The sequence below is a fragment of the Paenibacillus sp. MMS20-IR301 genome (genome assembly GCF_032302195.1).
Taxonomy (GTDB): Bacteria; Bacillota; Bacilli; order Paenibacillales; family Paenibacillaceae; genus Paenibacillus_AQ.
The window spans coordinates 519,042-634,384 of the sequence record NZ_CP135275.1; the positions used below are offsets into that span (position 1 = coordinate 519,042).

General features: G+C 52.9%; 85 protein-coding genes and 1 riboswitch (1 of these 86 only partly in view). Of the genes, 67 read left to right on the plus strand and 18 right to left on the minus strand.

Features of this window, described 5'->3' with window-relative positions; genetic code table 11:
* Nucleotides 1–813: the 3' portion of a response regulator transcription factor gene (locus tag LOS79_RS02135; RefSeq protein ID WP_315415933.1), read on the plus strand. Its footprint begins 705 nt before the window's first position; only the last 813 of its 1,518 coding nucleotides appear in the window; its start codon lies off the left edge, out of view; the stop codon is at nucleotides 811–813.
* Here LOS79_RS02135 and LOS79_RS02140 read toward each other — a convergent pair.
* The gene (locus LOS79_RS02140) at nucleotides 810–1,088 is read right to left on the minus strand and encodes a hypothetical protein (RefSeq protein WP_315415934.1); all 279 of its coding nucleotides are present in this window, start codon (nucleotides 1,086–1,088) and stop codon (nucleotides 810–812) included. The two genes, LOS79_RS02135 and LOS79_RS02140, sit on opposite strands and share 4 nt — an antisense overlap.
* A gap of 195 nt (nucleotides 1,089–1,283) precedes the next feature.
* Here LOS79_RS02140 and LOS79_RS02145 point away from each other — a divergent pair, with 195 nt between their 5' ends.
* From LOS79_RS02145 to LOS79_RS02200, 12 genes are all read left to right on the plus strand, one after another.
* Entirely contained in the window at nucleotides 1,284–2,219 is a 936-nt protein-coding gene (locus LOS79_RS02145; protein WP_315415936.1) for an ABC transporter permease, read from the plus strand.
* 25 nt (nucleotides 2,220–2,244) lie between these two features.
* Nucleotides 2,245–3,174 carry a carbohydrate ABC transporter permease gene (locus LOS79_RS02150; protein WP_315415938.1) on the plus strand — a complete coding sequence of 310 codons (930 nt, stop codon included), beginning with the start codon at nucleotides 2,245–2,247 and terminating at the stop codon, nucleotides 3,172–3,174.
* Between the two features lie 79 nt (nucleotides 3,175–3,253).
* Entirely contained in the window at nucleotides 3,254–4,771 is a 1,518-nt protein-coding gene (locus LOS79_RS02155; protein ID WP_315415939.1) for an ABC transporter substrate-binding protein, read from the plus strand.
* A 131-nt stretch (nucleotides 4,772–4,902) separates the two neighbouring features.
* Nucleotides 4,903–6,375: an ABC transporter substrate-binding protein gene (locus tag LOS79_RS02160; RefSeq protein ID WP_315415940.1), complete on the plus strand. Its 1,473-nt coding sequence runs from the start codon at nucleotides 4,903–4,905 to the stop codon at nucleotides 6,373–6,375.
* A gap of 146 nt (nucleotides 6,376–6,521) precedes the next feature.
* Nucleotides 6,522–7,391: an ABC transporter permease gene (locus tag LOS79_RS02165; protein WP_315421939.1), complete on the plus strand. Its 870-nt coding sequence runs from the start codon at nucleotides 6,522–6,524 to the stop codon at nucleotides 7,389–7,391.
* A gap of 28 nt (nucleotides 7,392–7,419) precedes the next feature.
* Entirely contained in the window at nucleotides 7,420–8,337 is a 918-nt protein-coding gene (locus LOS79_RS02170) for a carbohydrate ABC transporter permease (RefSeq protein WP_315415942.1), read from the plus strand.
* Between the two features lie 29 nt (nucleotides 8,338–8,366).
* Nucleotides 8,367–10,682: a glycoside hydrolase family 3 N-terminal domain-containing protein gene (locus LOS79_RS02175; protein ID WP_315415944.1), complete on the plus strand. Its 2,316-nt coding sequence runs from the start codon at nucleotides 8,367–8,369 to the stop codon at nucleotides 10,680–10,682.
* 17 nt (nucleotides 10,683–10,699) lie between these two features.
* Entirely contained in the window at nucleotides 10,700–13,864 is a 3,165-nt protein-coding gene (locus LOS79_RS02180) for an alpha-mannosidase (RefSeq protein WP_315421941.1), read from the plus strand.
* Between the two features lie 586 nt (nucleotides 13,865–14,450).
* Nucleotides 14,451–15,770, plus strand: a complete 1,320-nt coding sequence (locus LOS79_RS02185; RefSeq protein WP_315415946.1) for a glycoside hydrolase family 125 protein — start codon at nucleotides 14,451–14,453, stop codon at nucleotides 15,768–15,770.
* A gap of 57 nt (nucleotides 15,771–15,827) precedes the next feature.
* Nucleotides 15,828–16,826: a glycoside hydrolase family 130 protein gene (locus LOS79_RS02190; protein WP_315415947.1), complete on the plus strand. Its 999-nt coding sequence runs from the start codon at nucleotides 15,828–15,830 to the stop codon at nucleotides 16,824–16,826.
* A gap of 5 nt (nucleotides 16,827–16,831) precedes the next feature.
* The gene (locus tag LOS79_RS02195) at nucleotides 16,832–19,570 is read left to right on the plus strand and encodes an alpha-mannosidase (protein ID WP_315415949.1); all 2,739 of its coding nucleotides are present in this window, start codon (nucleotides 16,832–16,834) and stop codon (nucleotides 19,568–19,570) included.
* 31 nt (nucleotides 19,571–19,601) lie between these two features.
* Entirely contained in the window at nucleotides 19,602–21,077 is a 1,476-nt protein-coding gene (locus LOS79_RS02200; protein WP_315415951.1) for a beta-N-acetylhexosaminidase, read from the plus strand.
* Nucleotides 21,078–21,160: 83 nt separating this feature from the next.
* Here the strand turns inward: LOS79_RS02200 and LOS79_RS02205 are convergent, their stop codons facing one another.
* Nucleotides 21,161–21,835, minus strand: coding sequence for an SDR family NAD(P)-dependent oxidoreductase (locus LOS79_RS02205; protein WP_315415952.1), 675 nt, complete (start codon nucleotides 21,833–21,835; stop codon nucleotides 21,161–21,163).
* 151 nt (nucleotides 21,836–21,986) lie between these two features.
* On the opposite strand from LOS79_RS02205, the gene LOS79_RS02210 reads away from it, so the two are divergent.
* The 3 genes from LOS79_RS02210 to LOS79_RS02220 are packed head-to-tail and all read left to right on the plus strand — an operon-like array spanning nucleotide 21,987 to nucleotide 24,533.
* Nucleotides 21,987–22,574, plus strand: a complete 588-nt coding sequence (locus LOS79_RS02210; RefSeq protein WP_315415953.1) for a TetR family transcriptional regulator — start codon at nucleotides 21,987–21,989, stop codon at nucleotides 22,572–22,574.
* A 1-nt stretch (nucleotide 22,575) separates the two neighbouring features.
* Nucleotides 22,576–24,030 (plus strand): cardiolipin synthase, encoded by a 1,455-nt coding sequence (gene cls, locus LOS79_RS02215; RefSeq protein WP_315415954.1) that lies wholly within the window; start codon nucleotides 22,576–22,578, stop codon nucleotides 24,028–24,030.
* Between the two features lie 53 nt (nucleotides 24,031–24,083).
* Complete coding sequence (locus LOS79_RS02220; RefSeq protein ID WP_315415955.1) at nucleotides 24,084–24,533, plus strand: DUF1877 family protein; 450 nt, start codon at nucleotides 24,084–24,086, stop codon at nucleotides 24,531–24,533.
* A 67-nt stretch (nucleotides 24,534–24,600) separates the two neighbouring features.
* Here the strand turns inward: LOS79_RS02220 and LOS79_RS02225 are convergent, their stop codons facing one another.
* Nucleotides 24,601–25,017 (minus strand): GNAT family N-acetyltransferase, encoded by a 417-nt coding sequence (locus LOS79_RS02225; RefSeq protein ID WP_315415957.1) that lies wholly within the window; start codon nucleotides 25,015–25,017, stop codon nucleotides 24,601–24,603.
* Between the two features lie 62 nt (nucleotides 25,018–25,079).
* Between LOS79_RS02225 and LOS79_RS02230 the strand changes: the two genes are divergently transcribed.
* The 7 genes from LOS79_RS02230 (at nucleotide 25,080) to LOS79_RS02260 (ending at nucleotide 32,934) form a co-directional block, all read left to right on the plus strand.
* Nucleotides 25,080–26,087 carry a sigma-70 family RNA polymerase sigma factor gene (locus LOS79_RS02230; protein ID WP_315415958.1) on the plus strand — a complete coding sequence of 336 codons (1,008 nt, stop codon included), beginning with the start codon at nucleotides 25,080–25,082 and terminating at the stop codon, nucleotides 26,085–26,087.
* A 75-nt stretch (nucleotides 26,088–26,162) separates the two neighbouring features.
* Nucleotides 26,163–26,585 (plus strand): VOC family protein, encoded by a 423-nt coding sequence (locus tag LOS79_RS02235; RefSeq protein WP_315415959.1) that lies wholly within the window; start codon nucleotides 26,163–26,165, stop codon nucleotides 26,583–26,585.
* 581 nt (nucleotides 26,586–27,166) lie between these two features.
* Nucleotides 27,167–28,165 carry a phosphotransferase enzyme family protein gene (locus LOS79_RS02240; RefSeq protein WP_315415961.1) on the plus strand — a complete coding sequence of 333 codons (999 nt, stop codon included), beginning with the start codon at nucleotides 27,167–27,169 and terminating at the stop codon, nucleotides 28,163–28,165.
* A 349-nt stretch (nucleotides 28,166–28,514) separates the two neighbouring features.
* Nucleotides 28,515–29,102, plus strand: a complete 588-nt coding sequence (locus tag LOS79_RS02245) for a chloramphenicol phosphotransferase CPT family protein (RefSeq protein ID WP_315415962.1) — start codon at nucleotides 28,515–28,517, stop codon at nucleotides 29,100–29,102.
* A 174-nt stretch (nucleotides 29,103–29,276) separates the two neighbouring features.
* Nucleotides 29,277–29,399 carry a hypothetical protein gene (locus LOS79_RS02250; RefSeq protein ID WP_315415963.1) on the plus strand — a complete coding sequence of 41 codons (123 nt, stop codon included), beginning with the start codon at nucleotides 29,277–29,279 and terminating at the stop codon, nucleotides 29,397–29,399.
* Nucleotides 29,396–31,198, plus strand: a complete 1,803-nt coding sequence (locus LOS79_RS02255) for an ABC transporter ATP-binding protein (protein WP_315415964.1) — start codon at nucleotides 29,396–29,398, stop codon at nucleotides 31,196–31,198. Before LOS79_RS02250 ends, LOS79_RS02255 begins: the two co-directional genes overlap by 4 nt.
* Entirely contained in the window at nucleotides 31,195–32,934 is a 1,740-nt protein-coding gene (locus LOS79_RS02260; protein ID WP_315415965.1) for an ABC transporter ATP-binding protein, read from the plus strand. Before LOS79_RS02255 ends, LOS79_RS02260 begins: the two co-directional genes overlap by 4 nt.
* A gap of 203 nt (nucleotides 32,935–33,137) precedes the next feature.
* Here the strand turns inward: LOS79_RS02260 and LOS79_RS02265 are convergent, their stop codons facing one another.
* The 4 genes from LOS79_RS02265 to LOS79_RS02280 all read right to left on the minus strand — a co-directional run bounded on the left by LOS79_RS02265 (nucleotide 33,138) and on the right by LOS79_RS02280 (nucleotide 39,668).
* Nucleotides 33,138–35,528 (minus strand): MMPL family transporter, encoded by a 2,391-nt coding sequence (locus LOS79_RS02265; protein WP_315415966.1) that lies wholly within the window; start codon nucleotides 35,526–35,528, stop codon nucleotides 33,138–33,140.
* A gap of 28 nt (nucleotides 35,529–35,556) precedes the next feature.
* Nucleotides 35,557–36,171 carry a TetR/AcrR family transcriptional regulator gene (locus LOS79_RS02270; RefSeq protein ID WP_315415967.1) on the minus strand — a complete coding sequence of 205 codons (615 nt, stop codon included), beginning with the start codon at nucleotides 36,169–36,171 and terminating at the stop codon, nucleotides 35,557–35,559.
* A 147-nt stretch (nucleotides 36,172–36,318) separates the two neighbouring features.
* Entirely contained in the window at nucleotides 36,319–37,956 is a 1,638-nt protein-coding gene (locus LOS79_RS02275) for a response regulator transcription factor (RefSeq protein WP_315415969.1), read from the minus strand.
* Nucleotides 37,953–39,668, minus strand: a complete 1,716-nt coding sequence (locus tag LOS79_RS02280; RefSeq protein ID WP_315415970.1) for a sensor histidine kinase — start codon at nucleotides 39,666–39,668, stop codon at nucleotides 37,953–37,955. Before LOS79_RS02280 ends, LOS79_RS02275 begins: the two co-directional genes overlap by 4 nt.
* 245 nt (nucleotides 39,669–39,913) lie before the next feature.
* Between LOS79_RS02280 and LOS79_RS02285 the strand changes: the two genes are divergently transcribed.
* The 8 genes from LOS79_RS02285 to LOS79_RS02320 all read left to right on the plus strand — a co-directional run bounded on the left by LOS79_RS02285 (nucleotide 39,914) and on the right by LOS79_RS02320 (nucleotide 49,681).
* Nucleotides 39,914–41,407, plus strand: coding sequence for an ABC transporter substrate-binding protein (locus tag LOS79_RS02285; protein ID WP_315415971.1), 1,494 nt, complete (start codon nucleotides 39,914–39,916; stop codon nucleotides 41,405–41,407).
* A 71-nt stretch (nucleotides 41,408–41,478) separates the two neighbouring features.
* Nucleotides 41,479–42,414 carry an ABC transporter permease gene (locus LOS79_RS02290; RefSeq protein WP_315415972.1) on the plus strand — a complete coding sequence of 312 codons (936 nt, stop codon included), beginning with the start codon at nucleotides 41,479–41,481 and terminating at the stop codon, nucleotides 42,412–42,414.
* A gap of 12 nt (nucleotides 42,415–42,426) precedes the next feature.
* Nucleotides 42,427–43,320 carry a carbohydrate ABC transporter permease gene (locus LOS79_RS02295; protein ID WP_315415974.1) on the plus strand — a complete coding sequence of 298 codons (894 nt, stop codon included), beginning with the start codon at nucleotides 42,427–42,429 and terminating at the stop codon, nucleotides 43,318–43,320.
* Nucleotides 43,321–43,374: 54 nt separating this feature from the next.
* A complete protein-coding gene (locus LOS79_RS02300) occupies nucleotides 43,375–44,229 on the plus strand; it encodes an alpha/beta hydrolase (RefSeq protein ID WP_315415976.1) in 855 nt (284 codons plus the stop codon).
* A gap of 35 nt (nucleotides 44,230–44,264) precedes the next feature.
* Nucleotides 44,265–44,972, plus strand: a complete 708-nt coding sequence (gene pgmB, locus LOS79_RS02305) for a beta-phosphoglucomutase (RefSeq protein WP_315415977.1) — start codon at nucleotides 44,265–44,267, stop codon at nucleotides 44,970–44,972.
* Entirely contained in the window at nucleotides 44,972–46,729 is a 1,758-nt protein-coding gene (locus LOS79_RS02310; RefSeq protein ID WP_315415978.1) for a DUF5605 domain-containing protein, read from the plus strand. The genes pgmB and LOS79_RS02310 overlap by 1 nt, the downstream gene beginning before the upstream one ends.
* A gap of 6 nt (nucleotides 46,730–46,735) precedes the next feature.
* Complete coding sequence (locus LOS79_RS02315; RefSeq protein ID WP_315415980.1) at nucleotides 46,736–47,971, plus strand: MFS transporter; 1,236 nt, start codon at nucleotides 46,736–46,738, stop codon at nucleotides 47,969–47,971.
* Between the two features lie 3 nt (nucleotides 47,972–47,974).
* The gene (locus tag LOS79_RS02320; RefSeq protein ID WP_315415982.1) at nucleotides 47,975–49,681 is read left to right on the plus strand and encodes a glycoside hydrolase family 3 protein; all 1,707 of its coding nucleotides are present in this window, start codon (nucleotides 47,975–47,977) and stop codon (nucleotides 49,679–49,681) included.
* Nucleotides 49,682–50,042: 361 nt separating this feature from the next.
* Here LOS79_RS02320 and LOS79_RS02325 read toward each other — a convergent pair whose 3' ends face one another.
* On the minus strand, nucleotides 50,043–52,328 hold the full coding sequence (locus LOS79_RS02325) for an alpha-galactosidase (RefSeq protein WP_315415984.1): 2,286 nt from the start codon (nucleotides 52,326–52,328) through the stop codon (nucleotides 50,043–50,045).
* Nucleotides 52,329–52,452: 124 nt separating this feature from the next.
* A complete protein-coding gene (locus LOS79_RS02330; RefSeq protein WP_315415985.1) occupies nucleotides 52,453–53,445 on the minus strand; it encodes a LacI family DNA-binding transcriptional regulator in 993 nt (330 codons plus the stop codon).
* 190 nt (nucleotides 53,446–53,635) lie between these two features.
* Between LOS79_RS02330 and LOS79_RS02335 the strand changes: the two genes are divergently transcribed.
* The 5 genes from LOS79_RS02335 to LOS79_RS02355 all read left to right on the plus strand — a co-directional run bounded on the left by LOS79_RS02335 (nucleotide 53,636) and on the right by LOS79_RS02355 (nucleotide 60,315).
* The gene (locus LOS79_RS02335; RefSeq protein WP_315415986.1) at nucleotides 53,636–55,453 is read left to right on the plus strand and encodes a cache domain-containing sensor histidine kinase; all 1,818 of its coding nucleotides are present in this window, start codon (nucleotides 53,636–53,638) and stop codon (nucleotides 55,451–55,453) included.
* A complete protein-coding gene (locus LOS79_RS02340) occupies nucleotides 55,446–56,579 on the plus strand; it encodes a response regulator transcription factor (protein ID WP_315415988.1) in 1,134 nt (377 codons plus the stop codon). The genes LOS79_RS02335 and LOS79_RS02340 overlap by 8 nt, the downstream gene beginning before the upstream one ends.
* Nucleotides 56,580–57,182: 603 nt before the next feature.
* Entirely contained in the window at nucleotides 57,183–58,502 is a 1,320-nt protein-coding gene (locus tag LOS79_RS02345; RefSeq protein ID WP_315415989.1) for an ABC transporter substrate-binding protein, read from the plus strand.
* A gap of 72 nt (nucleotides 58,503–58,574) precedes the next feature.
* Nucleotides 58,575–59,453: a carbohydrate ABC transporter permease gene (locus tag LOS79_RS02350; RefSeq protein WP_315415990.1), complete on the plus strand. Its 879-nt coding sequence runs from the start codon at nucleotides 58,575–58,577 to the stop codon at nucleotides 59,451–59,453.
* A 16-nt stretch (nucleotides 59,454–59,469) separates the two neighbouring features.
* A complete protein-coding gene (locus tag LOS79_RS02355) occupies nucleotides 59,470–60,315 on the plus strand; it encodes a carbohydrate ABC transporter permease (RefSeq protein WP_315415991.1) in 846 nt (281 codons plus the stop codon).
* A gap of 252 nt (nucleotides 60,316–60,567) precedes the next feature.
* On the opposite strand, the gene LOS79_RS02360 is transcribed toward LOS79_RS02355, so the two are convergent.
* Nucleotides 60,568–62,199: a response regulator gene (locus LOS79_RS02360; RefSeq protein ID WP_315415992.1), complete on the minus strand. Its 1,632-nt coding sequence runs from the start codon at nucleotides 62,197–62,199 to the stop codon at nucleotides 60,568–60,570.
* A 102-nt stretch (nucleotides 62,200–62,301) separates the two neighbouring features.
* Nucleotides 62,302–64,080 (minus strand): sensor histidine kinase, encoded by a 1,779-nt coding sequence (locus LOS79_RS02365; RefSeq protein ID WP_315415994.1) that lies wholly within the window; start codon nucleotides 64,078–64,080, stop codon nucleotides 62,302–62,304.
* A 273-nt stretch (nucleotides 64,081–64,353) separates the two neighbouring features.
* Between LOS79_RS02365 and LOS79_RS02370 the strand changes: the two genes are divergently transcribed.
* The 4 genes from LOS79_RS02370 to LOS79_RS02385 all read left to right on the plus strand — a co-directional run bounded on the left by LOS79_RS02370 (nucleotide 64,354) and on the right by LOS79_RS02385 (nucleotide 74,402).
* Nucleotides 64,354–65,697: an ABC transporter substrate-binding protein gene (locus LOS79_RS02370; protein ID WP_315415996.1), complete on the plus strand. Its 1,344-nt coding sequence runs from the start codon at nucleotides 64,354–64,356 to the stop codon at nucleotides 65,695–65,697.
* 180 nt (nucleotides 65,698–65,877) lie between these two features.
* Nucleotides 65,878–66,768: a carbohydrate ABC transporter permease gene (locus tag LOS79_RS02375; protein WP_315415998.1), complete on the plus strand. Its 891-nt coding sequence runs from the start codon at nucleotides 65,878–65,880 to the stop codon at nucleotides 66,766–66,768.
* Nucleotides 66,769–66,783: 15 nt separating this feature from the next.
* Nucleotides 66,784–67,623, plus strand: coding sequence for a carbohydrate ABC transporter permease (locus LOS79_RS02380; RefSeq protein ID WP_315416000.1), 840 nt, complete (start codon nucleotides 66,784–66,786; stop codon nucleotides 67,621–67,623).
* A 155-nt stretch (nucleotides 67,624–67,778) separates the two neighbouring features.
* On the plus strand, nucleotides 67,779–74,402 hold the full coding sequence (locus LOS79_RS02385) for an S-layer homology domain-containing protein (RefSeq protein WP_315416002.1): 6,624 nt from the start codon (nucleotides 67,779–67,781) through the stop codon (nucleotides 74,400–74,402).
* Between the two features lie 275 nt (nucleotides 74,403–74,677).
* On the opposite strand, the gene LOS79_RS02390 is transcribed toward LOS79_RS02385, so the two are convergent.
* Nucleotides 74,678–75,514, minus strand: a complete 837-nt coding sequence (locus LOS79_RS02390; protein WP_315416004.1) for a helix-turn-helix domain-containing protein — start codon at nucleotides 75,512–75,514, stop codon at nucleotides 74,678–74,680.
* Nucleotides 75,515–75,709: 195 nt separating this feature from the next.
* Between LOS79_RS02390 and LOS79_RS02395 the strand changes: the two genes are divergently transcribed.
* The 5 genes from LOS79_RS02395 to LOS79_RS02415 all read left to right on the plus strand — a co-directional run bounded on the left by LOS79_RS02395 (nucleotide 75,710) and on the right by LOS79_RS02415 (nucleotide 83,578).
* A complete protein-coding gene (locus tag LOS79_RS02395) occupies nucleotides 75,710–76,852 on the plus strand; it encodes a DUF2264 domain-containing protein (RefSeq protein WP_315416005.1) in 1,143 nt (380 codons plus the stop codon).
* Between the two features lie 90 nt (nucleotides 76,853–76,942).
* On the plus strand, nucleotides 76,943–78,757 hold the full coding sequence (locus LOS79_RS02400; protein ID WP_315416006.1) for a heparinase II/III family protein: 1,815 nt from the start codon (nucleotides 76,943–76,945) through the stop codon (nucleotides 78,755–78,757).
* Between the two features lie 48 nt (nucleotides 78,758–78,805).
* The gene (locus LOS79_RS02405) at nucleotides 78,806–79,942 is read left to right on the plus strand and encodes a glycoside hydrolase family 88 protein (protein ID WP_315416009.1); all 1,137 of its coding nucleotides are present in this window, start codon (nucleotides 78,806–78,808) and stop codon (nucleotides 79,940–79,942) included.
* A 10-nt stretch (nucleotides 79,943–79,952) separates the two neighbouring features.
* Nucleotides 79,953–81,854, plus strand: coding sequence for a DUF2264 domain-containing protein (locus LOS79_RS02410; protein WP_315416010.1), 1,902 nt, complete (start codon nucleotides 79,953–79,955; stop codon nucleotides 81,852–81,854).
* A gap of 158 nt (nucleotides 81,855–82,012) precedes the next feature.
* Nucleotides 82,013–83,578, plus strand: coding sequence for a ClC family H(+)/Cl(-) exchange transporter (locus LOS79_RS02415; protein WP_315416012.1), 1,566 nt, complete (start codon nucleotides 82,013–82,015; stop codon nucleotides 83,576–83,578).
* A 42-nt stretch (nucleotides 83,579–83,620) separates the two neighbouring features.
* Here LOS79_RS02415 and LOS79_RS02420 read toward each other — a convergent pair whose 3' ends face one another.
* Nucleotides 83,621–84,481 carry an alpha/beta fold hydrolase gene (locus LOS79_RS02420; protein ID WP_315416014.1) on the minus strand — a complete coding sequence of 287 codons (861 nt, stop codon included), beginning with the start codon at nucleotides 84,479–84,481 and terminating at the stop codon, nucleotides 83,621–83,623.
* Between the two features lie 243 nt (nucleotides 84,482–84,724).
* On the opposite strand from LOS79_RS02420, the gene LOS79_RS02425 reads away from it, so the two are divergent.
* From LOS79_RS02425 to LOS79_RS02460, 8 genes are all read left to right on the plus strand, one after another.
* Nucleotides 84,725–85,357 carry a universal stress protein gene (locus LOS79_RS02425; protein WP_315416016.1) on the plus strand — a complete coding sequence of 211 codons (633 nt, stop codon included), beginning with the start codon at nucleotides 84,725–84,727 and terminating at the stop codon, nucleotides 85,355–85,357.
* Between the two features lie 37 nt (nucleotides 85,358–85,394).
* On the plus strand, nucleotides 85,395–88,253 hold the full coding sequence (locus tag LOS79_RS02430; protein ID WP_315416018.1) for a Na+/H+ antiporter subunit A: 2,859 nt from the start codon (nucleotides 85,395–85,397) through the stop codon (nucleotides 88,251–88,253).
* A complete protein-coding gene (locus tag LOS79_RS02435; RefSeq protein WP_315416020.1) occupies nucleotides 88,241–88,576 on the plus strand; it encodes a Na(+)/H(+) antiporter subunit C in 336 nt (111 codons plus the stop codon). The genes LOS79_RS02430 and LOS79_RS02435 overlap by 13 nt, the downstream gene beginning before the upstream one ends.
* Nucleotides 88,573–90,048 (plus strand): Na+/H+ antiporter subunit D, encoded by a 1,476-nt coding sequence (locus LOS79_RS02440; RefSeq protein WP_315416022.1) that lies wholly within the window; start codon nucleotides 88,573–88,575, stop codon nucleotides 90,046–90,048. The genes LOS79_RS02435 and LOS79_RS02440 overlap by 4 nt, the downstream gene beginning before the upstream one ends.
* Before the next feature lie 6 nt (nucleotides 90,049–90,054).
* Nucleotides 90,055–90,534 (plus strand): Na+/H+ antiporter subunit E, encoded by a 480-nt coding sequence (locus LOS79_RS02445; protein ID WP_315416023.1) that lies wholly within the window; start codon nucleotides 90,055–90,057, stop codon nucleotides 90,532–90,534.
* Complete coding sequence (locus tag LOS79_RS02450; protein WP_315416025.1) at nucleotides 90,531–90,827, plus strand: Na(+)/H(+) antiporter subunit F1; 297 nt, start codon at nucleotides 90,531–90,533, stop codon at nucleotides 90,825–90,827. Before LOS79_RS02445 ends, LOS79_RS02450 begins: the two co-directional genes overlap by 4 nt.
* A complete protein-coding gene (mnhG, locus tag LOS79_RS02455; protein WP_315416026.1) occupies nucleotides 90,817–91,161 on the plus strand; it encodes a monovalent cation/H(+) antiporter subunit G in 345 nt (114 codons plus the stop codon). The genes LOS79_RS02450 and mnhG overlap by 11 nt, the downstream gene beginning before the upstream one ends.
* Before the next feature lie 13 nt (nucleotides 91,162–91,174).
* Nucleotides 91,175–91,311: riboswitch (cyclic di-AMP (ydaO/yuaA leader) on the plus strand.
* Nucleotides 91,312–91,318: 7 nt separating this feature from the next.
* Entirely contained in the window at nucleotides 91,319–92,134 is an 816-nt protein-coding gene (locus tag LOS79_RS02460) for an alpha/beta fold hydrolase (RefSeq protein WP_315416027.1), read from the plus strand.
* Between the two features lie 141 nt (nucleotides 92,135–92,275).
* Here LOS79_RS02460 and LOS79_RS02465 read toward each other — a convergent pair whose 3' ends face one another.
* Nucleotides 92,276–93,874, minus strand: a complete 1,599-nt coding sequence (locus tag LOS79_RS02465; protein ID WP_315416029.1) for a response regulator — start codon at nucleotides 93,872–93,874, stop codon at nucleotides 92,276–92,278.
* A 399-nt stretch (nucleotides 93,875–94,273) separates the two neighbouring features.
* The gene (locus LOS79_RS02470; RefSeq protein ID WP_315416031.1) at nucleotides 94,274–96,070 is read right to left on the minus strand and encodes a sensor histidine kinase; all 1,797 of its coding nucleotides are present in this window, start codon (nucleotides 96,068–96,070) and stop codon (nucleotides 94,274–94,276) included.
* A 239-nt stretch (nucleotides 96,071–96,309) separates the two neighbouring features.
* Between LOS79_RS02470 and LOS79_RS02475 the strand changes: the two genes are divergently transcribed.
* From LOS79_RS02475 to LOS79_RS02490, 4 genes are all read left to right on the plus strand, one after another.
* Nucleotides 96,310–97,662 (plus strand): ABC transporter substrate-binding protein, encoded by a 1,353-nt coding sequence (locus LOS79_RS02475; protein ID WP_315416033.1) that lies wholly within the window; start codon nucleotides 96,310–96,312, stop codon nucleotides 97,660–97,662.
* 78 nt (nucleotides 97,663–97,740) lie between these two features.
* Nucleotides 97,741–98,631, plus strand: a complete 891-nt coding sequence (locus LOS79_RS02480) for a carbohydrate ABC transporter permease (protein WP_315416034.1) — start codon at nucleotides 97,741–97,743, stop codon at nucleotides 98,629–98,631.
* Between the two features lie 15 nt (nucleotides 98,632–98,646).
* Nucleotides 98,647–99,471 (plus strand): carbohydrate ABC transporter permease, encoded by an 825-nt coding sequence (locus tag LOS79_RS02485; protein ID WP_315416035.1) that lies wholly within the window; start codon nucleotides 98,647–98,649, stop codon nucleotides 99,469–99,471.
* A gap of 39 nt (nucleotides 99,472–99,510) precedes the next feature.
* Nucleotides 99,511–101,523, plus strand: a complete 2,013-nt coding sequence (locus LOS79_RS02490; protein WP_315416036.1) for a beta-galactosidase — start codon at nucleotides 99,511–99,513, stop codon at nucleotides 101,521–101,523.
* A 97-nt stretch (nucleotides 101,524–101,620) separates the two neighbouring features.
* Here the strand turns inward: LOS79_RS02490 and LOS79_RS02495 are convergent, their stop codons facing one another.
* Nucleotides 101,621–102,043 (minus strand): pyridoxamine 5'-phosphate oxidase family protein, encoded by a 423-nt coding sequence (locus tag LOS79_RS02495; RefSeq protein WP_315416037.1) that lies wholly within the window; start codon nucleotides 102,041–102,043, stop codon nucleotides 101,621–101,623.
* A gap of 120 nt (nucleotides 102,044–102,163) precedes the next feature.
* Here LOS79_RS02495 and LOS79_RS02500 point away from each other — a divergent pair, with 120 nt between their 5' ends.
* The 4 genes from LOS79_RS02500 to LOS79_RS02515 all read left to right on the plus strand — a co-directional run bounded on the left by LOS79_RS02500 (nucleotide 102,164) and on the right by LOS79_RS02515 (nucleotide 105,722).
* Nucleotides 102,164–103,102 (plus strand): helix-turn-helix transcriptional regulator, encoded by a 939-nt coding sequence (locus tag LOS79_RS02500; RefSeq protein WP_315416038.1) that lies wholly within the window; start codon nucleotides 102,164–102,166, stop codon nucleotides 103,100–103,102.
* A 238-nt stretch (nucleotides 103,103–103,340) separates the two neighbouring features.
* Nucleotides 103,341–103,988, plus strand: coding sequence for a FusB/FusC family EF-G-binding protein (locus LOS79_RS02505; protein ID WP_315416039.1), 648 nt, complete (start codon nucleotides 103,341–103,343; stop codon nucleotides 103,986–103,988).
* Nucleotides 103,989–104,985: 997 nt separating this feature from the next.
* Complete coding sequence (locus tag LOS79_RS02510; protein ID WP_315416040.1) at nucleotides 104,986–105,546, plus strand: hypothetical protein; 561 nt, start codon at nucleotides 104,986–104,988, stop codon at nucleotides 105,544–105,546.
* Nucleotides 105,547–105,566: 20 nt separating this feature from the next.
* Nucleotides 105,567–105,722, plus strand: a complete 156-nt coding sequence (locus tag LOS79_RS02515) for a hypothetical protein (RefSeq protein ID WP_315416041.1) — start codon at nucleotides 105,567–105,569, stop codon at nucleotides 105,720–105,722.
* A gap of 136 nt (nucleotides 105,723–105,858) precedes the next feature.
* On the opposite strand, the gene LOS79_RS02520 is transcribed toward LOS79_RS02515, so the two are convergent.
* Nucleotides 105,859–107,202, minus strand: a complete 1,344-nt coding sequence (locus LOS79_RS02520; protein ID WP_315416042.1) for an MFS transporter — start codon at nucleotides 107,200–107,202, stop codon at nucleotides 105,859–105,861.
* 174 nt (nucleotides 107,203–107,376) lie between these two features.
* On the opposite strand from LOS79_RS02520, the gene LOS79_RS02525 reads away from it, so the two are divergent.
* The 6 genes from LOS79_RS02525 to LOS79_RS02550 all read left to right on the plus strand — a co-directional run bounded on the left by LOS79_RS02525 (nucleotide 107,377) and on the right by LOS79_RS02550 (nucleotide 113,212).
* On the plus strand, nucleotides 107,377–108,579 hold the full coding sequence (locus tag LOS79_RS02525; protein WP_315416043.1) for a helix-turn-helix domain-containing protein: 1,203 nt from the start codon (nucleotides 107,377–107,379) through the stop codon (nucleotides 108,577–108,579).
* Between the two features lie 71 nt (nucleotides 108,580–108,650).
* The gene (locus tag LOS79_RS02530) at nucleotides 108,651–109,976 is read left to right on the plus strand and encodes a sensor histidine kinase (RefSeq protein WP_315416044.1); all 1,326 of its coding nucleotides are present in this window, start codon (nucleotides 108,651–108,653) and stop codon (nucleotides 109,974–109,976) included.
* Nucleotides 109,973–110,722: a response regulator transcription factor gene (locus LOS79_RS02535; protein ID WP_315416045.1), complete on the plus strand. Its 750-nt coding sequence runs from the start codon at nucleotides 109,973–109,975 to the stop codon at nucleotides 110,720–110,722. The genes LOS79_RS02530 and LOS79_RS02535 overlap by 4 nt, the downstream gene beginning before the upstream one ends.
* A 192-nt stretch (nucleotides 110,723–110,914) precedes the next feature.
* Nucleotides 110,915–111,655 (plus strand): ABC transporter ATP-binding protein, encoded by a 741-nt coding sequence (locus tag LOS79_RS02540; RefSeq protein ID WP_315416046.1) that lies wholly within the window; start codon nucleotides 110,915–110,917, stop codon nucleotides 111,653–111,655.
* Nucleotides 111,633–112,337 carry an ABC transporter permease gene (locus tag LOS79_RS02545; protein ID WP_315416048.1) on the plus strand — a complete coding sequence of 235 codons (705 nt, stop codon included), beginning with the start codon at nucleotides 111,633–111,635 and terminating at the stop codon, nucleotides 112,335–112,337. Before LOS79_RS02540 ends, LOS79_RS02545 begins: the two co-directional genes overlap by 23 nt.
* Before the next feature lie 2 nt (nucleotides 112,338–112,339).
* The gene (locus tag LOS79_RS02550) at nucleotides 112,340–113,212 is read left to right on the plus strand and encodes a DUF4097 family beta strand repeat-containing protein (RefSeq protein ID WP_315416050.1); all 873 of its coding nucleotides are present in this window, start codon (nucleotides 112,340–112,342) and stop codon (nucleotides 113,210–113,212) included.
* Between the two features lie 297 nt (nucleotides 113,213–113,509).
* On the opposite strand, the gene LOS79_RS02555 is transcribed toward LOS79_RS02550, so the two are convergent.
* Complete coding sequence (locus LOS79_RS02555; protein WP_315416052.1) at nucleotides 113,510–115,270, minus strand: ABC transporter substrate-binding protein; 1,761 nt, start codon at nucleotides 115,268–115,270, stop codon at nucleotides 113,510–113,512.
* Nucleotides 115,271–115,343 lie beyond the last annotated feature (73 nt).

Sequence of the window (115,343 nt, forward strand, 5' to 3'; positions counted from 1 at the left end):
ACCAGCCTTAGCATATCCGGCCAGCGTCTGCGCATTGCAGTCGGTGCGGTTGCCGAGGCGGAGCAGGATGCTCCTTCCAGCTATGAGCAGGCGAAGCAGGCGCAGGAATTCCTGGAGATCCATCCGGAGCGCAGCATGATTTATTATGAGCAGCTGAAGGACCGCAAAGGAAATCTGGAAGCGGCCTTGCCGGAGGACTGGAGTGAATATTCCAAATTAATGATGTCCAAGAATTATGAGGCGCTGGCAGAGAAGCTGGATGCCTATACTGCTGATGCAAGCATGGAGGGCTTGACCCCCGAGCTGCTCCGGGAGATCTCCCTGGAGTGGATTCTGTACTTCCGGATGCTGATCAAGGATATCCGCAGCGAAATGGAGCGGGAGCTGATTGCCGAGGGGCTGACCGCTATCCGCAGGGTGCATTCCCTGCCCGGCCTGTCGGCTGCGCTGAAGCAGACAGCCGGCAGCATCATCGGGCTGCTGGACCGGGAGATGAAGAGTCCGGTGGTGAATCAGGTGCTGAATTATATTGAGAAATCCTACAGCGAGGACCTGTCGCTGAAGAAGCTGGGCTTCATGTTCAATATTCATCCAGTGTATCTCGGGCAGCTCTTCCACAAAGCAACCGGCGAATCCTTCGCGGAGTATATGAACCGTTACCGGATCGAGCGGGCCAAGGAGCTGCTGCGCTCGACCAACCAGAAGGTGCATGAGATCGCCAGGAATGTGGGCTACTGGGAGATGGGGTATTTCTACAAGCAGTTCAAGAAATATGTAGGCGTCTCACCGACTGAATTCAAGGGGCTGCTCTAGGGCAGCTCTTTTTGTAGTGTCTCCCCAAGTACCTGGGGGACAAGTCTGACCCTTACGGACACCACAGCCCTCAAAAGTTCATTATCGGCCCAATTGCCGGGCTTGCGGACATCAGCGCTCTTATTCGTCACTTTTCTTGTGATAACTCCACTTTCAAAGTCTTCACCAGGACAATTAAGCAGGCAGTTAAGTTCGTCCGGGAGATAAGCTGTTAGCTTCCCGGGCTTGTTATGTTCATGTGAGAGCGCTTTATATTTAACTTTAATCTGTACCATTGTTTATTTACTTTGTTAACTATTTGCTCAAAAACCCCTTTGATATAATTTAACTATGTTAAACGGAGGTAATAAAGGGCCCGGCATTCTGTTCTTTTGGTAGCGCTATCTTTGCGCTCTAATGCTTAGAAAATCATTATGAATACATTTACAGCAGAAAGGAACGTCAACATGAACACTAAGAAGACAAAGGGAATGAAGAGAAAAAAATCCCGCTGGACAAAGGATGATACAGAGCTTGCGTTACTTGCCTTGCCGACCACGGTATGGTACATCCTCTTCAGTTTCTTGCCTATGTTCGGCATCATTATTGCATTTAAGGACTTTAGGATCAAAGGCGGCTTTCTATCGAGTATTGTGAACAGCTCCTGGGCTGGAGGCAATGGCCTTAAAAACTTTGAATCCTTGTTCAATTTTGGAGATATCGGGATTATCATCCGCAACACGCTTCTGTATAATATCGTTTTTATCATTCTCGGTATTGTTATTCCGGTTATATTAGCGCTTATGATTTACCAGCTGCACAGCCGGAAGGCGACCAAGGTCTATCAGACGGCACTGTTTATGCCTTATTTCCTTTCCTATGTAGTAGTGGCCGCAGTGGTCTTTGGTTTCCTTAGTTATGACAAAGGACTGTTGAACAGTTTCGTAGAGCAGGCAGGCGGCGAGCGGATCCAGTGGTATATGCAGCCGAGTTACTGGCCGTATCTGCTGACCTTTATGAACCTGTGGAAATCCCTGGGTTACGGAATGGTGGTATATCTGGCCTCCATCGTAGGCATGGATGGCACTTACTATGAAGCCGCTGTGATCGACGGGGCAAGCAAATGGAATCAAATGAGATATATAACCTTGCCGCTTATGAAGCCCGTCATTATCATCATGTTCATTCTCAACGTAGGGCGAATCTTCTATTCGGACTTCGGACTGTTCTATCAGGTTCCGCAGGCGTCCAATTCATTATTTGATGTGACTTATACCATTGATGTCTATGTATATTCCATGATGAAATCCGGAACCACCGGTATGGCTTCAGCTGCTGCGTTCGTTCAGTCTGCAGTGGGGTGCCTCACGATTCTTGCGGCCAATGCTATTGTGAAGAAAATCGATAAAGACAGCGCAATGATTTGAGGCTCGAAATTAGGAGAGGTGAACTATGAAAGACGTTGCAAATGTACAAAGCGGCTTGGATAGACACAACCGTATCAAGCCATTCACGAATATTCTGTTCAACCTGGTGTTTATCATTCTCGGAATCATAGCTGTATTCCCGGTGTTATTCGTTGTCATGATTTCTTTGACCGCTGAATCCTCTATTCAGGAGCATGGCTATCAGATCATTCCTGCAGCTTTCTCGCTGGATGGTTACAGATTTCTGTATCAGCAAAGCGATATGATTCTCAGGGCTTTAGGAATTTCACTTTTTGTAACAGGTGTAGGGACCGTGCTGGGCGTAATGCTCACGACAAGCATGGGGTATGTAATGTCCCGGCCGCAGTTCCGCCTGAAAAAGTTTGTAACCTGGCTGGTATTCATTCCAATGATCTTTAACGGGGGACTGGTCTCGTCTTACTTTGTCACGGCGAACCTGCTGCATCTGAAGGATTCGATCTGGGCGCTCATCCTGCCGCTGGCAGTGAGTTCATTCAATGTAATTATCTGTAAAACATTCTTCCGCTCAACCATTCCGGATGCCTTAGTGGAATCGGCCAAAATCGACGGAGCCTCACAGCTGCGTATCTTCTTACGCATTGTGCTGCCGATATCGCTTCCGGTTCTGGCTACGATCGGATTGTTCCTGAGCTTCTCCTATTGGAACGACTGGTTCCAATCCATGCTCTATATTGATAACCAGAATATGTATTCCCTTCAAGCCCTGCTCAACAAAATCATGGGCCAAGCCGATTATTTAGCCAAAAATGCTTCTTCACTGGGCGTCAGTATCGCAGAGGCGGCAGCCAAAATGCCAAAAGAGTCCGCCCGTATGGCGATTACAGTGTTGATCGTTCTACCTATAGCCTGTGCCTATCCGTTCTTCCAGAAGTATTACACCTCAGGCTTAACTATTGGAGCTGTAAAGGAATAAGCGGCTGGCGTACAGGAATCCCAAGGGTTTCACTTGATTTATCATCATATAAAATTCCAATTGTAGGGGGAAAGTGTGTATGAACAAGAAATTCAAGATTTCTACATTAGCATGTTGTCTTGCAGTGACCACGACACTGATTGCCGGCTGTAACTCGGGAGGGAATAATGCCTCGCCTTCACCGACTGCTGCAGGAACAGAATCCACACAGCCAGCCGCAACTGCAGGTGATTCGGGAACTAAGCAAGCATCGCCTGAAGATGCGCCTACCATCGTATGGTGGCAGATTGGTACACAGCCTACGAATCTTGCAGAAGGCGTAGCCAAGATCAATGAATACACGGCAGAGAAGATTGGCGTGAAGGTTGATATTAAAGTGGCCGGCTGGGGTGATTATGACACGAAAATGAACACGATCATCAATACAGGCGAAGATTTTGATATTATGTTTGTAAACAATACTAACTATAACCGCTTCATCAACCTGGGCGCACTCGCTGACATCACCGATTCCGTCCAGAAGGATACTCCTTCCCTGTATAGTTTCATTCCTGAAACGGTATGGAACGGTACGAAGATGAACGGCAAAATTTATTCAGTTCCTACCTATAAGGATTCTTCAATGACGCAATATTTCGTCTGGGATGACAGTATTGTGCAGAAATACAATATTGATTATGCTAATATCAAAACACTGCAGGACCTCGACAAACCGTTCCGCGACATTAAAGCCGGTGAAGGAAAATCTTATTATCCGCTGCAGCTGTCCAAAGGCGACGGCTTCGCCGGTCTGCTGAATGATTATGATGACATGACACTCGGTTTGAAAGCGCTTGGTGTTAAGGTTGATGATACCTCCCGCAAAGTAGTTTCCGTATTCGAGCAGCCGGAAATTATGGAGAAGCTGAAGCTTGTCCACAGCTGGTATAAAGATGGTATTATCAATCCGGATGCCCCTACCTTGAGCGAGCCGCCTAAAAATCTTCCGTTCTTCAGCGCACAGGGCTTCCCGGGTGCCGAAGCAGGCTGGCAGGTTAACAACGGTGTTGATAAGTATGTGATGACCCAAATCTTTGGTCCGCTGTATACAACCAGCACGATTCAGGGATCACTTAACGCCATTTCCCAAAACTCGAAATACAAAGTGGAAGCTCTGAAATTCCTGGAGCTTGTGAACACGGATGCGCAGCTCAGAAATATGCTTGCATACGGAATTGAAGGACAAGACTGGAAAACGGTTGGAGACAACGTAATCGAGCGGCTGAATGATACCTGGAGCTTGCCGGGATATTCACAGGGAACCTTCTTCAATATGGCAGCGGTTTCACCTAACAGCGGCGACCAGTGGGATGCGGTGAAGAAGTTGAACGAAGAAGCGGATGCTTCTGCCCTCCTCGGATTTGCTCTGGATATTAACGATCTGGCTACAGAAGTAGCAAACAGCAAAGCAGTAATGGATAAATATCAATATGAGCTGTTAACAGGTGCTTCTGATCCTGAAGTGGTCGTTCCTAAGCTAGTCAAGGAATTGAAGGCTGCCGGGATGGATAAGATCATGGAAGAAGCCCAGAAACAGATTACAGAATATTTCAAATAAAGTTGTGAATCCGAACGATGGCGTATAAGCCATCGTTCGGATGTTTTTCAAATATAGCTTAAGGAGAAGCTGAAGCTGGTTTTAACAGGGAGTCAGAACTCCCGGGTACTTATATAAGGGGGAACGGCAATATGAGCATGAAAAAGAAACGCGTCTCCTTGTTATTAACCGCGCTTGTGACCTTGTCAATGGCACTCAGCGCATGCACGGGGAATGACAATACTGCTAATACCAACTCTTCAGATGATCCGGTAGAGCTGATCTGGTACACCATCGGTACACCCCAAAAGGATCTGAACAGGGTGCTCGAGGAAATTAATAAATATACGCTGGATAAAATCGGTGCCACCCTTGATGTGAAATTGATTGATTTCGGCGATTATACGCAAAAAATGCAGGTCATGGTCGCTTCCGGTGAGCCGATGGACATTCTGTTTACCAGTTCCTGGGCATTCGATTATGTACAGAACTCCCGCAAAGGCGCGTTCCTGCAGCTGGATGATCTGCTGAAGAACCAGGGCAAGGGGATCGTCGATGCCATTAATCCGGCTTTCATGGAAGGCTCCAAGGTTGACGGCCACAACTACGCCATTCCGGCGAATAAAGAGCTTCCGGCCCAGGAGGTCTTCCGTTTCAATAAGGAGCTGCTGGACAAGTACAATCTGGATCTTAGCTCTGTGAAAACGATGGCTGACCTTGAGCCGCTGCTCAAAACCATTAAGGAAAATGAGCCTGAAGTGACACCATACGCCATGGTGAAAGACTTCATGCCGGTTATGCCGTTTGACTATGTAATTGAGAAGATGCCAATGGCGGTTTATATGGACACTTCAGACTATAAAGTTGTGAATATCTTTGAAACGCCGGAAATGAAGGAAGCCCTTCAGACCGTCCGTAAGTTCTATCTGGCAGGCTACATCTCCCCTGAAGTAGCTACTTCCACATCAGTGGATGATCTGTACAAAGCCGGTAAATGGTTCACTGACCGTGCGGCAACCCAGCCGCTGGCCGACAATCTGTGGAGCGTAAGCTATGGTTATCCGGTTATCTCCACACCAGCCAGTCAGCCTTATATATATAACTGGTCTGTGATGGGCTCCATGCAGGCGATCTCTGCCAACTCCGAGCATCCGGAGCAGGCGATGGAGTTCCTGAATCTGCTGAATACAGATCCCGTGCTGCGCAACATGATGGATTCGGGTATCGAAGGTGTGCATTACGAGAAGATCAGCAGCAACATGATCCGGAACCTCCCGGAGGCCAAGAACTATGACATGGCTACCTTTTCCCTGGGTAATATCATGATTAACTATCTGAATGAAGGCGACCCGGAGAACAAATGGGAACAGTTCAAGCAATTCAATGATTCCGGTATCCCTGCGCCGCTGCTTGGCTTCAACTTCGATACATCCAAAATTACGAATGAAATTGCTGCCGTTCAGAACGTCAAGGAAGAATTCTGGGCACCGCTGATGACAGGATCTGTAGATCCGGATCAATATCTGGACAAAGCTAATGAGAAATTCAAAGCAGCCGGTCTGGATACTATCATTGCCGAAGCACAAACACAGCTTGACGCCTGGAAAGCAGCTAACGATAAGTAATAACTTATTGAAGACCGGGCAGGTGAACAGACCGGCCTGGTCTTTGTGTATCCGGGCATGAATTGTCCGGCATAGGAGGAGCTGGGGGCGTGGGGAAGATAGGAAAGTCCGCCAAAGAGATTGTCAGAAATAAAGCACTGCTGCTCATGGTTCTCCCGGGCACCCTTTGGTTTTTATTTTTCTCTTATCTGCCTATGGTGGGGACAGTGATTGCCTTCAAGGAATACCGGTTCAGCCGGGACGGCTTCTGGGCCAGTATGATGAATAGCCGCTGGGCCGGCTGGGATAACTTCAAATTTCTGTTCAGCACGAATGATGCCCTCCTGATCACACGCAATACGCTTCTATATAATATGGCCTTCATTATTCTCGGCCTGCTGTTCTCCGTGCTGCTGGCGGTTGTGCTGTCAGAGCTTGCGGGCAAGAAGCTGGCCAAGCTGTACCAGACGGGAATGTTCCTGCCCTATTTCCTGTCATGGGTCGTTGTCGGATATTTCACCTTCAGCTTGCTCAGCTCGGAGCGGGGGCTGCTGAATGGACTGCTGGGTACAGAGATTTCCTGGTATTCGGAAGCGCAGTACTGGCCGTTCATTATTGTGCTTGTCTATTTGTGGAAGGCTGCCGGGTATAGCAGCGTAGTCTATCTGGCGGCCATCATGGGCATCGACAAGTCCCTGTACGAAGCGGCGATGATCGACGGGGCCGGCAAGCTCCAGCAGATCCGCAATATTACGCTGCCGATGCTGAAGCCGGTCATTGTTATTATGACCTTACTTGCGGTCGGGAGGATTTTTTATGCAGACTTCGGGCTGTTCTATCAGGTGCCGAGGAATTCGGGGACGCTCTACAGCGTGACGAGCGTCATTGATACGTATGTGTACCGCGGGCTTAAGGCGACCGGTGAGATTGGAATGAGCACGGCAGCCGGCTTGTATCAGTCCGTGGTGGGCTTCGTACTGGTCATCACCGCGAACTATATGGTGCGTAAATTCGATAAGGATAGTGCATTATTCTAGGGGAAATGAAGGAAAGAGAGGTCACGCGATGTCTGGTAGGCCCGTGAAACCGCGCGACTTCCATCAGCTGCCGCTCTGGTGGAATATCATCTTCAACTGTATTGCCGGAGGCTTTGCCCTGCTGTGCATTCTCCCGTTTCTGTTTGTGGTGCTCATCTCCTTCACGGACGAAGGGGTGCTGGCACGGGACGGCTATCAATTCATTCCGGCCAAGTGGAGTACGCTGGCGTATCAATATATTTTTGACTCGGGAGACACGCTGCTCCGCGCTTACGGGGTGAGCCTTACCGTAACCCTGACCGGTACGCTGGTCAGCCTGCTGCTTATTTCACTCTATGCTTATGCCATTTCACGTAAAAGCTTTAAGTACCGTCATTTTTTCACGTTCTTTGCCTTCTTCACCATGCTGTTCAACGGCGGGCTGGTTCCCACCTATATGATCGTGACTCAGCTGCTTGGCCTGAAGGACAGCATCTGGGCACTGGTGCTGCCGCTGGCGGTTAACGCCTTTTACATTATGATTCTGCGTACCTTCTATATAACCAGCGTACCGGATGCCCTGATGGAGTCGGCCAAAATCGACGGAGCCGGGGAATTCCGCATCTTCCTGAGCATCGTTCTGCCGCTGTCGCTGCCCGGTCTGGCTACCATTGGGCTGTTCAGCACGCTCGGATACTGGAACGACTGGTTTAATGCCCTGCTCTATATAGATAATCCGGATCTGGTGCCGCTGCAGTCGCTGCTGATGCGGATTGAGACCAGTATGCAGTTCATTCTGCAGAATTCACAGAACAGCTCACTTAGTCTGGAAGCGCTGCGCTCCATGCCTCAGGATACCTCGCGGATGGCAATGGTTGTGCTGGCTACAGGGCCGGCGATCTTCGCCTACCCGTTCTTCCAGCGTTACTTCATCCAGGGGCTTACCGTGGGAGCCGTCAAAGAATAGCAATATAAACAAAGAAAGGTGTGGAGTACATGTTATACAGAGACCGTACAAAGCCTGCTGAGGAGCGGACCGCGCATCTGCTGGGGCTGATGACGACAGAAGAGAAGGTTGGCCAGCTGATCCAGCTGTTCGGGTGGCAGACCTATGAATATATACAAGACAGCGAGGAAGCGGCCGGAGGCCATGTGCAGCTGACCGAAGAATTCAAACGCAGAATCCGTGAAGGCGGTATCGGCTCCCTGTATGGAACCCTGCGGGCAGATCCGTGGACGGGAGTTACGCTGGACAACGGCCTTGGACCGCGCGCCGGGGCGGAAGCGGTGAATGCCATTCAGCGCTATGCCCTGGAGCATTCCAGGCTGGGCATCCCCCTGCTGATCGGGGAAGAATGCTCGCACGGGCATATGGCGATCGGGGCGACGGTATTCCCCGTGCCGCTGCTGATCGGCAGCACCTGGAATGTGGACCTGTACCGCGAGATGTGCCGGGCCGTGGCTCTGGAGACCCGGAGCCAGGGCGGGGCCGTAACCTATTCGCCGGTGCTGGATGTGGTGCGCGATCCCCGCTGGGGCCGCACCGAGGAGTGCTTCGGCGAAGACCCGTATCTCATCGGTGAATTCGCCGCCGCTTCGGTGGAAGGGCTACAGGGGGAGGATCTCAGCAGCGCGTCCAGTGTAGGCGCGACGCTGAAGCATTTCGTCGCTTACGGCAGCTCCGAGGGCGGCCGGAATGCCGGCCCTGCGCATATCGGCAAGCGGGAGCTGCTGGAGGTTGATCTGTATCCTTTCCGCAAAGCGGTGGAGGCCGGCGCTGCATCGGTTATGCCTGCCTACAACGAAATTGACGGCGTACCCTGCACAACCAATAAGGAGCTGCTGCAGGATGTACTGCGGGATGAATGGGGCTTCCGCGGCATGATTATTACCGATTGCGGAGCCATTGATATGCTGGCCTCGGGCCATGATACGGCAGAGAGCGGTGAAGATGCGGCTGTGCAGGCGCTTCAGGCGGGAATTGACATGGAGATGTCCGGGGAGATGTTCGGCCGGCATCTGCTTGCGGCGCTCCGCTCCGGCCGGCTTGCGGAGTCGTTCGTTGATGAAGCCGCCTCCCGGGTGCTTGACCTGAAGTTCAGGCTGGGGCTGTTTGAACAGCCGTTTGCTGACCCGGACCTGGCGGAGGCGGTTATCGGCAGCGAAGACCATGCGGAGCTGGCCCGGAGCATCGCCGCTGAAGGCATTGTGCTGCTGAAGAATGACGGGGTGCTGCCGCTGTCTAAGCACAGCGGCAGGATCGCTGTCATCGGGCCGAATGCCGATGCCGGCTATAACCAGCTCGGGGATTATACCTCCCCGCAGCCGCCCGGCAAGGTGGCGACGGTGCTCGGCGGAATCCGCAGCAAGCTAGCCGCAGAGCCGGAGCGGGTCATCTATGCGCCGGGCTGCCGGATTAAGGACCAGTCCGCTGAGGGCCTGGAGCCGGCCATGCAGGCAGCAGCCGGGGCGGACACGGTCGTTCTGGTACTGGGCGGGTCCAGCGCGCGGGACTTCGGTGAAGGCAGCATTGACCTGCGGACCGGAGCCTCGAAGGTTACGGAGAATGAGCTGAGCGACATGGACTGCGGGGAAGGGATCGACCGGATGTCACTGCACCTGTCCGGCATCCAGCTGGAGCTGATGCAGCAGCTGAAAGCACTGGGCAAGCCGGTGGTCGTTGTCTATATCAACGGTCGTCCTGTTGCCGAGCCTTGGATTGATGAGCATGCGGATGCCATTCTGGAAGCCTGGTATCCCGGCCAGGAAGGCGGACATGCCGTTGCCGACATCCTGTTCGGCGATGTCAATCCGTCCGGCCGGCTGACGGTTTCCCTGCCCGTGGATGCTGGGCAGCTGCCCGTGTATTACCTCGGCAAACGCTCGCGCGGTGCCCGTTATCTGGAAGGGGCGGCTCATCCCCGTTATCCCTTCGGATTCGGTTTAAGCTATACCGAATTCTGCTACAGCGGACTCAGGATTGAACCGGCGGAGATTCCGGCTGACGGGACTGCAGAAGTTACGGTTACCGTTGAGAATACCGGCTCCTGCCAAGGTGCAGAGGTTGTTCAGCTGTATATTTCCGACTCTGTCAGCAAGGTGACTAGACCGGCGAAAGAGCTCAAGGGGTTCCGTAAAATCGTTCTGGAGCCTGGAGCGAAGCAGAACGTCTCCTTCACAATCGGCGCAGAACAGCTGAGCTACATCGGACCGGAATATAAGCCGGTGGTCGAGCCGGGAGATTTCCGGGTCAGGGTCGGCCGGAATGTCAATGATACGCTTGATATTGCACTAGTTGTTATGGAGGAATAGACATGGAACTTATGGATATGGAACGAATTAACCGGTTTATCCGTGAATTAGCGCAGCAGCAATGGCTGGAGTACCGGGCGATTGAGGACTGGAAGGTCTTCTCCACCGAATACAGGCTGCCGGGCGATTACGCTGAGCTGCAGCCGTATCACGGCAGTGAGGCCTTCAGCCTGTTTCCGAGTGTTCAGGGAACCACCTATTTCTTCCGCACGAGACTGGACATTCCTGCCGGCTGGACCGGGGCGGACACCGGCATCCTCTTCCGCTCCGGCGGAGAAGGGCTGCTGCGGGTTAACGGGGCCTCACGCCAGGGGCTGGACCGCAATCATACCTTTGCCGCCCTCGACCCGGAAGCCGACAGCCGGGTACCGGAGCTGGAGATCGAGCTCTATGATCCCATCCCGGAACCGGATGACCCGCTGAATAAGCAGGCGGTCATCCAGCCGCCGGTCCGCTCGGTTACCGCTGCCCTGGTACGGGCGAACCTGCCGGTGCAATCGCTGATGTATACAGCGACTGTTATCCGTGATTCGGCGCTGCTGCTGCCGGAGCAGGATTTCCGCCGGGAACGTATCCTTGAGGCGCTGATCCGGGCGATGGATGCCTTTGTGTTCATGGGGCCGGAGGCTGCAATGAACGGCGGCAGCATCGCCGGTATTGAACAGGAGCTGGCATCAGCAGTACGGAGTATAGGCGGCAACAGCGAAGGCTTCATTCATATGATCGGCCAGTCGCATATCGATCTCGCCTGGCTGTGGCCGGCACGGGAAACGGTGCGTAAGACGAGCCGGACATTCTCCACGGTGAATGCACTCATGGAGCAGTACCCGGATTACCGTTATGCCCAGAGTCAGCCGCAGCTGTTCGCTTACCTGAAGGAGAATGATCCGGAGCTGTACGGGAAGGTCAAGGAACGGATCCGCGAAGGCCGCTGGGAGCTGGTCGGCGGCATGTGGGTGGAGCCGGATCTTAATATTCCAAGCGGTGAATCGCTGATGCGGCAGATGCTCTACGGACAGGGCTTCTACCAGGAGGAGTTCGGGCTGCGCTCAGAGATTGAGTGGCTGCCGGATACCTTCGGGTATTGTGCATCCCTGCCGCAGATCCTGAAGCACGGCAAGATCCGCTACTTCATGACTACCAAGCTAGGCTGGAATGATACAAATCTGTTCCCTTATGATCTGTTCCGCTGGGTGGGCATCGACGGCACCGCACTCTTGTCCTTCATGAATCACGGGGTGAACGAGAATACGCTGCCGAAGGATGTCCATGACCACTGGCAGTCCTACCGTGAGAAAGCTGTCCACAGCGAGCAGATGCTGCTGTACGGACATGGTGACGGCGGCGGCGGAGTTACGCGGGAGATGCTGGAATACATCAACCGTTCGGAGCTGATGGTGGGCCAGCCATCCTCAGGCTACAGCACGGCGGCTGACTTCTTCGCAGGCATTGAACAGGCGAAGCCGCAGCTGCCACTCTGGCAGGGTGACCTGTATCTGGAGCTGCACCGGGGAACATATACAACGCATGCGCGCAATAAGCGCAATAACCGCAAGGCCGAAATCCTGTACCGCGAGGCCGAGCTGTGGCAGACGCTGGCCGGAGGCCGGCTGCAGCCGGAGGGGCGGGAAGCGGTGAACCAGGCGCTGCATGACGGCTGGAAGCTGCTTCTGTTCAACCAGTTCCATGACATCATCCCCGGCTCTTCGATTCCCGAGGTCTATCAGACCTCAGAGAAGGAGTACAAGGATGTCTTCTCCCTGGGGGAGCAGAGCCTGAAGACGGTCACGGAGGCCGTTGTTTCCGGCATCCATGCGGAAGGTGAAGGCCGGCCGTATGTTGTACTGAACAGCCTGGGCTGGGCCCGGGATATGGTTGTTGAGCTTCAGGTTGACAACGAAGCTGAGGATGCTGCGTTGATGGTATATGACCAGAACGAAGGACGCCTGGCGGCAGAGTCTGTTGCTGCCGGAGAGCAGAGTCTTCTGCGTGTCCGGGTGCCGGAGGTTCCGGCCTTCGGGTATAAGACTGTATGGGTGAGAGCGGAGAAACAGACGGCGGTTGAAGGCGGTCAGCGTGCGGCTTCGGGTTCAGCGCCGGTGTTTGAAGACCGCTGGGAGACAGATTATTACCGGCTCAGCTTCAATGAACGGGGTGAAATCATCAGCCTGTACGACAAGGAAGCCCGGCGGGAGATTGTGAAGCCCGGGGAACGCGCGAACCGGCTGTATTTCTTCCATGACCGTCCGGTACTCTGGGATGCCTGGGATATCGACAGCCGCTACGAAGCGCAGCCTGCCGGAGATGCGGTGCTTCTGGAGCGCAGGCTGCTGTCGTCCGGTCCGGTCTGTGATGTGCTGTTCTTCCGCTGGAGCATCGGCCAGTCTGAGATCCGGCAGGAGCTGATCCTGTATCATGCCGACCGGAGAATCGATTTCAAGACAACGGCCGACTGGCATGAAGCCCACAAGCTGCTGAAGGTCGGCTTCCCAGTAGATGTAATAACCAGCAAGGCGACCTATGAAATTCCGTTCGGTGCGCTGGAGCGGGTTACCCACCGCAATACCAGCTGGGAGCAGGCGCAGTATGAGGTATGCGGGCATCGGTTCGCCGATGTGTCCGAGCATGACTATGGCGTCAGCCTGCTGAATGACTGCAAGTACGGCTATGACATTCAGGGCAGCACGATCCGGCTGTCGCTGCTGCGCGCACCGCGCTGGCCGGATCATTCGGCCGATCAGGGCACACATGAATTTACGTATTCCCTTTATCCGCACCGCGGAGACTGGCGCACGGCGCATACGCTGCGCAAAGCAGCGGAGCTGAATCATCCGGCCTATGCCGTTGCTGCTGCCATTGCTTCAAGTGCAGGTGCAAGGGCAGGCACAGCTTCAGCTGCCGGCATGCTGCCGGCGGCAGGCTCCTTTATTCCCTTTGACGGGAAGCAGGTTATCCTCGACACGGTCAAACCGGCCGAAGACGGCAGCGGCAGCATTCTGCGGCTGTACGAATCGGCAGGCGGGCGTGAAACGGTGAAGCTCAGCTGGCCACAGCCGTATTCCAGGCTGTACTTATCGAATGCGCTGGAGGAAGAGGAAGAGCTGCTGCAGGCTGAAGACGGAGTGCTGACTCTGGAATTCCGCCCGTTCGAGATCAAGACGGTCAAAATCATTCACGATTAAGTTTGAACCTGTGATCTCGGACTTCGATAGAGGGAGTAAGTGGGTAAATAAGTGAGCTCCAGCATGCCGCACAGATAAATGGGCTGAAAGGGCCCTCTGTTAAGAAAGTAGCCAGTCATTTACGCTTATGCAAGTGACTGGCTAAGCGTTGCGGACATGAGAGACGTTAAGCCCGCGGAAAGGCACCCGAGTGCCGGGCCTTAAGGACACCAGCGCCGTTATTTCACCGGAAAAGTGAAGTTAGCCCATGAAAAGCGGCGGATAAGGGCCGTGGAGTCCGTAAGACCGCCCCAAAGGCCTATTTTGAGCGAATAAGGGCAGTCATGTCCGTAAGGGTCAGCATTGGGTTGGATTTGACCGGAGAGATGGCATTCGTCCTCTATAACCTGATCTAACGCCGTATTTGATTTGGCTTAGCGGTGAATGTCCGTATAATAAGCTGCCGCGCGGGTAAGCGGTGAATTCAATAGAATCATAGAGCCTGAAATTACGATGACAGGATTAAGGATATTGTTATAAACACTTAAGGGCCGCGATAGAGCGGCATGTATATCATCAACAGAATAAAGCTAAGGAGACTACCACATTGGAACAATTCAGACTACCCCAGATTGAGATGCCTGAGCTGGCGCTGCCGTCAGCCATTCAGAACGTGCTTGCCGAAGCCGATATGAAGCTGGCCCGCCGCCCCAAGCTGCAGCGGCTGTTCAAGAACTGTTTCCCGAACACGCTGGAGACCACAACCAAGCTGCTTGAGGACGGGACGACGTTTGTGATTACGGGCGATATTCCCGCCTGCTGGCTGCGTGATTCGGTAGAGCAGGTCATTCATTATGTGCCTTTTGCCAAGAATGACCCGGATTTGCAGCGTATTATCGGCGGGCTGATCAAACGGCATACAGAGTATGTGCTGATAGATCCTTATGCCAACGCGTTCAACGAAACGGCCAACGACTGGCACTGGAATGCCGGGGATGTAACGGAGATGTCGCCCTGGGTCTGGGAGCGTAAGTTCGAGATTGACTCGCTCTGCTTCGTGATCCGGCTGGCTCATGCCTACTGGGAGGAGACGAAGCAGACAGATTTCTTCACGGCTGATTTCAAAAAAATGCTCCGGATCATTACGGATCTGTTCAAGCGGGAGCAGCATCACGGCGAACAATCCCCGTACCGCTTCACCCGGAATAACGGGATTATGGAGGATTCCATCCGTAACAGCGGCTTGGGCATGCCGGTCAACTATACAGGGATGATCTGGTCGGGCTTCCGTTCCAGTGACGATGCCTGCGATTTCCATTACAACATCCCGGGGAATATGTTCGCTGTGGTGGCGCTGCGGCAGATGCAGGATTTCGCCGAATGGGTCTTCCGCGATCTCAACTTCCTGGCTGAGCTGAAGGAGCTGGAGCAGGAGGTGGAGCACGGCATCAAGTTGTACGGCATCTACCGTCATCCGCAGTTCGGACCCATTTACGCTTATGAGACGGACGGCTTCGGCAATTACTGCCTGATGGACGACGCAGGAACGCCGGGCCTGATCTCCATTCCTTACCTGGGTTACCTGAAGAATGATGATCCTATCTATCAGAATACGAGACGGTTTGCACTAAGCAAGGAGAATCCGTTCTATTATGAGGGCAAGGCCGCGAAAGGCATCGGCAGTCCGCATACCCCGCCGGGCTACATCTGGCATATGGCGCTGTCCATGCAGGGGATTACAGCGGACAGCCGGGAAGAGAAGCTGGCGGTGATCGCCATGCTTGAAGCGACTGACGCCGATACCGGTTATATGCATGAAGGCTTCCTGGCGGATGATCCGTCTGTGTTCACCCGCAAATGGTTCGCCTGGTCGAACAGCCTGTTCTCCCAGCTGATCTGGCGGGCGCTGCAGGAAGGCATTCTGTAACTCTTTTATATACACAAATTCAATACACAAAGCTATATACACAAAGGAGACTTGAATATGAGCAAAATTATCGGAGAAAACTTACCCAACATTCCTTGGCAAGAGAAGCCTGAAGCAGCCGGCGGCCCGGTCTGGAGATATTCCGCCAACCCGATCATCAACCGCAATGCGATTCCGAACTCCAACAGTGTCTTTAATTCGGCGGTTGTTCCATTCGGGGACGGCTTCGCCGGGGTGTTCCGCTGTGACTCGAAATCAGTCAGTATGGATATCTTTGCCGGATTCAGCGAGGATGGCGTGAACTGGAAGATCAATCATGATCCGATTGTCTTTGAGGGCGATGAAGAGATCATCAAGCGGGAATACCGTTACGACCCCCGGGTATGCAAAATCGGTGACCGCTACTATATTTCCTGGTGCAACGGGTATCACGGGCCGACGATCGGGCTGGCGTATACGTTTGATTTTCAGACCTTCCATCAATTAGAGAACGCCTTCCTGCCGTATAACCGCAACGGTGTGCTGTTCCCGCGCAAAATCGGTGAATATTATGCTATGCTCAGCCGTCCAAGCGATACCGGACATACGCCGTTTGGCGATATCTTTTACAGCGTAAGCCCTGATCTGACCTTCTGGGGCAAACACCGTTATGTGATGGGGACAGTCAATGGCGATGCCTCCGCCTGGCAGTCGAAGAAAATTGGCCCTGGACCTATCCCTATTGAAACCGACAAGGGCTGGCTGCTGATCTACCATGGCGTAATCAACACCTGCAACGGGTTTGTCTACCGGATTGGCTGTGCGCTCCTGGATCTGGATCAGCCGTGGAAGGTGATCGGCCGCTCGCGCAATTATATCCTCGGGCCGGAAACGCTGTATGAATGTGTCGGCGATGTGCCGAATGTAACGTTCCCGTGCGCTGCGCTGACCGATGCGGCTACCGGACGGATTGCTATCTATTACGGCTGTGCCGATACGGTTACAGGTCTTGCCTTCACAACCGTGGATGAGCTGCTGCAATATATGGAGGAGTTCCCGCTGGAGACTGAGGTATAACGGCTATGAACCAATCACTGACTGCGCATATTATCTCGCATACACACTGGGACCGGGAATGGTATCTGCCCTATGAGCGCCATCATCTCCGTCTCATCCGGCTGGTGGACAGCCTGCTGGAAAAGCTTGAGCAGGAGCCGGACTTCCGCAGCTTCTTCTTCGACGGGCAGACGATTATTATTGAGGATTACCTGCAGGTGCGCCCGGAGAACCGGTCACGCCTGGAGCGCCATATCCGTGAGGGACGGATTCATATCGGTCCGTGGTACATTCTGCAGGATGCGTTCCTGACCAGCCCGGAAGCCAATGTGCGGAATCTGCAGCTCGGGCACCAGGACGCAGGAGCTTACGGGACCGTCTCCAAAATCGGTTATTTCCCGGACACCTTCGGCCTGACCGGGCAGATTCCGCAGCTGATGGTGCAGGCGGGCATTACTAATGCCTTCTTCGGGCGCGGGGTGAAGCCGACCGGCTTCAATAATACCGTCTCCGGTGACGGCTATGAATCCTCCTTCTCCGAGCTGGTCTGGGAAGGGCCGGACGGCTCTAAGGTGCTGGGCATCCTGTTCGCCAACTGGTATTCGAACGGCAATGAGATTCCGGCGGGGGCGGAGGAGGCGAAGAGCTTCTGGGAGGGCAAGCTGGCCGATGCCCGGCAGTATGCAGCCACGGACCAGCTGCTGTTCATGAACGGCTGCGACCATCAGCCGCTGCAGCTTGATCTGCCGGAGGCGATCCGTACAGCGGAGCAGCTGTACCCGGACATCGCCTTCGTCCACTCGAACTTCCCGGACTATATTCAGGCGGTGCAGGCCTCGCTCGCCGGCCGCAGCCTGTCGTCCGTGAAGGGCGAGCTGCGCAGCCAGCGCACTGACGGCTGGGGAACGCTGGTCAATACCGCTTCTGCCCGGGTCTACCTGAAGCAGCTGAACCAGCGGGGCCAGGCTCTGCTGGAGAAGGTAGCTGAGCCGCTGGCCGCAATTGCCAGGCTGCATGGCGGGGAGTATCCGCAGCATTTGCTGACCTATGCGTGGAAGACGCTGCTGCAGAACCATCCGCATGATTCCATCTGCGGCTGCAGCGTGGACGAGGTGCACCGTGAGATGGTGACGCGGTTCGATAAGAGCCGCCATATGGCAGAAGGCATCGTGGCGGACAGCATGCAGGCGATCACCGGGGCGGTGGATACGTCAGTATTTGCCGGTTATGGCGATGAGGCGATTCCGCTCGTTGTGGCGAATACCAGCGGCTGGAGCCGCACGGGCACTGTCAGCGTGGAGCTGGACGCCGCCCGCCTGTACCTGCGCGACGGCCTGCCGCTGGACGAGAACGCCCGGCGGATGCAGGCAGTGGAGCTGGACGGGCGGGTGCTCGTGGATGAACAAGGGCGGGAAATTCCTTGTTCAGTGGAGGATCTGGGGCTGAGCTTCGGCTATGATCTGCCGGAGGACAGATTCCGGCAGGCGTACAGCTGCCGCAAGGTCAAGCTGACCTTCGAAGCAGCGGATGTGCCTGCGCTGGGGCTGCGTGCCTATGCCTGGGTACACCCGGCGGCAGGAGCGGTGTCCGTGACCGCAGGATCACTTGTCCGGGATGGGCGTATCCTGGAGAACGATACGCTGCGTGCGGAGATTAAGGCAGACGGCTCCTTCTCGCTGGAGCATAAGCCGAGCGGCAGAGTATACCGTGATCTTGGCGTGTACGAGAATACCGGAGATATCGGCAACGAGTATATGTACAGACAGCCAGCAGGCGAAACTGCGCTGACAACCAAAGGGTTACCGGCAGCGGTCCGGATCATTGAAGATACTTCATACCGGGCCTCTGTGGAGATCATCCATGAATGGGAGATCCCGGCCTCGGCTGATGCTCTGCTGGAGGAAGAACAGCGGGCGCTGGTCTATTATCCGGAGCGGCAGGCGCAGCGCTCCGCAGCTACAGTGCTGCTCAAGCTGCGCACTGTGCTTAAGCTTGAGCGCAGCGGCAAGGGGCTGGAAGTGAAGAGCTACATCAGCAATACCGCCAAAGACCACCGTCTGCGGATGCTGTTCCCTACGGATCTTACCGCAGCCTCCCACCGTGTGGACTCCATGTTCGAACTGGCGGAGCGCCCGAATGAGCCGGCGCCTGAATGGCTGAATCCGAGCAATGCGCAGCATCAGCAGGCTTTTGTGGATGTGGCCGACGGGCATGCCGGTCTGACCGTTGCCAATCTTGGACTGCATGAATATGAAATTCTGCGGGACGGCCGCAGCACGGTTGCCGTTACCCTGCTGCGCTCTGTCGGCGAGATGGGCGACTGGGGCTGGTTCCCGACACCGGAAGCCCAGTGCCTTGGCGATTATTCAGCGGAGATGCTGCTTATCCCGCATAGCGGGGATACAGTGGCCTCCGGTGCCGCCGCTGCGGCGTACCAGTTCCAGATTCCGTGGACCTGCTCCCAGGCGGAGCTGCACGGCGGAAGTATTCCTGCCGTATATTCAGCGGTCCGCTGGACCGCCGATACGGCAGCCTTCTCCTCGCTCAAGATGAATGCGGACAGCGGGGACCTGCTGCTGCGCTGGTTCAATCTGAGCGCTAAGCCTTGTGAGCTGAAGCTGGAGACGGATATTGCGGCGGCTGGCTTCTATAAATCCGATGTGCTGGAGACAGGGCGGGAAGTGCTGCAGCCTGAAGGCACAGGAGCACTGAAGCTTCAGCTTGGCGGACATGAAATTGCAACGGCCGGCATCCGGCTGAGCTGATCTCAAGATGAAGATAGGGGGGGCCATGAGGATGGATATGCTAAGAAATCAGGAACAGCCTGTTCCCGGAGTACAAGAGTACAAGTCAACCTCCGGGGAGCAATGGAGACTGTCAAGACAGTCCCGGATTGTGATTGCAGCGAATGCCCGGTCCGCCGGCAATGCAGTGCTGAGGGATACCGTTGGCATTGTTCAGGAGGAGTTCGCCGGGTGTAAGCTTCCGTCCGCGAATCTTCTGCCGGTGCTGCATGCTGAGGCAGATGCGGCATTACCCGGAGATCTGGTCATCGAACTGAACGGCACAGGAGACACCGGTGAAGATGACAGCAGCGAAGGTTATGTCATTCAAACCGGAAGTTATGTGCAGATCATTTCTTCCGGTGAAAGCGGCATTATGTATGGCCTGCGGACGGTTCTGCAGCTGCTGTTGGCCCAAGGCTCCATCCAATATGGAACCATAACGGATTATCCCGTGATGCCCGAGCGGGCGCTGCATATCGATATCGGGCGGAAATTCTATTCCGCAGAGTGGATTACAGACAGAATCCGTGAGATGTCCCGGCTCAGGCTGAACACGCTGCAACTGCATTTCTCCGAGAATGAAGGCTTCCGGCTGATGAGCACGAGTCATCCGGAGGTCACCTCCGGAGAACATTTAACGAAGGAGCAGGTGAAGGAGATCCTTCATACGGCGGCAAGGTATCATATTGCCGTCATTCCTTCCCTGGATTCACCGGGCCACCTCGGATATGCACTCCGGTCTCATCCGGAATGGCTGCTGCGGGATGCCGAAGGAAACGCCGCCCTTGGTGCACTGGATATTACGAATGCAGCCGCCCGCAAGTTTGTCCTGGAGCTGATTGACGAATACGCGGAGCTATTCGCCGGCAGCACGCACTTCCATATCGGCGGCGATGAATTCATTGATTTCGGGCAGTTCGGCAAGTATCCCCAGCTGGCGGAATATGCGGAGAACGTGCTGAATATCAGCGGCGGCACCGGGGTGGACACTTATATTGATTACCTTAACGGCATCGCTGAACATCTGGAAGCCAAGGGCTGGACCGTCCGGGCCTGGAATGACGGGCTGTACCGGGGCGATCTGATTCAGCGGGTCCAGCCTAAATCTTCCATTCAAATCACGTACTGGACGAAGTGGCATGAGCAGATGGCTCCGGTGGAGACATTTATCGCGAAGGGGCATCAGGTGCTTAATTTCAATGATGCGTATTTCTATTACGTGCTGGGTGAGAACGCGGGCTACAAATACCCGACAGCTGAGAAAATCAGCAGCGCCTGGCATCCCGGCCTCTTCCCGCAGCGGAGCGGGGAAGTCAAGCAGGAGTATGCCGGGGGATATCCGCCTGAGCTGATCGGCTGCTCCTTCTCCATCTGGAGCGATAAGCCTGACGCGCAGAGTCAAGCCGAGGTGGCAGACGGAATCCGCGGGCCGCTGTGGGCGATGGCTGAGAAGGCATGGCTGGGGAACTCCAGTCACACCGGTTAAGGATAGCAGCAATTTGCAGTGGTAAATATACAGAAAAAGCTGTTCCAGCAGCCCGGACGGGCTGCTTGGAGCAGCTTTTTTTGCTAGGGCCACTGCAGCATAGCCTCTCCAGGAAAAACATCCTCGAACTGCTCCCCGTTCTCATATTGTTTATACCAGGCAGCGGCAATGATATCCGGATCACCTGCTGTCCCGGCCTCGATTGCCGCTCCGATCGACAGATGCCCGACGTAGATTCCCTTGTCCTTCAGCACATTATAGAGATTGGTGGCGTAATTGCGGATGCCTGACATGATGATGCCGGCATTGCCGACAAACGGCAGCGGATGCATGGCAGAGATGCCGGTGGTGAAGAGAATAGCACCCGCTTGGCTGTTCAGCATATCGGGTAATACCTCATTGACCGATTGTACAGCCGGCAGCAGATAACTGTTGATCTGTTCGGATACGCTTTGCGGTGTCGTCTCCAGCACGGAGGTGAATGAACTCCAGCCGGCATAAGGGCTGAACTCCAGAACATCGATGGAACCGAATGCCTGCTTCGCAGCCTGCAGAGCCCGGCGCAATGCATCCAGGTCCGTGATATCTGCCACGAAAGCCTGGGCTTCAATTTGAAGCTCAGCCAGCTCATTTACGATTACTTCCAGCTTCTGCGGATTCCGGGCGATCGCAGCTACCCTGAAGCCGTTCTGCCCGAATATTTTAGCGATAGAAAGACCGAGTCCGGGACCTGCACCGACGATTGCAATAGTTTTCATGGGTTATTAACTCCTTTGATGTGATATATTAAGTTAACGCGTGTTGCTTTAATGTGAATATACACCTGAAGCTGCAGCGTAACAATCAACAAACGGCAGGCAGATGTTGCTATAGCAACAGGCATGCGGAATTGTCGTGCAGGAGGAAGCTATGGCGAATAAAGTGATGAATGTACGGGTCACCCAGACGAAGCAGTCGCTGGTGAATGCGTTTCTCGGACTGGTGCCGGTGAAGGATTTTGCCAAAATAACCATCGCAGACATTACGGACAAGGCGAAAGTGAACCGGGCCACCTTCTACGCCCACTTCAATGACAAATATGAATTGCTCGACTACATGATGGGTGATTCTGCTTCGGCGGCCATCGGCCAGCGTATAGCGGAGATTGAGCAGCTTGACTGTACCGCTATCAGGCAGCTTGTGCTGGCCGTGTGCGATTATTACTCCCAGCCGGAGGTACAGTGCCGCAGCAGCTATATCGCCCTGGTTGTCCCGCAGCTGAAGGTGAAGATGCTGGCAGAGCTGAAGAACTATCTGCTGGAATGTCTGGGCCGCCCCGGGCCCGGTTCCAAGGAGGAAGAGGAGTTGAAGCTCCAGGTAGCTTTTGCTGCCCACGCGATTCATGAAGGAGCAGTTCAATGGGTCAGCGGTGAGCTGCAGATGGATAAAGAGCAGGCTGCGGACAAGGTGGCCTTACTCGTTGCAGGCGGACTCCGGGCTGCCGGAAGGGAGATTTGAGATGGAAGTTGCAAGTCTGACCACCCTGATTATCTCACTCATTACCTTCATCAACATCCTGCTGGCTCTCGGGTTTCTGTTTATTGAGCGGCGGGAGGCGGGGTATACATGGGCTTGGCTGATGGTTTTATTTTTCATTCCCATTCTGGGGTTTATCCTGTATATCTTCTTCGGGCGCAATCTGAAAAAGAAAAATTTCTACAAGCTGTTCGTCGAGGAACAGGAATACGTCCAGGCTGAAACCGACCGGCAGCTGGCATCGCTAACAGAGGAGGCAGCGAACCTGCCTTCCTGGATGCAGAAATATACGGAGCTGATCGCCATGAATATCAGATCGTCGCATGGCCTGCTGTCCAGCGATAATGAGCTGCAGATTTTCAGTGACGGCCATGATAAATTCGCCGCCCTGTTTGCGGACATCCGCGCTGCCCGGACAGAGATCAATATCCAGTACTACATCATTCAGCGGGACCAGCTCGGCAGGAGGCTCAGGGACGAATTGACGGCCAAAGCGCGCGAAGGCGTAAAGGTCAGGCTGCTCTACGACGAGGTCGGCTCCAAACGGATTTCACCCGCGTTCTTCAGGGAGCTGCGCCAGGCCGGGGGCGAGGTGGAGGTGTTCTTCCCGTCGCTGCTCCGGCCGCTGAATTTCCGTATCAACAACAGGAATCACCGCAAGCTCTGTATTATTGACGGGAGAATTGCCTATATCGGCGGCTTCAATGTAGGGGATGAGTACCTGGGGCTGAACGCGAAATTCGGCTATTGGCGGGACACCCACCTTAGAATCAGCGGCAATGCGGTCAATCAGATTCAAGGACGGTTCATTCTGGACTGGCATCAGGCCGGGAAGCATGAGCGCGGGGATTACGGGGAGTTTTCCTTTTACACAGAGCAGCATACGGGGACCAGCCCGGTTCAGATTATTACCAGCGGTCCCAATTCTGCAACGGAGCATCTGAAGAATATGTATATCAAGCTCATACTGTCGGCCAAAGAGCGTGTGTACATCCAGACCCCATACTTCATTCCGGATACGAGCTTTATGGATGCCTGCAAAATCGCCCTGCTCTCCGGAGTGGATCTGCGGATCATGATCCCTGACAAGCCTGACCACCCGTTCGTGTACTGGGCCACCTGGGCTTATGCCGGAGATCTGCTCGATTACGGGGCGAAAATTCTGCTCTACGAAAACGGCTTCCTGCATGCCAAGACGATTGTTGTGGACGGTGAAGCAGCGTCTGTCGGGACGATGAATATCGATTCGCGGAGCTTCAGGCTGAACTTCGAGGTCAATGCAATTGTGTATGACCTGAAGATTACCGCGCAGCTGGAGGACTTGTTCCTGAAGGACAGCCTGCTCAGCTCGGAGCTGACCCTTGAGCGCTACAGGGAGCGTTCCCTGCTTATTAAGCTGAAGGAGGGGATATCCCGGCTTCTGTCGCCGATCCTGTAATGAACAGAGGGAGCGAGCAAAGGGTTATTTAGTACTACGAGGAGGGGAAGCACATGGGGATGAGAGGTCAATATGTAATGGTAAATGAGGATACGCTGGAGCGGATGATGGAGATGGACGGGGCGGAGCTGCTGGATACGCTGGAGAGACTCGTTGAGGGCGGGAATGCATACTATGATATTGATAAAATATGGGATGCCCTCCATCTGGCGCTAACCGGAGTCTCAGCCAGTGAACCGGTTGAAGGGGACCCGCTAAGCGAAGCGGTTGTTGGGGTTCACGTGTTTGAGGTGGAGGAGGACGACGGATTTTTTGCCTGTACGGAGCATGATGAACTGGACGGGATTATCCGGGCGATGAAGCAGCTGGACTTCGGCAGGCTGGAGCACCGCCCTGAAACAGAAGAGCTCCGGCTTGAGCTGAAGCGTGAATTCGGCTCACTGCTGGCCTTTTACGAGCAAGCCTTAGCCGCCGGGCAGCATGTCATATTCAGTGTGGTTTGAGCGTGACCAGGCGCTTTAAGCGTATACTGGCGGACAAGCTGCGGATTCCCGGCGGCGGGATGCCTGTTTAGAGGCTTTTCTGCAAATAATATTTACTCTGGCCTTCGTTCGGACAATCCTTAATCTCGCCAAAGATCTCGTAGCCCAGCTTCTGATAAAAGTGCGGAGCCTGCCAGCTCATCGTGGTCAACTCGCTCACCTTGCAGCCATGCTGCCGGGCTCTGGCTTCCAGCTCCGCAAGCAGGGTCCGGCCCAGTCCGCCGCCTCTGTACGCGGGATCAACGGCGAGCAGATGAACACTCAGAATATTCCAGACCATATCACCGGTAATGCCGCCGATGTAGGTACCTTCCTCGTAAGCTGCCAGCGAGATCACTTCACGGTTATAAGGCGGAATGCTGCTGTCCATGCGGCGGCTGTGTTCCTCCAGTAATCTTGAGATCTGCTGCGCGTTCTGTCCATGCTCCAGCTCGATGATGTTCATGGTATTCACTCCTTTTAGCTTAATAGTAACATAAGGGGGAGTATCGTTTAGGGTTTAGCACGGTGAACCGTATCGTAAGTAGGGGGAAGCTGCAAGAGTCACAAAGGAGAGATTGCCAAATGAACCGAGTAGAGGAGTCACCCGATACACTGGAGGAGCTTCGTTCTGAGCTTACGGGTTATTGTTACCGGATGATGGGGTCTATCTTCGAAGCGGAGGATGCGGTGCAGGATACCATGATTCAGGCCTGGCAGAACCGGGACCGGCTGAGGCAGCAGTCTGCCCGCAAAGCCTGGGTGTACCGGATTGCCACCAATATCTGTCTGGACCGGTTAAGGAGCGCCAAGCGCCGGGCACTGCCGATGGATCTCTCCGAACCAGCCGCTGGAATTACAGAGCCCAGGGACAACCTGTCCCGGGACTCCTGGATATGGCCGGCTCCTGGCTATGTGGACGACCCTGGCAACATCCTGATCGGCAGGGAGACGCTCCGGCTGTCCTTCATTGCGCTACTACAGCTGCTGCCGCCCCGGCAGCGTGCCGTACTGATTCTGCAGGAGGTCTTCCGGTGGTCGGCGGGTGAGACCGCGAATGCGCTGGAGATGAGCGTGGCGGCGGTCAACAGCGCAATGCAGCGGGCAAGGGCGACGATGGCAAGGGCACAGCTGCGGTCCGGGGAAATGCAGCCGGAGGATGGCGAGGTGGATGAGCAGCTGATTGCCCGGTACGTGGAGGCTTTTGAGCAATATGATATTGCCGGGCTGATAGCCCTGTTTCAGGAGAACGGCAGCCTGTCGATGCCGCCGTTTACGATGTGGGTTCAAGGCGGCTCAGCGCTCTCGGAATTCTACGATATCACACGCAGTCACTGCACGGGCTCCAGGCTGCTGCCGGTGCGGGCTAACGGGAACCGGACTGCTTTTGCCCAGTATGTCCCCGCCGGAGAAGCCGGCTTGCTTACCCCGTGGGCCATTCATGTGCTTGAGACGGGCCGGGGCAAAATCGCGCATGTTCATCATTTTATAGACGCTGAATTATTTATTCGCTTTGAATCGCCGGAATACCGATGATTTTGCCGGGCCCGGAACGTCTATACTAATGAATCACATCAGTGATTCCATTCCGGATTCAAGGAGGAACAAGCGATGACAGTCAAACTTACCCCCTATATCACTTTGGAGGGGCGCACGCAGGAGGCTATTCAGTTCTATGCACACATTATGGGTGCTAGAGTCCTCTCGATCATTACGTATGGCGAAATGCCGGGGATCCCGGATACATTCCCTGCTGAGGTGAAAAGCCTTGTGGCCCATGCCAAGGTACAGGTAGGCGGAGCTGAGCTGATGTTCTCGGACGCTCCCGGCAGTACGCCGATTGAGAACGGTAAGCGGGTAACCATCTGTATCACTACGAACAGCGTGGAAGAGTCCAGAAGGATTTTTGAAGCCCTCCAGCAGGACGGTCAAGTCAATATGCCGTTTAAGGAGGAGCCGTTCAGTCCCGGGTTCGGCGATGTAACGGACAAGTTCGGCGTAGGCTTCCAAATTTATACGGAGCTTGAGAACTAAACTGCTGCTAAAGAGTTGCACGGCTTATCCCGTGCAGCTCAGAACAGTAACTGCAGCACATTCATGCTTTAATTACACGTTGACGTAAACATAATGAGCTGCCGCGCAGATAAATGAACTGAAATGGGCCTCTGTTAAGAAAGTAGCTAGTCACGTAACGGTTGTTCAAGTGACTGGCTAAGTGTTACGGACATGAGTGGGCGTTAAGCCTGTGAAAAGGCACCTGAGTGCCGGACTTGCGGACACCAGCGCCGTTATTTCACCGGAAAAGCGGAGTTAGCCCATGAAAAGCGGCGAATAAGGGCCGTGGTGTCCGCAAGACCGCCCCAAAGGCCTAGTTTGAGCGAATAACGGCTGTGGTGTCCATAAGGGTCAGAATTGGGTTGTATCCCCGGTAAAGTTTGATTATATAAAAAGTCTTCCTTGAGCGTAAAAGACGCTTCTAAGTACAATTTAGGCGGGAACGGTTAAGCATATTCAGTATGAGTAAGCCGTTGACAACATGGTATGGAGGAGATTTTATAAACTATAACGAGGCTGTTGCAATCAGTGCTGCACATTTACTTCCATTAGTATCGGGGTTGTACGGGTTAAACGGATGTAACTTCCGGCAGATACCGCCGCATGCAGGAGGACGGAATCTCGTCTATGCCTGTGAGCAGGAAGGGGCGGATGTTACAATTCTCCGGATTACGTTCCTGCCTGACAGGAGCCGGGAAGACTGCCTGGCTGAAACGGAATATGTGCGCTATCTGTTTGAACACGGTGCCAGCGTCTCTAATGTCATCAGCTCCCGGCAGGGGAAGCTGGTGGAGGAGATCACGCATCATAATCACAAGTTCTATATCTGCCTGTTTGACAAGGCCAAGGGCCATCTGCTGGCGGACAATCACTATCAATACCGGGAGGGCGTGCCGCTTTCCGAGTATTTTTATAACTGCGGTAAAGTACTGGGGAAGATGCACCAATTGTCAAAAGAATACACTCCGGTTCATCCACGGTACAGTTTTTTTGATAAATACAATCCTGGTTATATCGATCAGCTGATCCCCGGCTCATTATCTCTGCTGAAGGAGAAGCTGGCAGAGCTCCTCAGAGCCTTGGAAGGGTTCGGCAGGAATCAGGAGTCTTTTGGTATGAACCATTTTGATTTCAATGACGGAAATTACTTTATAGATTTCGGGACCGGGCAAATAACCGTGTATGATTTCGATAATTCTTGTTACTGCCCGTATATGTTTGACCTGGCCAGTGTCTGGGGAAACGGAATGGGCTGGGTACAGCATGAACCGGACGCCGGTAAACGCAAGAAGTTTATGGAGGAGTATTTTGCAACAGTCCTTACGGGCTACAGGTCCGAGACCCTGCTCGATCCATCGCTGCTAGATGCATTACCGTTGTTTATTCAAGCAAACTTCCTGGAGAATATTATAGATGCGTTCGAGGTCATGCGGAACAACGGCGAAGTGCCGGAGTGTGATGAGGAGTTGGCGTATCGTATAAAATGCCTGGTGGACGATATCCCGTATTTCGGATTTTTCCATGAGATTTACTCGTCTGAGGCCCCTTTCGAACTTTAAACCTGTATTATGTGCAGTTAAAAGGAACGAACAGGTGTTGCCCGATCGGATAGCTGCACTCTGTACAACTAAATTCGCTTGAATCCGTTAAAACAAGCTACCTATGGCAGTTTAGTTGCACGAAATACAGTTAAACCGATAATGGGCAGACAATCTGATTATTTAGTTGTACGAAGTGCACTTAACATATCGTTTTGGGATAAAGCAGACCTGCTGCAAGCGAACTATAGCGATTGGGTCCGAAAGGCAGTCACCATACTTGAAGCTGATTGGCTGCTTTTGTTATGCTAAAGGACAGGATTGCGGGAGATACTGCCAAAGTATAATTATACAGGTGAGGGTGGTTCGTTTGGAGCAAGGAATGATAGTGTTGCTGAATGGAACTTCAAGCTCAGGCAAGACCAGTATTTCTAATGAGCTGATCAATCAAAAGGAGATTCTGTTTCATCATCTGTCGGTGGATGATTTTGTTAAGGGATTTTTTAATCACACATTTACTGATATTGAACCGGCGAGGGAATTAGGGCAGGAAGCGATTGCACAAATCATGTTCGGCCCGTTGATCACAACCTACTATTCAACCGTCAAGCTCTTCTCAGAAATGGGGTTGAATGTAATTGTAGATACCGTAATCGACAACGACAAGTGGTTCAATCAGTGTCTGGAGCTGTTTGCCGATCAGCCTGTATTATTCGTAGGCGTCATATGCTCGAAAGAAGAACTTATACGAAGAGAGCAATTAAGAGGGGACCGGAATATCGGTCTCGCAGCTGCACAGTTCAGCACCGTATATAGCATGGATGAATATGACCTCAAAGTACATACGGAAGAGATGAGTCCAAGCGAATGCGCCGGAATGATATTAGATTTTATCAGATCGGGTAAGGAATACACGGTATTTAAGCAATTGCATAAAAGAGATGTGAGTGTCTCTTAAGCAGAGTAAGAGCCAGCGGACTATGTCTGCGGGCTTTTTTTATTGAAAATTAATGCCGCACATAATAATCCCAATCTGTACGCTAATCCTCCCGATTCGGGTGTCGGTGCCGCGGGATTTATGTCATAGTTAATTGATAATGATTATCAATTAATGGCAGGGAGAGATTGGAACATGACCAAAGCAAAATATACAAGGCTTAATACCAAAGATTACATAATGATCCGTATCTGTGTCAGCGGTGCAGCCTCCGGGCTGCCGGACAAGCATGCTGGTAAAGCAGGTGTTATCCGATGAAGGCACGCTCCGAAGCGCTCGGGCTTCTGAAGATTGTATCCGGCAAAAAGGGGCTGCTGGCCACAGCAAGTATTTTCTCGACGTTGTCCAGTCTGCTGCAGATCGTCCCTTTTATCGCGGTATACCGGATTATTGAGGAGCTGCTGCTCCATGCCCGGGATATCAGCGGAGTGGATAAGGACCTCATTGTCCAGTGCGGCATCATTGCGCTGCTGTCGCTGCTAGGGTCATTAATCACCCTGTATATCGGGGGAATGTGCTCGCATATTGCCGCATTTAACATTCTCTATGAGCTGCGTGTGCAGCTGTCCGATCATGTGGCGAAGGTGCCGATGGGCTATCATACCCGGACCGCTACCGGTGAGCTGAAGAAGATCATCGAGACCAGTGTCGAGAAAATAGAGAAGTTTATCGCCCACCAGCTGCCCGATCTCGTAGTGGCGGTGGTTGTGCCGCTGCTGCTGCTGGGTTATTTATTCTGGCTGGACTGGGTGATGGCCCTGGTATTGCTGCTGCCGATCGGTGCAGGCTTCTGGCTGCAGGCCAGAGTATTCGGAAGCGAAGGCGGACAGAAGGCTTACCGGGAATTCCAGTATGCAATAGAAGAAATGAATGCAACAGGGGTGGAGTATGTACGGGGAATGCCTGCTGTGAAGGTGTTCGGCATTGCCGCGGATTCCTTCCTGACCTTCCGGGATGCGGTGACCCGCTACCGTGATATTTCCTTGAAAATTACGAATTTATGCAAAACCTCTTACAGCCTGTTCTTTGTCATTATCGGCTCGTTGTTCGTGTTCGCGGTACCGGCCGGTATCCTGCTTGCGAGCGGAGAAGCCGGCAATCAGTCGTTTGCCGTAACGATGATCTTGTTCCTGCTGATCAGTCCCAGCCTGTCTGCCCCGCTGCTGAAGCTGCTCTATCTGGGCGGGGGGATGCGGGAAATTGTGGAAGGCAACAAACGGATTGCTGCGGTATTCGCCGAACAGCCGGTATGCGAGCCGGAAGCGCCGAAGGTTCCCGCCGGCCATGATATTGTCTTCGACAATGTGTCCTTCGCCTACGAGCCTGAAGACAGTACGAACTACAAGCCGATCCTCTCAGGGATCAGCTTCACGGCCAGAGCCGGTGAGATGACTGCCCTGGTCGGACCTTCGGGCGGAGGCAAGTCCACCATCGCCAGTCTGCTGCTGCGCTTCTGGGATGTGCAGCAGGGTGTTATCAAGATTGGCGGTGTGCCTGTTCAGGAGATGGGTACGGAGAAGCTGATGGACACCGTCTCGTTTGTATTCCAGGATGTGCATCTGTTCTACGATACGATCGAGGAGAATATCCGCATGGGCAATACAAGCGCTACGAAGGAAGAGGTAATCGCCGCAGCCAAGACCGCCTGCTGCCATGAATTTATCGAGCGCCTGGAATCAGGCTATGAGACGAGAATCGGTGAAGGCGGCACCTATCTGTCGGGCGGTGAAGCCCAGCGGGTAGCGATCGCCCGTGCGCTGCTCAAGAATGCTCCGATTCTGGTACTGGATGAAGCCACCGCGTATGCCGATGCCGAGAATGAACGGAAGATCCAGCAGGGGCTGGCTGAGCTGGTCAAGGGCAAAACCGTGCTGATTATCGCCCACCGCCTCTCTACCATTCAAGGTGCTGAACAGATTCTGGTAGTGAAGCAAGGCCAAATTACGGAACGGGGAACCCATGAGGAGCTGCGGGCCAAGCAGGGCCTGTACGAAGTGATGTGGCAGTCGCATATCACGGCTGCAAGCTGGAGACTGGGGGAGGGAAGACAAGGATGAACAATTATTTCTATAATATCTCGGGAGGAAGTCCGCGCAGTCTGCTGCCTTCCGCACTGGCTGCGATTCTGGACGGGATCGCCAAGGTTGTTCCTGCTGCGCTGCTGGTGGATATTTTCAATACAATCTACCGTTCGTTCGCTGAACCGGAAGCGGGGCTGAATCTGGGCCGGATGTGGACGGTATGCATTATCCTGCTGGCCTGGCTGGTTGTAGAATATGCAGCCTATTCTTATCTGTACGACAAAACCTACAAAGCTGCTTACGGTCTGGCTGCTTCCGGACGGCTGAGCCTGGCCGAGCATGTCCGCCATCTGTCGCTGGGCTTCTTCGGCCGCCGCGATCCGGGAGATATCACTAATCTCCTGTTAAGCGATTACGGTCAGGTTGAACAGACCATCTCGCATAATGTACCGCAGCTGATCAGTGCGGTCGTGCTCCCTGTACTTGCCCTGGGCGGTCTGCTCCTGGTGGACTGGCGGATGGCGCTGGCCATGTTCGCCGCGATGCCGCTGGGTGTTCTGCTGCTCTGGCTGACGGATTCGCTGCAGGCGCGGCTCAGCGAGCGCCATGTGCGGGCCAAGAATGAAGCTGCAAGCCGTCTGCAGGAATATTTGTCAGGCATCCGTGAGATCAAGGCCCATAATATGGGCGGCAAGCGTTTTGAACGGCTGCGCCTGTCCTTTGATGAGCTGAAGCGGGCTTCGATCTCGCTTGAGGGGATTATGGGCCCGATGATCATGGGGGCCATGCTGCTTGCCCGTTCAGGCCTGACGCTGATGATTATTACCGGCAGTTATACACTGGCCGGAGGCAACCTGACGCTGCCGGTCTTCCTGCTCTTCCTGCTGGTCGGCACCAAGATCTTCGAGCCGCTTTCGGTAGTGCTGATGAATTACGGAGAGATGCGTTATTCCGCGTACAGTGCCAAGCGCATTATGGATGTCCGGCAGGAGCAGCCGCTGCCGGGAGAGGGAACAGTACCATGCGGAGCGCCGATTGTATTCGATCATGTGACCTTCGGGTACGATGCGGAGAAGCCGGTGCTGAAGAATCTTTCTTTTACCATTCAGCCTAAGACAATTACAGCGCTGGTAGGACCGTCAGGCAGCGGTAAAAGCACGGTGACCCGGCTGATTGCGAGATTCTGGGAAATCCAGGGCGGAACGATCTATATCGGGGAGCAGCCGCTGCATAGCGCCGATCCTGAACAGCTGTTGTCAGAGATATCGATGGTCTTCCAGGATGTGTACCTGTTCCAGGACACCATCGGCAACAATATCCGCATCGGCAATATGCAGGCGACCCAGGCGGAGATTGAAGCTGCAGCCAGACGGGCCTGCTGCCATGAATTTATCTCGGCATTGCCACTGGGCTATGATACTCCGGTAGGCGAGGGCGGATCGACCTTGTCAGGAGGAGAGAAGCAGCGGGTATCCATTGCCCGCGCTCTGCTGAAGGACGCCTCCATTGTTCTGCTCGATGAAGCTACAGCTTCGCTGGACCCGGAGAACGAGACAGCGGTGCAGCAGGCGATCAATGAGCTGGTAGCCGACAAGACGGTAATTCTTATTGCCCACCGGCTGAAGACCATCCGGAATGCAGACAAGATTATTGTGCTTGATCAGGGGGAGCTCGTGGAGGAGGGGACACATGATGAGCTGCTGGAGCTTAGCGGATTATACAAGCAGCTATGGGATACCCAGCAGGGGACCGAGGGCTGGAGAGTGAAGTAACGGATGCAAACAGACAACCCCACAAAGCGGGACCCCGGAAATCACCCCCACAAAGTGATGCCAATTCTTGGATGCTGATTCAAGTACTTTGCGGGGACCCCGGGATATTTAAATTCTTATATTTTAAAAAAGAGCGCCTGCGGACATGGTCTGCAGGCGTTCTTTTTTAATAAATGGACGGCAGTGACTCCGCCCGGAGTTGGCTAGTGCTTCTGCCCGCCCTCGGCGTTCAGCTTGGCAATCAGCTTGTCGCCTTCGACATCGAGGTTCGGCAGCAGGCGGTCAAGCCCTTTCGGCAGCCACCAGGCCTTGTCGCCGAAGACGGCCATTACAGCCGGAACGAGCGTCATGCGGATGATAAAGGCATCGATCAGAATACCGAAGGCCAGGGCGAAGCCGATCTGCTTAATCATGGCATCCGGCGCGAAGATGAAGCCGGCGAAGACGGAGACCATGATTACGCCGGCAGCCAGCACAACGCGGCTGGCCAGATCGTAGCCGTGTACGACGCTGTCATTGCCGTGGCGGCCATGAACATAAGCTTCACGCATGGAGCTGACCAGGAATACCTGATAATCCATAGCCAGCCCGTAGAGAATACCGGTGACGAGGATCGGCATGAAGCTGAGCAGCGGTCCGCCGGTATCGAAGCCGAACAGGGAATGCAGCCAGCCCCACTGGTAGACAGCGGTAGTTACGCCGAAGGTGGCGAGAATACTTAATACAAAGCCGACAGTCGCTTTGATTGGAACGATGATGGAACGGAAGACCAGCAGCAGGATGATCAGTGAGAGAATCACAATGATGCCGATGTACACAGGGAAGGCATCCGACAGCTTGGAGGACATATCAATATTGATTGCCGTGAAGCCGGTCACGCCCAGATAAATATTATTGCCTGAAGCAAGACTGGAAGCAGGATCACGGAGATCCTGCACGAGATCTCTGGTCGCAGTATCCGTAGGGCCGGTCTTAGGAATCAGGCTGATAATAGCGATATCGCCGGTGGCATTGACACCCATCGGGGATACCTGGGTAACATTATCATGCATCATCAGCTCTTGAACCAGCTTGCCGAGCGTCTCCATCGAGATTTTATCGGACGGGTTCTTCGGCTCTGCTACCAGCAGGAGCGGTCCGTTGAAGCCTTCGCCGAAGCCTTTGGAGATAATGTCATAGCTTTGACGCGCCGGAGTGTCCAGATTGGCGGAAGCGCCGGATGGAATACCCAGCTCCATCTTGGTTACCGGAATAGCCGCTGTTCCCAGAACCAGAACGACCAGAATAATGATGGCCCAGCGGTATTTCACTGTGGCATTGGCCCAGCGGTGCGAGAAGCCCTGGTGCTCTTTCTTGCCGGCCGCAGGTTTTTTGGCGCGGGCTTTGGCGGTCACGATCTTCTCGCCGACCAGTCCCAGCAGGGCAGGCAGCAGGGTCAGGGCCAGCAGAACATTGACCAGCACGCTTGCAGCAGCGACAAGTGCCATAGTCGACAAGAAGCCGATGCCGATGACGAGCATGCCGCAAAGGGCGATGATAACGGTCAGGCCGGCGAAGAATACGGCGCTGCCGGCGGTGCCCAGTGCCCGTCCGGCAGATTCCCCGGCGCTCAGCTTCTCATCGAGGATGAGCCGGCGCTGCCGGTTAACAATGAACAAGGAGTAGTCGATACCGACAGCCAGACCGATCATAACGGCCAGAACCGGCGTGATATCATTCATCTGGATAAGGCTGCCAAGGGCGAATGCGCCTCCGACACTGATGCCGACACCGAGCAGTGCGGTAATCAGCGGCAGACCGGCGGCTACGACTGAGCCTAGTGTCATGAACAGCACAACCGCGGCCACGACAACACCAATCGCCTCGGTTGAGCCGATGGCCGGGATGCTCTTCAGGGAATCACTTGGAATTGCGGTGATCCCGGAGCCGGCCTGCTCGACTTCGGTTACCGTGTCGATAATGTTATCCGGTACTTCCGAAGGCAGGGAGGTCTGCTGTTCCGTGAATTGGAACTGGAACAGGGCGATGTTCCCGTCAGCGGAGAGCATGACGCCGGGAACCGGAGCGCCGTCCACGATCAGCGCACCTTGCGCTGCAGCCTGTGCAGCAGCAGCGGCCTGTGCAGCAGCGGCGGCAGCCGGGTCAGCAGCGGCGCCAGCCTGGCCGGCGGCAGCAGAAGGATCGGCAGCAGCAGCCTGACCGGCGGCAGCAGCCGGATCAGCACCGGCAGCCTGTGCCGCAGCAGCAGCGGCCTGGGCAGCCAGCTCAACAGGGTTAATGACGTAGTCCATATTGTATACATCATTAACAGCCTTCAGCAGCAGCGCGGCACGCTCCGGCGTATCGAGACGTTCGCCTGCGGGTGCGGTGAAGGCGACACTCGCCTGGCCGCCGGCAGCAGCAGGAAGCTCCTGCGCCAGCTTATCCAGCACTTTCTGGGATTCGGTGCCTTCGATCTTCATTTCGGAGCTGGACTGGATGCCGTTGACACCAAGCAGGGCACCAATAACACCGAGTACGACGATCCAGGCCGCGATGAAATACCACGGCTTGGCATAAGCCGATTTGCCTAAGCGGTACAGAAATGTTGACATGTAGTGGTTTCTCCTCTTTATCTCTGATTTAGAAGCCGTTGCGTAAGTAAGCAAACATGGAATTCAAATACTGATCGAATGGAATGGCAGCGGAGCCTTCGGCCGGAATTTCACCGGGCAGCAGGACGTTAAGCCGTCCATCCATAATCGGCACGAATGCGCCATAGACAGCGCCGGCCAGCAGATGGGTATAACCGTCATCGTAACGACCGCGTGAGTACAGCTCAAGCACTTCCTGGGCAGCGATCTGCAGGCGGTGAAATACGCTGAGGATATAAGGCTCAAGCGACGGATACTGGTTCGAGAGCGAGACGAACTGCCGCAGTTTATGCAGGAACTCTGAAGTGAACTGCAGCTTGAGCAGGCTGTACAAGATGTCCAGCGGAGCGGCATCTGTGGGCAGGCCGTCGAGCACATCCTCATCCGCATGCGCAGCTCTGCCGATGATGTACGCGGCTACCGCCTCCTCCTTGCAGGAGAAGTAATTGGCGAAGGTGCGCCGGGAGTATCCGGCCTTCTGGACAATATCATCCACAATGAAGCCGTCCATGCCTTGCGCAAGGGCAAGCTCAAAAGCGGCTACGGCCAGTGCATAGGCTGTAGCTTCCTTTTTTTTGTCCCGCAAAGTCAGTTTGGGATTCAAATTTCATGCTTCCTCCTCTCTTATGTATGGATTGAACTGCTGATTTAAGATCTACAGTCTATATTATTGCTCAAAGAGCAAGATTGCACAATGAGCAATTAGTGTCGAGAGTGTGAATATTTAAAATTTTATTGATTGGGCGGAGATTCAGCAGCCGGATGGCGGGGGAGACGCAGCCTCCAGCTCCCGTGAACTGCACTGGCGGCGGTATTCGAGCGGGGTTTTGGAGGTCAGGCGCTTGAATATTTTGGAGAAATAAGCCAGATTCGTGTAGCCAGCCTGCAGAGAGACTTCACGGACGGGAAGATCGGTAGTCATTAGAAGCCGCTTGGCCTCGCGGATGCGTACATCCGTAATATAGTCGGAGAGCGAGCTCCCGGTCTTTTTCTTGAATATATGCGATAAATATTCCGGATTGAGATAGACATGCTCGGCCAGCGTGCTGCGGCTGATCTCCTGTTCCAGGTTCCGGTCAATGTATTGCTTGACCCGCTCGATGACCGAAGAGGTCTTCTCTACCAGGTAAGAGACATCAATGGACTTGATAATGATATGGGCAATCCACTGCTTCATGGCGCTGACCGATTGAAGTGACTGTGCCAGAAGCGCCCGCGATTCCGGGTCCGAGAATACGGAATGGGCCAGAATCCCTTTTCGTTTCAGAATAATGTACACGCCCTGCATAAAGTCATGATGGAATTGCAGCAGTACATTTGCATTCACTTTATTGGTGCGGACCAGCTCGTCCAGATAGCTGCCTACAGCCGAAATCGCCGGCTCCCGCTGATTCTCGAAAATCCAGTTGAACCAGGCGTCCATCTCAGGCGGGGAATAGGCAGGTGAACCAGCGGTTGTCTCCTGCAGCCGGAACACGCCGCCCTCCTGCAGGACATTGTTATTCTTCATTTCGATCAGCTGCCCGCAGAGGGAGTGCAGGTCGGCAGCCTCACAATCAATATCGCGAATATAGCAGGATAAGCGGCAAGGCAGATATTTGCTGCCGTAGCTGACAAAACGCTGGCAGCGTTCATACAGCTCGGCTGAGGCTCCCGGATTGTCTAAACTGCGGATATCCAGGGCGATGAATGTGTTTTTGTCGAGCATAACTATGACGGGCGAATCCTGCCCGGGGAGCAGAATTTCACTGGCAATGTTCTTGAAGGCATATTCGAACAAGCCGCGCCCCCATTCGTCGGCCCGTTCATTCATGAACGGGATATGGATGAGTACCGGGCGATAGCGGCTCGCTCCGGTATAGGGCACATGCCGTTTTGCGGCTTCCTGCCTAATGAGACTGCCCTCCGGAGGGACTTCACCGTGCACGACGGCCGACCAGAACTGTCCGGCAATCTGTGTCCTGTTCTCGCTCCAGTACCGGGCCTGCCGGGCATGCTCGGAGTAGACGAGCTGGGTGTTGACCTGATCAACGGCTTTAGCCAGCGCCTGCTCCAGCTCTTCGTATGGGGCGGGCTTCAGCAGATAGTCAAACCCGCCCAGCTTGATGGCCTGATTGGCATACACGAAGCTCGCATGGCTGGTCAGCAGGATATTGACGGTCTGCAGATTCTGCGCGTTCACCCAGGCCAGCAGCTCGAGCCCGCTCCCCTTGGGCATCTCAATATCACTGAGCAGAATTTGTATACTATTGGTGCTGAGCACCTGAATTGCCTCCTGCATACTGTGTGCAGTGAATACCTCAGTAATGCCTAATCTGGACCACTGGAGCGAATGCTTAATGTCCTGGACGATATAATACTCGTCATCAACAATTAACACATTAGTCATAAAGCCACCTCTTCTCTTTCCTGTGTGTATACCGGAAGCTCAATATCAATACGTGCGCCAGCCCCCGGCTCGTTGGTGAAAGCGAGTGCTGCCCGGGGGCCGTAGATCAGCGCCAGGCGCTGCCGGATGTTGTGGATGCCGATATGCCGCTCGTCAGCTCCGCCTATCCGGCTTCCCTTGCGCAGGGCCTCCAGCACATCTGTGCCGAAACCGTCCCCCGAATCTGTAATGGAAATCTGCATTACCTCAGAGAACGGCGCCACTGTGACATCAAGCGAGATGATCAGAAGCTTTCCGGGCACGGCCTCATGTTTGATGGCATTCTCTATGAAGGTCTGAATGATTAAAGGCGGAACGGGAATCTGCAGCACCGCATCGTCCACATGCAGCCGGAAGCTCAGATGATCCTGGAAACGCAGCCGCTGAATATCGAGATAATTGTTCACATGGGCAATCTCCTGCTCCAGCGGGACGAGGTGGTTACCGGCCAGGGCATACCGCCAATAGTTTCTGAGACGGACGGACATTTCCTGAATCAGCAGCGGTTTGTTTAGTCCGGCCAGACTGTGGATGGTACCCAGGCAGTTCATGAAGAAATGCGGGTTGAGCTGCAATTGTAAATATTGCAGCTCGGCCTTTTGCTTCTGCAGCTTTTCTTCATAGATGTTAATCTTCAGCCGCTGGATTTGTCCGGTCATATCATCAAAGGTATGGTTGACCAGATTAAATTCATCGCACAGCTTCTCGTTATGCAGCCTGACATTGAAATTGCCGGAGCGGAGCAGCTTCATTCCCTGCCGCAGCTTGTTGAGCGGAGAAATGACCAGCTTGCTTAAGGTCCAGGTCAGCAGGAGCAATATGACCAGCACGCACAGGGAAATTGTAATAATCAGGGACTGCAGGGAATCCAGGCCGTCCAGGATGCTGTTGTCCCGGATCATAGCGACCAGGCTGAAGCTGCCGCGTGCCGAGCTTTGCACAATAAGCATATATTTGTTGTTCCCGACATCCGTGAAATGATAGTTATTGAAATTAATGCCCAGATCCATCGGCAGTTTGCGGAAGTCGGGCTGCGGAATCAGCGGAGTGCCGTCATTCAGGCTCAGGAACAGCCGGTTCATGCCGCTGAAGCTTTTACCCTGCAGGGGTTCGACAAGATTCTTGACCTTGAGCCAGGCCCCGACATCGGTGCCCCAGACCTTTATCGTACGCAGGAGGTAGAACTCATGGTCGATCTCAGCGGTATACCAGCTGGAACGGCTCTCGAACAGGCCGGATTCCCTGACATAGTTTTTGAGCTTTTGCTGCTCCAGGAACGGCACGCCTTGCTGCGCAGAATCAAGATAGACATCGGCTTCCTTGGAGTAGATGAAGAAACCGTCGACCGACCGGTAGCCCCAGATTGATTTGTTTAACGACTGCTCGGCCCGGTACTGGGCCAAATAGCGGTCGATGTCCCGCGGCGGTTTCTCAATCGTGCGGATATCCACCTCAAGGGTGCTCATGCCTGCCAGGAAATTCTCAACATCCGCCAAGGCGTCGTCAATCTGCTCCATATAGATATCCAGTGTGTTTTTATGTGACTCGAAGACCTGGCCCCGCACGACCTGAATCGCATAGACATTGTTGAAGATCATTAACAGAAGCAGAATCAGCATGACTATGGAGATGCTTCCTATAATCCGGAACTTCAGCGAATTGGGTGAGATCATTTGCTTAAGTCTTCTGAGCATTGTTTTCACCATCCAGCGTATAGTTATTTCTGTTATAATAGCGCTTACATCTTAGGGTATCTTCAAAAATACTTAAGAATACTGCGGTTGTCAAGAAATGTTTGGCCATGCAAATACGTCCGGTGAAAAGCTCACATTAGTGATAATTCTGCAAATGATAATGATTTTTTTATCCTGAAGCACACCTTATACTCAAATCATCCAATTGAAAAAGGGGGATTCAAATGAGCAGAACCAAATTACCGCTGATTGCGGTGTTATGCCTGGTCATCATCATGGCAGGAGTTCTGAGTGCCTGCCAGCAGAAAGAGAACGGCGGGAATGCTGCCGAAGGGGCGGGGCAGGAGACGGTATCGCTGGTAATGACCATGCCGACCTTCAGCACGATACCTAAGGAAATAACGAAGGTGCAGGAGGCGATGAACGAAATTTCGCGTAAGGAGATTGGCGTAGAGGTGGAGCTCCAGATTATTGATTCCGCCGCCTATAACCAGCAGATGATTCTGATGCTGGCCAGCGGCGAGAAGCTGGACATTATGTCGGGCCTGTTCACGTACAGCTCGGCATATCAGAAGGGACAGCTGACCGAGCTGGACGGGCTGCTTGAAGAGCACGGGCAGGGCATTATCAAAGCGCTCGGTGAGGAATATATCAATGCCACCCGCATCAACGGCGTGCTGTACGGACTGCCGAACCTGCGTGATTTTGCAAGCGGATACGGGGCATTCTCGATGCGCAAGGATATTTTGGACAAATACAAGATTGATATCGCCACTATTAAGACCATAGAGGATGTAGGGAATGTATTCAAAATTGTCCATGAAAACGAACCGAATCTGACTACAGTAGCACCATCCGCCGAGTCTTTCCTGAATCAATACCGGAACTTCGACGGACTCGGCAACGACTTTGGCGTACTGCTTAATTACGGGGAAAAGCTGGAAGTCGTCAATTTGTTCAAATCAGAGGATTATAAAAATTATTTGAAGCTGGTCAGAGGCTGGTATCAGAACGGGTACATCAGCAAGGATGTGACTACGACTACGGAGGCAGTTACGCCGCGGGTGAAGGCCGGCTCGTTATTCGCCTATAACACCACCTGGAAGCCCGGCATTGAGCAGCAGGAATCCAATATGGCAGGTACCCCGATGTTTATTGTCCAGACGCTGGATTCATTCATGCCGGGCTCGAGCGTGTCGTCCATGCCGTGGACTATTCCGATTAACTCGGAGCATCCGGATAAGGCGATGGAATACCTGAACCTGCTTTATACCAACGAGGATATGATGAATCTGCTGGCTTACGGCATTGAAGGGGATCACTATGTGGACAAGACCGGTGGAACCATCGGGTTTCCGGACGGTATTGATTCCAAGAACTCCGGGTACAACCTGAACATGACCTGGCTGCTGCCCAATGAATTCATTACCAAGGTCTGGGAAGGGAATCAGCCGTCCATTTGGGAGGACACCCGCAAGTTCAATGAAACGGCCAAAAAATCCGCTGCGCTCGGCTTTACTTTTGATAATGCCAAGGTAGCGACCGAAATCACATCCGTGCAAAACGTATACGATGAATACAGAAAAGTGCTGGAGAATGGGGTTGTCGACCCGGATGAGTATTTGCCTGAGATGAACGCCAAGCTGGATGCCGCCGGTATTGACGTCATTATTGAGGAGAAGCAGCGCCAGCTGGATGAGTGGGCTTCCAAGAAATAAACATTATACAACATGCGGTTCCTGCCTGACTTCAGGGGGGACCGCAATATCCCGTCATAGGAGGAGGGCATATGGAAAAGGCAGTGACAAAAAAGACCCTCGTCAGAAAATTAAGCGGCTTTGTCCCGCTGTACCTGATGATGATTCCAGGGCTGCTCTATCTGTTCATCAATAACTACCTGCCGATGACCGGCCTTGTGGTTGCATTCAAAAACTATAATGCCCGCAAGGGGATTTTCGGAAGCGACTTTGTCGGCTTCAAAAACTTTGAATACTTGTTCAAGACCTCGGACGGCTGGGTGATTACGCGGAATACGATTTTGTACAACTTTGCCTTCATTGTCATCAATACCGTGCTGGCTGTTATCGTCGCCATTCTGCTTAGCGAATTAACCTCAAAGGTGAGAACCCGGTTCTATCAGAGCATTATCCTGCTGCCTTTTCTGATCTCATCGGTTATTGTCAGCTATCTGGTATTTGCTTTTCTGAGCGCTGAAAACGGTTTCCTGAACAATACGATTCTGGCTGCTCTCGGTATTGAGCCTGTAGCCTGGTACAATGAGCCGAAATATTGGCCGTTTATTCTGATTATTGTAAGCGCCTGGAAGTCCGTCGGCTATAGCTGCATTATTTATCTTGCGACCATTATCGGGATAGACCGGGGGTATTATGAAGCGGCGGAGCTGGAAGGGGCGGGAAAGCTCAAACAAATCTGGTATATCACCCTTCCTTTGCTGAAGCCGGTCATTATCCTGCTTACGATGCTTGCGCTCGGCAGAATTTTTTATTCGGATTTCGGCTTATTCTATCAGGTGCCGCAGAATCAGGGGGCGCTTTATCCGACCACCAACACGATTGATACTTATGTGTACCGCGGTTTGCTGCAGCTCGGCAACATCAGCATGTCTGCGGCAGCGGGATTATACCAGTCCGTCGTCGGCTTCATTCTGGTTATGGGCTCCAATCTGCTGGTCCGCAGGCTGGATAAGGATAGCGCAATCTTCTAGGAGGCTACAGGAATGAGTAAAGAAACGAAAGTATTCCAGTTCACTGCACATTGTATCATGACTATTCTGTCTGTTCTGGCGCTGATTCCGATCGTTCTGCTGGCGGTCTCATCCTTTACGGATAATGATTATTTGCTGAAAAACGGCTACTCCTTCTTTCCCGGCAAGCTTAGTACAGGCGCATATACGTATCTGCTGCAGGAGGGGGAGGCCATTGCCCGCGCATACGGCATATCCTTTTTCGTGACAATTGCCGGAACCGTGCTGAGCATCATTATAACCACCCTGCTCTCTTATCCTCTGGCCCGGGCGGATCTGCCGGGAAGGAATGTGTTCTCCTTCTTTGTATTCTTCACCCTGCTGTTTAACGGGGGGCTCGTGCCTACCTATCTGATGTATACCGGAGTGTTCGGCATCAAAAACTCGATCTGGGCGCTGATTATCCCTGGTCTGCTGCTGAATGCCTATAATGTCCTGCTGGTCAGAAGCTACTTCGTTACAGGGGTGCCGACAGAGATACTGGAAGCCGCGCGGATTGACGGAGCCAGTGAATTCGCGACCTTCCGCCGCATCGCCCTGCCGATGGCCAAGCCGATTGTCGCTACGATTGCCTTGTTTGTCGGCATTGCCTACTGGAACGACTGGAATAACGGTTATATCTATCTGACCACCCGCACCGATCTGTTCAGTATTCAGAACCTGCTGAACCGGATGATCCAGAATATCCAGTTCCTTACATCCAATTCTGCGGCGAGCAACAACATTCAGGAAGGATTGGCGAAAATACCTTCAGCTACCGTCCGCATGGCGATAGCCGTGACCGGGATTCTGCCGATTGTCATTGTCTATCCGTTCATCCAGAGCAATTTCGTGAAGGGGATTACGCTTGGCGGAGTCAAGGGATAAGATGCTGCAGCACAAGCAAAAAATAAAAAAATGTTAATCTATGGAGGTTATCATATGAAAATGGTTGAAGTGAAGCTGAATGAAAGCGGACGTGTCAAGCTGACCGGCTATATCCAGGAGTCGTCGAAGGAAATGGGAACGGTGGCCGCGAAGCCTGCAGTGCTGATCTTCCCGGGCGGGGCGTATATGTTCCTCTCCGACCGGGAAGCTGAGCCGGTTGCACTGGCTTACGCGGCGGCAGGCTTCCAGGCGTTTGTCCTGCGTTATTCAGTAGGCAAGCATGCCGGCGGCTTCCAGCCACTGAAGGAAGCTTCCGAAGCGATTGCCATGATCCGGGAGCATGCGGCCGACTGGCATGTCCTGCCGGAGCAGATTGCCGTCTGCGGCTTCTCTGCCGGCGGGCACCTGGCCTGCGCAGCCGGGCTGCGTGCGGAGCACCGGCCGAACGCGATGATTCTCGGGTATCCCGCGATTGACCTCGGGGATGCGGAGGAGAACAAACAAAACGATCATAAGATGGTCGAGAATCTGATGGGTACACCGGATTATACGCAGGAGGAGCTGGACCTGCTCAACCTGCACAAGCAGGTCGGTGCAGATGCTCCCCCCGCATTTATCTGGACGACCTTTGAAGATGTTGTTGTCGGCGTTCAGCACACGCTGAAGCTGGTTACGGAATATGCCGCCCGCAATCTTCCCTTTGAATATCATGTGTTCCAGCGCGGAGAACACGGTTTATCCCTGTCTACGGCAGTCCTCGCGAACGGCCGCAAAAGCATGGTGGATGCCCATGCTGCCAAATGGTTTGAGCTGAGCACAGAATGGCTGCGCTCTTTGTTCGGTGAGCTTGAGGTTATCGATAAGCCGTTTGAATTCAATTTTGATGATTTCCAGGCGGAGCAGGACTGACATTTTTGCCATTAGAACAAAGGGGGCAAATGCCTGTGGGCACAGAGGTTAAAGCTGTTATTTTTGATCTGGATGGCGTCATAGTTTCGACGGATAATCTGCATTATGAGGCATGGAGCCGGATTTGCAAGGAGGAGAACATCCCGTTTGACCGGATAATCAATGACCGTTTGCGCGGGGTAAGCCGTATGGAGAGCCTGGACATTATTTTGGAGCGTACATCCCGGCTGTACACGGAACCGCAAAAGCAGGAATTGGCTGAACGCAAAAACGGCTATTATAAAGACTTGTTATCCGGTATATCTGAAGCGGATCTGCTGGACGGAGTGGAAGAGACACTTGATGCCTTACAGAACCGGGGAATCCGGACGGCGATCGGCTCCTCCAGCCGTAATGCCCGGGCCATCCTGGCGCAGCTGGGCATTGCCGGACGGTTCGACGTCATTGTTGACGGCAATGAGCTTGCCCGCAGTAAGCCGGACCCGGAAGTATTCACTACCGCTGCCAAGAAGCTGGAGCTCCTGCCGGTTAGCTGCCTGGTTGTTGAAGATGCTGAGGCAGGTGTCCGCGCAGCTGCCGCTGCCGGAATGGTGCCCGCAGCGGTTGGGACAGCTTGCGGCAGCCCGCTGGCTGTCCTGCACCTGGACCGGCTGCCTGATTTGCTGCCGTATTTGGAGAAGGCATCAGCTGCCTCTACTGATTCCGGGAGCAGCGATTCCATCATGCAAGGAGGACATTATTAATGCCATTTGATAAGGACACCAAGATCGGCCATATCTGGGCGAACGCCGCCGGCCGCGCTATTCTGAACCAATACGTGCCGGAGCTGGGGAATTCGCCGTTCCTTCCGTTCTCCAAGGCCAGAACCCTGCCTGAACTGGCGGTAGCCAATGAAGCCTGGACATGGCCGGATGAGCTGCTGGCTGCGGTCTTGTCCGAGCTGGCGCGCATTCCGGACGAAACAACTGCGCGGCAGGCTTCCGGATGCGTACCCGGTGCAATTGCAGAAGCGGACACCGGTGCGGAAGCAAGCGCTGCTAAGGTTATTTCCGCGCCGGATAGCGCTGAGCGCTGGGGGATTTTCGAGCTGGAGCTGGAAGCCGGGGGCTTGGGCTATGCCAATCCCTTCACAGATATTACGCTGCAGGCGGAATTTGTGCAGGACGGGCAGCGTGTGAACGTGCAGGGCTTCTATGACGGCAGCGGAATATACAAGGTCCGCTTTATGCCGGCCTCAGAAGGCGAATGGACCTACCGCACCGTCTGTAACGCCACTCCGCTTGCCGGGATTGCCGGGAAGTTCACCTGTACACCGCCGGTAGCAGGGAATCATGGCCCCGTCCGCGTGGCCCGGCAATTCCACTTCGCTTATGCAGACGAGACAGCTTATGCTCCTGTCGGCACGACCTGTTATGCCTGGATTCACCAGAGCGAAGCGCTGCAGCAGGAGACCTTGCAGACGCTGGCCGAGTCGCCGTTCAATAAACTGCGGATGACGGTTTTTCCGAAATTTTATCAGTTTAATCTGGAGGAGCCGGAGCTGTTCCCCTATGAAGGTTCGCTTGCGCAGGGCTGGGATTTCACCCGGTTTAACCCGGTGTTCTTCCGGCGTATGGAGGAGCGGCTGCTTGATTTGATGAAGCTTGGCATTGAAGCGGATTTAATTCTGTTTCATGCCTATGACCGGTGGAGCTTCTCGGAGATGGAACCGGCGGCGGACGATCTGTATTTGCGGTATTTAACCGCCCGGCTGTCCGCTTTCCGCAACCTCTGGTGGTCGCTTGCCAACGAATATGATCTGATGTGGGCCAAAGAGGCGGAAGACTGGGAACGCTTTGCCGGTATCATCACGGAGGGTGATCCTGCAGGGCATCTGATTTCAATTCACAATTGCTTCGATTTCTATGATTATTCGCGGCCTTGGGTGACACACTGCAGCACCCAGCGGGTTGATGTATACCGGACAGCGGAGAATACGACGGAATGGCGTGAACGCTGGGGCAAGCCGGTGGTTATTGACGAATGCGCCTATGAAGGGAATATCGATCTGGGCTGGGGCAATATTACCGGTCAGGAGATGGTGCGGCGCTTCTGGGAAGGGGCGGTGCGCGGCGGGTATGTGGGACATGGCGAAACCTACCTGCATCCGGAGGAAATACTATGGTGGTCCAAGGGCGGGAAGCTGTATGGAAGCAGCCCTGAGCGAATCGGCTTCCTGCGGACAATTCTGGAAACAGCCCCGGGAAACGGGCTTGAACCGCTGAAATCGGATTGGGATGTGCCCTGCGCCGGAATCAAAGATCAATATTATCTGTACTACTACGGATTCAATCAGCCTGCATACCGACAGTATGCCATGAAGCCGGGAGTCCGTTATAAGGCGGAAATTATCGACACCTGGAATATGAGCATTCAGGAGCAGCCGGGAGAATATGAGGGCCATTTCCGGCTTGAGCTTCCGGGGAGTCCCTATATTGCTGTGAGGCTTACTGCCGTTTAGGCAGCTATGCAAAATCCTCAATCACCGGGTATTCCCCGGCTATGGACGGGAAGCTTCATCACACTGCTGTGCATCAGCTCATTGACCAGCATAGCAATGAATATGCAGATGGTTACCCTGCCCCTCTACATCGTGCAAACCGGGGGCGGCCCGTCTTCCGCCGGGATGATGATGGGTGCCTTCACAATTGCAGCCCTGCTGTTCCGCCCTTACTTCGGGAGACTGGTGGACCGGCTCGGCGGGAAGCTTATGCTTGTGGCCGGTACCGCTGTCTTTGCTGTTATTTCTTTAGCTTATTCGGTACTGCCCTGGGTCTGGGCGCTGCTGCTGGTCCGGTTCATCCATGGAGTGGGCTTCAGTGCCAGCTCCACAGCCTCGGGAACGATGCTCGCCCAGGTGGTCCCGCCACGCAGGCTGATGGAGGGAATCGGCCTGGCCGGACTGGCCCATACACTGGCCGTTGCTGTGGGTCCGGGGATCGGCCTGTTTTTTGCCCGGCAGCTGAACAATTATACCTTGCTATATGTAATTACCGCTCTATTGGCTATGGCGGCGATAGCTGTTGCCTGGCGGCTGCGTGAGCCGGAGGGCAGCAGGCCAGCAGCGGCAGAGCCCATTGCTCCGCGCCGGAATAACCTGATTGAGCGAAGCGCCCTGCCGACCTCGGCGGTCATGTTCTTTATAGCGATGCCCCAGAGCAGCATTATTACCTTTCTGCCTGCTTACGGACTTGAGCAAGGGGTAGGCTTGATCGGCCTGTTTTTTACCTTTAGCGCTATTTCCATGGTGGCAGCAAGAGTATTTTGCGGCAAAATCTCGGATAAACACGGCCCGGGCATCGTAATCATCCCAGGGTTTTTACTTGCGGTGGCTGCTCTCGCGTGGCTGCCGTTCATTGCCTCACTGGACGGCTTTATAGCTGCCGGAGTGCTGCACGGGCTGGGATTCGGAACAGTGCAGCCGATATTAAATGCGCTTACGATGCGGCGTTGTCCGTCGGAACGCAGAGGAGCGGGGAATGCGACTTTCTTCCTGTTTATTGATGGAGGTTATGCCGCGGGCTCCATTCTGATCGGTTTGTTATTGAGCTACACAAGTTATGCCGTGATGTATATGTGCTGCGCAGGGCTGATCGTCCTGGCCTTAGGCCTGTACATATATTTATTAGGAAGCAAGCGGGAACGGATAAGAGAGCGGAACCTCTCTCAGGAATGGATTCAGAACAGTGAAGGAGCGGATTAACCAATGCAGCATTTAAAAGAAAAGCCGTTTTGTCTGAGCGATGAGGATATCTCGTGGGTGGCTGAAACGCTGGACAGTCTGACGGAAGAGGAAAAAATCGGACAATTATTCTGTCTGGTCAGCTACACAAGTGATGAGGATTACCTTGGCAGCCTGGCCCGGAAGTACAAAGCCGGCGGACTAATGTGCCGTCCGATGCCTGCAGCCGAGACGGTGGATACGGTGCGGATTTTACAGGAGAACTCCCGTATTCCTATGCTGATCGCGGCCAATCTGGAGCGTGGCGGAACAGGGATTGCCGCTGAAGGCACTACCATTGGTTCAGTTATGCAGGTGGCAGCTACGGATGAGGAGGAAATGGCCTACAAGCTGGGAAGCGTCTGCGGACAAGAGGGGGCAGCTGTAGGCTGTAACTGGGCTTTTGCCCCGATTATTGATATCGATTACAATTTCCGCAATCCGATTACCAATACCCGCACCTTCGGCTCAGACCCTGAGCGTGTCCGCCGGATGGGCGTCCAGTATATCAAGGGAGTGCAGGAGAATAATGTGGCCGCCTCGATCAAGCATTTTCCGGGGGATGGCATGGATGAGCGGGACCAGCATCTTGTAACCAGCATTAACTCCCTCACCTGCGAACAGTGGGATGCTACATATGGTGAGGTCTACAAATCCTGTATTGAAGCCGGAGCCATGACCGTCATGATCGGCCATATTATGCAGCCGGCCTACAGCCGCAGGCTGAATCCGGCGCTGAAGGATGAGGAGCTGCTGCCGGCGTCATTGTCGTACGAGCTGACGACTACTCTGCTTAAAGAGCGCCTCGGTTTCAACGGCCTGGTAGTTACAGATGCTTCCACCATGGCGGGGATGACCATTCCGATGAGCCGGGCACAGGCGGTTCCGCAGGCCATTGCGGCCGGCTGCGATATGTTTTTGTTCACGCGCAATCTGGAAGAAGACTATATGTATATGAAAAAAGGGATTGAGGACGGCATTATCACCCGTGAGCGTCTGGATGATGCGCTGGTCCGGATTCTTGGCCTGAAGGCTTCGCTCAGGCTGCACCGGAAGCAGGCTGCCGGTGAATTGGTGCCTTCACTTGAAGCGGCGAAGGAAGTGCTGGGTGCGCCCCTGCACAAGGTATGGGCGGCTGAGTGTGCGGACAAAGCGGTTACACTGGTTAAGGAAGAAGCCGGTGTCCTTCCGGTTACTCCGAATAGATACCGCAGAATTCTATATTACGATATTGAAGCTGCTGAGGGTGTTGCCTATTCGGTCCGGACCGGGGTGGCGGACATGTTCCGGAAGCTGCTGGCCGGGGAAGGCTTCGAAGTAACTCAGTATCTACCTCCCCAGGGCCGGGAAGGAATGCTGGCCAAGCAGGAGGATATTACCGGACAGTATGATCTGATCATCTATCTTGCCAACATGTCTACTAAGAGCAATCAGACCGCTGTGCGGATTGAGTGGGCCCAGCCGATGGGAGCCAACGTTCCGGTCTATATCAACACAGTGCCGACTATATTCATCTCCGTGGAGAATCCCTACCATCTGCTGGATGTGCCGAGAGTCAAAACATTCATTAACGCGTACAACTCAAATGATCATGTGCTAAAAGCGATAATCGACAAGCTGATGGGGCGTTCAGCCTTTACAGGAACGAGTCCGGTTGATCCTTTCTGCGGCATGTGGGATACCCGGCTGTAGAGGTTGCTGATGAGGATAAAAGGGGGCTGTCTCCAAAGTAGCCGAGAAATGGCCGAGAGGGACATCTTTTGATAATGCGCAGGATCAACTAGAGCACTTGGATGGACGCTGCGTGAACGGACCGTTGTTCCAATCGCTGTGCTCTCCAGATTTTTTTTCATTCCCCTTAGCGGTGAAAATCCGGAGACCAAGGCGAACGCTGCCGCTTTTCCACAATCGTTCCGTCCTCTCCGCTGTTTAAGCGGGATACGAAAATGAACAGAACCAGAATTGAAGCCGTCACGAAAAGACCCGAAACGCAAGAAGCGATCCTCCAATTTTGGAGAACCGCTTCTTTTTTTAGTTTGGAAAAGGTAATGCTTTAACGTTGAACAGCTCTCAGGCGGAAGGTGCAGCTGGCGTAGTCGCCGCGCAGGTCGGAGACGGTGAGGCCGATCGTCATCAGGCGGTCGCCGCCAAGCGGAGTGCCGCCGAATGCCGGCTGGAACGGTTCAGTGCTGTGATCAGCAGCAGCTGATTCGTCACTGCCGTGGCCCGCAGGCTGATCTGCTGCGCCGGTCTCGATGACGTAGTCGAGCGCAGGATCAAGCCCCTTGAGCGCAAGACGCGTAATCGGTGCATTAGGCGTGGCGAGTACACGGAAGTAAGCCACGAAGGCTTCCGTCCGGTCTTCGCTGACGAACATCCAGGCGGTATCGCCGCTGCCTTCAAACGGGCTCTGCAGGCGGTACATATCCCCCTGCTGCACCAGGGTGCGGATCTCCTTGTACTGGGCAACCTGCTTAGCCGCCAGTGTCTTCTCGGCATCCGTGAACTTAGTAAGATCCAGCTCATAGCCGAAATTGCCGCTCATGGCGACATCGCCGCGGGTTGCCAGGGAGGTAATCCGGTCGACCTGATGGTTCGGTACAGCAGAGACATGGGCGCCCATGCTGCTGGCCGGATAGACGATGCTTGTGCCGTACTGGATGGCCAAACGCTCAATGGCATCGGTATCATCGCTGGTCCAGGTCTGCGGCATGTAGAACAGCATGCCCGGATCGAAGCGGCCGCCGCCGCCGGAGCAGCTCTCGAACAGAATATCCGGGAAGCGCGAGGTCAGGCGCTCCAGCAGATCATACAGGCCGAGCATGTAGCGGTGGGCGGTTTCTTTTTGCCGCTCAGGGCTGGTGTTTGCCGAGGCGATCTCAGTCATATTGCGGTTCATATCCCATTTGACATAGGTAATCGGCGCGCTTGCGAAGACGGAGCTCAAGGTCTCATACAGGTAGTCGCATACTTCAGGGCGCGAGAGATCCAGAATGAGCTGGTTGCGGGCTTCGGTCCGGCGGCGTCCGGCGGCATGCAGACACCAGTCTGGATGGCTGCGGTACAGCTCGCTGTCCGGCGAGATCATCTCCGGCTCCACCCATAGCCCGAACTGCAGGCCCTCACGGTTCACGCGGGCGGCGAGATCATTAAGCCCTTCAGGCAGCTTGCGGCGGTCCTCGAACCAGTCGCCGAGCGAGCTGTTGTCGGAGTCACGCTTGCCGAACCAGCCGTCGTCGAGCACGAACAGCTCAATGCCGAGCGGTCCGGCTTCCTTGGCGATGGCGGCGATTTTGTCGGCATCGAAGTTGAAGTAGGTCGCTTCCCAGTTGTTGACCAGAATCGGCCGGGCCTGGTCGCGGTGCACGCCGCGGCACAGGCGGGTGCGGTACAGCCGGTGATAGGTACGGGACATGCCGCCGAGGCCTTCGCCGGAGTAGACGAGTACCGCCTCCGGGGTTTGGAAGGATTGGCCCGGCTCAAGCAGCCAGGAGAAGTCAAACGGGTTGATCCCGATGCTTACGCGGGTCTGGCCGAACTGCTCCACCTCTGCTGCAGCAGCGAAGCTGCCGCTATAGACAAGGCTGAAGCCATACACATCGCCTTGATGCTCATCTGCACCGTGGCGGAGCAGGGCAAGAAACGGATTGGTCTGATGGCTGCTGGAGCCGCGGCGGCTCTCCAGCGACAATGCGGCACCGGGGATGAGCGGACGGCGCTGGACATGGCGTTCTCTTGCCCAGGCTCCGCTGAGGTGCAGCGTATCATAAGCCGAGTCGGCGAAATCAACGGAGGCGCTGAGCGCCTGCTCAAGCCGCAGCGGGGCTTCGCCCTGATGCTCGAAGCGGACCGAACGGGCAATGGCGCTGTGATGTGCAAATACGGTATACAGCAGAGTGACGGTCAGACCGGCGTAATCGTCCTTCAGGGTCAGCTCCAGCGTCTGGGCTTCGTCTTCATTCTCCGCGTAGACGGCAGGCAGTCCTTCAAGCACCGGCTTGCCCGGTGTGATGACATAACCGGCATATTTCAGCTCGGTAAGCCGGGTGCCGTCAGCAAGCTGCGCCTGATAGGCCGGCCGGCGGAAATCACTGGTGCCGTACTGCGGATATTCCTGCGGCAGCGCATCCAGTGAGAGTGTAGTCTTCGACAACAGAGGGGTCGGGGAGAAGGAGGAGCGTTCGCGCAGCTCCAGTGCCCCGCTCAGGCTGCTGTCATGGCGGAGCTGGGCTCCCCAGTAGACATGGGCGGGATATCCGTCAGTCACCTGGATGATGTAGCTGGTCCCTTTGGATTGAAGATGGAACAGGCCTTGCGATTCGTCTGCAAAAATATTCATGTGCTTAACACTCCTTGTCAATGTCAGGTGGAATAGACTCCGGCAGTCCGGAGGGCGAACCTGTTGTGCTGTGTAATGCTTACACTTCGCATGCACTTCGATAATCTACTGCTGCGCCCGCCGCTTATTCCGGCGTTCCGCCGCTGGTCTCCCGGATAATCAGCTTCGTGCCGATGATCGTATGCGAAGGCGCCTCCCGGCCTTCGAACCGCTCGGCCAGGAGCTGGACAGCTGCCTTGCCCATCTGCTCGGGATAGGCCCGGACCGTTGTCAGCGGAGGCTGGACGTAGGCGGCCATCTCAATATCGTCGAAGCCGACGATGGCCATCTCTTCTGGCACCTGCACACCGTGGTCGTGCAGGGCTCGAAGGGCGCCGACAGCCAGCGGATCGCTGGCGGCGAAGCAGGCGGTCGGCCGTTTGGCCCCGGCCAGCAGCCCGTCCATCATCCGGTAGCCGTCTGCGCTGCCCCAGCCGCCGCCTGCCCGGATCAGCGCGTCGTCGTAACAGCCCTGTTCCTCCAGGACCCGCTTGAAATGATGGGCCCGGCGCTCGCCTTCGCCGCCCCCGCCGATGAAGGCGATATCCCGGTGGCCCAGCGCCAGCAGATGGCCGAGCGCCTGGTTAACAGCCTGGCGGAAATGCGTGCGGACGGAGTCATATTCCGGACGTTCCGTGTACTGGTCAACCAGTACGATGGTGCTGATGTCCGAATGCAGCCGCTCCCAGTCCCCGGGGGCGAAGCCGCCGACGACGATAAGGCCGTCACCGGCTGGCAGCTGGGGCAGGACACCGCGCCCGCGCAGCGTCTGGCCCAGCCGGATGCCCAGCTCCTCGCAGCGCAGCTCCACGCCGCGGCGGATCGAGCCGTAATACGGATCATCCCGCTCTTCCTCGGGAGAGCACCAGAGCAGCAGCGTAATGTTCTTGCCGCCGAGCACGGTGTCGCGCTTCATTTGCTTCAGGCGGGAAGGCTTGTAGCCCAGCTGTCCGGCGACTGCAAATATGCGGGTGCGCGTATCCTCGCTGACGGCCAGGGACAGGTCATTATTCAGCACCCGCGATACGGTTGCGGCGGATACGCCGGCCTCGCGGGCGATGTCTTTAATTGTTGCCAAGCTGCTCACGCCTTTTTTAGTTAATAAATTTACTAAAACTATAATTTAATCCTACCACCTTGCATTCGTACTTTCAAGCTTCATTTTAGATGCGCTTTCAGGGGCAGGCTGGCTGAAGCTGACAGCTTCTAAACCTGGGATGATTGTGTTAACATGTTGAATATTCATTAGAGGCCGGAGGAGAACAAGCTTGAAACAGACAACATTTGCCGGGAGATGGTTCGGCCGGCTGCGCTTCAAAAGCAAGGTAATTGCCATCTTTCTTCCCTTGCTGATCCTGTCACTGCTCATTCTGGGCGCATTATCCAGCCATTTATTCAGCCGTTCCTTAATCGACCGGACGACACGCAATGTGGCGGACGAATCCCAGCTGATTCTGTCGCGCACCGATTATATTCTCCGCAGTGCGGAGACAGCTGCCAATATTATGGTCACCAACATCAACCGCTTATACGAATCCTATCCGGGTGAACAGGCATTGCCGCTGGAACGGGTACGGTTTGCGAACCTTATGCAGAGCCGCTTATCCACGGACCTGTCGATTTTCCGGGAGGTGGATGCAGCGGTCTTCGTCGGCAAGGAAGGTGTAATCTACCCTTCTTACACGACCGGCGGTGATGAAGCAGGCCTTGCGGCAAGCGGAATGCTGGAACGGGTGCAGCAGGCCGGGAGCTACGGGGTATCACAGTGGTTCGGCATGGACAAGCGGGACTACCTGACTTCAGATCCGGCCGCTCCGGTGCTTACTCTCGGTAAAATGGTCATTAACATCGACACCGGTGAGACTCTGGGCACTTTGTTCCTGATGATTAAAGAGGAGCAGCTGTCAGCGTTTCTGCAGTCCAGTGACCCGGCTGCGCCCAAAGCCTATTATTTCATGGATGAACAGGGCCGGATCGCAGCGGCGGCGGACAAGGACAGTCTGCTGAAGCCGATTGAGCCGGCGATGGCTGCTGCCATCCGGGCGGGGAACAGCGGGAGTGAGCATGCCAGCTTTTCTTACAAGGATGACGGCAATCTGGTTACGGTCAGCCATTACGGGCGGATGGACTGGGAGCTGATTAACGTGGTCTCGCTGAAGCTCCTGACGGCGGATGTCCGGCAGAACGTACGGCTGACGGCGCTGGTCGGGGCGCTGTGCCTGATCTTTTCCCTCTTCGGCGCGAATATTCTGTCGCGGATGGTGGCCGGCCCGCTGGAACGGCTGACCCGGGCGATGCGGCAGGTGGTGAGCGGCGATCTGCGTCCTGTAGCTGCTGTACGGACAGAGGATGAGATCGGAACGATTGCCGAGGCCTTCAATTTCATGGTCGGCCGGGTCGGCGAGCTGCTGAGTGAAGTGACCGAGGAGCAGAGACGCAAGCGGGAATATGAGCTGGCGCTGATCAGCGCACAGATCAAACCGCATTTTTTATATAACACACTGGATACGATCTACGTCCTGAACGAGCTGGACCGTAATGAGGAAGCCCGGGATACGACCAAGGCGCTGGCGGATTTCTACCGGATGGTGCTCAACCAGGGCAGGGAGCTGATTATTCTGGAGAAGGAAGCGCGGATCACCGACGACTACCTCGCCATTATGCAGATCCGTTACCCGGATGTATTCCGCTATGAGCTGGATATCCCGGCTGAGCTGTCCGGAACGCCGATTCCGAAGCTGTCGCTGCAGCCGCTGGTGGAGAACGCGATTTATCACGGGCTGAAGAAGAAGGGCAGCAAGGGCTTCATCCGCATCGGGGCTTACAGGCTGGAGGGGCGGGTGATCGTTCAGGTGAGTGATAACGGCATCGGCATGGATGAAGAGCGGATTGCCGCCATTATGAGCGGAAGCCCGCAGGGGGATGAGACCCGGTCAATCGGCACATACAGTGTGCGGCAGCGGCTCAGCCTCTATTTCGGGGAGGAATACGGCCTGACGGTCCGGAGTGCTGCCGGTGAGGGAACGGTAATTGAGCTGTCATTGCCGGGTGCGGCGAATGAAAGGAGGGAGGAACAGGATGTATAAGGTGATGATTGTCGATGATGAGCCGCTGTTCCGCGATTATCTGCGGTTGAAAATGGACTGGCAAAGCCACGGCTTCGAGGTCTGCTGTGAAGCGCGGGATGGCCTTGAAGCGCTGCTTGAGGCGGAGAAGCATCAGCCGCATCTGGCGCTGATCGATATTAATATGCCGTTTATGGACGGGATCGAGCTGGCCGGGAAGCTGAAGGACCGGTTCGGGCGGATCGTAATCGTCTTCGTATCGGGCCATAATGAATTTGAGTATCTGCAAAAAGCAGTGCGGACCGGTGTGCAGGATTATCTGCTCAAGCCGTTCAACGCGGAAGAGATGCTGGACATGCTGGGCCGGGTCCGGCCGAAGCTGCCCCGGCTGTCCCGTGAGCAGGAGACGGCTGGGCAGGCGAAGGAAGGCGGCAGTGCTGCGGCTTCCGGGCAGTCCAGCCAAGCAGGCCAAGCAGGCCAGGCCCCGGCGGAGCTCAGCTCCATCCGTGATGCGATTGTGCTGGGGCTGCGCATGAAGGATGCCGATATTCTGGATGAGGTGCGCAAGGCGGTCCGCCAGCTCCGCGGCAGCAGATGGGGCGATGAATATGCGGATGCCATGATGATGGGGCTGCTCTCACTGGTGCTGACCTTTGCCGGTGAACGCGGGTTCTCCTTCAGCAGGGTCTGGGACAGCGGGGAGGACAAGGCGCCGTATGACAGGCTGAAGGCCTGCGCTTCCTGGGAGGAAGCCGAAGAATGGCTGATCGCCCTGTACCGCAGGGTGATTCAGCTGACGGAGGATGTGAAGCCGACGAAGGCTTCGAGCCTGTTCGCCGCAGCGATCAGCTATATCGGGCAGCATTATGCGGATGCGGAGCTGTCGGCAGAGCAGGTGGCCAGCGGCGTATATGTCGATTCCAGCTATCTGCGCCGGATCTTCCGCAAGGAGTCGGGGTATTCCATCGTCGACCACATTACCCATATCCGGATGAAAAAAGCGCGTATACTCCTCCTGGAGGGCAACCGCCGGCTCGCGGATATATCCGAGAGCGTCGGCTACGCGGACCCCAATTACTTCAGCAAAAGCTTCAAAAAGCGCTTCGGCGTAACGCCGACAGAATACGAGCAGCTGGTTAAGAAGTAGCCGGATACGGGGGGCCGGAGTGCAGCGCCAAGATCAGTCACCTAAGCGCCTGGAGTTTCCTACTGCGGTAAAGGCGGTTCCCGGCAGGGGACTGCTTTTTTAAATAGATAAGAATGTATTTGTTTCGGTCTGCCAGCAAAATACCCGAGTCCCGAGTCAACTTCGAAGCCAAGCCCCACTTTGTGGGGTTATTTTATGGGCTGCACCTATAAAATCCTGTATCAATTACAACATTTGCTGCAGGTTATGAGCCGTAATCAAAGACTGTTGTATAAAAGGCAGCAATTCCGCCAGGGCAGATGGATAAATGAGGGGATTGTTGTATTTCGTGCATGATTTCTTGCGAATCGCCCGATAATCAGTAGTCCAAGTTGCAGAACGTACAACATTAAGAGCGGGGCTATACAGGTGAAGTGTGCCCGCAGTGCTGCCGTAGCTCCACTCTACTTCGCTTCCCTTCTCCTTACGATTCTTGTTTTGTCCCGATTTTTACGGATAAGGCCCGTTTTGTGCCTTAAGATATGCAGCAGACTGAAGCTATAATGTGGGAGTAGCAAGCGGAGATTTATCTAAAGACACATACTTGCATAAGGGGGATTCACAATGAAAGCTCAGCACAAACGTTTAAGCGCACTAATGATAACGCTTTCCATGACACTGCTGCTGTCGGCCTGCGGCGGAGGCAATGCAGCTACCAATGACAGCGCGGAACCGGCTGCGGCACCTGAGGGCGGCGCGGTCAAGCTGAAGGTATATGCCCAGCATTTTGACGAAGATACAAAAGGCCCGTTCGACTACGCGGTGGAAGAGCTGAAGAAGGAAATGCCGGAGGTGGAGATTGAGCTGGATTCCGCTGTACAAGACGGCAACCAGAAGCTGAAGACTTACGCGGCTACAGGCAATATGCCGGATATTTATTTCACCGACTGGGCTACGCTGCAGACCTTTGCCAAATCGAAGAATGTAGAGATTCTGGATGATTATGCAGCCACAACGGAATACAAAGCGAGCCTGAACCCGGGCGTGGAATCCCGCCTGATTGCTCCGGACGGCCATGTGTATGCCTACCCGGATACAGGAATCGAGTTCCAGCTGATCTATTACAACAAAACCATCTTCGATAAAGCGGGCATTGCTACCCCGATTAAGACGATTGATGAGCTGGCGGCAGCAGCTGTGAAATTGAAGGAGGCCGGATATGTGCCGATGTCGATTTTTGCAAAAGAGAAATGGATCAGCGCCGCCTTCTATAACGGCCTTGTCACCCGTGAAGAAGCCGCAGGCTTCGGCGCACTGGATCAGCAGGGGCTGACGGAGCTGCCGCAGGCATTCGTTACAGCAGCGCAGCAGATCGAACAGCTGCAGCAAGCCGGCTTGTTCGATGCCAACGCCACCAATACAAACTATGACCAGGCTTCCTCACAGTTCTATCAGGGCAAATCGGCCATGTTCGTTAACGGACAGTGGGAGATTTACAGCTCGGCTGAGAAGCTTGGCGACCAGGTCGACTGGATGTACTGGCCTGCCAAGGATGAAGCTACCTACGAGGCATCCAAATACTATATCGACGGTGCCGGTTCACCACAGGGGTATGCTGTATCTCCGGCAAGCAGCAACAAAGAAACTGCAGTCAAGGTAGCCGCATTCCTGGCGGCGAAATCCGCTGAGTACAAATATACGCAGCTGGGCAGCCCGATCATCTCACCGAAGACCGACAAGCCGATTGCTTCCGACGTGCCGGTGATGATGCAGCGGGTAGCGGATGAGCTGCTGCCGAGCGCCAAGGAATACGCGAAGCTGCTGAGCAACACGCAGATTCAGAACGCGATTAATGACAATACGCAGAATCTGCTGGTGGACGGCTTCAAAGCGCAGAATTTCGTGGACAACCTTAACCGTACACTGGGCAAGGAAAATAAATAGCATTAAGCAGCCGGACCCTGAGGCCTTCGCCCCGGGGTCCGGCTGTAATGAAACAAGGAGGGGAAGAACGTCATGAACAAATACTTGGGAAATAAACCGGCGCTGGCGCTGTTTCTGCTCCCTGCTCTATTGCTTTACAGTGTCATCCTGATCTATCCTGTGCTGCAGACGGTGCTGCGGAGCTTCTATGACTGGGACGGGCTGAGCACGGCAAGCTTCTCGGGGCTGGCCAACTACCGCGAGCTGTTCAGTGATCCGCTGCTGGCTACCTCACTGAAGAACGGGCTGCTCTTCGCCGTTGTCCTCGCTGTATTTCAGATTGGCCTGGGCACCATTCTGGCGCTCGTCTGCGCGAATCCGAAGATCCGAGGACGCAAGCTGCTGAAGACGGCGTATTTCATTCCGGTAGTACTGTCAGTGACAGTAGTCTGCCAGCTGTGGATTGCCATGTATGATCCGACGAACGGTCTGGTCAACAAGCTGTTCGAGCTGCTGCATATCCCGTACCGCCAGAACTGGCTCACATCACCGACCCAGTCAATTATCGCAATTGCTTTTGTCAATGCATGGCAGTTCATGGGCTACCAGTTCTCCCTGCTGTATGCCGGAGTCAAGGCTGTGCCGGAGGATTACTTCGAGGCTGCAACCATTGACGGCTGCGGCAAATGGCGGGCTCACCTGCATGTAACACTGCCGCTGATGCGGGAGACATTCAAATTCTGCTTCACTATCGCCATCACGTCGGGGATCGGGGCTTTTGTGCAAATGCTCATTATGACAAACGGCGGACCCGGAACGACCAACTATACTTTAACCTTCATGATTTACCGCTATGCCTTTATGGAGAGCAACTATGGTTATGCCTGCGCCGTATCCGTGCTGCTCGTAATGATCTCACTGGCAGCAACGCTTGTAATCAACAAAGTATTCGACCGGGGACAGAACGTGTAATGGAAAGGAGAACGACATGAATTCAAAAACAACATTCCGGTCCATCGGGCAAATTCTGCTGCAAATACCGCTGTGGCTGTATTTTATCGTCTCGATTTATCCGCTGTTCTGGATGATCTCATATTCCCTCAAAAATAATGACGAAATCTTCGTGACCAACCCGTTCGGCCTGCCGACGCATTTCCGGTTCGAGAATTACGTCAATGCCTGGACGCAGTTCAACATTCCGCGTTACTTCCTGAACAGCTTCGTCGTATCCACGATCTCTACACTCTGTATTCTGCTGCTGGCACTAATGTTCGCCTTCGCTGTAGCCCGGATGCAGTGGAAGTTCCGCTCGGCAGTCAGAACGTATATGATTGTCGGAATGTTCATGCCGCTGCAGGTGATCATGATTCCGCTGGCGATTCTGGTCCGCGACTTCCATCTGACCAATACGTTCGGAGCGCTTATCATTCCTTACATCGCAATCGGGCTGCCGTTCTCTACAATGGTTTTCTACGGCTTCCTGGTCAGCATTCCCCGGGAAATTGAGGAGGCGGCCTGCATCGACGGAGCGAGCATCTACCGGCTGTTCGGCCAGGTGATTCTGCCGCTGGCCCTGCCGGCAATCGCTACGATTGCCATCTTCCAGTTCCTCAATAACTGGAACGAATTCACTCTGGCATATATCCTGATCTCGGATGAGAATATGAAGACACTGCCGCTCGGGCTGCTCTTCTTCCAGGGCTCCTACAGCACGGACTGGGGAGCGATGGGTGCAGTTATGACAATCGCTTCGATACCGATGGTGCTGGTCTATCTGCTGCTGAGCGAGCAGGTGGAGCGGGCCATGACCGTAGGCTCGGCGGTAAAGGGATAGGTTGTATTTTCTGCCGAAATTCAGATAATGCTACAAATGAAAAAGTGCCCCAAACCGCCATCTAATGGCTGCTTGGGGCACTTTGCGCATAAAGCAGATTCCTTGCGGACCGGAGCGCCGTTATTTGGATGAATCCCGCCAGTTGGCGGCCTATGCGGACACAGTGGACCTTAACTAACATGTTTTTCGTCATTTTGAGCTCGAAAGCGGCTAATAACGGCTCCTGTGTCCGCAAAGCTCTGCGCGTCCTCTTCAATTACTCCGCACCGTCTGCGTACCCGTCTCAATCTGCTGAATGTAATCCCGGGGCGAGATTCCGGTCACCTTTTTGAAGACCTTGCTGAAATAGAAGGCGCTTTCGTAACCGAGCTTCTGCGAGATCTCGTAGATCCGGCCTTCCCCGCGGACCATCATTTCCTTGGCGGCAGTGATTTTGATCTCTGTGATATACTCTACATAGTTCACTTTGGCGACCTTGGAGAACAGATGGCTCAGATAGTTGGGACTGAAGTTGAACACATCGGCCACCTGGTTAAGCGACAGCTTGCTGCCGAGATTTCTTTTGATGTACTCCTGGACATTCTTGACGACCTGCTCCTTGTAGCTCTGCCTGCGGCTGGAGAGGATATCCGAACAACCATCGCGGAACTGGATCAGCCAGCCGGCGATTTCTTCTATAGTATGCATCTGATAAATCGCCCGGTAGCCCTCCGGCTCCTGCTCGAAGATCTGCTCCACAATATTCTCCCCGTCCGCAAGCAGCGAGGTGGCCATATACAGGATATTGCAGGCGGCGTCAGTAGCAGGAACGAGCAGATCGGACCGGCCGTCGAAGATCTCAATCATCCTGGAGATGATGGTGGTTAAGGCATGGGTATCCATCTCTTCAAAAGCACGGCGGATCTCTGAGCGCGATTCGGAGAAGTCGAACAGCAGATGCGCCTGCTCCAGCTGCTCGCCCTCCGTGAAGAAGACGAAGGAATGCTCCTTAACGGCTGCCGGCAGTGCCTTCCGGGCGGCCAGATAGCTCTCGCGCAGCAGATAGGGGTCCTCCACGGCAAAGCCGATCGCGCCGATAATCGTGACATTGAAATAGTTGTGCAGCACGGAGGCCATATCCGCCAGCAGCTTCTGGATATCCGGCATCCAGGCCTGCGGGTCGGTTCCCGGCACAGGCAGAGTCAGGGCGAAATTGCGCAGGTCCAGACTCGTTACATAGCAGGGAGTAACTGAGGAGAGCGTATCCTTGGCCATTTGTACGGTGCTTGAGCACAGGGCGACCAGCTTATCACCGCGCGGCGGCACGGTGTCCGGCCCGAGAATCCGGCAGGTGCAGACCAGGTAGGCCGGTGCAGGCAGATCCAGATCGAGATCCTCCTTCTGTAGGAGGTACTGGTTCTTGTTCTCGAACAGGTTGTTGAACAGGCGGACGAAGAATTTGTCGCGCTGGGCCTGAAGATTGCCGCGGTGCATCAGCTTGGGGTAGCTCTCCATTGTCTGATAAGCCTCAAGCATCGTAATGGCTCTGCGGACCGATTCGGCAAGTGCATCCGGCGTCAGCTCCAGCTTCACCAGGTAGTCAGTTGCCTGCACTTCAATGGCGCCGCGCGCATACTGGAATTCCTCGTAGCTGGTCAGCATGATGAAGAGCGGCAGCCGGCCGTATTTCTTGCGGACGGAGGCGGCCACCTCGAGGCCGCTTTTGATCGGCATTTTGATATCGCTGATTACAATGTCGGGGCGGAGGGTGTCAATCATCTCTTCCTCCTGGGCGCCGTTATGGGCAATGCCGACAATTTCGATGTTGTATTGCTCCCATTTGAGCATGGATTGCAGGCCGATACAGACCAGTGCCTCGTCATCTGCAATTAATAATTTGATCATATTCATCACGTCCTTGCTTAGTTTGCTAAATGAAAAGGGGTCCCCGCAAAGTACCTGAGTCATCACCCGAAGCTATACTCTACTTTGTGGAGGTGTATTTAGCTATTCTCGCTGCAGAAAGGGCAGGAGCAGCTTCATTCTAGTATAGTGGCCGATGTTGCTCTCAATGGAGAGGCCGTAATTCTCGCCAAAAGCCAGCTGCAGACGCTCATTCACGCTGCGCAGCCCGACATTCTCCAGCATTCCCTTGGCTTCGTCCTCCGGAACAGACAGAATCGTGGAGATTTGCTCCTCCTTCATGCCGACACCGTTGTCTTCAACCGTGACCAGAAGATCGGCGAATCCGCTTTTGGCCACCTTGATGATAATATCACCGCGTCCTTTAGGCTCAATACCGTGGAAGATGGCATTCTCCACCAGCGGCTGAAGCGTGAAGCGGGGGATCAGGCCGGTAAGCAGCTCTTCGTGCTCAATCTCCTGAACCATGGTAACGGTGCTGCCATAGCGGTATTTCTGGATCAGGAAATAATCATCCAGCAGGCTCAGCTCATCCTTCAGCGGCATCAGCCGCCGGTTGTCCTTGGCAATGCTGCGGAGCAGCCTGGACAGGGAGGTCGTCATTTCCGCAATACCTGTAGCGTTCTGGATCGTCGCCATCCATTTAATGGAGTTCAGGGTGTTGTAGAGAAAATGCGGATTGATCTGGCTCTGGAGCATCCTGTATTCCAGCTCCTGCTTCTGCTTCTCATCCGCGAGCCGGCTGTCCATTAGAGCGACGATATCCTGGGACAGCCTGTTGATTCCCCGTCCTACATCGCCAAGCTCACTGTTCCATTCGATGTTGCGGTCGATCAGGAAGTTGCCCTGGGCGATTTTATCGATACGTTTCTTCAGCTTCTCTACCGGAAGACTGATCGTTCGGGTCAGATACAGCGTAATGATAGCGCTTAAGACGATGACCAGCAGGACAACGCCGAGCATGACCAGAATCCATATATTTGCCTTAGGCGCGAAGAGGTCACCCGATAAAGTCTGTGACAGAATGACCCCGCTGCGTACGGGATAAGATACCACAATATGGCGTTCTTCATCTTTTGCAAGCTTGACCATAGACAGCTGGGTTTGCGGACCGACAGGTTTTTCATTGGTATAGGCCACCGGTTCATACGGCTCTGTAATAGCGGTGACCTGGTCGCCGGTCAGCTGATAATGATGATTGCCGAGCGTCAGCAGCAGCCGGGAGTTCTTCGGCAGGGAGTACCCTTTCAGCTTGTCGGTAATCACAGAGGTATTCGCTAACAGGTACACCGTGCCCACCCGGGTTGCCCCTCTGCCGTATATCGGAAAAATAAAAGGAATTCCGTTCGTATTGGAGAGCGGGTCCTTGATCACCCGGTCCCACTTCTCCTCGGCATTGTCGCTAAGACCGGTAATTTGACTGATATTGTGTATCGTAAGCGGAACGGAGGTACCGGTCTTATCCACCTGCAGGAACTTTCCGTTGCTGTCCGTAACAATCAGGCGGCGGGCATAGCTGTTGGAGCGGTTGTTCAGGAAATCCTGCTGCATCGAGTTAAAGACATTAATGGCTTGCTTAGGGCTTGCCTGCGCTGATCCGAAATACTCTGTAATAAGGGTATTAGTAGAAGAGTTCGTACTGCAGGTCATCGCCAGCGCAGACAGATCAATTAAATCCTGTTCTATAATATGGGAAACCAGCTGCAGATTGAACTCGGTCGCCTGAATGGTAGTTTTGCGCTGATAATAAGTAATCAATTCGTAGCTGAAAAAAGACAGCAGCGCAGCGATCAGCAGTGCAAATACGGCCATGAGCAGAATGATGCGGCTTTTAATAGTAGATTTTCTAACCGTCTTGAACACTCCCTTGTAAATGGTGAAAATAGATTAAGCGTTTTCATCTACCTTATCATATTCTTGGGTTTCTATACAGTAGGAGGGAGATCAGCGGAGAATTTTACATGTTTTGAATAGGAAATTACAGGTTTGAACCCGGCAGAAGAGCGAAGAGCACAGAAAAGTGAATGATCTGTGTTTGAAATTGCATCCCAATCGGCTCTGAAAAGGCTTACACTTTGTACTGTAGCCGGATGAACCGGTCACGGATGACCATAAGAAGGAAAAGGGGATATTGAAATGAATATGAAAAGATTCTACGGCATGACGCTTGCCACTGCGCTCTCCGTGAGCATGCTGGCCGGGTGCTCCGGCAATAACAGCAATAATGAGGCTGCTGCAACTACCGCGCCTGCGGCGAACAACGCTGCAAACGCTTCCGCTGAACCGAGTCAAGAGCCTGTAACATTAAAATGGGCACTGTGGGACTGGGAAGCAACCGCTTACTACAAACCGCTGATCGATGCCTATAAAGCAGCACATCCGAATGTAACGATCGAGTATGTCGATCTGGGCTCCACAGACTACATGACGATGCTGAGCACACAGCTCTCCGGCGGTGCAGATCTGGACGTTCTTACCATTAAAGATATCCCGGGTTACTCGAACCTTGTAAAGCAGAACCACTTGGAGCCGCTAAAGGCTTACATGAGCGACAATTCGATTGATCCTTCTGTGTACGGCGGTACTGTGGAGCAGATTGAAGTGAATGACGATGTATACGCGCTTCCTTTCCGCAGTGACTTCTGGGTTGTGTATTACAACAAAGCTTTGTTCGACAAAGCCGGTGTGGAATATCCAAGCAATGATATGACCTTCGATCAATATGATGAGCTGGCCCGCAAGATGACCTCCGGCAGCGGCTCCGAAAAAGTATACGGTGCCCACTACCATACTTGGCGCAGCGCGGTTCAACTGTTCGGCATTCTTGACGGCAAGAACACTGTAGTCGGCGGCAACTATGATTTCCTGAAGCCTACCTACGAGCGGATCCTGAAAGAGCAGGAAGACGGAATTGTAATGGATTACGCTACACTGAAGACTTCCAGCACACACTACTCCGGCGTATTCTACAACAACTCCGTTGCCATGATGAACATGGGCAGCTGGTTCATTGCTACCCAGATCGAGAAAGTGAAGAGCGGCGAATCCCAGTCTACTGAATGGGGCATCGTGAAATACCCTCATCCGGATGGTGTGGAAGCAGGTACTACACTGGGTACAATTACTTCCCTGGCTGTAAACCAGAAGTCCAAGCACAAAGAAGCGGCACTTGATTTCATGAACTTCGTAACAGGTGCTGAAGGTGCGAAGGTTATCGCTTCCACCGGTACGATTCCGGCGATTAAGAACGATGAAGTTATCAACTCCATCACTTCCATCGACGGCTTCCCTGCAGACGAGAACAGCAAAGCTGCTCTGAGCACTGTTCAGACTTATCTGGAAATGCCTATGCATGAAAAGAGTGCAGACATCGAAGTAATCCTGAACGAAGCACACGACAACATTATGACCAAGAACGCTACCATTGATGAAGGCATCAAGGACATGAATGAGCGCGTAGGACAGCTTTTAAACAATTAACCTGAAGTAAGACTGTGAAGTCTGGGGCGGGCGAAGGCCCGCCCTTTATACAAACAAATATACTTCACACTGTACAGGAGTGCAGGAAGCCAAGAGTTGCCGGGAAGTTTTAGAAGGTTTGGAGGAGAAAGAATGCAGAACGAAACCATATTGCGTACAAATAAGAGCCCAAAAAGTCGTATGTCAAGAGGCCTCAAAGATAACCTGATTGCTTACAGCTTTATTGCGCCGAACTTTATCGGATTTGCCCTGTTTACACTGGTGCCTATGATATTTGCCTTTATCCTTGCTTTTGTGAAATGGGACGGGGCCAATCCGATGGAGTATATCGGACTGGATAACTTTGCACGGCTGATTAAAGATACAACCTTCCATAAAGCTTTATGGAACACTATTGTCTATACCATCGGAGTCGTACCGCTGACCATGATTGTGGCACTGGCGCTGGCGATTCTGCTTAACCAGAAGATTATGGGCCGTAACTTCATGAGAACGGTATTCTTCTTCCCGTATGTAGCCTCTCTGGTTGCTGTTGCGGCGGTGTGGAACTTTATCTTCAGTCCTACAATGGGGCCGATCAACAATGTTCTGCACTTGATTACCGGTATTCCGCTGGAGGATCTTCCGCGCTGGGCGGCAGATAAGCAGTGGGCGATGTTCACGGTAGTTCTGTTTACAGTGTGGAAAAACATGGGTTATTACATGGTTATCTACCTGGCAGGCCTGCAGGGCATTAACCCTGAGCTGTACGAGGCTGCCGAGCTGGATGGTGCCGGACCGTGGAGAAGATTCCGCAATGTGACTGTCCCTCAGCTGGCGCCGACCACCTTCTTTGTCCTGATGATCCTGGTCATTAACTCATTCAAGGTCTACGATATCTTTATCAACCTATTTGCCGGTGCTGATAATCAGCTGAACAACTCTACGAGAGTTATGGTCTATCAGATCTATAACACGGCCTTCCGTTCACTCGATTACGGCTACGCCAGTGCTATGGCAATTGTACTCTTTCTGCTGGTACTCGGCATCACCATCGTCCAGTTCCGCGGCGAGAAGAAATACGGACAATAGGAGGATTCAAAAGATATGGTTGGAAAAAGTAAAGGACTTAAAGTCACCGTCACCGTGTTTGTGTATATTCTATTATTTCTGACAGTACTGGCCATGCTGGTGCCGTATGTATGGATGTTATCCTCATCACTTAAGCTGAACAAGGATGTATTCTCCTTCCCGATGCAGTGGATTCCCCAGAGTCCGCGCTGGGAGAACTATGCGGATATCTGGACCCGGATTCCGCTGGGACGCTTCATTTTCAATACAGCGAAGTTATCGATTATCGTAACTATTCTGCAGCTGCTGACTTCGAGCTTCGCAGCCTATGCCTTCTCGAAGCTGCACTTCCGCGGCAAGAACTTCATCTTCCTTGGATATATCGCAACCATTGCGATTCCTTGGCAGGCGTACATGGTGCCGCAGTTTATCCTGATGCGTTACATGGGACTGAACAATACCCACCTGGCAATCATTCTGCTGCAGGCATTCTCCGCATTCGGTGTGTTCATGATGCGCCAGTTCTATCAGGGTGTTCCGGATGAATTATGTGAAGCCGCCCGGATTGACGGGCTCAGCGAATATGGTATCTGGGCGAGAATCATGCTGCCGCTGTCTAAGCCGGCACTCTCAACGCTCACGATCTTTACCTTCGTTGCCACCTGGAATGACTTCCTCGGGCCAATGATTTACCTGACCGATACGAAGCTCAAGACGATTCAGATCGGTCTGCGTATGTTCATCTCGCAGTACTCTGCGGAGTACGGCCTGATCATGGCAGCAAGCGTGGTATCCATTATTCCGGTAGTGGTTGTCTTCCTGGCCCTGCAGAAATACTTCGTACAAGGCGTTGCAGCATCAGGAATTAAAGGTTAACACTGTTCCAGGCCTGGCAGTTGCAGATTTCGCGGACTGCCGGGTTTTTTATAGAAGTTCAGATGGATGAAGGAAGGAATAATTAAGCATTATATTCTGCTAACAACGGATTAATGCGCTTATTCGATTACAGCAACGAAGGAGGAATTACAAGAATGAACAACAGGAAACAAGTCAAAAAAAGGCTGTTCTCTGTGCTGATGTCTACAGCACTGGTAGCCGGTATGTTCCCGGCACTGGGGATGCCGTCAGCCTCTGCTGCTGAAGCAAATACTGTATATGCAGCTGCCCATATGGGGGCAAAGACAACTGCAGGCACTACCCTGCCGGCAAGTATTACTATCGGGGGACAGACTGCCGCCGTTAAGTGGAATATCGCCGAAGACACCTTTGATGTGCCGTACGATACCGTCACTGTAAGCGGAACCGCGAATGGCGGGCCGGTGCTGGCGAATGTGGAAGTGATTCCGCCTGCCGCGAATCCGCTCGTTTATTTCGTAGACAGCGGAAGAGGCGGCGACTCTTATAATAATCCGCCTGCTTCCTCACCGCTCTATGAGGCAGTCAAGACCTTGTCCGGCGGCAGTCTGCTTAACGAACTGCCTGATCAGAGGTACGTCAGCGGCCAGACCGGCTGGGGATATGACGATACAAGCAATCCGGTGAAGAACTCCAAGGAAGGTAATCTTGTCGATCCGGCCACTGAACCGTCTGTATGGAAGGTCGGTCTGCGGGCAGATCCGAAAGGTGCTCATATCGTCTATAAATTGAAAGCGCTTCAAGCCGGGACCTATACACTGAGCAGCGGTTTCTATGAATGGTTCTCCCTTCCCCGCTACCGTGGAATAGAGCCGCGCCTGGAGTATAAGAATACCGCAGGGGAGAGCAAGACCATCACGTTCGCAGGGTTCGACACGAATACGACCAAGTTTATCTCCGGCGAATTCACCATTCCCGGCGATATTGATACCGGCAGCCCGATGACGCTGACTTATGCAGGCGTATCAGGTGAGAAGCCGATTCTGAGCTGGTTCGCAGTAGCTAAGGGCGCGGTCAAGAAGGTTATGGATGATGCCCGGCAGACTGCGGCGTCGGTTGTCCGGGTGAATCTGGACGGCAATGACATCAATCAGGAGAATGTCAACGGCCTGACGTTCAAGGGCTTCGGCGTACTGAGCGGCAACAGCACCAGCGCCCTGCTGATGGACTATAAGTCTGAGCAGCCTGAAGCTTATGCGCAGCTGCTGCAGATTCTGTTCGGCGGCGACCGCCCGCTGATTGACCATGTCAAAATTGAGATGGGGAATGACCGTAACAACTCTACAGGCCCGGACCCTTCGACGATGCGGACTGCGGATGAAGAGGCCAATGTGAAGCGGCATCCCGGCTTCCAGCTCGCTGCTGACGCCAAAGCCGTCAATCCGGCGGTGAAGGTAAGCTTCCTGCGCTGGAACGCTCCGGCCTGGGCGAATAATAATGACAAAATCTATACCTGGTACAAAAATACGATTCTGGCTGCTTATCGTGAATACGGTTACATGATTGATTACATCAATCCCGATGTCAATGAGCATGCCGCAGATTTGAACTGGATCAAGGAATACAGCAAGAAGGTTAAAACGGATACAACGGGCTTCGCAACTCCTCAGGAGGAGGCGCTGTATCACAGCATTAAGCTGATCATCTCCGACGAGGTCGGAATCGGCACCTTCGGTGATGCGATGGTCAGCGATCTGTCACTGCAGGAAGCCGTGTCTGTTGCCGGATATCATTACAACACGGATGATGACAGCAAAGGCAATTTCAAACGGCTCGCTGAGGAATTCGACAAGGAGATCTGGAACAGTGAAGCACAGGCGACCTTCAGCAATTCGGCCTTCCGCCCGAATAACAATGTGAAGGATCCCTCGAAGGCAGGCACAGGGATCGGCGGTGTCGGCGGTCCGCTGGAGATGGGCAACACCATCATTAAAGGTTTCGTGAATTCACGCCGGACCCACTTCATTTACCAGCCGGCAATCGGCTCCTTCTATGAAGGCGGGCAGTATTCCTTCAAGGAGCTGCTCAGTGCACGGGACCCGTGGTCAGGCTTCATTCATTATGATGCCGGGCTGGTCATTCTTCAGCATTTCAACAGCTTTGCAGAGACAGGCTGGGAGAATGAAGGGAATACTGCGGGAATCTGGCGGGCGGTGCCGAAGGCCAGCTACACCGGCGCTTCGGGCACAAATCCGGTCAGCGGACGCAACGGCACTCCGAGCTATATGACGCTTGCCGCTCCGGACAAGAAGGATTTCTCGACAGTAATCATCAATGACAGCGAATATGAGAAAATTTATAAGCTGCAGGCAGTAAATATGAAATATACAGGAACTCCGTCCCTTGAGGTATGGGAGACCCGTGCAGCTGAGCAAGGCCAGGCCTTCAACAGCAATTATATGAAATATCTCGGCGAAGCTGCAGCCGACAGCAGCGGTGTATATACGGTACGCATGAAGCCGTTCTCCATTGTAACCGTAACCACGCTGGATAATCACGGCACTGAAGATGCACCTGCAGTGCTCCCGGTTGAAGGAGAACGCACGGTGCTCGATACCGATGTCACCGGTTCCATGCAGAATACGGAAGACCGGTTCCTGTACGCAGACGACTTCAATTACGGCAGCAAGACCGTTGCTGTCATAGGCGATGGAGGCAAAATTACCGGCGAGCAGAGCTATGTCAGCTCCCGCGGCGGCGGCCAGAGCGTAATGCCGCGTTATACCCAGGATCTGAACGGTGCTTTCGAGGCATACCGTATCGGCGATACGGATAATTATGTCCTGCGGCAGCAGCTGGATCAGACGACTACAGGCGTAGGCGGTGCCTGGAACGGGGGAGACCCGGTTACTGCAATCGGGGATTACCGCTGGACCAACTATAAGGTAAGTACCGATGTATCCTTTGAGCAGAACAGCACGTTCAGCGGCAACAATTACGCTGCCGTCGGAGCCCGGTATCAGGGCGGCTCACAGACGCTAAGCGGTACGCCCTATGCCCTGAAGTTCTGGTTTGACGGCGGATGGCAGCTGCTCTCAAGCGGCAGCATTGTTGCCAGCGGTAATGTGGCCACAGGCGCGGGCGGCGTGAAGATTGACGGCTTCAACACTGCGTATGATGCATGGCATAACATTGCCGTTCAGGTGGCGGGGGATAAGGTTACTGCTTATCTGGATCATGTTGAGCTTAAAACATACACCGACCCGAATCCGAAATTGTCGGGACGCGTACAGCTGGCGAGCGGCTTCTATCATGTCCGCTTTGATAATCTGAAGGTGGAGAAGGTAGACGGCTATACTCCGTATTACTCAGAGCAGCTGGATAATCTGGAAATGTACGATCTGGCCGCAGCCCCGGCAGCGAAGCTGATATACGAGGGTGCATGGGCCCATGAGAATGGAAAAGGCATGTATGTGTATCAGCGTTCCCTGTCAACCAGCCAAGGTGCAGGTGCGGTGCTGAAATACACCTTCACCGGCACAGGCCTGGATATTCTGGGACCAAACGACGGCTCAGCAAAGCTGGAAGCAACAGTAGACGGCCGTACCGTGGTGCTCTCGGGCACGACCGCCGCAGCGAAGGAGCTGTACCAGGCCTTCACACTGCGCGGGCTGGAGTACGGTGAGCATACGGTTCAGATTAAAGTGCTGAGCGGTACACTTGCTGTGGATTCCGTAGGAGTAATCTCCGGCGGAGCTGCAGGAGCTCTGAATACTGCCGCGCTGGAGCAGGCGGTGAAGGACGCGCAGGAAATTGTCCGGCAGGATGAATTCCCGGAGAATGACTGGAATATGTTCGCAGCGGCGCTCGGTTCAGCGGAAGCCGCATTGCGGAATCCGGCCCAGTACAGATTGGATCAGGAAGGAGCTGCGCAGCTTGAAGCGCGCCTGACCTCTGCTTATATCGGGCTTGTTATCGGAGATGTACGGGAGCTCGCCGCTCCTAAGGATACGGCTGTTTATGCCGGGAAGAAGCCGAATCTGCCGGCCAAGCTGGAAGCAACCCGTGCTGACGGCAGCAAGGTGCAGGTGGCTGTGAAATGGAACCTGGATACCGTTAGCTTCGACACTCCATATGAGCGGGTGGCAGTAACCGGAACATTCGGAAATCTTAAAACCATAGCATATGTAGAAGTGGTGCCGGCCGGCCTTGTGTACTTCCTTGACCCTGGTGTCTTGGCGGACGGGGTATCCCAGCCGTATACAGCCATCAAGGAGTTCGTGGGTGAAAGCCTGCTGAACAATAAGGCAGATCAGCTGTCTACAGGGGATACAGTGTGGGGACATACCAATACGGGGGCGAATTACAACCTCAAAGGGTCAGTCTCACTTACGGATAAAGCTCAATCAGGCGTATACAGCTCGAATACGGTGAATACACCTCTGATCTACAAGCTGCCTCTAAGTGCAGGTAAATATACGATTACTTCGTATCACCTGGACTGGTGGACCAATAACAGCCGCACGATGGATATCAGGCTCAGCTATAATGATGCCGAAGGTAAAGCGGTGAGTGAAAAGGTCAAAACCGGCCTGATTGCAGGTTCCGCAGGCGCTGCGGTCAATTATGACTTCACGCTGCCGGCGAGCGGAACTGTAACTTATGCAGTGTACAATACGTACAGCCAGGCTGCACTGATAAGCTATCTGGCAGTAGCCAGAGATAAGGTCAGCGTGGCCAATGAGCAGGCTGTCAATGAAGCCAAGAGTATTATTGAAGGCGCAGCCTACAGTGTAGAGAAGGATACAGCGAATAGTGAAGCGGCTGTTCAGAACTGGCTGCAGCAGACGATTAACGGCTTGCCCGGCTTCAGTGCAACCGGGGCTGCTATGGGTGTTATCAGCCTGTCACCATTCCAGGCAGCCACAGATGATGCTGATGGCAGCTTCACCTTCACGGTGTCCCTGAGCAAGGGGGAAGCCTCGGTTAGCGGCTCGGCCAGCGGAGTAATTACGCTGCCGGTACCGGATAAGGTTCAGCCGGTAATCACTCTGTCAGGTGATGCAGTTGTGAACCTTAAGGTTGGTTCAGAGTATACCGACGCAGGAGCTACGGCTTACGATGAGCAGGACGGAGATTTAACGGACCGGATCATTACAACGGTCAGCAGTGAAGTATACGGTCTGACAGAGCTGGATACGGCAGTGGAGGATATCTATACCTTCCATTATAATGTCAGCGATGCTGCGGGGAATGTTGCGGAAGAAGTAACCAGAACCGTAGTAGTTGCAGCTGACCCGGATGTTATCAAGCCGGTCATTACACTGCTTGGTGAACCCTCCGTTCAACTGAAGAATGGCGCAGTTTACCATGATGCCGGAGCTACAGCGGCAGATGACCGTGACGGGGATATTACGGACCGCATTGTGACCGCGGTTACGAAGGACGGCAAGTCTGTGCTGACGCTGGATACCTCAGCAGCCGGTACTTACGTAATTCTCTATAACGTGAGTGATTCCGCAGGCAATGCAGCTGTTCAGGTGACAAGAGCGGTGACGGTGGACGAAGCGGAGCAGCCGGTTGTGACCCCTGAACCTACACCACAGCCGACACCGGCACCGACAGAAGCACCGGCGGCAACGTCACCAGCAGTGACGCCAACGCCAACACCGGTACCAACACCGGCACCGCAGACCGAAAAGGTGCTTGGTGTGAACGATATCGCGGGTCCGGTGCAAGGAACCATTACGGTTCAGCTGGCAGACGCTACTGAATCCGTATTGCTTCCGGCAGGTTTAACAGGAATCACAGGGGAGAACACTTTGCGTCTCGCCTGGAGCAGTGTTGCTGTTGAGCTGACTCCTGAAGTGCTGAAGAGCATTCAGGATAAGGTTAACGGAGGCCGGTCAGAGGAGGCGCGGATTAAGCTGTCAGCGGTGAAGACAGCGAAGACTGCTGTAGAACAGCTGCTGAATAATCCGGCTGTGAACGGTTCTGTCCAAATTTCGGCGGCAAGCGATGTGCTCAGCTTCGGTCTGGAGGTAGTGGCTGCAGACGGTACAACTGTACCGGTAACCGCATTTGATCAGCCGCTGCTGCTTACCTTCAATGTAGATCCGGAAGCTGATCCGAACCTGCTCGGTATTTACTATATCGGCACAGACGGCAAGCTGGAATTCATCGGCGGAACACTGGCTGGCGGCAAGCTCACCGCCGGTGTACATCATTTCAGCCAGTATGCAGTGCTCGAATATGACAAGAGCTTCTCGGATGTAAACAGTGACAGCTGGGCAAGTGCAGTCATTAAATCCATGGCTGCAAAGCATATCATTGAAGGTGTATCCGCTACAGCATTCAATCCGCAAGGTGAAGTAACGAGAGCACAATTTGCTTCCATGATTACACGTGCGCTGGGGCTTAAGGCGGGAAGCGGATCAGCCTTTGCGGATGTGAACTCCGGTGCCTGGTATGCTGAAGCTGTTGCGGCTGTCAATGAAGCGGGAATCGTGCTCGGACGCAATAAGGACATCTTTGCCCCGAATGAGAGCATCACCCGTGAGGAAATGGCGGTCATGATTGTCCGCGCTTATGAATATATGCTGGGAAGTCCGGCAGCTGCCGCTGCCGCAGGCTCATTCAGTGATTATTCCCGGATTCATGACTGGGCGAAGGATGCAGCCGGCAAGGCTGAACAGGCAGGACTAATCAAGGGGCGCGGCAATAAGCAATTCGCCCCGCTAGAGACGATGACCCGCGCGGAAAGTGCGCAAGTGATCGCTAATCTGCTGAAGCATCTGTAAGCAATAATGTAACCATAACCAGAGCAGCGATTCTTCCGTTTTTGGAGCATCGCTGCTCTGCGTTTATTAGGAACGCGAAAGCTATACGAGCGGGAAAAGAGGGGCACTAATGCCCCTAAAATGCTCCGAAGCGGCCTGAACGGGGAAAAGAGGCACTGCGCCCCTATCCCCGCAACTTGAAAGGAGGCTGCCCTCGTAAGTAAAATTCCTACTTACGGAACAGCCCCTACTCTGAAGCTAAGCACGTATCCCGCCAATACAACGGATTCTGCCTGTCAGGCATGTTTACCGTATTTGCCGGGCGGGATGCCTGTAATGTTCTTGAAGGTGCGGATGAAGTTGGCATAGTCGTTGAAGCCGGACAGGTAGCAGGTATCGGACACGGAGTTTCCGGCAGACAGGAGCTGCTTGGACAGGGCGATTTTTTTGAGCAGGACATAACGGTAGATCGTCCCGCCGGTCTGCTGCTTGAACAGATGGCTGAGATAATACTTATCCACATTCAATTCGCCGGCTATATGCTCAAGGGAGAGGTTCAAATGCAGGTGGTTGTCAATATAGCTCATGGCGGACTGGATATGTGCAGAGATTACGCTCGGCACAGCGGAACGGGTGCGGCTGTACAATTCGTTCATGAGCACCAGAATCTGAATCAGGTAGGTCAGGGCCAGTACCTCACTGCCATATTGTTCACTCGCGAGAGCGGACAGGAGAAGAGATGCCAGTTCGGTGTACTTTGTAAGCAGCGGTTCATCCATCCGCGCCAGATTATGCTCTCCGGGCTGGCGGTTCTGGAAGCAGGCGAGCAGATTGGTGGTAGCCGTGCAGAACGGATAGACCAGAGGTGCTTTAAAGTGAATCGTTAACCGTTCGTAAGGCTCCGGGGACAGATTGATTATTTTATGAATCTCATGGTTGTTGAACAGGAGCACATCGCCCCGGTGCAGCGGATAGCTGTACTGGTCGACGAATCCGTTCACGCTGCCCCCAAGAAACAGGAAGATTTCGTAGTGGTCATGGATATGAAAATCCTTTGTCGGCGAGATTGAGGTTTTGCCCATATTGGCCAGAAGATCGCCTTCGAAGGTTTGATGATACCGGGCATGCTTCATCCTAACGGCTCCTTTTTCAAATTGTTGATCACAATAAACGCAATAAAAATTCATTATTCGCAAAGACATTGCAATAATATCACACTAAACTATAGAAGAAGAAAGCGCAATCTTTATAACGTGCCTACACTGGCAACTATGCTTTAAGTTAACTCTTAAGCAACCGCCGGAGAGGCTGAAAGGGTTGAATTATAAATGAAGGATAACGAGCAGCGCAAATATTGGCTGGATACGATGCTGTTGATCGGAAAGCCGGTGCTGGAGGCGCTTGCTGAGCGGAAGCTGAAGCAAGCAATGCCGAATGAGTTTCATAGTGACCGCAGTGCGTTTGCCCATCTGGAGGCTTTTGCCAGACTGGCCTGCGGAATGGCCCCGTGGCTGGAGCTTGAGGGGCTGGAGGGGGACGAGGAGCAGCTGCGGGCACATTATGCAGGGCTAATGCTTGCGGCCATCGCTGCTGCGGTTGATCCGCAGTCGCCGGACTACATGGAGTTCAGGACGGAAGGGCAGCCGCTGGTCGATGCGGCCTTCCTGGCCCATGCGCTGGTGCGTGCACCGAAGGCACTGGCAGGCCGGCTGAGCGGAGAGGTCAAAGCCAATCTGATCACCGCGCTGAAGCAGACGCGGCGGACTGCGCCGAGCGGCAGCAACTGGCTGCTGTTCAGCGCCATGGTGGAGGCGGCGCTGTACCTGCTGGGCGATCACGATTACGACCGGATGCGGGTTGGCTATGCAGTCCATATGTTTATGGACTGGTATAAGGGCGATGGCGTATACGGTGACGGGAAGGATTTCCACTGGGATTATTACAACAGCTTTGTCATTCAGCCGATGCTGATCGATGTGGTAGCCCTGTTCGCTCAGGAGTCGGAGCAATATGCAGCCCTTAAGCCGCTGATCATGGAGCGGGCGCAGCGGTATGCTTCAGTGCTGGAGCGGAGCATTGCTCCGGACGGTACTTATCCGTTCCTCGGGCGCTCGATCGTATACCGTTTCGGCGCGTTCCAGCTGCTGTCACAGGCAGCGCTGCAGCATTTCCTGGAGGACAGTCTTCCTCCGGCACAGGTCCGCTGCGGGCTGACAGCTGTGATCGGGCGGATCATGAGCTTCCCTGGAACGATGGATGATGCCGGATGGCTGCGTCCGGGGGTGTACGGCTATCAGCCGGAGCTTGCGGAGAGCTATATCAATACAGGCAGCCTTTATTTATGCGCTGCTGTATTCCTGCCGCTCGGGCTGCTGCCAAGCGATCCGTTCTGGGCGGGGGAAGACGCCAAGTGGACTTCATTAAGAATTGTAAGCGGAGAGAATGTCCTGCGGGATCATGCCTTGGAATAGCGGGCGGTCGGCTCTTATGGGGCAGCTCCGCAGCCGCTGATGATAAAGACCCGGCTGGTGTGACTTGCATGCAGATAAGGAGGAGAAGGATTGAACTTACAGGAGCTGCTGGATATTGTGCAGCAGATGAAGCCGGCTGATCTAAGCTTATATTATCCGCAGGGTGACGGGGCCGGCTTTTGGGCGGCGGCGCGTTCAGCCGGAGCCCTAGCACAGGAGCTGGATGAAATCCGTGCGGAGGCAGTGAGACTGGACGGACAGGCTATACCGGAGCTCAGCTATACCCTGTTCTCGGTATTTGCTGAGACCGGTTCAAGACTGGAATATGAACGGGTCTACTTCGAGCGGAGAAGAAGGCTGAACACGTATGTCCTGCTGGCGCTGCTTGCGCCGGAGCAGGCGGGAATTCCTGAGCCGCTGGCTGATATCCTCTGGGCAGTCTGCGGGGAATACACCTGGTGCCTTCCGGCCCATGTTCCTGCACAGCATGACGCGGCTGATATTAACCGTTACATTGACCTGTTCTCCTCGGAGACAGGATTTACATTAACGGAGATTTCCCTGCTGCTCGGGGAACGGCTTCCGCCGCTGCTGCGGTCCCGGATCCGCCATGAGGTAGAGCTGCGAATCTTCCGGCCTTTTCTGGAAGAGGGCCCCTATGAATGGGAGACAGCACGCCATAACTGGGCGGCAGTCTGTGCGGGCTCCATCGGGGCAGCAGCACTGCTGGCAGTAGATGACCCGGACCGGCTGGCCGGGATTCTGCTGAAGACCGAGCGAGCAATGGGCTATTACCTTGAGGGCTTCGGTGATGACGGCGCCTGCCTGGAAGGGTTAGGGTACTGGAATTACGGGTTTGGTTATTTCACTTATTACAGCGATCTGCTCCGCTCCCGGAGCGGAGGCCGGCTGGACTGGTTCCGGCTGGAGAAGGTGGCGCGGATTGCCTGCTTCCAGCAGCACTGCTTCATCGACGGAAGCCTTGTCGCCAATTTCTCGGATTCGCTGCCGGAGGTGCGGGTGCACACGGGCCTGTCGCATTATCTGGCTGGTCTGCTTCCGGAAGTGGAGCGGCCGCCGTCTGCGCTGCGTGCTCCTTACACCGAGGATCACTGCAGCCGCTGGGCGCCGGCTGTCCGCAATCTGCTCTGGAGCGCCGGGGCTCCCCGGGCAGACGAAGCCTGGCGTCCGGCCAGCAGCTATCTGCCTGACGCCGCCTGGCTGGTATCGCGTCATGTGTCAGAGGCCGGAACCTTCGGCTTCGCAGCCAAGGGCGGCCACAATGCAGAGCCGCACAATCATAATGATCTCGGCCAGTTCATTCTGAGCGGCGGGGGAGAGGTCTATGCCGCCGATCTCGGCAGCGGAGAATACACCGCAGATTACTTCGGCGCCGGCCGCTACAGCTATGACTGCAATGGCTCGCAGGGCCATTCGGTGCCGGTCATTGACGGCCGGTATCAACAGGCCGGTCTTCAGTTCAGCGCCACGGTGCTGCACGCTGCGGCTTCAGCGGAGAAGGACGAGCTGACGCTGGAGCTGGCTCGCGCGTACGGGCTGGCCGGGCTGAAGGCCCTGGTCCGTTCGCTGGTCTGGCATAAAGCGGGGCAGCCCCGGCTGGAGCTGACAGACAGCTACCGGTATGAGGGAAGCCCTGCTAGCTGGACGGAACGGTTCGTCACCTGGCGCCGGCCGGAGCTGCTTGCGCCGGGAGCTGTACTCCTGCCGGGTAGCACGGGCGGCGGTGTGGAAGTCACTTATGATCCGCAGGTAGTGGAGCCGGAGATCACCGCGCACACGTACCGGGATCATTTTGGCCGGGAGACGCTCTGGCACAGCCTGGACTTCCAGGTGCTGCAGCCCGGGGCTGAGGGCGAGCTGAGGTTTATTTTTCAGTTTCTATAGGTGCTTAGTACATCAATTTCCAATAAATCATATAAAGGCGGGATTCAGATGAACAATACAGTACAGCTGGCATGGGTAAACGAGGCGTGGGACAAGGCGCTGGAGAAGACCAGAGTAAACAGCCTCAGAATCGGCGCGGAATTTCCCCACGCCAGCCAAGGCGGGAAATACGTGCTTGAAGGCGCAAGCTGGTGGACAGCCGGCTTCTGGCCGGGCATGCTCTGGCAGCTCTACGCCGGCAGCGGGGATGAGAGCCTGAAAGCCATTGCCGAGCAGTGCGAGGAACGGCTTGATGAGGTCCTCGACGGCTACCTGAAGCTGGATCATGACCTGGGCTTCATGTGGATTCTGACCAGCGTGGCGAATTACAAGCTTACGGGCAGCGAGCAGTCCCGGGTCCGGGCGCTTAAGGCGGCCAACTATCTGGCCGCACGCTTCAATCTCAAAGGCCGCTATATCCGGGCCTGGAATCCCTGGAGAGAAGGCGAAGACAACAGCGGTGTTGCCATCATTGACTGCAGCATGAATATGAGCCTGCTTTTCTGGGCTTCCGAAGTCACCGGGGACCCGCGCTACCGGCATATTGCCGAAGCACATATGGATACGGTGCTGGAGCATTTCATCCGGCCGGACGGCTCGGTCTATCATATTGTCAATTTCGATCCGGCCAGCGGCGAAGTGGCCGGGAAGCTCGGCGGTCAAGGCTATGCGCCGGAATCAGCCTGGTCACGCGGCACTGCGTGGGCGCTCTACGGCCTGTCACTGGCCTATCATCATACGGGTAAGCAGAGCTATCTGGATGGAGCCAAGCAAGTGGCCCATTTCTTCCTGACCCGCCTGCCGGAGGATCAGGTGCCTGCTTGGGACTTCCGTGCTCCAAGCGAGATCAGAGAACTGCGCGATACCTCTGCCGGTTCCTGTGCGGCGAGCGGCCTGCTGCTGCTGGCGGGCCAAGTGGAGCCTTCCGAGGCGGATGTGTACCGGAACGGAGCGTTGCGGATTACCGAATCCTTGTACCGGAATTACGGCACATGGGATAATGCTGATGAAGAAGGGCTGCTGCTGCACGGCACCAGCAATTACCCGGAGGACCGGAATATTGATGTTCCGCTGATCTATGGCGATTTCTTCTATGTCGAAACGCTGGCCCGGATCAAAGAAGCCGGCCCGTACTACTGGGAGTAGGAGGATTACGATGACTAACGTGAACACGGCGTCAGACAAGGTTGCCCCGCAGCCAATCAGCAGCAATCCGCTGCAGACGCGGGAGGATTTGCTGGCTGCCCTTGAACAGCTGACGGCTCCGCTTGAACCGTATTACAGCCCGGGCAGGGCAAGCCTTCAAATCGGCAGCACCGGAGCGGGTTATCCGGCAGCAACCGCCGGGATGGAGGGCTTCTCCCGGGTGCTGTGGGGGCTGGTGCCGCTGCTGATCGGCGGCGGGGAGAGCAGCATGTGGAGCCTGGTGCTGGACGGTATCCGTCACGGTACCGATCCTGACCATGCGGAATACTGGGGGGAAGTGAGGGATTATGACCAGCGGCTGGTCGAGATGGCGGTCTTCGGCTTTGCCCTGGCTGCGGTTCCCGGACAGCTCTGGGCACCGCTTGCCCCGCAGGAGCAGGAGCGGCTGTACAACTGGCTGAATCAGATTAACTCCCATCCCTGCCACGACTGCAACTGGCTGTTCTTCAATGTACTGGTGAATACAGGCTTCCGCATCATCGGCCGCCCGTATGATGCGGAGCAGCTGGAGAGGAATCTGGAGCGGATGGACGCCTTCTATCTGGGCGAAGGCTGGTACAGCGACGGGGTCGGCGGACACAGCGACTATTACGGGCCGTTTGCCATTCATTATTATTCGCTGCTGTATGCGAAGCTGATGGAGCAGGATGACCCGCAGCGGGCCCATAAGTTCAAAGAGCGTGCCCGGCTGTTCGCCGCCGGCTTCCTCGGCTGGTTCGCCCCGGACGGCTCTGCACTTCCCTACGGGCGCAGCATGACCTACCGTTTCGCCATGTCGGCATTCTGGAGCGCCCTCGCCTATGCCGGTGTGGACGGTCTGCCTGCCGGCGTGCTCAAAGGGCTGGTGCTGCGCAATCTGCGCTGGTGGTTCAGCCAGCCGATCTTCGATGCCGCCGGCATACTGACCATTGGCTATGCTTACCCGAATCTGGTCATGGCAGAGAGCTATAATGCCCCCGGCTCCCCCTATTGGGCGCTGAAGGCCTTCCTGCCGCTGGCACTGGGGCCAGAGCATCCGTTCTGGGCGGAGGAAGAGCTGCCGCTGCCGGAACTGCCGGCCGTGATGGTCCAGCAGCCGGCACATCTCGTGATGGTCCGCGAGCCGGCTTCCGGCCATGTGGCCGGCTTCAACAGCGGACACTTATCTTCGAATGAGCATACCCATACCTCGGCCAAATACGAGAAGTTTGTATACTCAACGGGCTTCGGCTTCAGCGTGCCCCGCGCCGAATGGGGACTGGGACAAGGCGCATACGATTCGATGCTTGCACTCAGTGAAGGCGGCGAGAACCTGTACCGCGTACGGCGCCGCAATCTCGAATCTGAGATTACGGATAATGTGCTGAGAGCGGTCTGGAAACCTTGGAGCGATGTTGAGGTCCGGAGCTGGATTGTGGCCGGCTTACCCTGGCATATCCGGATTCACCGGATTAAGACAGGCCGGGCGCTGGATGCTGCGGAAGGCGGGTTCGCGCTTGGACAGGAGACGGAGCTGGAGCAAGCGGCGGATAGCCTGGGGCTCGTTGCAGCAACACCTTGGGGAGTAAGCGGAATTAAGGGACTGCGCGGTTACGGGAAGGCAGAGCTGGTATGGCCGAATGCCAACACCAACCTGCTGCGTCCCCGGACGGTGCTGCCAACACTGACGGTGCCGCTCCAGCCGGGGGTTCACTGGCTGGCTTCAGCCGTCTACGGCGATCCGGCGGCGGGTACTGCGGAGGCTCAGCCGGTAGGCGGAGCGGGCAGTATTCTGCAGCAGTCTCCGGCAGCTCTGCTCCAGGTTACTCTTGGTGAAGAGGCAATTACTATATTCACTAATACCGGAACCAAAATTATCATTCCAGTGAATTAAAAATAAAGAGCGCATTACCTGGCGGCAGCTGGGGATGTGCTCTTTGTCTGCTTTTAGTGAAGCAATTATGACCATAATCCGGAATTTTACTGGCTTTTTTATAACTATATCTGTAAAATGGTAGCCGTCTGAAAAAAAGGTAAAGAAGGTCCTTAATTTTGAAAGAAAATCATACCCGTAAGTTGCTCGACACTTGGTTTAATTTTAAGTTCCGGCTGCTCACAGGCGGAATTGCGGTGGGGGTATTTTCCGGGAGTGTTGTTGTGCTGTTCCGATTTGTTCTGGAGTATGTACTGGAACTTGTGCTGGGCTTTTACCGCTATCAATTGGATCATGTTTGGGCCATCCCCCTGTGGCTGGTGGTTCTGGTGTCTGCCGGATGGATAACAGGAATCCTCGTGAAGAAGCAGCCGGCGATTTCCGGCAGCGGAATTCCGCAGGTCAAGGCAGTGCTGCAGAATAAATTAGAAATGAACTGGTGGCAGGCGGTCAGTGCCAAATTTATCGGCGGGACGCTTAGTATAGGCACCGGATTATCGCTCGGCAGAGAAGGCCCTTCGATTCAGATTGGAGCACTGATCGCCCAAGGCTTCAGCCGGATCATGCGTAAATCAAAAACAGAAGAAAATATACTGATTACCTGCGGGGCAAGCGCGGGCCTGGCTGCCGCATTTAATGCCCCCATTGCGGGGGTTATTTTCGCGCTTGAAGAAGTACATATGAATTTTTCGCCTCTTATTATGATAGCGGCCTTGGCCTCATCGCTTACAGCTGATTTTGTGTCCAAGGAGTTTTTTGGAATGAATCCGGTTTTTCACTTCACGAATATCGGAGCAACCCCGCTGAATCTATACTACCACCTGATTCTTCTTGGGATTATTGTCGGCATACTGGGGATCGGGTTTAACAGAGGCATCTATGCTTTTCAGGATATATACCGGAAAATGACCTGGCTGCCCGCCCATTTCAGACCTGTTCTTCCCTTTGTAATGGCCGGATTGCTGGGATTGTGTTTTCCTGTAGTGCTGGGGGGCGGCAATAAACTGATTAATGAGCTGGTAGAAGGGCCCTTTCAGCTGAAGCTGCTGTTTCTCATCCTCATTGTTAAATTTCTGTTTACACTATTCAGCTATGGCTCATCTGCTCCGGGCGGCATTTTCCTGCCTATGCTGGTAATTGGGGGCCTGGTCGGAGTAATCTACAGCAAAGTAATCAACGGGTTTACGGGTGCGCCTACGCTTAGCGAGAGCAGTTTTCTTATTCTGGCCATGGCCGGTTATCTCACCGCGAGCCTTAAAGCCCCCATAACCGGAATTATCTTAATTACCGAAATGACAGGCTCCTTCTCCAATCTGCTCTCTACCGGTATTGTCTGCCTGAGCGCATATATGACTGCGGAGCTGTTCCGCTCACATCCTATATACGAAGTCCTTCTGGAACGGTTCATGCATCAGGGAAAGACAAACATTCCGGCGGGTTCCTCCGGCAAAATCATTCTGGAAATCCCCGTACACCTGGGTTCAATGCTGGATGGAACCACGATCAGAGAGTATACCTGGCCGGCTGAATGTCTGATTGTCTCGGTAAAACGGGGCTCCAGCGAGCTGATCCCGCATGGTGGCCTAATAATGCTGGCTGGAGATTATTTAAACATCCTCACAGCAGCAGCCAACGCTCCCCTGGTTAAAGAAGCATTGGCTGCGGATACCGAGACGGTTCAATAGGATAGTCTCACAGCTGGGCGGCAACGGTGTGACTGATGCGGACTATGATATTTCCAGCAAAAAACTGTTTAATGTTGCATTTACAATCTGGGCACCGCTGCCTATCCAGATTAAATGTCCCCATGTTTCAAGCAGGCAAAGCTTGGATTGAAGAATATGTTCATGAGCAGTTATAGCGTGTCCGGGGACAACCGTATGATCATTTTTGCTGTGAATAATTAAGGTTGGACATAATACTGACTGTAAATCGGAATGAGACAGCGAAGCATTCTGTTCAAGATCCAGTATAAATCCATGACCGGAGCGCTGGCGCTGATTCATGGCAACGAATTGTTCAATGTCCTGCCGGGAAAACTGCTTTAATATCTCGGTTACGGGAAGCGTGCTGAAGGAGGGGAGCATTTGCTTCAGCATAACTTTCGGAAACCTGCTGCTAAGGAAAGAAATCAGTTTCCAGGTGTATTTTTCCGTTCGAGGGTGAAATAATATTCTGGCTGCCTTATAGGTTATGTCATTGTTATGCCATTCTTTGGTGACGGCAGACTGGAGGGTTAGACTGCTGACCCTGCCGGGATAGCGGGAGGCAAATTTTATCCCGCTTGGACCCCCGGCGGAAACGGCAATCACATGGACCTTGCTGAAGTTCAGATGGTCAATCAGGCGCAAGTAAATTTCACAGGCGGACTCCAGCGAACATCCCAGCTTTTTGCTGGTCTTCCCGTAGCCGGGTCTGGAAGGAGTGATGATGCAGTATCCTTGCTCCAGAAGATTCTTGTAGCCAAAGTCCTCCTGACAATTCGAGTGTCCTCCATGAAAAAGAAGAATTGGCTGTCCTGCTCCAGTTACTGTGTATTCCATTGCTGTACCGTGGTCCAATTGTAACATCTGGGTTATTTTTGGCATCACTTAAAGTCCTCTCTCCCTCCAGTTGCTAATGACATCTTATAGGACAGCAGCAGTTAAGGAAAGTGAAATCAATTTTCTTCTATAAATTCAGGGCTGCAAGCTCGTGGCACCTTTACATTGGCCTCCGGTGACGATATAATAACCCTAATTGTATATGGATTTAAACGGAGGAGCCTGCCAACAGCGGGCTCTTTTTGTGTTTTTTTGCTGGAATAAATTTGCTTTTCAGGGGGCTTGAATATGGAAATGAAGAGGGAAAGCATCATGGTGTGTGTACATTACGGTCCCCACGGGCAGCGGCTGATCCAGAGGGGGAGCCGGCTGGCAGAGCTTCTCCATGCACCATTGATCGTGCTAACTGTAGATGCATTAGGAGACAATGAGTATAACCGGGAGAAGCAGCAGTACCTTTCAGGCTGGGAAACTCTGACGAAGGCTGCCGGAGGGGAATTTGTAATCCGCAATAGTAACGGTAAAAAAACCTCCGAGGTGATATCAAAGACGGCACAGGAGCGGGGGATTACACAGATCGTGATCGGCCAATCGGGCCAGACACTCTGGCAGGAGATTACCAAAGGGAATTTTATCAATGAGCTGCTGGAGCGGATCGGTCCGGTTGATCTTCACATCGTTGCTGTACAGCGGTATCCTGAGCTGCTTGAACAAACTCATGAGCAGGGGATTACTGCTTATCTGCTCCGCAGGAAGGACCGTTATGTGCTCTCCGATGAAGCTTCCGGGGATGAGGCGATGAAGGGCATTTTCTTCCGTGAGCTTCATACCGATTTTAACACTGGCCTGTTCAAAATTGTAACCAACGGCGAGGCGCAATATTTGCGGGTCGTGCAAAATGAGTGGGTTAAGCCGCAATAAACCAAATTAAGAAAATGAAAAGGAGGGGTGCTGTGCCGTGCTTTACATTGTAATTTCACTTCCGTTCCTGCTGGCTCTGCTGCTGCTGCTGATCAGACAGAACCTGCGCTTTCATCTGGGCTGGATCGTTCTGCCCTTGCCGGTACTTCTATTCTTCTACTTCCTGACCAAGATTCCGGCTATTCAGGCGGGAGATAATCTAATCGTCAGTTTCCCATGGATGCCTTCCTTTGGGGTCGATTTCACACTGGTGCTGGACGGACTCAGTATGCTGTTCGTCCTGTTGATTACCGGGATGGGAATGCTTGTGTTACTTTATTCCATTTATTATCTCGATAAGCAGACTGAGGGAATCCGCCAGTTCTATATTTATCTGCTGATGTTCATGGGGGCTATGCTGGGTGTGGTGCTGTCAGATAATCTGATGGTGCTGTACGGGTTCTGGGAGCTGACCAGCATTTCCTCATTCCTGCTCATCGCCTTCTGGTACCGCCGGGAAAGATCCTCCTATGGGGCGCTGAAATCTATGCTGATTACGGTTTTTGGCGGTCTGGCCATGTTTGCCGGCTTTAATCTGCTGTATGTAATGAGCGGTACCTACAGTATCCGTGAAATTGTTGCACAGGCAGGGGCGCTGGCAGACCAGCCGATGCTTATCCCGGCCATGCTGCTTATTCTGCTGGGCGCGTTCACGAAATCGGCCCAATTCCCATTCCACATCTGGCTGCCGGATGCGATGGAAGCTCCGACACCTGTCAGCGCCTATCTTCATTCGGCCACGATGGTTAAAGCGGGACTCTACCTGGTGGCCAGACTGACTCCCTTGTTTGCAGGGCAAGCTGCATGGTTCTGGATTGTATCCGTTACCGGATTGTTCACCCTGCTCTATGGGGCATTTAAAGCCATCCGGCAAACCGATCTCAAGGCTTTGCTCGCCTACTCTACCATAAGCCAGCTTGGGCTGATTATGAGCCTGCTCGGGCTCGGCTCGGCAGCGGCCTTTGTTACAGGTGAACAAGAAGCGGTGTTCTATTCGATGGCTACGGCAGCAGCGCTTTTTCATCTCATTAATCATGCTGTCTTTAAAGGCAGCTTGTTTATGGTCGTGGGTATCATTGACCACGAGACAGGTACCCGTGAGCTCCGTAAGCTGGGCGGTCTCATGTCGCTCATGCCAATTACCTTTTCAGTGGCCCTGATCGGAGCCTTCTCCATGGCAGGGCTGCCGCCGTTCAGCGGATTCCTCAGTAAAGAAATGTTCTTTACTTCCGTTCTGAATATCCGGGAGTTTGACCTCCTAAGCTCAGGGTCGTGGCTGCAGCTCTTTCCTGTAATCGCCTGGATCGCCAGTGTGTTTACCTTTGTATACAGTATGATTCTCGTCTTCAAAACCTTCGGGGGCAGGCTCCAGCAGAACAAGCTGGATAAGATTCCGCATGAAGCGCCGCTGGGGCTTTTACTGCCGCCGGTGATTCTAATCTCACTTGCTGTCCTGTTCGCCTTCTTCCCGGGGCTGGTTTCGGGCACACTGATTGAACCGGCGATGGCCTCGATCCACACCGGTCTGCTTGCGGCAGACGAATCCTTCGGGGTATCTATTCATTTCTGGCATGGCTGGACACCGGAGATCTTCATGACGCTTGGCGTTGCGGCTGCAGGTATGCTGCTGTTCAAAGGCTATAGCCGGATGAAGGTGCTGGACCGTGAGGCCAGCGGAAGAAATACGCTTAACCGTATTTATAACGGCTCGCTGCAATGGCTGGAACGTGGTTCCCGGCGGCTGACAGATACGTACATGACAGGCTCTAACCGCCATTATCTACTTTATATCTTCAGCTTTTTCATTATCGCTCTGCTGACCGTTCTGCTGGGGCAAAGAGGAATAAGCTTCGGGATGAATCAGTATGCGCCTTTATCCTTTTATGAGATAGCTGTTGTAGCAGTGATGCTCCTGGCTGCATTTGCCGTGCCTTTTGCTAAATCGCGTGTTAATGCGATCCTGTTCACCGGTGGTGCAGGGTACATGGTGACCCTGCTCTTTGTTCTCTTCCGGGCGCCTGATCTTGCGCTTACCCAAATGATTATTGAGACGGTGTCCGTTATCCTGTTCCTGCTCTGCTTCCGCTATCTGCCGAAGCTGAAAGGGCAGAAGGAGCCGCTGCGCTTTAAGCTGCCAAATCTGGTCATCGCGCTTGGCGGCGGCATCACTATAACGCTGGTTGCGCTGGCAGCGATGGGCAGCAGTCCCTTTGAACCAATCTCCGAGTTCTTTTTGAAAGAAAGCTACAATTTGGCTGGAGGGAAGAATGTAGTCAACGTCATTCTGGTGGATTTCCGCGGATTTGATACCCTGTTCGAAATTATGGTGCTGGGGATTGCCTCACTGGCGATTTATGGTTTAATTCATTTGAGGATGGAGCCTGATCTGCCACAGCCGGGAAAAGCCCGCAAGAGCAGTTCACTCCGCAGTAATGATGTGATTCTGCAGACGATGTCGAAGGGGATCGTTCTAATTATTATCGTATTTTCCTTCTATTTGTTCTTCGCCGGACATAACCATCCGGGCGGCGGTTTTATCGGGGCCTTAATGACATCTGCCGCGCTTGTACTGATGGCGGTTGCCTTCGGCATGGACCAGGTCCGCAAGGCCTTTCCGGTCAATTTCCGTTTACTCACTGCAGTAGGATTGTTAATAGCCATCCTTACAGCGTCGGGCTCGTTTTTGTTCGGGGCCCCTTTTCTGAGCCATGCTTTCGGCCACTTTGATCTGCCTGTGCTCGGGGATACGGAGCTGGCGACTGCCGTCCTGTTTGATCTGGGCGTGTACCTGGCCGTAATTGGTGTCACCATGAACATCATCTTATCGATCGGAGGGGATAAGTCTTGGAACTCTTAATGGCGGTAGCAGTCGGAATCCTTTTTACTATAGGCATTTACCTCATTCTGTCGAAGAGCCTGCTGCGCATTGTATTGGGTACATCCCTGATGACACACGGTGTCCATCTGCTGCTTCTGACTATGGCCGGACTCAAAAAGGGTGCAGCGCCGGTCCTGGGTACAGGGGCGGATACTTATGTTGATCCGCTGCCGCAGGCGCTGATCCTGACCTCCATTGTCATCAGCTTTGGGGTCACGGCCTTCTTTTTCGTACTTGCATACCGATCCTATCAGGTGCTGGGGACGGATGAAATGGATAGTATCAAGGAGGAGAAGGAATGAGCAATTTATTAGTGCTGCCGATTCTGATTCCCCTGAGTACTGCGGTTATTCTGATTTTTTGTAAGGAGAAGATCCGGCTGCAGCGCGGAATCAGTGCTGTCAGCGGGTTACTGAATATACTCACTGCATTATTGCTGGTTTCACGCGTCCATACTGAGGGGATACAAACCTTACAGATGGGGGGCTGGATGCCGCCCTACGGCATCGTTTTTGTAGGAGATATGTTTGCTGTACTGCTGGTCATGATGGCTTCGCTTGTCAGCTTTGCAATACTGCTCTATTCATTCAGCAGTATAGGAGAGAAGCGGGAGCGGTATTATTACTATACATTCTTCCACTTTTTGCTCGTAGGGGTGTATGGCTCCTTCCTTACCGGGGATATATTTAATTTGTTTGTTTTCTTTGAAGTGATGCTGATTTCTTCCTATGCGCTCATTTCACTTGGAGGAACAAGGCTCCAGCTGCGGGAAACATCCAAATATCTGCTGATTAATATTGTATCCTCAACACTGTTTGTAGCAGCAGTAGCGTATCTCTATGCAGCAGTGGGGACGCTCAATATGGCTCATCTGTCCCAGCGTATTGCTGAAGCCGGTCAGGGGGGCGTGCTGAACGTAATTGCGATGTTATTCTTAATCGTATTCTCTCTGAAGGCCGGACTGTTCCTGTTTTTCTGGCTGCCGGGCTCCTACAGCGCCCCCCCATTTGCGGTCAGAGCGTTGTTCGGTGCACTGCTGACCAAAGTAGGGCTGTATGCAATCATTCGTACATTTACACTGTTATTTGTAAATGATACAGATTTCACACAACCATGGATTACCTGGATGGCGGTAGCCACCATGATCCTTGGCGGCCTGGGGGCAGTGGCTTACAACGATATTCCGCGTATTTTGAATTACAACGTTATTGTTAGTGTAGGTTTTGTAATCTTCGGACTTGCTGCCGGGACCCCCGGTTCACTAAACGGCGCGGTGTTCTATCTGCTGCACGATATGCTGGCAAAAGCCCTGATGTTCATGCTTGGCGGGATGATTATCACCGCTGCAGGGACAGAGCGCCTAGCTGGAATGGGCGGCATGATCAAAAAATATCCGCTCATCGGCTGGATGTTCTTTATCCTGACCCTTGCCTTGGTGGGCATTCCGCCGCTTAGCGGCTTTGCTGGTAAACTTCTGATTATCCGCGGGGCTCTGGATGCCGGCATGCTGGCGTTATCGCTCATTGGTCTGGGATCAAGCTTCCTCGTGCTGTATTCCTTAATCAAGATATTCAGGCTGGCATTCTGGGGCAATGAACCGGAGAAAGAACTGCCACAAGTCAGGTTGAAGCATTCTTCGGCCGTTGCCGCATGCCTTTTGGTGCTTGTAATCCTAATGGGGATAGGATCTGAGGCGATATATACCTATGTATCACAGGCTGGAGAAGTTCTGTCCTCGCCGGCACTGTATATTGAATCTGTGATGAAGGAGTAGAGGGCTATGATGCTGCAGATCGTGCTTAACCTTTTGATTGCTTTCTTGTGGATGTTCATGAACAATAATATTTCCGGTGGAAGCTTCATTGTGGGGTATCTGCTTGGAATTGTGCTTTTACTTGTCATGCAGAAATCACGGAAACAGCCATTCTATCTTAGACGTTTATGGGCAGTGCTGAAACTTCTGCTGATCTTTGCCCGTGAGCTGACAGTATCCAATTTTGTAGTGATTGGTCATATTATCCGGCCGAAACTCAACATACGCCCTGGTATTTTTGCTTATGAGACTGCCTTGACCTCGGCGTGGGAAGTTACCTTGCTGTCCTGCCTGATCTGCTTGACTCCGGGAACATTAACGCTGGATGTCTCAAGAGACGGAACAACCCTGTATATCCACGCTATTGATATTAAAGATGCAGAGGAGATGGCAAGCCAGATCCGAAAAAGTTTTGAGCAGACCATACTGGAGGTGAGCCGCGGATGAACCAGCCCATATTGACTGCTGCTCTGGTAATTCTGGGGCTGGCGCTGCTGGCCTGCGTATTCCGTCTTCTGGCAGGGCCGACCCGTTCAGACCGCGTTGCCGCCCTGGATACGATAGGAATTGATGTTCTGGCAATGATTGCAGTGATCTGCATGCTGCTGGATACACAGGACTTTCTGGAAATCATTCTGGTAATCGGTATTCTTACCTTTATTGGGACAACAGCGCTGGCCAGATATATTGAACGCGGCATTGTGATGGAAGAGGAAGGAGGAGACAGAAATGACACTTGAACTGATAGGTAAAATTCTGGTCCTGCTCGGCGCGATATTCTGCGGGCTCAGCGCATTTGGCTTGATCCGGTTGCCCGATGTGTATCTGCGCTCGCATGCGGCCACCAAAAGTGCAACATTCGGGGTGCTCTGTGTGCTGGGAGGTGCGTTTCTGTACTTTCTGTTCGCTGACGGTACCATCAGTATCAAGCTGCTGCTCGCGATTCTATTTGTCTTCATTACTTCTCCGGTGGCAGGTCATCTAAACGGGCGTGCTGCTTACCGTTCCGGGGTCCCTTTATGGAGGGGCAGCGTCCGGGATGATATGAAATCCTCTATCGAGAAGGATCAGTAAATGCCTGCAAAATAATGATAATTCGCTGAATCCCACATTGGGAGCGGGGGAACCAGGTATCTGGGGTGAATCTCGAATAATTCGAGCAGGGCTATGCTCACTTGAGCCCGAATCCGGCAGCTAACCTCGTAAGCGTACAAGAGAGGAGTCATATGCAATGCCGCATATTGAAGTTAATGGGACCACACTATACTATGAGGTGTCGGGCAGCGGTCTGCCGATTGTTTTTCTTCATGATCATTCGACCTCGCATCGTATGTTTGAGCCGCAGGCAGATTATTTCAGCAAACGGGCTAAAGTGATTCTGTTTGATCTGAGAGGGAACGGGCAGTCCGGTAAAATGGATGTGGAAATTAGCAGAATAGTGGACACGCAATGTGAGGATTTAAAAGGGTTGCTGGACGGGTTATCTATTACTAAGGCTGTAATCGTAGCTTGTTCGAGTGGAGCTGTTCTGGCGCACAAGTTTGCTTATCAGTACCCGGAGCGGGTTATGAACATGGTTTTGGTAGACAGTTATTTTCATAGTAATTATACGGCGGCAGCCGGTAAGGTAAAGGAGTTTCTGGAAATCTGCGCATGGGCGGCCCACTATCTTCCGGCGGAAATGTTCATCCGTTCTTTGCGGATCACGTACAACAAATGGTATGAAGCTTACCGTATCCTGAGGGGTGAGCTATTGCATGAACGGACGACGGAGCTTATTAAGCAGCGCCTGGCCCTGCGGCACACGGATAGCTGCGGGTTCGCGCTGCGGCTGAAGATTCCTGTTCTTTGTGTATCAGGCAACCGGAATGAGTGGGTGCTGGAGCAAGTGAAGAAGGCGGCGGCCCGATATTCGTTTGCACGGTTAGCCATACTTGAGGATGCGATGTACCCGAGCCACCTGTGCCAGCCCGAGCACTTCAATAGGCTGCTGCTTGAGTTTTTACAAGACCAGCATGCATTCGAGCGATCGGCATCCGGGAAGTAGAGGATTGCCTGCTGGATTTCCCGTTCAGGGATCTTGGTCAAATAGGAGCCTAGCCTGTTTACTTTTTTGACAGAGATCCCGCAATGATTGGTACATCTTCCGCAGGCGGCACACACTCCGTATTACCCGCCTCACACCGCCTCACTCCGCATTGCTGCGGAACTGGTTGGGGGTGATACCTTTATACTTTTTGAACACCTGGTAGAAGTATTTCGTGTCATTGTACCCGGACTGCAGCGCGATATCCTCAATCCGCATGCCCGGGTCCTTGAACAGCAGGCAGGCACGCTCGATGCGGACCTTGTGCAGATAGTCGGTGAAGCTGATTTTGAGCTGCTGCTTGAACAGCAGGCTAAGGTAACCCGGGGTAATGTAGATTTCCCGCGCGACAATCTCGCGGTTGATGTCCTTCATATAGTTCTGCTCGATGTACAGCTTGGCCGATTCAAGCAGCTTGTTGCTGTTCTTCTTGGAGGACAAATGCTCGCTGACTCTGAGGGCAGTCTCCAGCAGCGACTGGAAAATATTATCCAGACTGGAGCGGGACAGGACATGAATCAGCTCGGTCAGATTTTGCCCGAACACCTTATTCACGTTGACGTTGTTCTCAATACACAGCTTGTACAGGGCGAAGAACAGCGCGAAGCTCGATTTGATCACCTGGTCCCGCGACACGGTTTCGGGCTGCAGTGCCACATTAAACAGCGACAGCATCTCGGTGATTTCCTCGCTGGAGCCGCTGCGGACAGCCTTCAGCACCTCCTGCTCCTCATGCAGAGGATAGGAGGACTGGGAGGATTCATCATCGAACTCCCCGCTGAACTCGACGATTTTGCCGGTGCCGGTATAGTTCCGGGTGTTAAGCGCCTGTGAAGCCTCCAGGAAGGAACGCCGCAGATGCTGGATGTTATGATCCAGGCTGCCGATTCCGGCGGAGACGGTGAACTTCAGATAGCTTGCGATATTATCCTGGATAATCCGGATATAGCCGCTTAACTCTTCATGATCGAGCAGATCATCGGTGTTCAGCACAAGGACTATATCATCCTGATGTTCAAAAGCGGTACATACGATAGACTCCGGCAGGGATTCCTCGCAGATATTTTTCAGGCCGTATTTGAGCAACTCGGTGTCCTCATGCAGATACTTCTGGTGCAGCTGCTGGAAGTTGTCGATCCGCAGCAGAATCACCCCGTACATCATGTAGGGGAAGACCAGATTGTTCATTTTCAGATTGGCCAGCAGCCGGGAGTAGGAGGAGCTTTCGGTCAGGATCAGCTGGCTTAATGTCTTCTCCTTCAAGAGCGGGAGGCTCTCACGGAAGCCCTGGCGCAGATGCTCAAGCGAAGTAATCTCCAGCTTCTCTGAACGGATCTGCTCCGTGATGGCGAGAATCGTATTCAGAATCTCCTGTCTCCGGCTCGGCTTCAGCAGATAGTTGCTGGCTCCGACCCGGATGGCTTTCTGGGCGTAGGCAAAATCATCATACCCGCTCATAATGACCGATTTGATATGCGGGTACTTCGCAGATACGGCAGAAATCAGCTCCAGCCCGTCCATCTGCGGCATGCGGATATCGGTCAGCATAATATCTACCGGATGGCTGCTTAAGATTTCCAGTGCCTCCTGTCCGTCCCGGGCTTCTGCCACAATGCTGATGCCGTGGGCCTGCCAGTCGATCAATGTTCTGATGCCCACCCGGGCCCGTTCCTCATCATCCACGATAATCATATTAAACATGGCCGAAGCCTCCTTATAAGACGCATTTAAGTTTGAACGTTATGCTTTATTCGTCACTGCGGCGAACATTTGGACTTCCGGCCGCTAACGCTTCTGCAGGTTCCTGTGAGCTTGAGCTTTTGAATAGTAAGGAAGCAGAGAATTCATTCTATTGTACTTTGTACAGCAGATCACAGCAAAATCAGCCCTAAAATAGAATCTATTGTACTTTGTACACTCGTTTCATGAGTTTTTGGCATTCTAAGCTCATTTTCCTGAAAAGCATTGTACGAAATACAATAGAATAGTTTTTTCGGGCATTTAGCAATGAATCAAATGTATATAATACAATTGCCCTATTGTTACAGGCGTTCTCCTATCGTTAATAAACTTAAGCTTCCAGTTCAAGCTATATAGTTGTCACTGTTCTACCTCAATATCCATAATCGCCGGAATGACGATCTCCACGCGGGTGCCCTCTCCCGGGACACTCGAATAATTCAGGGTGAAATCGCCCTTATAGAAATGCTTCAGCCGGTCGTATACATTCTGGACCGCATACCCCCCGACATCCGGGGCTGTATACACATCCGATTCCTCGCGGTCCTTGAGAATATTCTGCAGCGTCTCGCTGCTCATCCCGCCCCCGTTATCCTCAATGACAAAGACAAGCTTGTCCCCGGTTAATTGCCCGCTGATGCTTACTCTGCCGCCGCCGCGTTTCTGCTCAATGCCGTGAACGAGTGCGTTCTCAATAAATGGCTGCAGGCTGAGCTTCAGAATAACGAAGGCTTCCAGCTCCGCAGGAATATCAATGACGAATTCGAGCGACTCCTTGAATCTCATTTTCTGCAGGGAGAGGTACAGCCCGATCAGTTCTTTCTCCTTGGCTACGCTGGTGAAGCTCTTCCCGCGGTTCAGGCTTAAGCGGAACAGCCGGGAGAGGTTGATCACCATCTCGCTGATCTTGTCCTGCCCGGAGGACTCCGCCTCCCAAAAAATCGTATCCAGCATGTTATACAAAAAGTGGGGATTGATCTGCGACTGCAATGCTTTTAACTCTGCTTCCTGCTCCTTGAGCTTGAGCAGATAGGCATCGTCCACAAGCGCCTTGATGTTCGCCACCATGTTATTGTATCCCCGGCTCAGCTGGCCGATCTCATCCCAGTACTTGATGTTAACCTTCTCGTCGAATTGGCCGTTCTGGAAACGCCGCATTGACAGCAGCAGCGTCTTAATCGGTGCCGTCAGGAACGAGGAGAAAAACATCAGCAGGGGTATACTAAGCACCAGACTGGCCAGAATCATCACCAGCACAGCGGATTTAATCGAGCTAAGCTCTTCCGTTAAGGAACTGAGCGGCACACTGTACAGCGTAATCCAGCCGTCCTCGTTGATATTGTAATTCAGCAGCGTATCCCCGCCTTTAATATTGACGATGGTGGAGCCCGAGAGAACGCCTGCTGCCGCCTGCTTCAGCACGAAATCGACAGCTTTGGGACTATAGGTTTCTTTGCCTGCGGCCAGCAGCTGCTCCCCGTGCTCATTCAGAATCAGGATGCCATGGTCCTGATCATAGAGATTCGTCAGGTAAGTCTTGCGGATCGTCTCCAGATTGATGCCGACGAAGACAAAGCCGATCCGGTTGCCGTTGACAATATCGCGGATAATCCGGGTCATCCCCAGCTTCTCGTTGCGGTTGCTCTGGATGAACACATTATTCTCCCGGGTCAGCGGGAACCAGTAGGAGGCGCCGTTTAAGGCAACGGTCTCTTTATAGATTGCATTATTAATAATAGTATCGAAGCTGTTAGCCCCGCTGCTGTCATCGGTTGCGACTTGAAATATAGGTGTCGGGACGCTCCCGTAGAGGGACAGGTAATCGAAATTTCCGGTTACGAGCATCTGGTTCATCATTGAGGCGGTCGGCCCGTTATAGAATTGGTTCTCGATCTCTACAGAATCCGCAGTATTGTTTCTTAAGGTCTCCTGCACGACGGACGCCAGGCTGAAGACGGTAACCCAGTCGGCGATGGTCTTTTGCATCCGGGAGAGGTTGCTGTTGATCTGCTTCAGGACACTCTGGTTGGAATTGCTTACTTTATTGATAATCTGCTTCTTGGAGATCGAGTAGGAATACCCGCCAATGGAGAAGGTGACCGCTGTAATCAGCAGGAAAATAAGGATCGTTATCTTATATCGCAGATTCAGATTCAAGTAGAAACGCAGCATGGGATCACTGACCTTTGCCTTAAGAGTAGATAAGAATACAGCAGCTGTGCACTGTTCATTAATAGTATGCCAAAGTACCGGAGATAAACAAGGCTCACGGGAAGGAGTCGACAATTTTAAACTTTACTCTCTTTTTCTCTACTGACCGCCTTCAGGGATCTCTGTTACGATGTTGTCAGCACAAAGAAGCCAAGCCAGTTCAACATAAACTAGGGGGAGATTACATGGTTAAGAATACAAAGTCCAAACGGAATATAACGCTGATTGCGGCGCTTGCGGCAGTCTCAGTACTCAGTGCATGCGGCAATAATAACAGCGGCGGGAATGCAGCCGGCAGCAGCACAGACGGTAATGCGGCAGGAAGCGCAGGAGAGCAGGTTACCCTCCGTCTCTTCTCGAACCTCCCGGACCGTAAGTCCGGCCAGGGCCTGGCTGAGCAGATGGTCATCGACAATTATACGAAAGAGAATCCTAATGTAAAAATCGAACTCGAAACGCTCGCCGAGGAGCCGTTCAAGAACAAGCTGAAAGCCTATATGGCTTCCAATGAGGCACTGGACATCACCATGGTACACGGCGGAGCGGAACTGAACACACTGGTCCAGGCCGGTTATGTCAAAGAGCTTGATCCCGCAGAGTATGAGGGCGAAACTTACAACTTCCTGCCAGGCGTGTACAAGTCCTTCACCTTCAACGATAAATTGTATGGTCTTCCGCGCAACAGTGATTATGAGGTTATCTACTACAACAAAAAAATATTTGCCGACAATGGTGTGAATGTGCCGACCACCTATGCGGAGCTGCTGGATGCGGCTAAGCAATTCCGTGCCAAGGGCATTGAGCCGATGTCGGTTAACGGTAAAGATCTGTGGAGCTTCGCAGCCTTCTTCCAGGATCTTGTGATCCGGGTGAGCGGTGACCAGAGCCTGACACTGGATGCGGTAGACCAGAAGAAGAGCTTTACAACAGATGAAAGCTTCATTACAGCAGCTAAGCTGCTTGGGGAAGCAAGAGATGCTAAGCTGTTCCAGGAATCGTTCATGACGGCAGACTACGGTGCATCCCAGAACTTATTCACGCAAGGAAGAGCGGCCATGTGGTACATGGGTTCATGGGAAGCCGGAATGGCTACCAATGAAAGCTTGTCCGAAGACTTCCGCAATAATGTGGCTGTACTGAAATTCCCGGTTGTCGACGGCGGCAAGGGCAAGGATACAGACCTGCTGGCCTGGAACGGCGGCGGCTACTCGCTGGTCAGCAGCTCCAAGCATCCGGAAGAAGCCAAGAAGTTCTTCGATTACCTGATGAGAGCAGATCAGTGGGCCAAAACGGTCTGGGATACAGGCGCGGCAGTGCCTGCCCAGAAATATGAGCTTACCGGCAGTGAAAGCGGGCTGCAGCAACAGCTGACTGAAGTGCTTACCGGAGCGACCACTACAGCAGGGTCCCTTGGCCTTGATTATGGCACACCGAAGTTCAAAGATGACGGCCAGAATGCCTTCGGCAAGTTCTTCGCCGGCGGATCGACACCTGAAGAGCTGCTGGCAGAACTGCAAAAAGCAGCGGAATCTCAATAAACAAATATAGAGAGTGAAAGGGGACAGGGCAGGAAGCTTCTTGCCCTTCTCTAATCTCAAGGATGGAGTGAGACTTCCATGCAAAAAGTATTCAATAATAAAACCGCCATATTCCTGTTCGTCTTTCCGGGAATTCTCTTATTCGCACTGACTTTTCTCGTTCCAATCTTTCTTAGCGGCTACTACTCCCTGAGAGATACACTGGCGCCGGGCACACCCTCTACCTTCACAGGCTTTGCTAACTATACACAGCTTCTGTTCCACGACAGCCGGTTCTGGCTGGCTTTACGCAATGCGATTCTGCTCGGACTCGGCTTTATCTTCATTCAGCATCCGATTGCCATCTTTTTCGCCATCATGCTGGACCGCCTGGGCGGGAAAGCGGAGAAGTGGTTCAGAACGATCTTTTTCATCCCGTGCGTTATTTCTGTAGTCGTTATTTCGAAAATGTGGCTGTCCCTGCTGGACCCTACCTTCGGCGCCTTCAACAAGCTGCTCGATACGCTGGGCCTGGGCATGCTGAAGCATGCGTGGCTGGGCGACAGCAGTACGGCACTCGTGACGATGCTGTTCATCCTGATCTGGGCCGGATTCGGCTGGGGGCTGCTGTTCTACTATGCGGGCCTCAAAGGAATTCCGGATGAAATGTATGAAGCGGCATCCCTGGACGGGGCGTCCGGCTTCAAATTACATCTGCGGATTACTGTTCCGCTGCTCTCACCGGTCATTACGGTGCAGATAACACTGGCAATGATTACTGCCTTGAAGCAAATGGAAACCGTGTTCCTGACCACCAACGGCGGTCCCGGCGACTCCACGCAGTTCCTGGCTGTATACCTATATAACAAAGCCTTCTCGGCCAGCCAATACGGCTATGCCAATGCGATTTCGATTCTCTTCATTATCGTCTGTCTGCTGGCGACCTACCTCAGCAGCAAACTTACCCGCAGTGATGCTACGGAATTCTAAGGAGGCAACAACACCATGAAAAAAAGCACGAAAATCATACTATGGGTGTTCTTCCTTATTGTCGCCCTGGTTCAACTGTTCCCGTTAATCTGGCTGGTCGATTTCTCGTTCCTCAGCAGCAATGAATTCTATTCCTCAAGCATCCTGAAATGGCCGTCTGATCCGCAGTGGCAGAATTACATCAATGCCTGGGTGGACGGGAAATTCCTGCGGTATTTCCTTAACAGCGCATTTGTTACTACCGTTACAATCCTGCTGACAGTTGTGCTATCCTTAACACTGGGGTATGCGTTTACCCGGATGCAGTGGAGGTTCCGCTCTATCTTTTTCACCATTATTCTGCTTGGTATTATGATTCCTATTCATGCCACACTGCTGCCTAACTTTGCGATCTTCAAGGCGCTCGGCCTGACGAATTCCTATCTGGGGCTGATTCTGCCGTACACTGCGGTATCTGTACCTATGGGGACATTCATTCTGACCGGATTCCTGAAGAGTATCCCGAAAGCGATGGAAGAGTCGGCGGTGGTTGACGGAGCGGGGATTTACCGGATTGTGTTCCAGATTATCGCCCCGCTTACCGCGCCTGCACTTGTAACGGTTGTTGTAACCACGTTCCTGAACTGCTGGAATGAATTCATTATGGCTTCCACCTTCCTGAGCAAGGATGCACTGAAAACGCTGCCGTTCTCGGTCATGAACTTTGCCGGCCAGTATTCTTCGGATTATGGCTCACAGTTTGCGGTCATGGTGCTGACCTCGATCCCGGCAATTATTATCTATGCCATCTTCAATGAACAGATTACGAAAGGCGTTACCGCCGGTGCTGTTAAAGGTTAAACGTGCCCGGCCGGATTAATTACAATCAGGAGGACAACCATGGATCACTTGTTATACGGGGTCGCTTATTACGACGAGTATATGCCGTACGACCGTCTGGATGAAGATATCCGGATGATGCAGGAAGCGGGAATTAACACCGTGCGCATTGCGGAATCTACCTGGAGTACTCATGAACCCCAGAATGGCGTATTTAACTTCAGCTCGGTCAAAAGAGTGCTGGATGCCATGCATGCCGCCGGAATTCATGTCATCGTAGGCACGCCTACTTACGCGATTCCTGCATGGATGGTCAAGGAGCATCCGGATGTGCTGGCCGTTACGGCGAAGGGGGAAGGGAAATACGGGGCGCGGCAGATTATGGATATTACCCATCCGGTCTACCTCTTCTATGCAGAGCGGATGATCCGCAAGCTGATGGAGCAGGTGCATAAGCATCCTGCCGTAATCGGTTACCAGATTGATAATGAAACGAAGCATTATGAGACGGCCGGGCCGAATGTGCAGCTGAGGTTCGTTAAATATATGCGGGAAACCTATGGAACCCTTGAGGCGGTCAATCACAAGTTCGGCCTCGATTACTGGAGTAACCGGATCGACAGCTGGGAGGACTTCCCGTCCATGGTTGGCACAATCAACGGCAGCCTGGGCGCCGAGTTTGCCAAATTCCAGCGCGGGCTGGTGAATGAATTCCTGGCCTGGCAGCTCGGGATTGTGGGTGAATATAAGCAGCCGGGGCAGTTTACGACACATAATTTCGATTTTGAGTGGCGGGGGCATTCGTTTGGCGTACAGCCTTCGGTGGATCATTTTGCGGCGTCCCAGCCCTTCGACATTGCCGGTGTAGATATTTATCATCCGTCCCAGGATAATCTTACCGGTGCGGAAATTTCCTTCGGGGGAGATATTACCCGCTCGCTGAAGCAGAATAACTATTTCGTCCTGGAGACCCAGGCGCAGGCTTTCCCGGAATGGACGCCTTACCCCGGGCAGCTGCGGCTGCAGGCGTTCAGCCACTTAGGTTCCGGCGCGTCGATGGTTGCCTACTGGCACTGGCATTCGATCCATAATTCCTTCGAGACATACTGGAAAGGGCTGCTCAGCCACGATTTCCTGCCTAACCCGGTATATAAGGAAGCGCAGACGATCGGTGCGGACTTTAAGCGGTTGAGTCCTCAGCTGATTGGACTGAAGAAGACCAGCAAAGTGGCTGTAATGGTCAGCAACGAAGCATTGTCGGCCATTGAATGGTTCAAGCTGCCCGGCGGCGTCATTTACAATGATGTGGTCCGCTGGATGTACGACGAGCTCTACAAGATGAATATTGCCTGCGATTTCATCCAGCCTTCCAGCACCCGCTTGCACGACTACGAGCTGATTGTAGTTCCGGCCCTGTATGCCGTCTCTGACGAGGCGCTGCAGAACCTGAACGAGTATGTCCGCAGCGGCGGCCATGCCGTCTACTCCTTCAAGAGCGGATTTACCGATGAGCAGGTGAAGGTGCGGCATACCGCACAGCCGGGCGTAATTCATGAAGCCTGCGGAGTGACTTACAGTCATTTTGCTACGCCGAATGCGGCTGCCGGGCTTACCGGCAAGCTGTTCCCGGAAGGAACGGAGGCAGGTGTGCACACTGTCAAGACATGGATGGAAATGCTGGTTGCAGCGGATTCTGCCGAAGTACTGGCCAGCTACGATCATCCGCAGTGGGGTGAATATGCGGCGGTTACGCGGAATGCGTCCGGGAAGGGGACGGCTACCTATATCGGCTGTATGACGGAGCCGGCCGCGCTTGCGGTGATCCTGCAGGATGCCGTCAAGAATGCCGGATTATGGGGTGAGGACCAGCAGCTGGTATTCCCGCTCATCGTGAAGACCGGTGTGAACGGCCGGGGCAATACGATCCGTTACTACTATAACTATTCAGCGCAGCCTGTGACCTTTAAATACGGGTATGGAGCAGGGCAGGAGCTGTTGTCCGGGAGTCCGGTGGCGCCTGGTGAGGAGCTGGAGCTTGAGCCTTGGGGCTTAAGGATTATTAGTCAGGAGTAATGCTTTTATAGTAGAGAAAAAAGGATATAGTCCAGGGGCAATCCCTTGAGCTATATCCTTTTTGTGTATTGGAGCGTGCTGCTCTGCTATAGGCGGACTAGAGCGTGATTGTCTCCATTTGCATATGACCCATTGTTACAATTGCTTCATTGAAATGAAATTCATATACCTCAAACATCGGGCCTGCTTCCTTCAGCGTAAAAGCAAACGACGGGTTGTTCTTCGTGAAGCCTGCTTCCAGGTCATAGACGGAATGCTCGCTTTTCTTGACTGTAGCATCGGTTACCCGGACCAGCCGGCCGGTTGCCGCTTCGGGAAGCGTAGTGAAGGCTATTTTGTCATTCGCTGCGAATTCTGCTGTTTTGGGCGACTGCTTGAAGGTTGAGACATATACAATACCTTGATCAGCATCGTAGAAGTGGCTCATTACTCTGACATTCGGTTTATTATCCGCGGATGTTGCCAGTGCAAGATGCCCGCTGACCTCCATTATTTCTTTGAAGCCTTGTACATAATCCATATTTATTCTCCCTTATTCATGTATTGAACCACTGGTTAGCGGCTAAGTTGATAGTAGCATACGGAATTATGACAGCAGTATGTCATGGTTGTTGTGGTAGAATAAAAAAAGGTGATGGCCATGAAAATAGACCGTTTGATCTCCATAATTATGATTCTGCTGGAGCGCGACAAAGTCAGTGCATCGAAGCTTGCGGAGATGTTCGAGGTTACACCCCGGACGATATTCCGGGATATCGATTCGATTAACCAGGCGGGCATTCCGATTGTTACGTATCCAGGTGTGCGGGGCGGCATAGCGATTATGGAGCAATACAAGATTGAGAAAAGATTGTTTACCATCTCTGATATTACAGCCTTGTTAACGGGGCTAGGGAGCATTCATTCCACGTTGTCAGGGGAGGAAATTCTCAATGCGATGGCTAAAGTGAAAGGGCTGATCCCTGAGGAGCAGGTCCGGGAGATCGAGCAGAAATCGGGACAGATCGTAATTGATCATGCCCCGTGGCTGGGCAACAAGATTCTGCATTTGAAGCTGAGCGATATCAGGGCCGCAATGGATGATCACAGGCTGCTTGCGTTCAGCTACAGTGATCAGGCGGGCAGGCAGAGCAGCCGTGAGGTTGAACCTTACCGGCTTATAATGAAGGATTCCAACTGGTATCTGCAGGGATACTGCACTTCCAGGCAGGATTTCCGCATCTTCCGCTTATCCCGTATCACTGCCCTTGAGGTGCTGGAAGGGACGTTTTTGCCCCGGGAGTTTGACCCCGGTCCGCTGGCTCCTCCGGGACAGGAGATGATTACCCTCAAGCTGTTAATTGAGCCCCCGTTACGGGACCTGATGCTTGAGCTGGCCGGCGAAGAGAATGTGATTGCCTGCGGCGATAACCGGTTCACCGTCCACTTCCCGTTTGCCGAGAATGATTTCGGCTATAACATGCTGCTGCGGATGGGCGATCAATGCGAATGCCTGGAACCGCCGCATGTCCGGGCAGAACTGGTGCGGAGGATAAAGGGGCTGCTGGCCATATATGAAGGGGAAGACCCGGGATTATAAATTGTGCCATCCGGCAATTCCTGCTATACTTTGTGCAGGTTTATTTGGATAGGGGGTTACACGGATGGCTATGAAATGCTCATTCGCTAGGCAGTCCTCATGCAGAGCCTGATCCGGGGCGATACTTTGCGTGAGGTGCGGCAGGTTAGACTTGATCGCCCAAACTGATTTTATCGTTTCTAATAGGCAGGCTCTGCACCTTATGGATGTACCAATCATAATAAGGGGCTGAAGAGCTGTGAAACCAACATTTATTAGAAACCATCAATATAATCTGATTAAGAAACAATCTGACTTTGTGCTGAAAACACTGCGGTCGGTAGCGGACCGCCGGGTTCTGGAGACAGTAAGATACAGTGCCGAAGTGACGGTAACGGAGGCGTTTGCTGCTCTGACTGCGGAACAGAGGCAGCTGCTGAGCCCGATATCGGCTCTGGAGCGGGCCGAAGATTTCCAGCAGTATGTCAGCGGGATGGAGCCTTACCTGGAGCCGTTTCCGCCCATTACCCTCAAGCAGATTCAGAAGCTGTTTCCGAAGAATAAAAAGATGAAGCTGCCTGATTTGCAGTCCATCGATTTCCGGTATGTAACGTATCTGGCCTGGGTAGACATTGCCACGAGCAAGCTGTTCATCGTCTATCCGCATGAAGGGCAGTTCATCGGTGTAGAGGGCAGGATCATACCGACGCACAAGAAGGGCTATTGCCTGTTCTGCAACCGTCAGCAGGAGCTGGCCTTCCTGACCGTCAAGACGAAGCCGGAGCTTGCTGCGGCAGACAATTATGCTTCTGTGGGGCAATACGTATGTCTGGATAATCACGGCTGTAATCAGAGCATCACTAATATAAGCTCACTGGAGCGGTTCGTGCTCTCGGTGCAGAAGTAGCAGGGTACGGAAAGATAGAGTGTGACAAGCCCGAACGGAATCAATAAGTAAAGCGGCGGTTCTCCGGCTGGAGGCCCGCTGCTTTTTTTGTTGTAAATAAGAAGCATAAAAGAACCTGACTAAAAGCAAAAAGGAACGAAGGGGAAATTTGGAACTGCAGGAGCGATAGCGATCGCCTGAAAGCTTTCCGTAGGAAAGCTCGCTTCGGAAGCATATGCTAGTGTTTGGATTTCTACCGCAAACAGCGGGTATAATCAGGAAATCCAAATATAACAGCGGCCGGAAGTCCAAATGTTCACCGCAGTGACGTCTAAGCTTAACGTTCAAATCTTAAGCGCGTCTTATATAATAGGAAATTATGCAAATTGATAATTGGGGATCACGGTGAAAAGTGGCTTGAGCGGTGTGGAACGATTTTTACGCGAGTCAGGAGACCGGCAGCAGAAAAATAGATGGATAAAGTACACTTGCTGCAAGAGCGAAGGAAGCAAGGTCGAACAGCAAGTGGAAAAAGAGCACTTAATATTAGGGAAACAGGCCAAAGTAAGCGAAAGTGACGGAATTAAGATACGTTTGTCCACTTAAATGTCTCAAAAAACTAAAAATGGCGAATTTAAGATACGTTTATCCACTTATTTCCGTTTAAGAGAGGCCAAATTCAGCATTTTAACTAGCGGCTGCTTAACAGAAGAAATTTCACTTCTTCCGGCGTTACTGCTTGTTGGACACGGCTAACAATGAGGTATATTATCCATGAGGTTGCCTCGTTTCGGTTTGGTTAGGTCGTACTTACCACTACCCGGAAAGGCGGCCTTTTTCGTCTTTTTTTATGGGGAATCAACAGGCTTGTACTATTTGCAGGATTCTACTCTATGCAATAGCAAGATATATAATGTTTCTTGCAATTCTGGCAAGAAGCTTAATTGTTCCTGCCCCCGGAGAACTGTAAACTTTAATCAAGGCCTGAAACCAATCTAACCGGAATGGAGGTGGAATATTGAGCACCCCCTATAGATTATCAGCTGACAAGCTGACTGAGACCGGTCATATGCTGATCCGTGAGGTTGTTCCCAAATTCTATGCGCTGCGCTTTTATTATTGGAGACAGGAGCTGGGTTCTCCCGGCCTGCAGGGAGCATCCGTTCACCATCAATATATATGGGATATCCGCATGATGCCCGGTTTGTATAATATTTTTGCAGAGCTGCTGGGTAATCCCTGCCTGTGGGCGGATTTCTCGGATGCGCAGCCGGCAGGCCTGTCCGGTATTCTAGCTGTGAACAAGGCGCGGCTGGAGCTGTTAAACAGCGAGAGAATTCCTCTAACAATTGAAATGAATGCCGGAGATCTGCTGGTGCTTGATCCGCAGCGCCTGACAATCCTGCCGGAGGATGAACTGAACTGGCTCAACATTCAATTTATTCCGGCTGAGGAGGAGAATGGTGTAGAGATCATGCGGAGGCACAGAGCGTTCCTGCAGCATCAGAGCCGGCCTGTATATTTAAGCGGGCTGGGCCGCAGGCTGCTGGGAACGGACAAGTGGCAGACGCTCTGCTGAACAGAAAGGAGTGAGTGAGCATGTGGGTGATTGTAGGGATGCTGATCTGGCTGTTTCTATGCGGGACTATTCTGGCTGCCGCTTCTGCCTGTTTGGCGGTTCCGTTTCCGGCAGTGAAGCATGGAATGAACCGTCCCGATGCCAAAGACCCGTTTGCCTATTTATTTGAGGTATAGATCGTCAATGATTGCGAAGCAGAGCAATATATATCATCTTGATTATGGGATCAGGCAGCTGCCTGATCCTTACGGGCCGTACAGCCGTTTTTTTGCCGGGAAATCTGCGGACAGCCAGCCCGTCTTCTCTCCACTACTATGCCCCGGCCTGCTCCGCCTTCACCTCCGTTTGAACAGACTGCTTCTCTGCTGCGCTGCTGCTCATCAGCCCTCTTCGTCCAATGAACGTAACCGCCAGAATAGCGGAACCAGAGACCAGCAGGATAACAGAGCCCGGAATCCAGTCAAGCAGTACCCCATAGAGCAGCATGCCCAGCGGGGCAATAGAGCCGGCGATGCCTTCCACCAGTCCGAATACGCGGCCGCGGTATTCTTCTTCGATCGTCTGCTGCAAATACACCTGAATCGGAATATTAATGATCATAATGACGACACCGACAAGCAGAAGCAGCGGCAGGAAGAAGAAGAAGGTGAAGGTGGCGGTGAAATGCAGCAGCAGCGGAACTGCCATTGCAAGGAATAACAGCCCTAGCGCGCTTAATCCTCCAATGATAGGTTTTACAGGATCCTTGCTCTGACTGAGCAGGGTGAGGAGCAGGGACATTAGCAGCATTCCTCCTGCGATCATTGCTTCAAGTACACCATATTGCTTCGAAGTAAGCCCCATTGTCTGTACCGTTACGTATGGCAGCACGACATTCAGTGCAACGACAAAGAAATTAATCCAGAACACAATAATCAGCAGGGAACGGATTACGGGACGGCGGAGCACATAAGAGAAGCCTTCTTTCAGATTGGTTCGGACTTCTGCAGTCACACTGCTGAGGCGCTCCTTGAAGGGCGGGTTATCAGGAGCCTCTGCGGCTCCTGCGGATGCATCGCTCCTGGAGACCGGTTTGAATCTGAGCATACAGCCCATCACGGTTGAGACGGCGAATCCTGCAGCATTCAGCAGCATGAAGTCTTTAAGCGGAAGAAAGGCATAGAGCATGCCGGCGAGGATGGGAGCGAGCAGGTGGCCGACAGACCCGGCAATCTGATTTAATGAGCCGGCACGCTGGATGGAATCCGGGTCAACAAGCATCATCATGGAAGAGGAGACGGAGATGCTGTAGAAGGTAGAACAGACAGACAGGAGAATCAGTGAGATATAAAGCGGCAGCAGCGACATTCCCTGAGCGGAGACTGCGAGAAAGGAGAGCAGCATAATCAGGACACTGGCGGCATCGGAGCCGATCAGCAGCAGGCGGCGGTTGACCATATCAGCGACCACACCGGCAAAGGGCGACATCAGAACGCTGGGCAGCAAGCCGCAGAGCAGCGTAATTGCAAAGCTGCTTCCGGAGCCGGTGAGCTTAAGAATGTAGAGGCCGACCACAAAGGTATACATACTTGATCCTAGAACAGAAGCGAATTTGCTGCTGAAAAAAAGAATGATGTTGCGGTTAGATCCTGCCGAAACCGGCATTGTCTCAGACATAAAGAGCACTCCCTATCCCGAAGTTTAATTTAATTAAACTCAGTTTAGCTGTTGAGCAGTCTTTTGGCAAGGATAAGTTTAATTTTATTTAACTTTTCTGGGATATGGCTTTTGCTTGTTCGCTTCTTGAGCTATACTGTAAGAAAAAGAGATCGCAGAAAGTTGGCACAGCAGATGACTACCAGACTGACTATAGGTGAGAAGGTCAAGCAATTGCGCAAAGCCAAAGGCCTGACACAGACCGATCTGGCCGGAGAACAAATGACCAAGAGCATGCTTAGCCAAATCGAGAACGGCCGGGCCTTGCCTTCAATGAGCAGCCTGCAGTTTCTCGCCGGACGGCTGGGCGTTGATGCGGGATATTTCATGCAGGGCGAGCATGAAGCCGAGCTGGCTCCGCTTGTCCGCAAGATTGAGCAGCAATACAAGGCGAAGCAGTACAAGGAGATCGTCACAGCGGTACAGCCGCTGATGAAAGACAACCTGCCCATGACGGTGGATGCCGCGCGGCTGATGGAGTTCTATGTAGGCTCCTGTTACTATACAGCAGCTGCAGGCGGGAAAGAGGGAATAGAGCGGGCTGCTGAAATCTATGAGCGGTTCGGACTATATGTGGAGCGGGCCAAGGTCCAGTACCTGGCATATGCTTTAATGTTTGCAGAGAGCAAATACCAGGACAGCCTGGAGCTGATCCGCCGTGTGCGTACAGAATATGTGAGCAATAAGGTAGGGAATGATTTTCTGTTTGAGATCGATCTTCATTATGCGGAATGTGTTACACTCTCTGCACTCGGGGATTACTCCGGCTGCCGGGAGGTTGCCTTGGCAGCCCTTCAGCTTTCCCGCGGGGAAGGCGTGTATTATTTGACAGATCATCTGTACCGGATCCTCTCCCAGGTGGCTATGCTGCATCATGACTTAGAGCAGGCAGCTGATTATCTGAATAAGGCTGCGCAGTTTGCAGAGTTCACGGAAGCAGCTGATTCGCTCGAGCTGGTCCATCTGTCCAGAATCAGGCTGGCGCTTGCGCTGCAGAAGTATGAGGATGTGCTCGCTCTGGTGAAGCAATATCCGCAGGACAGCTCATTTATGCCTATCGTTTATTTGATGAACGGAATCGCTCTTTACCATTTGATGAGGCATGAAGAAGCGCTTGAAAGTCTCAACAAGGTGACCATGTTGGATCAGCTCTACCATCCGCTGGACCGTGTCAGCCTGCTGACAACCTATTCGTATAAAGCCAAAATATATATGCAGCAAGGCATGCGTGAGGAGGCACTCCAGCAATCCCGGTTTGCTTATCATGAAGCGAAGGATTTCCCGCCTTCGGAATATCTCGACCTGATCCAGCAGACTTACCATGAGCTGCACGGCTAGATCACTTATAGAGGGGTACCCGCAAGGGAATTTTCCGCTTATCTTTTCACATAAAGTCCGGTGGTGCACAAATGTATAATCTGATCATCATTATTCAAATATTAAGCTTCTTTTTTATTTATAAATCCATTTCGCAGTATTCCTTTACTTTTAAGGAAGTAGTGAGCTGGTTGGCAATATTTGTACTAATTGGATTTGTATCAGCCTATTTTATAGGAGTTTGGGGGGCAATAACACTATTTTTCTGTTTCCTGGGCATATCGTATTTTAAAAGTCATAAAACGCTGACTGCTTTGGGCTTTTTTTACGGAGCCTACGCCCTTGTTATAAACTCTTTTATCGGTTATCTCGCAGCTGATCCGATTACACGTTTGATTGAATTTGTCTTCAGACCCTTTTCCGCGGATGTTGATTATCTTCCGTATTTAGTTACAGCGATGGCGCCGCCCGTGATCAATGAAGCCGGCTTACGACTGGTACGGCGTTATGTGCCTCAGCTCAACAAAGTAACTCTGCAGGAATCAGGAAAATTCATTCTTTTCCCGGTGACTGTACTTTTCATCGTCATTATCATATCTGTATACCCGATCCTGACGATCGGCAATTCATCCGGAGAGTTTAAAGCTTTCCATAGAACTTTACTTATATCCATGTGGCTGCTATTTGTTGCCGCTTTGCTCTACATGCAGTTTCAATATAACCGTATCCAGAGAAGAGAGACTGCAAAGGCTAAAGGTGAACAATTGGAGCAGCTTAAGGACTATACGGCACAGCTTGAGAAAATTTATGATGATTTTAGAGGTTTCCGCCATGACTATGCCAACATCCTGTTGACGCTGGAGGAAGGAATATACCGGGAGGATTGGCAGCAAGTCAAACAAGTGTATGAGCAGACGGTTAAGCCGACGGGACTGCTATTACGCAAGAATGAATACAGCTTCGTCAAGCTGCGGAATTTGCATGTATCAGAGGTGAAAAGTATTCTGGCTGCCAAAATAATGATGGCCCAGCAAATGCAAACGGATGTGACATTGGAAATTGAAGAGCCTATCTATTTAATTCACATGGAATTGGTACCTTTTATCCGGATCTTATCGATTCTGTTGGATAATGCAATTGAAGCAGCAGCTATGACTGAGGAAGCCAGGATTTGGATAGTCCTACTGGAGGACTCTGCCGTTCAGCGAATCAAGATTACCAACAGCAGCGGAGAACAGCTTAGTTTACGGCGGCTGGGGGAGCGTGGGTATTCGTCAAAGGGAAAGGGGCGCGGCTTGGGGTTATTTAACGTACAACAAATACTTCAGGAGAATAACTTCGCGTCACTGGAAACCGAAGCTAAATCCGCTTTGTTCTCTCAGACACTTATTTTAAGAAAGACTGGAGAACGGCAATGAACATATACATATTAGAGGATAACCTGATCCAGCGGCAACACTTGGAGCGTATGATTAAAGAATTGGTGCTGAGGCATCAGCTCCGTAATATAAATGTATTTTCAACGGCCAGACCTGAACTCTTATTATCACAAATAGAGAGGGCGGCCGACCATCAATTGTATTTTCTTGATCTGGAGATCGGACGTGAGGCGCAGAAAGGGCTGGCTGTAGCTAAAGAGATAAGGGAGAAGGATCCCTTCGGCACAATTGTACTTGTGACCACGCATTCTGAGTTAGCTCCTGTAACGTTTGAATACCGTGTGGCTGCATTAGATTTTATAGAGAAGGATTTAGGTGAACAAGAATTTATTCGAAAAGTGGAAGAGTGCCTCCTGATTGCCGATTCTCGCCGGACACTTCCTGTAAGTCCTGATAACTTTTCCTTTGAGAATAAATACACCAGCTTTCAAATTCCTTTTTCCGATATTCTTTACTTTGAAACTATGGAAATTGCCCATAAAATACGACTGATTACTAAATCCAAAGTGCTTGACTTTTATGCTGAGTTAAACGAAATTGCAGGCTGTGATGAGCGCTTGTTCCGTTGCCACCGGGCATTTGTAGTTAATCTGGCTAATATCCGCTTGGTTGATAAAAAGAACAAACTAGTCCTGTTCGATCAGGATGAGCGCTGCTCTGTTTCAAGAAGGCTGCAAAAGGAAACCATCGAAAGAATGGAAGCTTATAAAAATTCTTTTTCATAAAGGTAAAGTTAAAGTGCCGTCAGCTGTTTCTTAATAGCTTCCGGCGCTTCTTTTTGTTTACGAAGGATACCGTTTATGAAGATTAAGGTGCAGTTAGTGATATCACTCTCTCCTGATAAGGGAATTAGCCTTATGGTTATCTACGCAGACACAAGGCAGAACTTCTCTCATCCAAGAAAAGGAGCGGAAATCATGGAGACAATGATTCAGATTAATCAACTATCTAAATTTTATAAGAAGGAAGAAGTCATCGCAAATGTAACCATGCAGATTAAAAAAGGTGAGATTTATGGCTTTCTGGGACCGAATGGTGCAGGGAAAACAACGATTATGAAAATGATAATGAATTTAGTGAAGCCCACATCAGGCGAGATTATTGTAATGAATCAAAGAGTGTTAGAAACTTCCTTTCAATACTTGCAGCATATAGGCAGCATTATTGAGAATCCTGTTTTTTATGACCGTATAACAGCTGCCGAGAACTTAAAGTATCACTGTGAGTACGCCTTGTATGAGGGGAGGGAGCGTATTCCAGAGGTGCTGGAGACGGTAGGTTTAACCGGAACGGGAAACAAAAAAGTACATGAATTTTCCCTTGGGATGAAGCAGCGCCTGGGAATTGCCAGGGCCATTCTTACCAGACCGGAAATTCTGATCTTGGATGAGCCGATTAATGGACTCGACCCAGTGGGAATTAAGGATATCCGTACACTCCTGTTGAAGCTGAAAAACAGCCATGGTATGACCATACTGATATCCAGTCATATTATTTCAGAGATTGAATCTATTGCAGATACGGTAGGAATCATTAATCATGGGCGGCTGATTAAACAAGTTACAATGAGTGAAATCAGAAGAGAAAGCAATTTGGAAGAATACTTCCTGAAACTCATCAATGGAGGCAATGAACATGTTCAGATTAATGAAAATTGAATGGCAGAGAAATAATCTGACAGGATACTGCATAAGAGCAGTAGTTTGTATGATTGTAATTTTTGGGATGGTTGCCGGAATGGCTGTATTATCCAATGCTCAGGGGGAACCTATGTTTTCAGATTTTACGGCATACATGTCACTGGCCAACATCTTTATTCGCGTTACCTTTGCCGTCTTCTCCGGTATCATTCTTTCCAGATTAATCATTGAAGAATATCGGAACAAAACGATTCAATTATTATTCTCCTATCCGCTGCAACGCAAAAAAGTAATTCAATCAAAGCTATTCATCGTTCTTGGTTTCTGCTTCACAAATATAGTGGTCTCCACCTTCTTCATTGAAGTATTAACGGTGTTACTAAATCCTACCTTTCATTTTTTTGAACTAACGGCATCCAAGGAGGATGTGACCGCTACTTTTCCGTCACTCCTGATTACTGCAGTAATGACTGCTGGCTTAAGTCTGATTCCCTTGTCTTTTGGGATGCGCAAACAATCTACTGCAACTACGATTACTAGTTCAGTAATAATAGGGATATTGTTAAATGCAACAGTTTCTGACGGAAGCGGGAGCGTATCTGTGTTTCAATTCATTGGTGTCCCTATCCTTTTCTGCTTGTTAGGACTGGCCGTAGCTTATCTCTCGTATCATAAAATTGACAGTAAGGATGTTGCCTGATCATGAAACGGAATAAATGGGTTTGGATATCAATGGTGGTTGTTCTGGCGGGAATTCTTGTTATTACATTACTGAATGAATCTAAAGATTTTAATCTGACAGGGGACATCCCGGCATCAGAAATTCAGAGTATTGAAATTAATAATGATTCATGGAATGTAGTAGTGAAGGAGTCAATGGACAATGAAATTCATTTAGACATTGAAGGGAATCAGACGGATAAGAAAAAAGCCCCTGTGGCAGTGACACGTAAATCTAACAGCCTGGTGATTCAACAAGTAAAGCAAATTGGCGGGGCCCTCTCCGCGTTTACCTTTCATCAAGCCGGAACAATTACAGTTTTTATCCCCCAAAACACTGTCGGACAAGTCAGAATGATAAATAATATAGGTGATATTGAGATCCAGACGCTGGCGACCCATAGTCTGGTTATTGAGAATAAAGCCGGCAATATGAAGCTTAATCAAGTCACAGCAGACTCGGGGGATTACAATCTGGCAGAAGGGGATCTGAACATTAAAGACAGCTCATTTGAACGAATTGACGTAATTGCCAAAGGGAATGACCTGTATTTCAAAAATGTAACCAGCTCTGTGATGAATCTGTATTCTAAGAGTGGCGAAATCATACTGGGCGGAGTGGTGGAACAAGGTGAAACGCGAGTAGAAACAAAATCCGGAGAAATTCAGGTGAATTATCAAACAGCACCAGCCAGCTTGAAGGTAGCCGTGGAAAATACTAAAGGGGACATGGAGGTTCACTTGCCAAATCTCCTGGCAGCGGAGAAGACTGACCAAAATGTTTCTGGAACTATTGGTGCAGGAGAGAATTCCCTATTTGTCAAAAGCTATTCGGGAAGTATTGGGATAAAGTAAGCGGTTGGCCTGCCCGTGAACTATAGGTTGAACTCTAAATCTTTAGATAAAGGGAGAAAGTACTAAAGAAACTAACGAAAAGCAAAAAGGAGCGGAGGGGAAATTTGGAACTGTAGGAGCGATAGCGCCCGCCTTTGTTCCCGGATTTCCACCGCGGACAGCGGTCAAAATCAAGAAATCTGGGAACAACAGCGGCCGGAAGTCCAAATGTTCACCGCAGCAACGAATAAGCTTTAAGCCCGGTTCTTAAGTACTTTCCCTTACCCTAACCATTTAAGCTCCACCAATAATGAACCCTTATTTGCTGCTCCACAAAGCCACACGGTCCTGCACATATTTGGTGTAGCCTGCCTCCATCTTCTTCACGCCGGCTTTCTCGAGATCGGCCATGTAATCATCCCAGATTTTATCGAATTCAGCCGGTTTGGCCAAGATCGCCTGAGGAATGCGCTTCCAGGTGATATCCTTCATTTTGTTGCCGAGAATCGTGACTTCATCTTCACCCGGGATGGCAATGTTCCAGGCGGCGCCGTAGGCTTTTTCCTTGAACTCTTCTTCCTTCGGGAACAGATCCTTCCAGGTTGTGGCATTGTAAGCAGCAAGTGTTTCCTTCTCCACATCGCTGTAGCCCAGCACCAGCTGCTCAGGGAAGTTCTTGGTGTAGTAGTTGCCGGAAGCATCCTGTGCCCCGTCACCGTAGTGGACCATCATATTCCAGTAGAAGCCAATGCCGGTTTCCTTCGTGAAGGCGGTGTTGTCGTTGTTAATGCGGTCCTGAACCTCCGCTGGAACTACGCGTTTGCCGTTCTCCACGACATAATGCTTGCCTTCAATGCCCCAGTTGTTCAGAATCTGGCCTTCATCGGAAGCCAGGTAATCCAGGAACTTAATGGTCCGTACCGGATCAGGGTTGGTGGTGGAGATGGAGATCCCGTAGCCGCCCATGAAGCCGGTTGGCCAGAAGCTGGTTTCTTTGTATTCACTGGTTAATGTTACCGGATAATGGCCGTAAGTCTGATCGAACTTGCCCGCAGTCTTCAAAGCCTGCTGGGCATCATTATAATCCCAGTCCTGGTCAATCAGGCCGAGCACGCGGCCGGTAGCCACCTTGGCTTTGTACTGGTCATACTTCTGTACGAAGCTTTCTTTGTCGAGCAGGCCGATATCGTTCATATGGTTCAGCCAGCGGAAATATTCCTTCTCCTCCGGACGGCGGAAGTGATAGATGGCCTCATGGGTTTCCTGATCGACGAAGTATTCCCCGTCATCGGAGCCGCCGGTAGTGGCAACGGCCGGGTTGGTTACGGAGATGTACATATGCCAGTCATCCGCGTTCAAGGAGACACCGATGTTCTTGTTGCCGTTCTCATCGGTCGGATGTTTTTCCAGATAGGCCTTGATTACATTCTCATAATCCTGTACCGTCTTGATCTCCGGATAACCCGCTTCCTTCAGCACCCGGTGCTGCAGCTCGAAGCCGCCGCCGGCGACGAATTTCTTCTCATTCACGGCCGCCCAGGTTGGGATGGCATAAATGGACTGGTCTTCATTCGTGTATTTGGCCCGGGCCAGATTATCGCCCAGCACGCGCTTGATGTTAGGGGCGTACTTGTCGATCAGCTCGGTCAGGTCCATCACAGCGCCGGCATCGACCAGCTTGCCGATATCACCCTTGGCGGAGATGATGTCCGGATATTCCCCGCCCGCAGCAATCAGGGCGATCTTCTGCTGCGGATCACCGACAGCGAATTCTGCATCGAGGGTGACACCTGTTTTTTGCGTAATGACAGTACTCACTTCATCCTTCATATTGTTCCAGTTCGGATTGGGGTCTTCGGCGAAGAAGGATAGAGTAAGCGGGCTTAAATCCTCGGCTTCGGCAGTAGCTTCGGCAGTTGCCTCGGCTGTGGCAGCGGCAGTGCCGCTATTAGTAGCCTTAGTACCGCCGTTGTTATCCGCAGAATTCTTGCTGTTATCTCCGCCGCAGCCTGCCAGCACGGTGAGCAGCAAGGTTACAACCATGAGCAGTACATACGGTTTCGCTGTCTTTCTTGACATGTTAAGAAACCCTCCCTTTGTCTGGTGAGAACATATTGTATACACAGGCTTTAGCCTGAAGATACCGGAAATA

Excerpts from the sequence above, each read along its gene's own strand:
- LOS79_RS02140 (WP_315415934.1), bottom strand. The coding sequence starts at position 1,088 with ATGGTACAGATTAAAGTTAAATATAAAGCGCTCTCACATGAACATAAC.
- LOS79_RS02145 (WP_315415936.1), top strand. The coding sequence starts at position 1,284 with ATGAAGAGAAAAAAATCCCGCTGGACAAAGGATGATACAGAGCTTGCG.
- LOS79_RS02150 (WP_315415938.1), top strand. The coding sequence starts at position 2,245 with ATGAAAGACGTTGCAAATGTACAAAGCGGCTTGGATAGACACAACCGT.
- LOS79_RS02155 (WP_315415939.1), top strand. The coding sequence starts at position 3,254 with ATGAACAAGAAATTCAAGATTTCTACATTAGCATGTTGTCTTGCAGTG.
- LOS79_RS02160 (WP_315415940.1), top strand. The coding sequence starts at position 4,903 with ATGAGCATGAAAAAGAAACGCGTCTCCTTGTTATTAACCGCGCTTGTG.
- LOS79_RS02165 (WP_315421939.1), top strand. The coding sequence starts at position 6,522 with ATGGTTCTCCCGGGCACCCTTTGGTTTTTATTTTTCTCTTATCTGCCT.
- LOS79_RS02170 (WP_315415942.1), top strand. The coding sequence starts at position 7,420 with ATGTCTGGTAGGCCCGTGAAACCGCGCGACTTCCATCAGCTGCCGCTC.
- LOS79_RS02175 (WP_315415944.1), top strand. The coding sequence starts at position 8,367 with ATGTTATACAGAGACCGTACAAAGCCTGCTGAGGAGCGGACCGCGCAT.
- LOS79_RS02180 (WP_315421941.1), top strand. The coding sequence starts at position 10,700 with ATGGAACGAATTAACCGGTTTATCCGTGAATTAGCGCAGCAGCAATGG.
- LOS79_RS02190 (WP_315415947.1), top strand. The coding sequence starts at position 15,828 with ATGAGCAAAATTATCGGAGAAAACTTACCCAACATTCCTTGGCAAGAG.
- LOS79_RS02195 (WP_315415949.1), top strand. The coding sequence starts at position 16,832 with ATGAACCAATCACTGACTGCGCATATTATCTCGCATACACACTGGGAC.
- LOS79_RS02200 (WP_315415951.1), top strand. The coding sequence starts at position 19,602 with ATGGATATGCTAAGAAATCAGGAACAGCCTGTTCCCGGAGTACAAGAG.
- LOS79_RS02205 (WP_315415952.1), bottom strand. The coding sequence starts at position 21,835 with ATGAAAACTATTGCAATCGTCGGTGCAGGTCCCGGACTCGGTCTTTCT.
- LOS79_RS02210 (WP_315415953.1), top strand. The coding sequence starts at position 21,987 with ATGGCGAATAAAGTGATGAATGTACGGGTCACCCAGACGAAGCAGTCG.
- cls (WP_315415954.1), top strand. The coding sequence starts at position 22,576 with ATGGAAGTTGCAAGTCTGACCACCCTGATTATCTCACTCATTACCTTC.
- LOS79_RS02220 (WP_315415955.1), top strand. The coding sequence starts at position 24,084 with ATGGGGATGAGAGGTCAATATGTAATGGTAAATGAGGATACGCTGGAG.
- LOS79_RS02225 (WP_315415957.1), bottom strand. The coding sequence starts at position 25,017 with ATGAACATCATCGAGCTGGAGCATGGACAGAACGCGCAGCAGATCTCA.
- LOS79_RS02235 (WP_315415959.1), top strand. The coding sequence starts at position 26,163 with ATGACAGTCAAACTTACCCCCTATATCACTTTGGAGGGGCGCACGCAG.
- LOS79_RS02250 (WP_315415963.1), top strand. The coding sequence starts at position 29,277 with ATGACCAAAGCAAAATATACAAGGCTTAATACCAAAGATTACATAATG.
- LOS79_RS02255 (WP_315415964.1), top strand. The coding sequence starts at position 29,396 with ATGAAGGCACGCTCCGAAGCGCTCGGGCTTCTGAAGATTGTATCCGGC.
- LOS79_RS02260 (WP_315415965.1), top strand. The coding sequence starts at position 31,195 with ATGAACAATTATTTCTATAATATCTCGGGAGGAAGTCCGCGCAGTCTG.
- LOS79_RS02265 (WP_315415966.1), bottom strand. The coding sequence starts at position 35,528 with ATGTCAACATTTCTGTACCGCTTAGGCAAATCGGCTTATGCCAAGCCG.
- LOS79_RS02275 (WP_315415969.1), bottom strand. The coding sequence starts at position 37,956 with ATGACTAATGTGTTAATTGTTGATGACGAGTATTATATCGTCCAGGAC.
- LOS79_RS02280 (WP_315415970.1), bottom strand. The coding sequence starts at position 39,668 with ATGATCTCACCCAATTCGCTGAAGTTCCGGATTATAGGAAGCATCTCC.
- LOS79_RS02285 (WP_315415971.1), top strand. The coding sequence starts at position 39,914 with ATGAGCAGAACCAAATTACCGCTGATTGCGGTGTTATGCCTGGTCATC.
- LOS79_RS02290 (WP_315415972.1), top strand. The coding sequence starts at position 41,479 with ATGGAAAAGGCAGTGACAAAAAAGACCCTCGTCAGAAAATTAAGCGGC.
- LOS79_RS02295 (WP_315415974.1), top strand. The coding sequence starts at position 42,427 with ATGAGTAAAGAAACGAAAGTATTCCAGTTCACTGCACATTGTATCATG.
- LOS79_RS02300 (WP_315415976.1), top strand. The coding sequence starts at position 43,375 with ATGAAAATGGTTGAAGTGAAGCTGAATGAAAGCGGACGTGTCAAGCTG.
- LOS79_RS02310 (WP_315415978.1), top strand. The coding sequence starts at position 44,972 with ATGCCATTTGATAAGGACACCAAGATCGGCCATATCTGGGCGAACGCC.
- LOS79_RS02315 (WP_315415980.1), top strand. The coding sequence starts at position 46,736 with ATGCAAAATCCTCAATCACCGGGTATTCCCCGGCTATGGACGGGAAGC.
- LOS79_RS02320 (WP_315415982.1), top strand. The coding sequence starts at position 47,975 with ATGCAGCATTTAAAAGAAAAGCCGTTTTGTCTGAGCGATGAGGATATC.
- LOS79_RS02325 (WP_315415984.1), bottom strand. The coding sequence starts at position 52,328 with ATGAATATTTTTGCAGACGAATCGCAAGGCCTGTTCCATCTTCAATCC.
- LOS79_RS02340 (WP_315415988.1), top strand. The coding sequence starts at position 55,446 with ATGTATAAGGTGATGATTGTCGATGATGAGCCGCTGTTCCGCGATTAT.
- LOS79_RS02345 (WP_315415989.1), top strand. The coding sequence starts at position 57,183 with ATGAAAGCTCAGCACAAACGTTTAAGCGCACTAATGATAACGCTTTCC.
- LOS79_RS02350 (WP_315415990.1), top strand. The coding sequence starts at position 58,575 with ATGAACAAATACTTGGGAAATAAACCGGCGCTGGCGCTGTTTCTGCTC.
- LOS79_RS02355 (WP_315415991.1), top strand. The coding sequence starts at position 59,470 with ATGAATTCAAAAACAACATTCCGGTCCATCGGGCAAATTCTGCTGCAA.
- LOS79_RS02360 (WP_315415992.1), bottom strand. The coding sequence starts at position 62,199 with ATGATCAAATTATTAATTGCAGATGACGAGGCACTGGTCTGTATCGGC.
- LOS79_RS02370 (WP_315415996.1), top strand. The coding sequence starts at position 64,354 with ATGAATATGAAAAGATTCTACGGCATGACGCTTGCCACTGCGCTCTCC.
- LOS79_RS02375 (WP_315415998.1), top strand. The coding sequence starts at position 65,878 with ATGTCAAGAGGCCTCAAAGATAACCTGATTGCTTACAGCTTTATTGCG.
- LOS79_RS02380 (WP_315416000.1), top strand. The coding sequence starts at position 66,784 with ATGGTTGGAAAAAGTAAAGGACTTAAAGTCACCGTCACCGTGTTTGTG.
- LOS79_RS02385 (WP_315416002.1), top strand. The coding sequence starts at position 67,779 with ATGAACAACAGGAAACAAGTCAAAAAAAGGCTGTTCTCTGTGCTGATG.
- LOS79_RS02390 (WP_315416004.1), bottom strand. The coding sequence starts at position 75,514 with ATGAAGCATGCCCGGTATCATCAAACCTTCGAAGGCGATCTTCTGGCC.
- LOS79_RS02395 (WP_315416005.1), top strand. The coding sequence starts at position 75,710 with ATGAAGGATAACGAGCAGCGCAAATATTGGCTGGATACGATGCTGTTG.
- LOS79_RS02405 (WP_315416009.1), top strand. The coding sequence starts at position 78,806 with ATGAACAATACAGTACAGCTGGCATGGGTAAACGAGGCGTGGGACAAG.
- LOS79_RS02410 (WP_315416010.1), top strand. The coding sequence starts at position 79,953 with ATGACTAACGTGAACACGGCGTCAGACAAGGTTGCCCCGCAGCCAATC.
- LOS79_RS02420 (WP_315416014.1), bottom strand. The coding sequence starts at position 84,481 with ATGCCAAAAATAACCCAGATGTTACAATTGGACCACGGTACAGCAATG.
- LOS79_RS02425 (WP_315416016.1), top strand. The coding sequence starts at position 84,725 with ATGGAAATGAAGAGGGAAAGCATCATGGTGTGTGTACATTACGGTCCC.
- LOS79_RS02440 (WP_315416022.1), top strand. The coding sequence starts at position 88,573 with ATGAGCAATTTATTAGTGCTGCCGATTCTGATTCCCCTGAGTACTGCG.
- LOS79_RS02445 (WP_315416023.1), top strand. The coding sequence starts at position 90,055 with ATGATGCTGCAGATCGTGCTTAACCTTTTGATTGCTTTCTTGTGGATG.
- LOS79_RS02450 (WP_315416025.1), top strand. The coding sequence starts at position 90,531 with ATGAACCAGCCCATATTGACTGCTGCTCTGGTAATTCTGGGGCTGGCG.
- mnhG (WP_315416026.1), top strand. The coding sequence starts at position 90,817 with ATGACACTTGAACTGATAGGTAAAATTCTGGTCCTGCTCGGCGCGATA.
- LOS79_RS02460 (WP_315416027.1), top strand. The coding sequence starts at position 91,319 with ATGCCGCATATTGAAGTTAATGGGACCACACTATACTATGAGGTGTCG.
- LOS79_RS02465 (WP_315416029.1), bottom strand. The coding sequence starts at position 93,874 with ATGTTTAATATGATTATCGTGGATGATGAGGAACGGGCCCGGGTGGGC.
- LOS79_RS02475 (WP_315416033.1), top strand. The coding sequence starts at position 96,310 with ATGGTTAAGAATACAAAGTCCAAACGGAATATAACGCTGATTGCGGCG.
- LOS79_RS02480 (WP_315416034.1), top strand. The coding sequence starts at position 97,741 with ATGCAAAAAGTATTCAATAATAAAACCGCCATATTCCTGTTCGTCTTT.
- LOS79_RS02485 (WP_315416035.1), top strand. The coding sequence starts at position 98,647 with ATGAAAAAAAGCACGAAAATCATACTATGGGTGTTCTTCCTTATTGTC.
- LOS79_RS02490 (WP_315416036.1), top strand. The coding sequence starts at position 99,511 with ATGGATCACTTGTTATACGGGGTCGCTTATTACGACGAGTATATGCCG.
- LOS79_RS02495 (WP_315416037.1), bottom strand. The coding sequence starts at position 102,043 with ATGGATTATGTACAAGGCTTCAAAGAAATAATGGAGGTCAGCGGGCAT.
- LOS79_RS02500 (WP_315416038.1), top strand. The coding sequence starts at position 102,164 with ATGAAAATAGACCGTTTGATCTCCATAATTATGATTCTGCTGGAGCGC.
- LOS79_RS02515 (WP_315416041.1), top strand. The coding sequence starts at position 105,567 with ATGTGGGTGATTGTAGGGATGCTGATCTGGCTGTTTCTATGCGGGACT.
- LOS79_RS02520 (WP_315416042.1), bottom strand. The coding sequence starts at position 107,202 with ATGTCTGAGACAATGCCGGTTTCGGCAGGATCTAACCGCAACATCATT.
- LOS79_RS02525 (WP_315416043.1), top strand. The coding sequence starts at position 107,377 with ATGACTACCAGACTGACTATAGGTGAGAAGGTCAAGCAATTGCGCAAA.
- LOS79_RS02530 (WP_315416044.1), top strand. The coding sequence starts at position 108,651 with ATGTATAATCTGATCATCATTATTCAAATATTAAGCTTCTTTTTTATT.
- LOS79_RS02535 (WP_315416045.1), top strand. The coding sequence starts at position 109,973 with ATGAACATATACATATTAGAGGATAACCTGATCCAGCGGCAACACTTG.
- LOS79_RS02540 (WP_315416046.1), top strand. The coding sequence starts at position 110,915 with ATGGAGACAATGATTCAGATTAATCAACTATCTAAATTTTATAAGAAG.
- LOS79_RS02545 (WP_315416048.1), top strand. The coding sequence starts at position 111,633 with ATGTTCAGATTAATGAAAATTGAATGGCAGAGAAATAATCTGACAGGA.
- LOS79_RS02550 (WP_315416050.1), top strand. The coding sequence starts at position 112,340 with ATGAAACGGAATAAATGGGTTTGGATATCAATGGTGGTTGTTCTGGCG.
- LOS79_RS02555 (WP_315416052.1), bottom strand. The coding sequence starts at position 115,270 with ATGTCAAGAAAGACAGCGAAACCGTATGTACTGCTCATGGTTGTAACC.